General features: G+C 72.4%; 110 protein-coding genes and 1 rRNA gene (1 of these 111 cut by a window edge). 89 read left to right on the top strand and 22 right to left on the bottom strand.

All coding sequences use genetic code 11. The features are described from left to right. On the bottom strand, positions 1–600 hold the 5' end (the start) of the coding sequence (locus ACLQ21_RS13690; protein WP_425664515.1) for an aminotransferase class III-fold pyridoxal phosphate-dependent enzyme. It extends 732 nt beyond the left edge of the window; only the first 600 of its 1,332 coding nucleotides appear in the window; the start codon lies at positions 598–600; its stop codon lies beyond the left edge, outside the window. Positions 601–660: 60 nt separating this feature from the next. On the opposite strand from ACLQ21_RS13690, the gene ACLQ21_RS13685 reads away from it, so the two are divergent. Beyond that, a complete protein-coding gene (locus ACLQ21_RS13685) occupies positions 661–1,158 on the top strand; it encodes an OsmC family protein (RefSeq protein WP_425664514.1) in 498 nt (165 codons plus the stop codon). Then, a complete protein-coding gene (gene dxr, locus ACLQ21_RS13680; RefSeq protein WP_425664513.1) occupies positions 1,155–2,264 on the top strand; it encodes a 1-deoxy-D-xylulose-5-phosphate reductoisomerase in 1,110 nt (369 codons plus the stop codon). Before ACLQ21_RS13685 ends, dxr begins: the two co-directional genes overlap by 4 nt. 66 nt (positions 2,265–2,330) lie before the next feature. On the opposite strand, the gene ACLQ21_RS13675 is transcribed toward dxr, so the two are convergent. Continuing rightward, the gene (locus tag ACLQ21_RS13675) at positions 2,331–2,945 is read right to left on the bottom strand and encodes a hypothetical protein (RefSeq protein ID WP_425664512.1); all 615 of its coding nucleotides are present in this window, start codon (positions 2,943–2,945) and stop codon (positions 2,331–2,333) included. Positions 2,946–2,991: 46 nt separating this feature from the next. On the opposite strand from ACLQ21_RS13675, the gene ACLQ21_RS13670 reads away from it, so the two are divergent. Further along, on the top strand, positions 2,992–4,320 hold the full coding sequence (locus ACLQ21_RS13670; protein ID WP_425664511.1) for a M50 family metallopeptidase: 1,329 nt from the start codon (positions 2,992–2,994) through the stop codon (positions 4,318–4,320). Positions 4,321–4,332: 12 nt separating this feature from the next. On the opposite strand, the gene ACLQ21_RS13665 is transcribed toward ACLQ21_RS13670, so the two are convergent. Together ACLQ21_RS13665 and ACLQ21_RS13660 are read right to left on the bottom strand one after the other, a co-directional pair. Next, positions 4,333–5,145 carry a class I SAM-dependent methyltransferase gene (locus ACLQ21_RS13665; RefSeq protein ID WP_425664510.1) on the bottom strand — a complete coding sequence of 271 codons (813 nt, stop codon included), beginning with the start codon at positions 5,143–5,145 and terminating at the stop codon, positions 4,333–4,335. Between the two features lie 54 nt (positions 5,146–5,199). Next, positions 5,200–6,129, bottom strand: a complete 930-nt coding sequence (locus ACLQ21_RS13660) for an RNase H family protein (protein WP_425664509.1) — start codon at positions 6,127–6,129, stop codon at positions 5,200–5,202. A gap of 57 nt (positions 6,130–6,186) precedes the next feature. Between ACLQ21_RS13660 and ispG the strand changes: the two genes are divergently transcribed. The 9 genes from ispG to ACLQ21_RS13615 all read left to right on the top strand — a co-directional run bounded on the left by ispG (position 6,187) and on the right by ACLQ21_RS13615 (position 15,600). Next, the gene (gene ispG / locus ACLQ21_RS13655; RefSeq protein WP_425664508.1) at positions 6,187–7,332 is read left to right on the top strand and encodes a flavodoxin-dependent (E)-4-hydroxy-3-methylbut-2-enyl-diphosphate synthase; all 1,146 of its coding nucleotides are present in this window, start codon (positions 6,187–6,189) and stop codon (positions 7,330–7,332) included. Positions 7,333–7,341: 9 nt separating this feature from the next. Next, on the top strand, positions 7,342–8,589 hold the full coding sequence (locus ACLQ21_RS13650) for an MFS transporter (RefSeq protein ID WP_425664507.1): 1,248 nt from the start codon (positions 7,342–7,344) through the stop codon (positions 8,587–8,589). Positions 8,590–8,699: 110 nt separating this feature from the next. Further along, positions 8,700–9,704 carry an AAA family ATPase gene (locus ACLQ21_RS13645; protein WP_425664506.1) on the top strand — a complete coding sequence of 335 codons (1,005 nt, stop codon included), beginning with the start codon at positions 8,700–8,702 and terminating at the stop codon, positions 9,702–9,704. Between the two features lie 8 nt (positions 9,705–9,712). Further along, positions 9,713–10,600, top strand: a complete 888-nt coding sequence (locus ACLQ21_RS13640) for a DUF58 domain-containing protein (protein ID WP_425664505.1) — start codon at positions 9,713–9,715, stop codon at positions 10,598–10,600. Continuing rightward, complete coding sequence (locus ACLQ21_RS13635; RefSeq protein WP_425664504.1) at positions 10,587–11,087, top strand: hypothetical protein; 501 nt, start codon at positions 10,587–10,589, stop codon at positions 11,085–11,087. Before ACLQ21_RS13640 ends, ACLQ21_RS13635 begins: the two co-directional genes overlap by 14 nt. Continuing rightward, positions 11,078–12,067 carry a vWA domain-containing protein gene (locus ACLQ21_RS13630; RefSeq protein ID WP_425664503.1) on the top strand — a complete coding sequence of 330 codons (990 nt, stop codon included), beginning with the start codon at positions 11,078–11,080 and terminating at the stop codon, positions 12,065–12,067. Before ACLQ21_RS13635 ends, ACLQ21_RS13630 begins: the two co-directional genes overlap by 10 nt. Next, entirely contained in the window at positions 12,064–13,056 is a 993-nt protein-coding gene (locus tag ACLQ21_RS13625) for a VWA domain-containing protein (protein WP_425664502.1), read from the top strand. The genes ACLQ21_RS13630 and ACLQ21_RS13625 overlap by 4 nt, the downstream gene beginning before the upstream one ends. Then, positions 13,053–13,787: a hypothetical protein gene (locus ACLQ21_RS13620; RefSeq protein WP_425664501.1), complete on the top strand. Its 735-nt coding sequence runs from the start codon at positions 13,053–13,055 to the stop codon at positions 13,785–13,787. The genes ACLQ21_RS13625 and ACLQ21_RS13620 overlap by 4 nt, the downstream gene beginning before the upstream one ends. A 49-nt stretch (positions 13,788–13,836) precedes the next feature. Continuing rightward, positions 13,837–15,600: a proline--tRNA ligase gene (locus ACLQ21_RS13615; RefSeq protein WP_425664500.1), complete on the top strand. Its 1,764-nt coding sequence runs from the start codon at positions 13,837–13,839 to the stop codon at positions 15,598–15,600. Here ACLQ21_RS13615 and ACLQ21_RS13610 read toward each other — a convergent pair. Continuing rightward, positions 15,597–17,069, bottom strand: coding sequence for an alanine/glycine:cation symporter family protein (locus tag ACLQ21_RS13610; protein WP_425664499.1), 1,473 nt, complete (start codon positions 17,067–17,069; stop codon positions 15,597–15,599). The two genes, ACLQ21_RS13615 and ACLQ21_RS13610, sit on opposite strands and share 4 nt — an antisense overlap. Before the next feature lie 90 nt (positions 17,070–17,159). Here ACLQ21_RS13610 and nusA point away from each other — a divergent pair, with 90 nt between their 5' ends. The 4 genes from nusA to rbfA all read left to right on the top strand — a co-directional run bounded on the left by nusA (position 17,160) and on the right by rbfA (position 21,741). Next, on the top strand, positions 17,160–18,149 hold the full coding sequence (gene nusA / locus ACLQ21_RS13605) for a transcription termination factor NusA (protein WP_425664498.1): 990 nt from the start codon (positions 17,160–17,162) through the stop codon (positions 18,147–18,149). Further along, the gene (locus ACLQ21_RS13600; protein WP_425664497.1) at positions 18,146–18,451 is read left to right on the top strand and encodes a YlxR family protein; all 306 of its coding nucleotides are present in this window, start codon (positions 18,146–18,148) and stop codon (positions 18,449–18,451) included. Before nusA ends, ACLQ21_RS13600 begins: the two co-directional genes overlap by 4 nt. A gap of 70 nt (positions 18,452–18,521) precedes the next feature. Beyond that, the gene (gene infB / locus ACLQ21_RS13595) at positions 18,522–21,242 is read left to right on the top strand and encodes a translation initiation factor IF-2 (RefSeq protein ID WP_425664496.1); all 2,721 of its coding nucleotides are present in this window, start codon (positions 18,522–18,524) and stop codon (positions 21,240–21,242) included. Between the two features lie 64 nt (positions 21,243–21,306). Then, on the top strand, positions 21,307–21,741 hold the full coding sequence (gene rbfA, locus ACLQ21_RS13590; RefSeq protein WP_425664495.1) for a 30S ribosome-binding factor RbfA: 435 nt from the start codon (positions 21,307–21,309) through the stop codon (positions 21,739–21,741). A 22-nt stretch (positions 21,742–21,763) separates the two neighbouring features. On the opposite strand, the gene ACLQ21_RS13585 is transcribed toward rbfA, so the two are convergent. From ACLQ21_RS13585 to ACLQ21_RS13575, 3 genes are read right to left on the bottom strand one after another with little or no spacing between them, the layout of a single operon-like run. Continuing rightward, a complete protein-coding gene (locus tag ACLQ21_RS13585; protein ID WP_425664494.1) occupies positions 21,764–22,312 on the bottom strand; it encodes a GNAT family N-acetyltransferase in 549 nt (182 codons plus the stop codon). A 2-nt stretch (positions 22,313–22,314) separates the two neighbouring features. Continuing rightward, positions 22,315–23,727 carry an RNB domain-containing ribonuclease gene (locus ACLQ21_RS13580; RefSeq protein WP_425664493.1) on the bottom strand — a complete coding sequence of 471 codons (1,413 nt, stop codon included), beginning with the start codon at positions 23,725–23,727 and terminating at the stop codon, positions 22,315–22,317. A 10-nt stretch (positions 23,728–23,737) separates the two neighbouring features. Next, the gene (locus tag ACLQ21_RS13575; protein ID WP_425664492.1) at positions 23,738–24,610 is read right to left on the bottom strand and encodes an A/G-specific adenine glycosylase; all 873 of its coding nucleotides are present in this window, start codon (positions 24,608–24,610) and stop codon (positions 23,738–23,740) included. Between the two features lie 46 nt (positions 24,611–24,656). Between ACLQ21_RS13575 and ACLQ21_RS13570 the strand changes: the two genes are divergently transcribed. The 3 genes from ACLQ21_RS13570 to ACLQ21_RS13560 are packed head-to-tail and all read left to right on the top strand — an operon-like array spanning position 24,657 to position 26,887. Next, positions 24,657–25,931: a DUF418 domain-containing protein gene (locus tag ACLQ21_RS13570; RefSeq protein WP_425664491.1), complete on the top strand. Its 1,275-nt coding sequence runs from the start codon at positions 24,657–24,659 to the stop codon at positions 25,929–25,931. A 31-nt stretch (positions 25,932–25,962) separates the two neighbouring features. Continuing rightward, complete coding sequence (locus ACLQ21_RS13565) at positions 25,963–26,664, top strand: uridine kinase (RefSeq protein ID WP_425664490.1); 702 nt, start codon at positions 25,963–25,965, stop codon at positions 26,662–26,664. 7 nt (positions 26,665–26,671) lie between these two features. After that, positions 26,672–26,887, top strand: a complete 216-nt coding sequence (locus tag ACLQ21_RS13560) for a DUF2945 domain-containing protein (RefSeq protein ID WP_425664489.1) — start codon at positions 26,672–26,674, stop codon at positions 26,885–26,887. 5 nt (positions 26,888–26,892) lie between these two features. Here ACLQ21_RS13560 and ACLQ21_RS13555 read toward each other — a convergent pair whose 3' ends face one another. Continuing rightward, positions 26,893–27,900, bottom strand: a complete 1,008-nt coding sequence (locus ACLQ21_RS13555) for a ketopantoate reductase family protein (protein WP_425664488.1) — start codon at positions 27,898–27,900, stop codon at positions 26,893–26,895. 84 nt (positions 27,901–27,984) lie between these two features. On the opposite strand from ACLQ21_RS13555, the gene ACLQ21_RS13550 reads away from it, so the two are divergent. The 10 genes from ACLQ21_RS13550 to ACLQ21_RS13505 all read left to right on the top strand — a co-directional run bounded on the left by ACLQ21_RS13550 (position 27,985) and on the right by ACLQ21_RS13505 (position 36,286). After that, a complete protein-coding gene (locus tag ACLQ21_RS13550; RefSeq protein ID WP_425664487.1) occupies positions 27,985–28,695 on the top strand; it encodes a VOC family protein in 711 nt (236 codons plus the stop codon). Positions 28,696–28,704: 9 nt separating this feature from the next. Then, positions 28,705–29,637, top strand: coding sequence for a tRNA pseudouridine(55) synthase TruB (truB, locus tag ACLQ21_RS13545; protein ID WP_425664486.1), 933 nt, complete (start codon positions 28,705–28,707; stop codon positions 29,635–29,637). Beyond that, the gene (locus ACLQ21_RS13540; protein ID WP_425664485.1) at positions 29,634–30,005 is read left to right on the top strand and encodes a hypothetical protein; all 372 of its coding nucleotides are present in this window, start codon (positions 29,634–29,636) and stop codon (positions 30,003–30,005) included. Before truB ends, ACLQ21_RS13540 begins: the two co-directional genes overlap by 4 nt. Positions 30,006–30,043: 38 nt before the next feature. Beyond that, positions 30,044–30,445 carry a hypothetical protein gene (locus ACLQ21_RS13535; protein WP_425664484.1) on the top strand — a complete coding sequence of 134 codons (402 nt, stop codon included), beginning with the start codon at positions 30,044–30,046 and terminating at the stop codon, positions 30,443–30,445. Continuing rightward, positions 30,442–31,404 carry a bifunctional riboflavin kinase/FAD synthetase gene (locus ACLQ21_RS13530; RefSeq protein ID WP_425664483.1) on the top strand — a complete coding sequence of 321 codons (963 nt, stop codon included), beginning with the start codon at positions 30,442–30,444 and terminating at the stop codon, positions 31,402–31,404. The genes ACLQ21_RS13535 and ACLQ21_RS13530 overlap by 4 nt, the downstream gene beginning before the upstream one ends. Positions 31,405–31,525: 121 nt before the next feature. Then, positions 31,526–32,536 (top strand): deoxyribose-phosphate aldolase, encoded by a 1,011-nt coding sequence (gene deoC, locus ACLQ21_RS13525; protein WP_425664482.1) that lies wholly within the window; start codon positions 31,526–31,528, stop codon positions 32,534–32,536. 8 nt (positions 32,537–32,544) lie between these two features. Beyond that, positions 32,545–33,984: an aldehyde dehydrogenase family protein gene (locus tag ACLQ21_RS13520; RefSeq protein ID WP_425664481.1), complete on the top strand. Its 1,440-nt coding sequence runs from the start codon at positions 32,545–32,547 to the stop codon at positions 33,982–33,984. Beyond that, on the top strand, positions 33,984–34,859 hold the full coding sequence (locus ACLQ21_RS13515) for an aldehyde dehydrogenase family protein (RefSeq protein WP_425664480.1): 876 nt from the start codon (positions 33,984–33,986) through the stop codon (positions 34,857–34,859). Before ACLQ21_RS13520 ends, ACLQ21_RS13515 begins: the two co-directional genes overlap by 1 nt. A gap of 2 nt (positions 34,860–34,861) precedes the next feature. Next, a complete protein-coding gene (locus tag ACLQ21_RS13510; RefSeq protein ID WP_425664479.1) occupies positions 34,862–35,800 on the top strand; it encodes a cation diffusion facilitator family transporter in 939 nt (312 codons plus the stop codon). Between the two features lie 63 nt (positions 35,801–35,863). Then, positions 35,864–36,286 (top strand): hypothetical protein, encoded by a 423-nt coding sequence (locus ACLQ21_RS13505; protein ID WP_425664478.1) that lies wholly within the window; start codon positions 35,864–35,866, stop codon positions 36,284–36,286. 195 nt (positions 36,287–36,481) lie between these two features. On the opposite strand, the gene ACLQ21_RS13500 is transcribed toward ACLQ21_RS13505, so the two are convergent. Next, complete coding sequence (locus ACLQ21_RS13500) at positions 36,482–36,886, bottom strand: hypothetical protein (protein ID WP_425664477.1); 405 nt, start codon at positions 36,884–36,886, stop codon at positions 36,482–36,484. Beyond that, positions 36,886–38,199 carry a M20/M25/M40 family metallo-hydrolase gene (locus tag ACLQ21_RS13495; protein WP_425664476.1) on the bottom strand — a complete coding sequence of 438 codons (1,314 nt, stop codon included), beginning with the start codon at positions 38,197–38,199 and terminating at the stop codon, positions 36,886–36,888. The genes ACLQ21_RS13500 and ACLQ21_RS13495 overlap by 1 nt, the downstream gene beginning before the upstream one ends. A 36-nt stretch (positions 38,200–38,235) precedes the next feature. Between ACLQ21_RS13495 and ACLQ21_RS13490 the strand changes: the two genes are divergently transcribed. The 5 genes from ACLQ21_RS13490 to ACLQ21_RS13470 are packed head-to-tail and all read left to right on the top strand — an operon-like array spanning position 38,236 to position 43,027. Beyond that, positions 38,236–39,000, top strand: coding sequence for a N5-glutamine methyltransferase family protein (locus ACLQ21_RS13490; protein WP_425664475.1), 765 nt, complete (start codon positions 38,236–38,238; stop codon positions 38,998–39,000). A gap of 30 nt (positions 39,001–39,030) precedes the next feature. Then, positions 39,031–39,915: a tryptophan 2,3-dioxygenase gene (locus ACLQ21_RS13485; protein ID WP_425664474.1), complete on the top strand. Its 885-nt coding sequence runs from the start codon at positions 39,031–39,033 to the stop codon at positions 39,913–39,915. Next, positions 39,912–41,012: an amidohydrolase family protein gene (locus tag ACLQ21_RS13480; protein WP_425664473.1), complete on the top strand. Its 1,101-nt coding sequence runs from the start codon at positions 39,912–39,914 to the stop codon at positions 41,010–41,012. Before ACLQ21_RS13485 ends, ACLQ21_RS13480 begins: the two co-directional genes overlap by 4 nt. After that, the gene (locus ACLQ21_RS13475; RefSeq protein ID WP_425664472.1) at positions 41,009–42,277 is read left to right on the top strand and encodes a kynureninase; all 1,269 of its coding nucleotides are present in this window, start codon (positions 41,009–41,011) and stop codon (positions 42,275–42,277) included. The genes ACLQ21_RS13480 and ACLQ21_RS13475 overlap by 4 nt, the downstream gene beginning before the upstream one ends. A 21-nt stretch (positions 42,278–42,298) precedes the next feature. Beyond that, positions 42,299–43,027 carry a hypothetical protein gene (locus ACLQ21_RS13470; RefSeq protein WP_425664471.1) on the top strand — a complete coding sequence of 243 codons (729 nt, stop codon included), beginning with the start codon at positions 42,299–42,301 and terminating at the stop codon, positions 43,025–43,027. A gap of 15 nt (positions 43,028–43,042) precedes the next feature. Here ACLQ21_RS13470 and ACLQ21_RS13465 read toward each other — a convergent pair whose 3' ends face one another. Genes ACLQ21_RS13465 through ACLQ21_RS13445 form a run of 5 tightly spaced genes read right to left on the bottom strand, consistent with a single transcriptional unit; the run spans position 43,043 to position 51,318 of the window. Then, positions 43,043–44,470, bottom strand: a complete 1,428-nt coding sequence (locus tag ACLQ21_RS13465) for a M1 family aminopeptidase (protein ID WP_425664470.1) — start codon at positions 44,468–44,470, stop codon at positions 43,043–43,045. After that, positions 44,467–45,225 (bottom strand): 4'-phosphopantetheinyl transferase family protein, encoded by a 759-nt coding sequence (locus ACLQ21_RS13460; RefSeq protein WP_425664469.1) that lies wholly within the window; start codon positions 45,223–45,225, stop codon positions 44,467–44,469. Before ACLQ21_RS13460 ends, ACLQ21_RS13465 begins: the two co-directional genes overlap by 4 nt. Beyond that, positions 45,222–45,908 (bottom strand): BPL-N domain-containing protein, encoded by a 687-nt coding sequence (locus ACLQ21_RS13455; RefSeq protein WP_425664468.1) that lies wholly within the window; start codon positions 45,906–45,908, stop codon positions 45,222–45,224. Before ACLQ21_RS13455 ends, ACLQ21_RS13460 begins: the two co-directional genes overlap by 4 nt. Before the next feature lie 4 nt (positions 45,909–45,912). Then, positions 45,913–47,283, bottom strand: coding sequence for a heparan-alpha-glucosaminide N-acetyltransferase domain-containing protein (locus ACLQ21_RS13450; RefSeq protein WP_425664467.1), 1,371 nt, complete (start codon positions 47,281–47,283; stop codon positions 45,913–45,915). A 3-nt stretch (positions 47,284–47,286) separates the two neighbouring features. Further along, the gene (locus ACLQ21_RS13445) at positions 47,287–51,318 is read right to left on the bottom strand and encodes a Pls/PosA family non-ribosomal peptide synthetase (protein WP_425664466.1); all 4,032 of its coding nucleotides are present in this window, start codon (positions 51,316–51,318) and stop codon (positions 47,287–47,289) included. 99 nt (positions 51,319–51,417) lie between these two features. Between ACLQ21_RS13445 and ACLQ21_RS13440 the strand changes: the two genes are divergently transcribed. The 8 genes from ACLQ21_RS13440 (at position 51,418) to ACLQ21_RS13405 (ending at position 61,062) form a co-directional block, all read left to right on the top strand. Beyond that, positions 51,418–51,963, top strand: a complete 546-nt coding sequence (locus ACLQ21_RS13440; RefSeq protein ID WP_425664465.1) for an amino-acid N-acetyltransferase — start codon at positions 51,418–51,420, stop codon at positions 51,961–51,963. Between the two features lie 116 nt (positions 51,964–52,079). Beyond that, positions 52,080–53,576, top strand: a complete 1,497-nt coding sequence (locus ACLQ21_RS13435; RefSeq protein WP_425664464.1) for an aspartate ammonia-lyase — start codon at positions 52,080–52,082, stop codon at positions 53,574–53,576. Between the two features lie 57 nt (positions 53,577–53,633). Further along, positions 53,634–54,881: a PrsW family intramembrane metalloprotease gene (locus ACLQ21_RS13430; RefSeq protein ID WP_425664463.1), complete on the top strand. Its 1,248-nt coding sequence runs from the start codon at positions 53,634–53,636 to the stop codon at positions 54,879–54,881. A gap of 110 nt (positions 54,882–54,991) precedes the next feature. Then, positions 54,992–55,261: a 30S ribosomal protein S15 gene (gene rpsO, locus ACLQ21_RS13425; RefSeq protein ID WP_425664462.1), complete on the top strand. Its 270-nt coding sequence runs from the start codon at positions 54,992–54,994 to the stop codon at positions 55,259–55,261. A gap of 263 nt (positions 55,262–55,524) precedes the next feature. After that, on the top strand, positions 55,525–57,792 hold the full coding sequence (locus ACLQ21_RS13420; protein ID WP_425664461.1) for a polyribonucleotide nucleotidyltransferase: 2,268 nt from the start codon (positions 55,525–55,527) through the stop codon (positions 57,790–57,792). Positions 57,793–57,876: 84 nt separating this feature from the next. Beyond that, positions 57,877–59,250 (top strand): M16 family metallopeptidase, encoded by a 1,374-nt coding sequence (locus ACLQ21_RS13415; protein ID WP_425664460.1) that lies wholly within the window; start codon positions 57,877–57,879, stop codon positions 59,248–59,250. A 64-nt stretch (positions 59,251–59,314) separates the two neighbouring features. After that, positions 59,315–59,917 carry a histidine phosphatase family protein gene (locus ACLQ21_RS13410; protein WP_425664459.1) on the top strand — a complete coding sequence of 201 codons (603 nt, stop codon included), beginning with the start codon at positions 59,315–59,317 and terminating at the stop codon, positions 59,915–59,917. Between the two features lie 224 nt (positions 59,918–60,141). Next, positions 60,142–61,062, top strand: a complete 921-nt coding sequence (locus ACLQ21_RS13405) for an endonuclease domain-containing protein (RefSeq protein WP_425664458.1) — start codon at positions 60,142–60,144, stop codon at positions 61,060–61,062. 160 nt (positions 61,063–61,222) lie between these two features. On the opposite strand, the gene ACLQ21_RS13400 is transcribed toward ACLQ21_RS13405, so the two are convergent. Next, positions 61,223–61,681, bottom strand: a complete 459-nt coding sequence (locus ACLQ21_RS13400) for a GNAT family N-acetyltransferase (RefSeq protein ID WP_425664457.1) — start codon at positions 61,679–61,681, stop codon at positions 61,223–61,225. Between the two features lie 65 nt (positions 61,682–61,746). Between ACLQ21_RS13400 and dapB the strand changes: the two genes are divergently transcribed. From dapB to ACLQ21_RS13385, 3 genes are read left to right on the top strand one after another with little or no spacing between them, the layout of a single operon-like run. Continuing rightward, positions 61,747–62,451, top strand: a complete 705-nt coding sequence (dapB, locus tag ACLQ21_RS13395; protein WP_425664456.1) for a 4-hydroxy-tetrahydrodipicolinate reductase — start codon at positions 61,747–61,749, stop codon at positions 62,449–62,451. Next, complete coding sequence (locus tag ACLQ21_RS13390; RefSeq protein ID WP_425664455.1) at positions 62,448–62,939, top strand: hypothetical protein; 492 nt, start codon at positions 62,448–62,450, stop codon at positions 62,937–62,939. Before dapB ends, ACLQ21_RS13390 begins: the two co-directional genes overlap by 4 nt. Further along, positions 62,936–63,760 (top strand): thymidylate synthase, encoded by an 825-nt coding sequence (locus ACLQ21_RS13385; RefSeq protein ID WP_425664454.1) that lies wholly within the window; start codon positions 62,936–62,938, stop codon positions 63,758–63,760. The genes ACLQ21_RS13390 and ACLQ21_RS13385 overlap by 4 nt, the downstream gene beginning before the upstream one ends. 42 nt (positions 63,761–63,802) lie before the next feature. On the opposite strand, the gene ACLQ21_RS13380 is transcribed toward ACLQ21_RS13385, so the two are convergent. Further along, positions 63,803–65,410 carry a cell wall-binding repeat-containing protein gene (locus ACLQ21_RS13380; RefSeq protein ID WP_425664452.1) on the bottom strand — a complete coding sequence of 536 codons (1,608 nt, stop codon included), beginning with the start codon at positions 65,408–65,410 and terminating at the stop codon, positions 63,803–63,805. A gap of 140 nt (positions 65,411–65,550) precedes the next feature. On the opposite strand from ACLQ21_RS13380, the gene ACLQ21_RS13375 reads away from it, so the two are divergent. Further along, positions 65,551–66,057 carry a dihydrofolate reductase gene (locus ACLQ21_RS13375; protein WP_425664450.1) on the top strand — a complete coding sequence of 169 codons (507 nt, stop codon included), beginning with the start codon at positions 65,551–65,553 and terminating at the stop codon, positions 66,055–66,057. A gap of 6 nt (positions 66,058–66,063) precedes the next feature. On the opposite strand, the gene ACLQ21_RS13370 is transcribed toward ACLQ21_RS13375, so the two are convergent. After that, positions 66,064–67,641, bottom strand: coding sequence for a cell wall-binding repeat-containing protein (locus tag ACLQ21_RS13370; protein ID WP_425664449.1), 1,578 nt, complete (start codon positions 67,639–67,641; stop codon positions 66,064–66,066). A 186-nt stretch (positions 67,642–67,827) separates the two neighbouring features. Here ACLQ21_RS13370 and dapA point away from each other — a divergent pair, with 186 nt between their 5' ends. The 17 genes from dapA (at position 67,828) to dapF (ending at position 85,347) form a co-directional block, all read left to right on the top strand. Beyond that, complete coding sequence (gene dapA, locus ACLQ21_RS13365; protein WP_425664448.1) at positions 67,828–68,802, top strand: 4-hydroxy-tetrahydrodipicolinate synthase; 975 nt, start codon at positions 67,828–67,830, stop codon at positions 68,800–68,802. 115 nt (positions 68,803–68,917) lie between these two features. Then, the gene (locus ACLQ21_RS13360; RefSeq protein ID WP_425664446.1) at positions 68,918–70,591 is read left to right on the top strand and encodes a ribonuclease J; all 1,674 of its coding nucleotides are present in this window, start codon (positions 68,918–68,920) and stop codon (positions 70,589–70,591) included. Between the two features lie 93 nt (positions 70,592–70,684). Beyond that, positions 70,685–71,860 (top strand): hypothetical protein, encoded by a 1,176-nt coding sequence (locus ACLQ21_RS13355; RefSeq protein WP_425664444.1) that lies wholly within the window; start codon positions 70,685–70,687, stop codon positions 71,858–71,860. Further along, a complete protein-coding gene (locus ACLQ21_RS13350) occupies positions 71,857–72,558 on the top strand; it encodes an ABC transporter ATP-binding protein (protein WP_425664442.1) in 702 nt (233 codons plus the stop codon). The genes ACLQ21_RS13355 and ACLQ21_RS13350 overlap by 4 nt, the downstream gene beginning before the upstream one ends. Beyond that, positions 72,555–73,766, top strand: a complete 1,212-nt coding sequence (locus tag ACLQ21_RS13345) for an ABC transporter permease (RefSeq protein WP_425664440.1) — start codon at positions 72,555–72,557, stop codon at positions 73,764–73,766. The genes ACLQ21_RS13350 and ACLQ21_RS13345 overlap by 4 nt, the downstream gene beginning before the upstream one ends. 50 nt (positions 73,767–73,816) lie before the next feature. Then, positions 73,817–76,690, top strand: coding sequence for a DNA translocase FtsK 4TM domain-containing protein (locus ACLQ21_RS13340; RefSeq protein WP_425664438.1), 2,874 nt, complete (start codon positions 73,817–73,819; stop codon positions 76,688–76,690). Between the two features lie 46 nt (positions 76,691–76,736). Further along, positions 76,737–77,336 (top strand): CDP-diacylglycerol--glycerol-3-phosphate 3-phosphatidyltransferase, encoded by a 600-nt coding sequence (gene pgsA / locus ACLQ21_RS13335; RefSeq protein ID WP_425664437.1) that lies wholly within the window; start codon positions 76,737–76,739, stop codon positions 77,334–77,336. After that, positions 77,336–77,872 carry a CinA family protein gene (locus tag ACLQ21_RS13330; protein ID WP_425664435.1) on the top strand — a complete coding sequence of 179 codons (537 nt, stop codon included), beginning with the start codon at positions 77,336–77,338 and terminating at the stop codon, positions 77,870–77,872. The genes pgsA and ACLQ21_RS13330 overlap by 1 nt, the downstream gene beginning before the upstream one ends. A gap of 121 nt (positions 77,873–77,993) precedes the next feature. Further along, a complete protein-coding gene (locus ACLQ21_RS13325; protein ID WP_425664433.1) occupies positions 77,994–78,323 on the top strand; it encodes a helix-turn-helix domain-containing protein in 330 nt (109 codons plus the stop codon). A gap of 13 nt (positions 78,324–78,336) precedes the next feature. After that, complete coding sequence (locus ACLQ21_RS13320; RefSeq protein ID WP_425664431.1) at positions 78,337–78,558, top strand: DUF3046 domain-containing protein; 222 nt, start codon at positions 78,337–78,339, stop codon at positions 78,556–78,558. A 157-nt stretch (positions 78,559–78,715) separates the two neighbouring features. After that, on the top strand, positions 78,716–79,786 hold the full coding sequence (gene recA, locus ACLQ21_RS13315; protein WP_425664429.1) for a recombinase RecA: 1,071 nt from the start codon (positions 78,716–78,718) through the stop codon (positions 79,784–79,786). Further along, a complete protein-coding gene (locus tag ACLQ21_RS13310; RefSeq protein ID WP_425664427.1) occupies positions 79,783–80,358 on the top strand; it encodes a regulatory protein RecX in 576 nt (191 codons plus the stop codon). The genes recA and ACLQ21_RS13310 overlap by 4 nt, the downstream gene beginning before the upstream one ends. A 40-nt stretch (positions 80,359–80,398) precedes the next feature. Beyond that, positions 80,399–80,845: a hypothetical protein gene (locus ACLQ21_RS13305; protein ID WP_425664425.1), complete on the top strand. Its 447-nt coding sequence runs from the start codon at positions 80,399–80,401 to the stop codon at positions 80,843–80,845. A 38-nt stretch (positions 80,846–80,883) separates the two neighbouring features. Then, positions 80,884–82,377, top strand: coding sequence for a tRNA (N6-isopentenyl adenosine(37)-C2)-methylthiotransferase MiaB (gene miaB, locus ACLQ21_RS13300; RefSeq protein WP_425664423.1), 1,494 nt, complete (start codon positions 80,884–80,886; stop codon positions 82,375–82,377). Continuing rightward, positions 82,374–83,276: a tRNA (adenosine(37)-N6)-dimethylallyltransferase MiaA gene (miaA, locus tag ACLQ21_RS13295; RefSeq protein ID WP_425664421.1), complete on the top strand. Its 903-nt coding sequence runs from the start codon at positions 82,374–82,376 to the stop codon at positions 83,274–83,276. Before miaB ends, miaA begins: the two co-directional genes overlap by 4 nt. Before the next feature lie 10 nt (positions 83,277–83,286). Beyond that, entirely contained in the window at positions 83,287–84,420 is a 1,134-nt protein-coding gene (locus ACLQ21_RS13290) for a glycerate kinase (RefSeq protein ID WP_425664420.1), read from the top strand. A gap of 57 nt (positions 84,421–84,477) precedes the next feature. Next, positions 84,478–85,347 (top strand): diaminopimelate epimerase, encoded by an 870-nt coding sequence (gene dapF, locus ACLQ21_RS13285; RefSeq protein ID WP_425664535.1) that lies wholly within the window; start codon positions 84,478–84,480, stop codon positions 85,345–85,347. On the opposite strand, the gene ACLQ21_RS13280 is transcribed toward dapF, so the two are convergent. Further along, entirely contained in the window at positions 85,331–85,936 is a 606-nt protein-coding gene (locus ACLQ21_RS13280) for a class I SAM-dependent methyltransferase (protein ID WP_425664418.1), read from the bottom strand. The two genes, dapF and ACLQ21_RS13280, sit on opposite strands and share 17 nt — an antisense overlap. Before the next feature lie 27 nt (positions 85,937–85,963). Here ACLQ21_RS13280 and hflX point away from each other — a divergent pair, with 27 nt between their 5' ends. Both hflX and ACLQ21_RS13270 read left to right on the top strand, forming a co-directional pair. Next, positions 85,964–87,469 carry a GTPase HflX gene (gene hflX / locus ACLQ21_RS13275; protein WP_425664416.1) on the top strand — a complete coding sequence of 502 codons (1,506 nt, stop codon included), beginning with the start codon at positions 85,964–85,966 and terminating at the stop codon, positions 87,467–87,469. A 29-nt stretch (positions 87,470–87,498) separates the two neighbouring features. Continuing rightward, complete coding sequence (locus ACLQ21_RS13270; RefSeq protein WP_425664414.1) at positions 87,499–88,635, top strand: N-acetylglucosamine-6-phosphate deacetylase; 1,137 nt, start codon at positions 87,499–87,501, stop codon at positions 88,633–88,635. Here ACLQ21_RS13270 and lexA read toward each other — a convergent pair. After that, a complete protein-coding gene (gene lexA, locus ACLQ21_RS13265) occupies positions 88,632–89,255 on the bottom strand; it encodes a transcriptional repressor LexA (RefSeq protein ID WP_425664412.1) in 624 nt (207 codons plus the stop codon). The two genes, ACLQ21_RS13270 and lexA, sit on opposite strands and share 4 nt — an antisense overlap. A gap of 237 nt (positions 89,256–89,492) precedes the next feature. Between lexA and ACLQ21_RS13260 the strand changes: the two genes are divergently transcribed. The 6 genes from ACLQ21_RS13260 to ACLQ21_RS13235 are packed head-to-tail and all read left to right on the top strand — an operon-like array spanning position 89,493 to position 93,837. Further along, a complete protein-coding gene (locus tag ACLQ21_RS13260) occupies positions 89,493–89,843 on the top strand; it encodes a hypothetical protein (protein WP_425664410.1) in 351 nt (116 codons plus the stop codon). A gap of 36 nt (positions 89,844–89,879) precedes the next feature. Next, the gene (locus ACLQ21_RS13255; RefSeq protein WP_425664408.1) at positions 89,880–90,959 is read left to right on the top strand and encodes a histidinol-phosphate transaminase; all 1,080 of its coding nucleotides are present in this window, start codon (positions 89,880–89,882) and stop codon (positions 90,957–90,959) included. Positions 90,960–90,968: 9 nt separating this feature from the next. Next, the gene (gene hisB, locus ACLQ21_RS13250; protein ID WP_425664406.1) at positions 90,969–91,568 is read left to right on the top strand and encodes an imidazoleglycerol-phosphate dehydratase HisB; all 600 of its coding nucleotides are present in this window, start codon (positions 90,969–90,971) and stop codon (positions 91,566–91,568) included. Next, positions 91,568–92,203: an imidazole glycerol phosphate synthase subunit HisH gene (gene hisH, locus ACLQ21_RS13245; protein WP_425664404.1), complete on the top strand. Its 636-nt coding sequence runs from the start codon at positions 91,568–91,570 to the stop codon at positions 92,201–92,203. The genes hisB and hisH overlap by 1 nt, the downstream gene beginning before the upstream one ends. 33 nt (positions 92,204–92,236) lie before the next feature. Next, positions 92,237–92,986 (top strand): bifunctional 1-(5-phosphoribosyl)-5-((5-phosphoribosylamino)methylideneamino)imidazole-4-carboxamide isomerase/phosphoribosylanthranilate isomerase PriA, encoded by a 750-nt coding sequence (priA, locus tag ACLQ21_RS13240; protein WP_425664402.1) that lies wholly within the window; start codon positions 92,237–92,239, stop codon positions 92,984–92,986. 5 nt (positions 92,987–92,991) lie between these two features. Then, entirely contained in the window at positions 92,992–93,837 is an 846-nt protein-coding gene (locus tag ACLQ21_RS13235) for an SseB family protein (RefSeq protein ID WP_425664401.1), read from the top strand. Here the strand turns inward: ACLQ21_RS13235 and ACLQ21_RS13230 are convergent. Then, positions 93,834–94,196, bottom strand: a complete 363-nt coding sequence (locus ACLQ21_RS13230) for a DUF1844 domain-containing protein (protein WP_425664399.1) — start codon at positions 94,194–94,196, stop codon at positions 93,834–93,836. The two genes, ACLQ21_RS13235 and ACLQ21_RS13230, sit on opposite strands and share 4 nt — an antisense overlap. 185 nt (positions 94,197–94,381) lie before the next feature. On the opposite strand from ACLQ21_RS13230, the gene infC reads away from it, so the two are divergent. The 18 genes from infC to ACLQ21_RS13140 all read left to right on the top strand — a co-directional run. Next, on the top strand, positions 94,382–95,506 hold the full coding sequence (gene infC, locus ACLQ21_RS13225; protein ID WP_425664397.1) for a translation initiation factor IF-3: 1,125 nt from the start codon (positions 94,382–94,384) through the stop codon (positions 95,504–95,506). Between the two features lie 10 nt (positions 95,507–95,516). Continuing rightward, positions 95,517–95,711, top strand: a complete 195-nt coding sequence (gene rpmI, locus ACLQ21_RS13220) for a 50S ribosomal protein L35 (protein WP_425664395.1) — start codon at positions 95,517–95,519, stop codon at positions 95,709–95,711. Between the two features lie 33 nt (positions 95,712–95,744). Beyond that, positions 95,745–96,131: a 50S ribosomal protein L20 gene (gene rplT / locus ACLQ21_RS13215; RefSeq protein ID WP_425664393.1), complete on the top strand. Its 387-nt coding sequence runs from the start codon at positions 95,745–95,747 to the stop codon at positions 96,129–96,131. Position 96,132: 1 nt separating this feature from the next. Next, positions 96,133–96,945 carry a TrmH family RNA methyltransferase gene (locus ACLQ21_RS13210; protein WP_425664391.1) on the top strand — a complete coding sequence of 271 codons (813 nt, stop codon included), beginning with the start codon at positions 96,133–96,135 and terminating at the stop codon, positions 96,943–96,945. Between the two features lie 77 nt (positions 96,946–97,022). Then, complete coding sequence (locus tag ACLQ21_RS13205) at positions 97,023–97,760, top strand: amino acid ABC transporter ATP-binding protein (RefSeq protein WP_425664389.1); 738 nt, start codon at positions 97,023–97,025, stop codon at positions 97,758–97,760. A gap of 35 nt (positions 97,761–97,795) precedes the next feature. Next, complete coding sequence (locus ACLQ21_RS13200) at positions 97,796–98,725, top strand: glutamate ABC transporter substrate-binding protein (RefSeq protein WP_425664387.1); 930 nt, start codon at positions 97,796–97,798, stop codon at positions 98,723–98,725. Between the two features lie 63 nt (positions 98,726–98,788). After that, positions 98,789–99,436, top strand: coding sequence for an amino acid ABC transporter permease (locus ACLQ21_RS13195; protein ID WP_425664385.1), 648 nt, complete (start codon positions 98,789–98,791; stop codon positions 99,434–99,436). Beyond that, positions 99,433–100,371 (top strand): amino acid ABC transporter permease, encoded by a 939-nt coding sequence (locus ACLQ21_RS13190; protein ID WP_425664383.1) that lies wholly within the window; start codon positions 99,433–99,435, stop codon positions 100,369–100,371. The genes ACLQ21_RS13195 and ACLQ21_RS13190 overlap by 4 nt, the downstream gene beginning before the upstream one ends. Positions 100,372–100,398: 27 nt before the next feature. Further along, positions 100,399–101,445, top strand: coding sequence for a phenylalanine--tRNA ligase subunit alpha (pheS, locus tag ACLQ21_RS13185; protein WP_425664382.1), 1,047 nt, complete (start codon positions 100,399–100,401; stop codon positions 101,443–101,445). Continuing rightward, positions 101,445–103,928: a phenylalanine--tRNA ligase subunit beta gene (gene pheT, locus ACLQ21_RS13180; RefSeq protein WP_425664380.1), complete on the top strand. Its 2,484-nt coding sequence runs from the start codon at positions 101,445–101,447 to the stop codon at positions 103,926–103,928. Before pheS ends, pheT begins: the two co-directional genes overlap by 1 nt. Before the next feature lie 29 nt (positions 103,929–103,957). Beyond that, complete coding sequence (locus ACLQ21_RS13175) at positions 103,958–104,629, top strand: SIMPL domain-containing protein (protein ID WP_425664378.1); 672 nt, start codon at positions 103,958–103,960, stop codon at positions 104,627–104,629. Between the two features lie 9 nt (positions 104,630–104,638). Next, positions 104,639–105,685 carry an N-acetyl-gamma-glutamyl-phosphate reductase gene (gene argC / locus ACLQ21_RS13170; RefSeq protein WP_425664376.1) on the top strand — a complete coding sequence of 349 codons (1,047 nt, stop codon included), beginning with the start codon at positions 104,639–104,641 and terminating at the stop codon, positions 105,683–105,685. Continuing rightward, complete coding sequence (argJ, locus tag ACLQ21_RS13165; RefSeq protein WP_425664374.1) at positions 105,682–106,845, top strand: bifunctional glutamate N-acetyltransferase/amino-acid acetyltransferase ArgJ; 1,164 nt, start codon at positions 105,682–105,684, stop codon at positions 106,843–106,845. The genes argC and argJ overlap by 4 nt, the downstream gene beginning before the upstream one ends. Beyond that, entirely contained in the window at positions 106,835–107,752 is a 918-nt protein-coding gene (gene argB, locus ACLQ21_RS13160) for an acetylglutamate kinase (RefSeq protein WP_425664373.1), read from the top strand. The genes argJ and argB overlap by 11 nt, the downstream gene beginning before the upstream one ends. Continuing rightward, on the top strand, positions 107,749–108,678 hold the full coding sequence (argF, locus tag ACLQ21_RS13155) for an ornithine carbamoyltransferase (RefSeq protein ID WP_425664371.1): 930 nt from the start codon (positions 107,749–107,751) through the stop codon (positions 108,676–108,678). Before argB ends, argF begins: the two co-directional genes overlap by 4 nt. Next, positions 108,675–110,111: an argininosuccinate lyase gene (gene argH, locus ACLQ21_RS13150; protein WP_425664369.1), complete on the top strand. Its 1,437-nt coding sequence runs from the start codon at positions 108,675–108,677 to the stop codon at positions 110,109–110,111. The genes argF and argH overlap by 4 nt, the downstream gene beginning before the upstream one ends. Positions 110,112–110,120: 9 nt before the next feature. Continuing rightward, on the top strand, positions 110,121–111,428 hold the full coding sequence (tyrS, locus tag ACLQ21_RS13145) for a tyrosine--tRNA ligase (protein ID WP_425664368.1): 1,308 nt from the start codon (positions 110,121–110,123) through the stop codon (positions 111,426–111,428). Between the two features lie 598 nt (positions 111,429–112,026). Next, positions 112,027–112,273: ribosomal RNA gene (locus ACLQ21_RS13140) — 16S ribosomal RNA — on the top strand; the annotation flags it as partial.

The following is a 112,273-nucleotide window of genomic DNA, read 5'->3' as shown; positions in this document are numbered from 1 at the left end:
CGCGCCGCTCAGCCCGTCGTGCAGCGGGTAGGAGCCGGGCGCGTGGAAGATGTCGGACGCGAGCGGGCCCATGCCGGTCGCGTAGGGCGCCGGCTTGAAGTTCATGGTCATCGTCAGGTTCGTGCGGCCGTGGTAGCCGTGCTCGACGACCGCGACGGCGCGGCGACCGGTGTACTTGCGAGCCACCTTGACGCCGTTCTCGACTGCCTCGGAGCCCGAGTTGATGAAGAAGGTCTTCTTGTCGTGGTCGCCGGGGGTGTGCTTCGCGAGGTACTCGGCGACGCGCACGTACGGCTCGTAGGGCGTGGTGCCGAAGAGCGAGTGCGTGAGCTTGCCGACCTGCTCGCGCACGGCCGCGACGACCGCGTCGTTCGTGTGGCCGACGGTCGTGACGCCGATGCCGCAGCCGAGGTCGATGAACCGGTTGCCGTCGACGTCGGTGATGATCGCGTCGTGCGCCTCGGCGATGAACACGGGGAGCTGGTGCGGGATGCCCTGCGGCACCGCCTTCGCCTTGCGCTCGAGCAGCGCACGGCTGTTCGGGCCCGGGATCTCGGTGACGACGGAGCGGGACGGGGCGGAAACGGCGATGTCGGTCATGGGCCCGATCCTACGCCGGGAAGCGTGCTCGGGGCGCGACCTGGCGCATACGCTGAGGCCATGCCGATGCGCCACGCCTACGCCGTCGAGGTGGAATGGACGGGAGCCGGTGCCGAGGGCACCCGGACGTACCGCTCCTACACTCGGGACCACGTCATCCGGATCGACGGGCTGCCCGACATCCTCGGCTCCTCGGACCCGACGTTCCGCGGCGACCGCGCCCGGCACAATCCCGAGCAGCTGCTGCTCGCCTCGCTCGCGCAGTGCCACATGCTCTCCTACCTCCACCAGGCCGCGACGCGCGGCATCGTCGTCACCGCCTACCGCGATGCCGCGAGCGGCACGATGGTGACGGAGGGCACGGGCGGCCGCTTCACCGAGGCGGTGCTGCACCCGGTCGTCACGATCACGGATGCGTCGCAGGCGGCGGACGCGCTCGACGCGCACGAGCAGGCGAACCGCGACTGCTTCATCGCCTCGTCGGTCGCGTTCCCCGTGCTGCACGAGCCGACGATCGTGGTCGCCGGCAGGGTCGTCGCGGGCGAGGTGCACGCATGAGCGCGGCACCTGTTCGTGAAGCATCGCTGCGCCGCGTCATCATCCTCGGCTCGACCGGCTCGATCGGCACGCAGACGCTCGACGTCATCCGCGCGAACCCGGGCCGCTTCCGCGTCGTCGGGCTCGTCGCCGGGAGCGACCGGTCGGGACTCGAGGCGCAGCAGGCGGAGTTCGGCGGCGAGGCGGCGCTCGGCGCCGACGCGGCCGTGACGATGATCGAGTCGGTCGAGTGTGACGTCGTCGTGAACGGCATCACGGGCTCCGTCGGGCTCGCGCCGACCCTCGCGGCGCTCGACGCCGGCCGCTCGCTCGCGCTCGCCAACAAGGAGTCGCTCATCGCGGGCGGCGACCTCGTGATGCGGCGCGCCGCGCCCGGCCAGATCGTGCCGGTCGACTCGGAGCACTCGGCGATCGCGCAGTGCCTGCGGGCCGGCGACCACGGCGAGGTGCGGCGGCTCGTGCTCACGGCCTCCGGCGGCCCGTTCCGCGGCTGGTCGCGCGAGCGGATGGCCTCGGTGAGCCCCGCGGATGCGCTCGCGCACCCCACGTGGGACATGGGCCCGATGGTGACCACGAACTCGGCAACGCTCGTGAACAAGGGTCTCGAGGTGATCGAGGCGCACCTGCTGTTCGGCATCCCGCTCGAGCGCATCGACGTCACCGTGCACCCGCAGTCGATCGTGCACTCGATGGTCGAGTTCGCCGACGGCTCGACCATCGCGCAGGCGTCGCCGCCCGACATGCGCCTGCCGCTGTCGCTCGGCCTCGACTGGCCGCACCGCGTGCCGGGGGTCGGCGCACCGCTCGACTGGACGGTCGCCTCCGCCTGGACGTTCGAGCCGCTCGACGAGGACGCGTTCCCGGCGGTCGCGCTCGCGAAGCACGTCGGCAGGCTCGGCTCCACCTACCCGGCCGTCTTCAACGCCGCGAACGAGCAGGCGGTGCGGGCCTTCCACCTGGGCGAGATCGGCTTCCTCGACATCCTGCCCGCGATCGAGCGGGTGCTCGAGCTGCACGAGCCGGGCGAGCTGACGCTCGATCGGGTGCTGCAGGCGGAGCGCTGGGCGCGTCGCGCCGCCGACGAGGTGTGCGCCGTCAACCGCTGAGGCGCCGAACTTCCCTGAATCGCGCGGTTTGGCGGTCGAAAATCGCGGTTCGGGGAAGTTCGACGGTCAACGCGGTTCGACGACGACCTCGACGCCCGCGCGGTCGATCGCCGCGACCACCTCGCCGGCGTCGTCCCACCAGCGCGCGTAGTGGTCGGGATCGCGATTGATCTGCACCGCGTGCGCGACGCGCGTCGGCGCCAGCTCGTCGCGGCCGTCGATCCTCGCGAGCGCACGGTAGAACAGCACGGCCGAGCCGTACGCATCCATGCGCACCTCGTACGGACCCCAGGGATCGCGCTGCTGGAACAGCCCGCGGGAGTCGGGCCCGGCCCGGTCGCCGCGATCGAGCACCCGCAGGCTCGACTCGCCCATCGCCGTCATGACCGCGACGCGCACGTCGCGCTCGCTCATGCCGAGGTCGCGGCCCGCGCGCATGATGATCGCCGCGTGCTCGAGCTGCTCGCCGCTCCAACCGGCGACCGAGCTGGGCACCCCGCCCTCGACGGTGGCCGTCTGCTGCACCGGGTCGGGAGCGGGGCGGGTGACGATCCAGGCGAGCAGCAGCACGAGCGCGAGCCCGACGACGCCGAGCACGATGCCGCGGCCATCGGAGGCGTTCCGCGGCACGCGCTCGGCGACGCTCGATGCTGCGGCTCTCGATGCTGGGCCGACTGCCATGCGGATCAGCGTAGGCACCTGGTCTGTGCGACTAGCCTGAGCGGCGATGGAACCCGTCCTGCTCTACGTCCTGGGCGTGCTCGTCGTCGTCATCGGCCTCGCCGTCTCGATCGGCCTGCACGAGCTGGGCCACCTCTGGCCCGCGAAGGCGTTCGGCGTGCGCGTCGGGCAGTGGATGATCGGCTTCGGCCCGACGCTCTTCTCGTTCCGCCGCGGCGAGACCGAGTACGGCGTCAAGGCGATCCCGCTCGGCGGCTACATCTCGATGTCGGGCATGTTCCCGCCGCTCAAGCCCGGCGGGGAGTCGAGGGATGCGTCGACCGGCTTCCTCGACACGCTCGTGCAGGACGCGCGCGACACGAGTGCCGACACCATCCACGAGGGCGAGGAGCACCGGGCGTTCTGGCGGCTCGCGACCTGGAAGCGGATCGTCATCATGCTCGGCGGGCCGTTCATGAACCTCGTGCTCGCCACCGTGCTCTACGCGCTCGTGCTGTGCGGCTTCGGGATCGCCGTGCCCTCCACGACCGTCGCGACCGTCTCGGAGTGCGTGATCGCGGCGACCGAGGAGCGCTCGGAGTGCGCCGCCGGCGACCCCGAGGCGCCCGGCGCGGCGGCCGGCATGCTCCCCGGTGACACGATCGTGCGCATCGACGGCCAGCCCGTCGAGGGCTGGGAGGACGTGCAGGCCGCGATCCGCGACCGCGCAGGCACCCCGACCGCATTCGAGGTCGAGCGCGACGGCGGCACCCTCGCCCTCGAGGTGACCCCGCTCGCGACCGAGCGCTACGTCTTCGACGACCGGGGCCAGCAGGTCGAGTCGGGCGGCGAGCCCGTCACCGAGACGATCGGCTTCGTCGGCGTCGGCCCGCAGTACGTGATCGAGCAGCAGCCCGCCTCGGCCGTCCTGCCGGCGGTGGGCGACAACGTCGTGCGGGTCGGCGAGCTCATCCTCAACCTGCCGCAGCGCCTCATCGACGTGGCGGAAGCCGCGTTCGGACCGGGGGAGCGCGACCCGAACGGCCCGATGTCGGTCGTCGGCGTCGGCCGCATGGCGGGCGAGATCGCCGCGCTCGACCAGGTGCCGATCCTCGAGCGCATCAGCGCGACGGTGCAGCTGCTCGCGAGCCTCAACGTCGCCCTGTTCGTCTTCAACCTCATCCCGCTCATGCCGCTCGACGGAGGCCACGTGCTCGGCGCCGTCGTCGACGCGATCCGTCGCGGCTGGGCGAGGCTGCGCGGCAAGGTGGCCGAGCCGCTCGACACGGCGAAGTGGGTGCCCGTCACGCTCGTCGTCACCGGCGTGCTCGGCATCATGAGCGTGCTGCTCATCTACGCCGACATCGTCAAGCCGGTGAGCCTGTTCGGCGGGTAGGCAGCGGCGCGGTCAGCGCCTCGTGCCGACGGCGAGCAGGTACTCCTTCTCGAACCGTGCCGCGCCGCCCGAGCCGCGGTCCCACTCGGCGCTGAACGCGTCGAGCGCGGCGTCGAACTCGTCTGCCCTGCCCTCGCGCTCCGCGTTGGCGCGCGCGGCGATCGTGGGCCCGTAGAAGGCCTTGAAGTGCTCGCCGTAGTCGCGCGCGCCTGGGAAGGCGGTGATCTCGAGCGAGTCGCGCTCGAGCGTGCGGAACTCGACCCGGTCGCCGAACAGCTCCGCGAGGTGCTCCTCGCTGCCCCACAACGGGGGCGGCTGCGCTCCTGGCGGCGGCGGCGGCGAGAACGGCTTCATGGTGCGGAAGAGCGCGCCCAGCATCCCCTCGGGCGTCCAGCTCAGCAGCGCGAGCGTCCCGCCGGGCGTGCAGACCCGCACGAGCTCGTCCGCGGCCGCCTGGTGGTGCGGGGCGAACATGACCCCGATCGACGACATGACGACGTCGAACGACGCGTCCTCGAACGGCAGGTGCTCGGCATCGGCCTGCACCCAGTCGAGCTGCAGCCCCGCCGCCTCGGCGCGCCGACGGCCCGCGTCGAGCAGCTCCGGCGTGAGGTCGCTCGCCGTGACCCGCGCGCCGGCAGCGGCCGCCGGGAGCGACGCGTTGCCGGTGCCGGCGGCGACGTCGAGCACGCGCATGCCCGGTCCGATCCCGGCCGCCTGGACGAGCCGCGGCCCGAGCGGCAGCAGGAAGGTCTCCACCATCGTCGTGTAGTCGCCGGACGCCCACATCGCCCGGTGCTTGGCCTTGAGCTCCTGATCGTCCATGGCGACGAGTGAACTCGCGTTGCGCGATCGCCGCCAGGGGCGATCGCGCGCGCGTCAGCGCTCCGGGGTGCCCTGGTGGAACCGCTGCCGCCACGAGGCGCCGCTGCGCACCCACAGCGAGCTGCGCAGCGCGCTCGACTCGCCCACCGATCGCCACACGATCAGCTGCGCGTCGTCCGAGATGCGGTGCGTCGCGAGCAGCTCGAGCTCGACCGGCGACGGCAGCGGGCCGATCTCGGCGAGCAGCTCGTCGCGGCCCCACCGGCGACCGGTCGCGCCGATCTCCTCCCACTCGGGGTGCAGCAGCGCGGCGACGCTCGCCGGGTCGGCGCGCACCTCGTCGCTCAGCAGCTCCCGCTCGAGCCGCACGACCGTCGCCTCGTCCGGGTCGTCGGCGAGGAAGCCGTCGAGGTCGTCGAACAGGCCGACGGCCGTCGAGGTCGCGGGCGCGGCCTCGACCTCCGCGACGAGCGGCGCGGCGGCCGCGGCGGGCCGCTCTTCGCCGCGCGTCACCCCGCCGAACCCAGGTCCCGCATCCGGCACGAGCCCGCGCTGGTGGGCGGTCGCGGCGCCGTTCGCCAGCCGGTCCGCCTCCTCGTTGAGCGGATGCCCCGCGTGGCCGCGCACCCACTCGAAGCGCACGACGCCGCCCGCCGCCTTGCGCTCGGTCATGAGGCGGTCGAGCTCCTCGAGCAGCTCGCGGTTCAGCACCGGCTTGCCGTCGGCCTTGCGCCAGCCCTTGCGCTTCCAGCCCGGCATCCACTGCGTGACCGACTTGATGACGTACTGGCTGTCGCACAGGATCAGCAGCTCGTCGACGCCCTCCGTCTGCTGCAGCAGGTCGATGACCGCCGAGAGCTCGCCGATGTTGTTCGTGCCCTGGCGCTGCCCGCCCGCCGCCCAGCGGTGCTCGTCGATGTACCAGCCCCAGCCGGTCGGTCCCGGGTTGCCGAGGGAGGAGCCGTCTGCCGCTGCGATGATCATGCGATCGATCCTGCCAGCCGCCACGACTTGCAACCGTCGGCGCGTACGCTGGTCACCATGGCAGCCATCAATCTCGGCAAGCCCGAGCCGCTCACGCTCGCGCCCCGTCGCAAGACCAGGCAGATCAAGGTCGGCAAGGTGCTCGTCGGGGGCGGCGCGCCCGTCTCCGTGCAGTCGATGACCACGACGAAGACGACCGACATCAACGCGACCCTCCAGCAGATCGCCGAGCTCACCGCGACCGGCTGCGACATCGTGCGCGTCGCGGTGCCGAGCCAGGACGACGCCGATGTGCTGCACATCATCGCGAAGAAGAGCCAGATCCCGGTCATCGCCGACATCCACTTCCAGCCGAAGTACGTGTTCCAGGCGATCGACGCCGGCTGCGCCGCCGTGCGCGTCAACCCGGGCAACATCCGCAAGTTCGACGACCAGGTGGGCGAGATCGCGAAGCGCGCGAAGGCGGCGGGCGTGAGCCTCCGCATCGGCGTCAACGCCGGCTCGCTCGACCCGCGCCTGCTGCAGAAGCACGGCAAGGCGACGCCCGAGGCGCTCGTCGAGTCGGCCGTCTGGGAGGCGAGCCTGTTCGAGGAGCACGACTTCCACGACTTCAAGATCTCGGTCAAGCACAACGACCCGGTCGTGATGGTGAAGACGTACCGGATGCTCGCCGAGCGCGGCGACTGGCCGCTCCACCTCGGCGTCACCGAGGCCGGCCCCGCCTTCCAGGGCACGATCAAGTCGGCGACCGCCTTCGGCATCCTGCTCGCCGAGGGCATCGGCGACACGATCCGCGTCTCGCTCTCGGCCCCTCCGGCCGAGGAGATCAAGGTCGGCCTGCAGATCCTGCAGTCGCTCAACCTGCGCGAGCGCAAGCTCGAGATCGTCTCGTGCCCGTCGTGCGGCCGGGCTCAGGTCGACGTGTACTCGCTCGCCGATGCCGTCACCGAGGGCCTCAAGGACGTGCAGGTGCCGCTGCGCGTCGCGGTCATGGGATGCGTCGTCAACGGCCCGGGCGAGGCGCGCGAGGCCGACCTCGGCGTCGCCTCCGGCAACGGCAAGGGGCAGATCTTCATCAAGGGCGAGGTCGTCAAGACCGTCCCGGAGGCCGACATCGTGCAGACGCTCATCGACGAGGCCCGCAAGATCGCCGACGAGCAGGGCCTGCCCTCGGGCGAGGCCACGGTCGTCACGACCGCCTGACCCGCTGCGATGAACGCCGTGCCAGACGATCCGTCGCAGCCGGCGCATCCGTCGCAGCGGCGCACCCTCGTCGTGCTGTCGTCGGTGCAGGCGCTCGGCGGCGTCGCCAACGGCGTCGCGCTCGGCGTCGGCTCGCTGCTCGTCGCGCAGGTGACCGGTCGCGAGGAGCTCGCCGGGCTCGCCGCGACGCTGCTGACGCTCGGCGGTGCGGGGCTCGCCGTGCCGCTCGCGCGGCTCGCGCACCGGCGCGGCCGCCGCATCGCACTGACCGCGGGCGCGCTGCTCGCGCTGCTCGGCACGGTGCTGCTCGCGGTGGGCGGCACGCTCGGCTCGCCGTGGATCGTGCTGCCCGGCTTCCTCGTGCTCGGCGGCGCGATGGCCGTCAACCTCCAGTCGCGGTTCGCCGCCACCGACCTCTCGCGGCCGAGCAGGCGGGGCCGCGACCTCGCGCTCGTCGTGTGGATGACGACGATCGGCGTCATCGTCGGCCCGAACCTCATCGCGCCGGGCGACGTGCTCGGCATGGCGCTCGGACTGCCGCACCTCGTCGGCGCCTACGTCATCTCCGGCACCGCCACGGCCCTCATGGCGGCCGTGCTGTGGATCTTCCTGCGCCCGGACCCGCTGCTCGAGAGCCGCGCGGCCGCGCCTCCCGCTGGACCCGCGCCGGCACTGCGAATGCGCGAGCACCCGCGCGCGGTCGCGGCGGTCGTCGCGGTCGCCGCCGCGCACGCGACCATGGTCGGCGTCATGGCGCTCACGCCCGTGCACCTCGAGCACGCGGGCCACGGGCTCGCGCTCATCGGCTTCACCATGAGCGCCCACACGGCCGGCATGTACGCGCTCGCGCCCGTCTTCGGCTGGCTGACCGACCGCGTCGGGGCGCGCGCGACCGTGCTGCTCGGCGCCGGCATCCTGCTCGCGGCGGTCGCCGCCAACATCGCGCTCGGGCCCGACCTCGCGCCGGTCGGCCTCGCACTGCTCGGACTCGGATGGAGCGCGGCGACGGTCGCGGGGTCGACGATCGTGGCCGGCGCCGTCGAGCCGGTCCTCCGCCCGGCGCTGCAAGGGCGCAGCGACCTCGTCATGGGGCTCGCCGGCGCCGCGGCGGGCGCCGCCGCCGGGCCCGTGCTGGGGCTGCTCGGCTACGGCGGGCTCAACCTCGCGATGCTCCCCGTCGTCGCCGCCGTCGCGGTCGCGGCGGTGCTCGCGACCCGCCAGCGCCACGCTGTGCTCGCGGGGCCCGGCCCGGCCTGATCGGGTCGGCGCGCCGAGGCGCCGCCCAGCGCGGCGGTCCCGCCACCGGGTAGCGTGACGGAGGCGACTGTCGCCGCGGCCAGCGCCGCCACCGCACCAGAGGAGTCCCCGTGTCGAACGCAGTCCCCGGCCGGGATCCGATCACGCCCGAGGAGCTCGAGCGGGCGAAGCGCATCATCCGCTCGATCGAGCAGTCGTTCCAGTCGACCGTCGTCGGCCAGCACCAGCTGCTGCGCTCGCTGCTCGTCGCGCTGCTGACCGGCGGCCACGTGCTCATGGAGTCGGTGCCCGGCCTCGCGAAGACGACCGCGGCCGCGACGCTCGCGCGCTCCGTGACCGCGTCGTTCCACCGCATCCAGTGCACGCCCGACCTGCTGCCGAGCGACATCGTCGGCACGCAGATCTACGACCAGCACGACGGGCAGTTCCGCACCCAGCTCGGCCCCGTGCACGCCAACTTCGTGCTGCTCGACGAGATCAACCGCTCGAGCGCCAAGACCCAGTCGGCGATGCTCGAGGCGATGCAGGAGCGCCAGACGTCGATCGGCGGCGAGACGCACCGGCTGCCCGAGCCGTTCCTCGTGCTCGCGACGCAGAACCCCATCGAGCAGGAGGGCACCTACACGCTGCCCGAGGCGCAGCTCGACCGCTTCCTGCTCAAGGAGATCCTCACCTACCCGTCGCCGACGGAGGAGGCCGAGATCGTCCGCCGCGCCGAGACCGGCGTGTTCGAGCAGGCCGACGAGCCGGTCGCCTCGCTCGACGACGTGCGGTTCCTGCAGGCGCTCGTGAAGCGCGTCTATGTCGACCAGGCGATCACCAACTACGTCGTGCAGCTCATGTACGTCACGCGGCACGCGCACGACTACATCGGCGCCCAGCTGGCGGGCTACATCGAGTACGGCGCGAGCCCGCGCGGCTCGCTGTCGTTCGCGCAGGCCTCCAGGGCGCTCGCGCTCGTGCAGGGCCGCGACTGGGTGATCCCCGAGGACATCAAGGATCTCCGGCACGCCGTGCTCCGCCACCGCCTCATCCTCGGCTACGAGGCGGAGGCCGACGGCATCACGAGCGAGGAGATCATCGACGCGATCTTCGCCGCCGTGCGGACACCGTAGGACCCGTCATGGAACGACGGCTGCGCAAGGTGAAGACGACGATGTCGATCCACGCGCACCGTCGCACGCTCGAGCTGCTCGACGGCGAGTACGCCTCGATCCACCACGGCCGCAGCCACGACTTCGACGACCTGCGCGAGTATCAGCCGGGCGACGAGGTCAAGGACATCGACTGGAAGGCGACCGCGCGCAGCCACGTGCCGCTCATCAAGCGCTACATCGCCTCCCGCCAGCACAATCTGCTGCTCGTCGTCGACTCCGGCCGCAACATGGCGGCGACCGCGGAGTCGGGGGAGACGAAGCGCGACATCGCCATCCTCGTCGCCGGAGTGCTCGGCTACCTCGCCACCCGGCACGGCGACCGGGTCGGGCTGCTGATGGGCGACGCCGAGCGGCTCGAGAGCATGCCGGAGGGCGGCGCCGAGTCGCACCTCGAGCGCATGCTGCGGCGCGTCGACGAGGCGATCTCGCTCGACGGGCCCCGCTCCGACCTCGAGGGCGTGCTCGCGCAGGCCGTGCGGCGGATGCGTCGTCGCTCGCTCATCGTCGTGGTCGCCGACGACCTCGCGTACACGCACGACCTCGACGTGCACCTCGGCCGCCTCCACACCCGCCACGAGGTGCTCTGGGTGTCGATCGGCGACGCCGACCTGATGTCGCGCCACCGCGACCACCGCGAGCTCGTCGGCGTCGACTCGGGCGTCCGACTGCCGGCCTTCCTGCGCCGCGACCGCGGGCTGCGGAAGGCGTTCGACGAGGCGACCGCGGAGCGCCGCGCGCGGCTCGAGACCGGCCTGCGCACGCTCGGCATCGCCTCCGTCCGCATCGGCGACAGCGCCGGCGCGATCGGCGGGCTGTTCCGGCTGCTCGAGAGGCACCGACGTGCGCGCCGCTGAACTCGCTCACCACCTGGCGCTGCTGCCCGCGCCCGACACCTACGGACCCTTCGGCTACGGACCGTGGTGGCTGCTCGGCACGGTCGCGCTGCTGCTCGTGCTCGGCGCCTACGCGTTCTCGTGGCTGTGGACGCGGCCGCGCGGCATCCTCGAGCCTCCGCCGCCGCCGCCCGTCCCGGTCGACGTGCGCAGCGTGAAGCAGAAGTACCTCGGCATGATCGACGAGGTCGCGCTCGAGCACGCCGACGGCAACCTCGACGCGCGCGCCCTCGCGCAGCGGCTCAGCCTCGTGCTGCGCTTCTTCGCCCACGAGTCGACCGGCGTCGTCGCCGAGGTCATGACGCTGCGCGACCTGCAGGGCGCGGACCTCCCGAGCGTGCACGGCGCGATCGAGCAGTACTACCCGTCGTCGTTCCGGCGCGCGGCGAAGCACGACCCGGATGCGGCGATCGAGGCCGCGCGGCAGGTGGTGGCGACGTGGATGTAACGCTGCTGTGGCCGTGGGTGCTGCCGATACTGGGCGGGATCGGCGTGCTGCTGGCCGTGCTCGGGCTGTGGCTGCCCCGCCGCAAGCGGGGCCGCGGCCTGCCGGTGGCGCACGTCGACCGCATGACGTCGCTCGGCGCGTTCCGCGGCGCGCTGCTGCGCTACCGGCTGTGGATCGGCGCCGCGCTGCTCGCGTCGCTCGTCGGCGTCGGCGTCGCGGGCGCGATCGCCTCCCGGCCCTCCGGCATCAGCGCCAACCAGGAGGAGGACTACAAGCGCGACATCATGCTGTGCCTCGACGTCTCGGGCTCCATGGTCGAGGTGGACGCCGAGATCCTCGGCGTCTACCAGCAGATCGCCTCCGAGCTCGGCGGCGAGCGCATCGGCATGCGGATCTTCGACGCCTCGAGCGTCATGGCGTTCCCGCTGACAAGCGACTACGAGTACATCGCCGCCCAGCTGGGCCGGTACGAGCGGGCGCTGAGCGGCACGCTCGGCCCCGAGGAGCAGTTCAACTACCTCGCTGGCACCGCGAGCGGGCTCGGCGCCTCCCTCGTCGGCGACGGCCTCGCCTCGTGCGTGCTCGACTTCGCCGACCTCGAGGCGAGCGAGCGGCCGCGGTCGATCATCCTCGCGACCGACAACGTCGTGAACGGCCAGCAGATCTTCTCGCTCCCGCAAGCAGGGCAGCTCGCCGTGGACAACGAAGTGCGCGTGTACGCGATCAACCCGTTCGACTTCGGCGGCGACATGGCGTCGCAGGAGCTGCGGGAGGTCGCCGAGGGCACCGGCGGCGCCTACTTCGCGCTCGACTTCGCGCAGACGGTGCCGCAGATCGTCGACCGCATCAACGCCATCGAGGCCGGCTACATCGAGACGCCGCCGCAGGTGCAGATCATCGACCGCCCTGGCTCGCTGCCGCTCGTCGTGCTCGTGCTCGCCACCGCCGTGTGTCTCATCGCTGCGAGGGTGCGACTGTGATCACCTTCCACCCCACGCTCCCCGTCGTTGTGCTCGTGCTCGCGGCGATCGCGCTCGCGGTGTGCGGCTGGCAGCTAGCCACCGGCCGTGGCCGCCGGCTCGCGTGGCTGCGGCGCTCGCTGCTCGTGCTGCTCGCGGTCGCGATGGCGTTCCGGCCGGCGGTGCCCGGCGGCGAGGTGCCGACCGCGACGATCCAGGCGAGGGTGTTCATCATGGTCGACACGTCGCAGTCCATCGCCGCCGAGGACTGGGGGAGCGAGCCGCGACTCGTCGGCATGCAGGAGGACGTCGTCGAGATCGCCCGCGCCTTCGCGGGCGCCGACCTCTCGGTCATCTCCTTCGACTCGGAGGCGATCCTGCGGGTCCCCCTCACCGACGACGGCTCCGCGATCATCGAGATGGTGCGCGCGCTGCGGCCCGAGATCGCCCAGCAGTCGCGCGGCACGTCCGTCACGATCGCGCACGACCTGCTCAAGGCCGAGCTCGAGCGCACCGAAGCGGCCGAGCCCGACTCGCCGGCGATCGTCTTCTACCTCGGCGACGGCGAGCACACCGCCCAGCAGCCGCCGCAGTCGTTCGACGACGTCGCTCCGCTCGTCGACCGCGGGCTCGTGCTCGGCTATGGCACGCAGCAGGGCGGCAGGATGCGGGTGTCGAGCTTCGACCCGGCCGTGCAGGAGCAGTACCTGCAGGATCCCGGCGGCGGCGACGCGATCTCGCGCATCGACGAAGCGCAGCTCGGCGCGATCGCCGACCAGCTCGGCATCACCTACCTGCACCGCGCGCCCGGCCTGCCGATCACGGATGCGCTCGGCCCGATGGCCGCCGCCGACGGCGAGGCGAACCTCGACCGCACCGAGGAGGCGCGGCTCGAGGTGGCGTGGATCTTCGGCGTGCCGATCGCGCTGCTGCTCGCCTGGGAGGGGCTCAGCCTCGCGCGTTCGCTGCGCGCGACCCGGGGCTTCCTGAGCAGGGAGGGCGCGCGATGAGCCGCGTGCTCACCGACCGGCAGCGCCGCACGCTCCGCTGGTGGCTCATGGTCGGGCTCATCCCCGTCGCGCTCGCCGTGCTCGTCGTCTCGACGAAGCTCATCAGCGTCAACGTGCTGTCGCAGTCGGCGATCGACCGCTTCGAGGGGCGTGCGTATGCGCAGGGCGCCGAGTCCGCCCGCGGGCTCGAGCTGTGGAACTGGATCGAGCCGTGGAAGGCGCCGTTCGATCTCGGCGTGAACCTGGTGATGGCCGGCTCGCTCGAGGAGGGCAGGGCGAAGCTCGAGGAGTCGCTCGTGCTGCACGGCGAGCCCACGACGGCCGGCCGGATGCACGAGCACTGCGTGATCGTCGCCTCGCTCGTCACCGCGATCGAGAAGCAGGGCGACGTCGCCAGGGAGGCCGATGACCGGCAGTCGGCGAACGACTTCTACCTCCTGGCCCTCGGGATCATCGAGGGGCTCCCGGAGGGCTGCCGCGACGAGCCGCTGCCCCGCGAGGCCGACACCGCCGAGCAGTTCCAGGCCGCCACACCGCGCATCGAGGAGAAGCTGGAGGACGCGTCGTCGCAGGAGGGCGAGGGCGAGGGCGACGGCGAGCCGCAGACGCCGGAGGACCTGCTCGAGGAGCAGAACCAGGAGGCGCAGGGCGAGCAGCAGCAGCAGGACCAGTACGACCAGGACGGCCGCGACGAGGACGGCGGCGGCCCGAGCGTCGACCGGCCCTGGTGACCGCGCGGCTGGTGCGACGGGCCCTCTGGGGCCCACTTAGACTCGCAGGGTGATCCGCCTCTCCGAGCTCTTCTTCACCACCCTTCGCGAGGACCCGGCCGAGGCCGAGGTCGCGAGCCACCGGCTGCTGCTGCGCGCGGGCTACATCCGCCGCGCCGGCGCCGGGCTCTACTCGTGGCTGCCGCTCGGCCTGCGCGTCCGCCGCAACATCGAGCGCGTCATCCGAGAGGAGATGACGGCCGCCGGCGCCCAGGAGGTGCTCTTCCCCGGCCTGCTGCCGCGCGAGCCGTACGAGCGCACCGGCCGCTGGACCGAGTACGGCGACGGCATCTTCCGCCTGCAGGACCGCAAGGGCGCCGACCACCTGCTCGCGCCCACGCACGAGGAGGTCTTCACGCTGCTCGTGCAGGACCTCGTCTCGAGCTACAAGGCGCTGCCGCTGACGATCTACCAGATCCAGGACAAGTACCGCGACGAGGCGCGGCCCCGCGCCGGCCTGCTGCGCGCCCGCGAGTTCTCGATGAAGGACGCCTACTCGTTCGACGTCGACGACGCCGGCCTCGACGCCTCCTACCAGCGGCAGAGGGACGCGTACGAGCGCATCTTCCAGCGCCTCGGCCTCGAGTACGTCATCGTCTCCGCCGACGCCGGCGCGATGGGCGGATCGAAGTCCGAGGAGTTCCTGCACCCCACACCGGTCGGCGAGGACACCATCGTGCGCTCCGCCGGCGGGTACGCCGCGAACGTCGAGGCGTTCGAGACCGTCGCCCCCGAGCGGGTGCCCGTCGAGGGCCAGCCCGACGCGGTCGTGCGCGACACCCCCGACACCCCGACGATCGAGACGCTCGTCGCCGACGCGAACGCCCGCTTCCCGCGCGAGGACGGCCGGCCCTGGACGGCCGCCGACACGCTCAAGAACGTCGTGCTGCGGCTCACGCACCTCGACGGCAGCCGTGAGCTCGTGGTCATCGGCCTGCCCGGCGACCGCGAGGTCGACCAGAAGCGCGTCGAGGTGGCCTTCCAGCCGGCCGACGTCACCGCGGCCGACGACGACGACTTCAAGGCCAACCCCGGCCTCGTGAAGGGCTACATCGGCCCGTGGTCGCCGAGCGGCGCCGTGCTCGGCGAGGAGGCCGCCACCGGCATCCGCTATCTGCTCGACAAGCGAGTGGTCGACGGCACCGCGTGGATCACCGGCGCGAACGAGCCGGGCAGGCACGTCTTCGGGCTCGTCGCCGGCCGCGACTTCGTCGGCGACGGATGGGTCGAGGCCGCCGACGTGCGCGACGGCGACCCGGCGCCCGACGGCTCCGGCCCCGTGACGCTCGAGCGCGGCATGGAGGTCGGCCACGTCTTCCAGCTGGGCCGCAAGTACGCCGAGGCGCTCGGGCTCAAGGTGCTCGACCAGAACGGCAAGCTCGTCACCGTCACGATGGGCTCCTACGGCATCGGCGTCACCCGCAACCTCGCCGCGATCGTCGAGAAGTCGCACGACGAGCGCGGCATCGTCTGGCCGCGCGAGATCGCGCCGTTCGATGTGCACGTCGTCGCCACCGGCAAGGACCCCGCGACCTTCGACGTCGCCGAGCAGGTCGTGGCCGGCATGGAGGCGCGCGGCCTCGAGGTGCTCTTCGACGACCGGCCCAAGGTCTCGCCGGGCGTGAAGTTCGGCGACGCGGAGATCATCGGCGTGCCGCAGATCGTGATCGTCGGCCGCGACGCGACCGCCGGTCTCGTCGAGGTCTGGGATCGGGCGACGGGGGAGCGGCAGCAGGTCGCGCTCGACGCGCTCGAGGGCGCGCTCGGCCGCTAGCGCGCCCTGTCCGCGTCGGGGGCCGGGACCGCCGACCACTGGCCGGTGACCGATTCGACGTCCTCCCAGACCTCGACGCCGCGCACCTCGGGCAGCATGTCGCGCGTGAAGACCGGGTCCTTGCCCGCCCTCCGCTGCTCGTCGTAGTTGCGGAGCAGCTTGAACGCGACGCCCGAGAGCAGACCGATGGCGACGAGGTTGACGATCGCCATGACGCCCATGAGCAGGTCGGCGGTGTTCCAGATGGTGGCCGTGGCGACGACGGAGCCGCCGAGCACCGCGACGACGGCGAGCACGCGGTAGACCGTGAGGGCGACCCGGCTCTCGGTGATGAACTCGATGTTCGACTCGCCGTAGTAGTAGTTGCCGATGATCGACGAGAAGGCGAGCAGGAAGACGATGAGCGACAGCGCGATCCCCGCCCATGCGCCCAGCTCTCCGGTCACGGCGTCGAAGGTGAGTCCGATGCCGCCCTCCGCACCCGTGAGGTCGGGCGTCGAGACGAGGATGATGAACGCGGTGATCGAGCACACCAGGAAGGTGTCGAAGTAGACGCCGAGCGTCTGCACGAGTCCCTGCTTCGCGGGATGCGTGACGGCCGCGGAGGCGCCGGCGTTCGGGGCCGAGCCGAGCCCGGCCTCGTTCGAGAACATGCCGCGCTTGACGCCCTGCATGATGATCGTGCCGATCGCGCCGCCCGCGAGCTGCTGGAAGCCGAACGCGCCTGCGTAGATCTCGCCGATCACGCGGGGCACCTCGGTGATGTTCATGCCGACGATGATCAGGCCGAGCACGAGGTAGAGCAGCGCCATGGCGGGCACGAGCGACTCGGTCACCTTCGCGATGCGACGGACGCCGCCGAAGACGATGAGGCCGGTGAGGACGGCCACGACCAGGCCGATCGCCCACGGCAGCCACGCCGCGTCGGAGCCCACGGTCGACGTCACCGTGGCGACGATCGTGTTCGCCTGCAGCGACGAGAACGCGAACGGGAAGCAGACGATGAGGATGACGGCGAAGAGGATGCCCATCCAGCGCGCGCCGAGCCCCCGCTGCATGTAGTACGCCGGCCCGCCGCGGAAGCCGTCGGCGTCGCGGTGCTTGTACAGCTGCGCGAGGGACGACTCGATGAACGACGAGGCGCCGCCGATGAAGGCCATCGTCCACATCCAGAAGATGGCGCCAGGGCCGCCGATCGCGATCGCCGTGGCGACGCCGGCGATGTTCCCGACGCCCACGCGGCTCGCGGCCGAGATCGTGAACGCCTGGAACGACGACACCGACTGCGCGCTGCCGTCGCGCGCCTTCGGGGTCTTGTCGGTGAGCACCCGGAACATCGCGGGCAGCAGCCGCAGCTGCACCACGCCGGTGCGGACGGTGAAGTAGATGCCCAGCAGCGCGAGCACCGGCAGGACGACCCACGTCCACCAGAAGTCGCCGGTCGTCAGCACCATGTCGTCGAAGCTCATCGCCACAGCCTAATTCCCGGCGACCGCGGCGCGCGGTAGAATGATCGGTCGGCATCCCGTGCCGGCAGAAGACGAACAAGGAGCCCACAAGTGAAGATCGATCTGAGCGTGCTGAAGACCGTCGAGCGCGAGCGGGAGATCTCCTCGGACGCCCTGATCCACATCATCGAGCAGGCGATCCTCCAGGCCCACGTCCGCTCAGGCGAGAAGCCCGACCCCAGCGCGCCGCAGCCGCGCGTCGAGGTGAACCGCTCGACCGGCGAGGTCACGCTGTACGAGCCCGAGCTCGACGAGGACGGCAACCGCATCGGCGAGTCGATCGCGACCACCGACGACTTCAGCCGCATCGCCGCATCCGCTGCCAAGCAGGTCATCTTCCAGGCCCTGCGCGAGAAGAGCGACGAGACGGTGCTCGGCGCCTACAAGGACCGCGAGGGCGACATCATCGCCGGCATCGTGCAGCAGGGCACGAACCCGCGCATGGTGCACGTCAAGCTCGGCGACGACATGGAGGCGCTGCTGCCGCCCGAGGAGCAGGTGCCCGGCGCCGAGTACAAGCACGGCCAGCGGATGCGCGTCTACATCACGAAGGTCGAGCGCGGCCAGCGCGGGCCGCAGGTGACGGTGAGCCGCACGCACCCGTCGCTCGTGCGCAGGCTGTTCGCGCTCGAGGTGCCCGAGATCGCCTCGGGCGCCGTCGAGATCGTCGCGATCGCCCGCGAGGCCGGCCACCGCACGAAGATCGCCGTGCGCGCGACGCAGCCCGGCATCAACGCGAAGGGCGCGTGCATCGGCGAGCTCGGCGCCCGCGTGCGCGCCGTGCAGGCGGAGCTGGGCGAGGAGAAGGTCGACATCGTCGACTACTCGGAAGACCTGCCGTCGTTCGTGGCGAGCGCGCTGAGCCCCGCCCGCGTGTCGGATGCGTTCATGCTCGACGAGAAGACACGGGCCGTGCGCGCGCTCGTGCCCGACTTCCAGCTGTCGCTCGCGATCGGCAGGGAGGGGCAGAACGCCCGCCTCGCCGCGAAGCTCACGGGCGCGAAGATCGACATCCAGCCCGATTCGGTGATGGATGAGTGAGCGGGTCGTGCGCTAGACTCGTGACCATCCGTACGTGTCTTGGCTGTCGCGCGCGCACTGAACCCGCACAACTCGTGCGGATCGTGGGCGCAGGCGGAGCGGCGGTCGTCGATCTCGATCGCCGGCTTCCCGGCCGTGGCGCGTGGGTGCATCCGACGCAGCAGTGCGCGGAACGCGCGCTCCGCGCGATCCCACGGGCGCTGCGCGACAAGCACCTGGATACCTCGCCCATCGCACGATGGGCACAGGACGGGCTCGACCCGAGCCCCGACCGAAGGAATGAACGGCACATGGACAACTGATGAGCAGCTCGAAATGAGACCCGTCAGCTTATAGTCCGCCCTGTCCTGGGCGGACCAGGACAGGAGAGAAGTGGCAAACCCACGCGTGCATGAGATCGCCGCCGAGCTCGGCGTCGAGAGCAAGGTCGCAATGGCCAAGCTCAAGGAGATGGGCGAGTTCGTCAAGGGACCCGCCTCGGCGATCGCACCCCCGGTCGCCCGCAAGCTCAAGGCCGCGCTCGCGGCCGAGGGCGGCGCCAGCGCGCCCGCGGCTGCGGCCGCGAAGGCGCCGGCGAAGACCCAGGCCAAGCCCGGCGGAGCGACCCCCAAGGCCGCCGCCCCCGCGCCGGCCCCGGCAGCCCCGACCCTGGCTCCGGCCCCCAAGGCGGCACCGAGCCCGGCGCCCGCGCCGAAGGCCGAGCCCGCACCCGCTGCAGAGGCTCCCGCTCCCGCGACGCCCGCGGCGGGAGCTCCCGCTGCGCCCGCGCAGGGTGACGACGGCGGCGCGACCGGCAGCGCGATCCCGCGCCCGATGGGTCGCCCCGGCGCCCCTCGCCCGGGCAACAACCCGTTCGCGTCCGCCCAGGGCATGGGCCGACCGCGCCCCGGCAACAACCCGTTCACGAGCAAGGCGGGCCCCGGCGGCCCCCGCCCCGTGGCTCCCCGCCCGGGCGCTCCGCGTCCCGGCGCTCCGCGTCCTGGCGCTCCTCGCCCCGGTGCTCCGCGCCCCGGTGGCGCTGGTCGTCCCGGTCCCGGCGGTCGTCCCGGCGGCGGCGGCTTCCAGCGCGCCGGTGCGGGCGCTCCCGGCCCCGGCGCTCCCGGCCGTGGCGGTCCCGCGTTCGCGGGTCGTCCCGGCGGCGGCGGCCGTGGCCGCGGCGGCACTGCCGGCGCGTTCGGCAAGGGCGGCGCCAAGGGCAAGTCCCGCAAGTCCAAGCGGACGAAGCGGCTCGAGTTCGAGATGCGCGAGGCGCCGTCGATCGGTGGCGTCAAGGTCCGTCGCGGCGACGGCACGACCGTCGTGCGCATGCGCCGCGGCGCATCCATCGCCGACTTCGCCGAGAAGATCGACGCGAGCCCCGGCGACCTCGTGACCGTGCTGTTCCACCTCGGTGAGATGGCGACGGCGACGGAGTCGCTCGACGAGGCCACCTTCGAGCTGCTGGGCGCCGAGCTGGGATACCGCATCCAGATCGTCAGCCCCGAGGACGAGGACAAGGAGCTCCTGGAGGGCTTCGACATCGACCTCGAGCAGGAGCTCGAGGACGAGACCGACGAGGACCTCGTCTACCGCTCGCCCGTCGTCACCGTCATGGGTCACGTCGACCACGGCAAGACGCGCCTGCTCGACGCGATCCGCGGTGCGAACGTCATCGAGGGCGAGGCCGGCGGCATCACGCAGCACATCGGCGCCTACCAGGTCTGGCAGGAGCACGAGGGCGAGGACCGCGCGATCACCTTCATCGACACCCCGGGCCACGAGGCGTTCACCGCCATGCGTGCCCGCGGTGCGCAGGTGACCGACATCGCGATCCTCGTGGTCGCGGCGGACGACGGCATCATGCCGCAGACGATCGAGGCGCTGAACCACGCGCAGGCGGCGAACGTGCCGATCGTCGTGGCCGTGAACAAGGTCGACAAGGAGGGCGCGAACCCCGCCAAGGTGCGCCAGCAGCTCACCGAGTACGGCCTCGTCACCGAGGAGTACGGCGGCGACACGATGTTCGTCGACGTCTCCGCGCTCGCGCGCACCGGTATCGAGGAGCTCCTCGAGGCAGTGCTGCTCACCGCGGACGCCGGTCTCGACCTGCGTGCCAACCCCAACAAGGAGGCTCGCGGCGTCGCGATCGAGGCGAGGCTCGACAAGGGCCGCGGCTCGGTGGCGACCGTGCTCATCCAGTCGGGAACGCTCCGCGTCGGAGACGCGATCGTCGCGGGCACGGCCTACGGCCGCGTCCGTGCGATGGTCGACGACCGCGGCGAGCTGGTCCAGGAGGCCGGCCCGTCGATGCCCGTGCAGGTGCAGGGTCTCTCGAGCGTCCCGCGCGCCGGTGACAGCTTCATCGTCACCGAGGAGGACCGCACCGCGCGCCAGATCGCTGAGAAGCGCGAGGCCGTGGAGCGCAACGCGCAGCTGGCGAAGGCCCGCAAGCGCCTGTCGCTCGAGGACTTCAAGCTGGCGCTCGAGCAGGGCAAGGTCGAGACGCTCAACCTCATCATCAAGGGCGACGTGTCGGGTGCCGTGGAGGCGCTCGAGGAGTCGCTCATGAAGATCGAGATCGACGACTCCGTCGACCTGCGGATCATCCACCGCGGCGTCGGCGGCGTGACCGAGTCGGACGTGAACCTGGCGACCGTCGACTCGGCCGTCATCATCGGCTTCAACGTGCGCCCCGACCCGAAGGCTCGAGAGCGCGCCGCCCGCGAGGGTGTCGACATCCGCTTCTACAACGTGATCTACGCGGCCATCGAGGACGTGGAGAACTCGCTGAAGGGCATGCTCAAGCCGGAGTTCGAGGAGAAGCAGTCGGGCGTCGCGGAGATCCGCGAGGTCTTCCGCTCGTCCAAGTTCGGCAACATCGCCGGCTGCATCGTGCGCTCGGGGACGATCACCCGCAACGCCAAGGCGCGGATCATCCGCGACGGCGTCGTGCTGGCCGATGGCCTCGCCATCGAGTCGCTGCGTCGCTTCAAGGACGACGTCACCGAGGTCCGCACGGACTTCGAGTGCGGCATCGGCCTCGGCAAGTTCAACGATCTGCAGATCGGCGACGAGATCGAGACCACCGAGATGGTGGAGAAGCCGCGCGTCTGACGCGCAATCGGGAGTGGGGCGGCTGCGGTCGCCCCACTCCTGTCTCTAGGACCGGAGGAATCACATGGCAGAGAACCCCAGGGCGAGGAAGATCGCCGACCGCATCCACGAGATCACCGTGCGCGCGCTGGAGCACGAGGTCCGCGACCCGCGGCTCGGCTTCGTCACCATCACCGCGGTGCGCATGACCGGCGACCTCCAGCACGCCTCGATCTTCTACACGGTGTACGGCACCGACGAGGAGCGCGAGGAGACGGCCAAGGCGCTCGCGAGCGCGAAGGGCGTCGTGCGCCGCGAGATCGGCAAGGGGCTCACGCTGCGGCTGACGCCGTCGATCGAGTTCATCCTCGACGCGCTGCCCGAGAGCGCCGCGTCGATCGAGCACCTGCTCGACGAGGCGCGCGTGCGCGACGCCGAGGCGCAGCGCGCCGCGGCCGCCGCCCAGTACGCCGGCGACGCCGACCCGTACAAGAAGCCCCGCGAGGCCGACGAGGACTAGCGCGAGTCGGCGCGTGCGGCGGTCACTCGAGCCGCCGCACGTGCCGCAGCTCGCGCAGCCCCGTCGCGCCGCCCGCGGCACCGATCTTCTCGGCGCCGTCGGCATGCCAGCCGTGGCGCTCGTAGAAGCGCGCCGCCCGCTCGTTGCCGTGCAGCACCCAGAGGTACGCCTCGCGCCAGCCCTCGTCTCGCAGCGCAAGCTCCGCGCGCTCGATGAGCGAGTGGCCGAGGCCGAGCCCCCAGCACGAGGGCAGCACGTAGAGGCCCGCGAGCTCGCCGCGATCGGTGTCCCCGCGGTCGCGTCCCTCGCCGAACGTGGCCCAGCCCACGATGTCGCCGGCCAGCTCGGCGACGAGCATCGAGTGCGCGACACCGCCATCGCCGTAGCTCGGTCGCCCGGCGAGCGAGCGGTCGATCCATCGCGTCCACATCTCGGCGCGACGCTCGACCCGCTGCGCATCGAGCACCGACTGGTCGATCAGGCCGCGATACGCCTCGCGCCACGTCTCCACGTGCACCACGGCGACGCCCGTGGCGTCCTCCGCCGTCGCGCTGCGGATGCGCGCCGGCACGCTCACGCCTCGGCGAAGCGGAGCCGCCGCGCCGCCAGGTCCGCTTCCGTGAGCCGCACCCGGATGCGCGTGCCCGGCTCCGCCGCCGTCTCGCACGCCGCCTCCGTGGGCGGGTCGATCAGCTGGATCGTGGCGCCCTCCTTGCGCACCTCGACCACGACGGCGTCGAACTCGTCGCCGATCCGGTGGCGCAGCACCGCGATCTCGACCGCGTCGATCGACTCGCGCTCGAGCCGCGACGCAACCTGTCCCGACTGCTGCATGATCTCGGGCAGCCCAGCGAGCCCATCCGCGGCCCATGCGGGGATCTCGCGACCGTTCGCGATGGCCTCGCAGTGCGCAAGCACGAATCGGTCGACGAGCCGCCGCAGCGGTGCGGTGGTGTGCGCGTACGGCGCCCCGATCGCCGCCTGCTCGAGCTCGGAGCCGACCGACTCGTCGTCGAGCACCGTGTACGAGGCGCCGCGGAACAGCCGCCGAGCGGCCTGGAGGATCGCGAGCGTCGTCGGCTTCGAGCGGTCGAGGCGACGAAGGAACGCGCCGTAGTGCTCGCCCTCGGCCCACTCCTCGCCGATCGCCCGCACCTCGGTGCGGAAGCGCTCGACGTCGCCCTGCGGCGGCACCGGCATCGTCCGCAGGATGCCGCGCTTCGCGCGCAGCTGCAGGTTCGCGGCCTCCATGCCGGTCAGGAGCGAGAGCTGCGCGTTCCAGCGCTCGACGGGCAGCAGCTCGCGGCGCTCGATGCGATAGTCATCGCCCTCGCGCACGACCTGCTCCTCCGGCATGTCGAGGCTCGCACCCTCGCGCGCCTCCTCTAGCGCGATGCGCAGCTCGCCGATCACCCGCAGCAGCCCCAGCATGGCGTCGCCCGCCTCGACGCGCCGCTGGGCCTCGACGTAGGTCAGCTGCGCGCGCGAGCGCACTCGCGCGCGCTCGAGCGTCGTCCCGGTGACGACCCCTGCCGCATCCAGGCGCATCGTCCACACGTAGGCCCCGCGCTCCTGCCCTTCGAGCAGGCTCGCGGCGCCCTCGCTCACGACCGGAGGGTGCAGCGGCACGCGGCCGTCGGGCGCGTACATCGTCTGCCCGCGTCGCCGCGCCTCGGTGTCGATCGCACCGCCCGGAGCGACGAACGCGGGCACGTCGGCGATCGCGTAGCGCACGACGAAGCCGTCGCCGTCCCGCTCGAGGTGGAGCGCCTGATCGAGATCGGTCGACCCCTCCGGGTCGATCGTGACGAACGCGACGCCGGTCTGATCGGCCTCCGGCAGCTGCGGGTCGGCGGCGAAGGCGGCCGCCTCGGCCTCGGCCTCGGGCGGGAACTCGGCGGTGAGCCCGAGCTCGTCGCGGATCGCCGCGAGGGCGGCGGCGAGCTCGTCGCTCGCATCGGTCAGGCGCGCATGTCGTGCCGGCATGCGAGCCAACCTAGTCGGGCAGCCTGACCGAGCCGTCGGCTCGCACGACGAGGCCGTCGGCCGCGAGCGAGGCGAGGGCGCGACCCAGCTGCGCGGCGTCGGGCCAGAGCGGTGCGAGCTCCACCTCCGTCAGCGGCACGTCGACGGCGCGCAGCGCCCGCAGCACCGTGCCGCGCACCTGCCGGTCGCTGCCGGCGAACGTGCCCTGCCGCGGCGCCCGCCTGCCCTCGAACGGCGGGTACCCAAACGCGCGCCACGCGCATGCATCCGCGATCGGACAGGTCTCGCACCGGGGCGCCCGCGCGGTGCAGACGAGCGCGCCGAGCTCCATGAGCGCGATGGAGACGACGGATGCGTCGGCGGGGGAGTCCGGCAGCAGCGCCTCGACGTCGGCGAGGTCCCGCTTGGCAGCCGGTCCGGCCTCGCCCTGCCCCCGCTCGGCCCGCGCGACGACGCGGCGCACGTTCGTGTCGACGACGGGGTGCCGGTCGCCGAAGTGGAAGACCGCGACGGCGCGCGCCGTGTAGTCGCCGATGCCGGGGAGCGCGAGCAGCGCCGCCACGTCGCGCGGCACCTCGCCGCCGTGCCGCTCGACGATCGCGCGCGCGGCATCCTGCAGGCGCAGCGCCCGCCGCGGATAGCCGAGCGTGCCCCACTGCCGCAGCACCTCGTGGGTGGGCGCGTCGGCGAGGTCGGCGGGCGTCGGCCAGCGCTCGAGCCAGCGGTCGATCTCGACCGCGACCCGCGACGCCTGCGTCTGCTGCAGCATGATCTCGCTCACGAGCGTGCCCCAGGCGTCGAACTCCGGCCGCCGCCACGGCAGGTCCCGCGCGCTGAAGCGGTACCAGTCGGTGAGCGCGTCCAGGGAGGCAGCACCGAGCATGCCGCCAGCCTAGATGCCGCCGCCTTCGCGCCCTAGCGTGGGTGAGGTGACCCAGCATCCGCAGCAGGAGTGGCCAGCGCCGAGCCGGACCACGGTCGACCACGCCGCGGCGGCGACCGCCGCCCCCGGCCGGAGCCTCGCCCCCGACCTCGCTCGCGGCCTCATGCTGCTGCTCATCGCCGTGGCCAACGTGCCCTGGTGGCTGTACCGCGGCGAGCACGGGCTGACGAACGCGCATCAGCTCGGCCATGAGGGGGCCGATCTCGGCTACCAGCTCTTCTCCCTCGTGGTGATCGATGGCCGCGCGTATCCGCTGTTCGCCTTCCTGTTCGGGTACGGCATCTGGCAGCTGTACAGCCGGCAGTCGGCGGCGGGCACGCCGATGGTCGAGGCGAAGCGACTGCTGCAACGACGCCACTGGTGGATGCTCGCATTCGGCGCCGTGCACGCGCTGCTGCTCTGGTTCGGCGACATCGTCGGTGCGTACGGCCTCACCGGTCTGCTCGTCACATGGCTGCTGCTGCAGCGGAGCGACCGCACGCTCAAGGTGGTCGCGTGGGTGCTGGCGGGGCTGGTGCTGCTGTTCGGGCTGCTCTCGATCGTCAGCGGCCTCGTGCTGAGCGTCGGGGTCGCCGGCGATGCGGTGCAGCTCGGCGGGCCAGAGCTCCCGACGCCCGCCGGAGAGGCGAACTACCTGCTGTTCATGCTCGGGAGCGTCGGCACCTGGGCGATCGGGACGGTCGGGCAGGTGCTCATGCTCACCGTGTCGCTCTCCGTGACGCTCGGCATCCTGGCGGCGCGTCGGGGCCTGCTCGACCGCCCGAGGCCGCATCGCGCGATGCTCATCCGGATCGCGGTGGTCGGCGTCGCGATCGGCTGGGCGGGTGGCGCGCTCGCTGCGGCGCAGTTCGCTGGGCTGGTCTTCGCGCCGTCCCTCGCGTGGGCGACGATGGGCGTCTCCAGCCTCGCGGGCGTCGCGGGCGGGGTCGGCTACGCGGCGCTGTTCGGCCTCATCGCCGCGGCGATCGGCGACCGCCGCGGTCCGATCGCGCGCGCTATCTCCGCGGTCGGCAAGCGCTCGCTCTCGAGCTACCTCGCCCAGTCCGTGCTGTTCGCGCCGGTGCTCGCCGCGTGGGGCTTCGGCCTCGGCGCGGTGCTCACGCCGCTCGGCGCCGCCGCGTACGCCGTCGGCGTCTGGCTCGTCACCGTCGTGGTCGCCGCGCTGCTCGATCGCGCAGGCAAGCGCGGCCCCGCCGAGGCGCTGCTGCGCCGACTCGCCTACGGGAAGCGGCCGGTCGCGGCACCGACGCCCGTGCAGTGAGCGCCGCGCCGCGACCGCCTAGGCTGACGCCATGGTCGACTCCGCGCTGCTGATGAAGGCTGCCTCGTGGACGCCCGAGCAGAAGGCGCTGTACACGAGCCTCGCCGAGCAGCTCGTGCGGCGCAATCCTCGTGGCCGCAGGCTCGTCGCGATCGAGGGCCGCGACGGCGTCGGCAAGACGCGGTTCGCGGATGCGCTGCAGGTCGCGCTCGCGCGCGCCGGCGTCGAGTCGTTCCGGGCGAGCGCCGACGACTTCCACCGCGCGAGGGCGTTCCGCTACCGCCAGGGCCGCGACTCGCCCAAGGGGTACTACGAGGACGCGTTCGACGTCGAGCTGCTCGACCGCGTGCTGCTGCACCCGTTCCGCATGGGCGGCTCGACCGGCTTCATGACCCGCGCCTTCGACCTGCACGCCGACCGCTCGGTCGCGATGGAGTGGCAGACGGCGGGACCGGATGCGGTGCTCATCGTCGACGGCGTCTTCCTGCAGCGACCCGCGCTGGCCGGCAAGTGGCACGCCGTGCTCTACCTCGAGGCCGACGACCGGGTGCGGGGCGAGCGGCTGCGGGCGCGCGACGGCGCGCATCCCGACGTGCAGCACGAGTCGCACCGCCGCTACCGCGAGGCGCACGACTTCTACGAGCGCACGGTGCGTCCGCGTCAGCGGGCGCTGGTCGTCGTCGACAACAGCGACTGGCGCTGGCCGAAGCAGGTCTTCGCCGATTCGTGCTGACCCCGTCATGAGCGAGCGGTTCGAAGTAGGCGACCACGTGAGCTGGAACTCCGAGGCCGGTCGGGTCTCGGGCACGATCACGAAGGTCCACACGCGCGACTTCGACTACAAGGGGCACCCGCGCCGTGCCTCCGAGGATGAGCCGCAGTACGAGATCCTCAGCGACAAGACGGATCACGTCGCGGCGCACAAGGGCTCTGCGCTTCGCAAGCTCGAGCGCTAGGGGTGCTAGCCGAGCCGTCGCACCGCCGACGCCGGCAGGAACCGCCCCGTCCGCTCGACCTCGTGCACGAGCTCGACGAGCGACGCGTTCACCGGCGCCTCCCTGCCGATCCTCCGCGCTGCCTCGACGACGGCGCCGTTGATGTGGTCGACCTCGGTCGGCTGCCGGCGACGGATCGACTGCTGCGTCGACCCGAGGTTCGGCACGTCACCGAGCCGGTCCTTGATGCGCAGCGGCACCTGCTGCGCGATGCGTCGCGGCGCGAACGCCACGACCCGCACGAGCAGCGGCGTGAGCCCCTGCAGGGGCTGGAACCGCACGCCGGAGGCCAGGCCGATGCGCGCCGTCTCGCGCATCGACGCGAGCATCACGCGCCGCAGCCCCGGGTCGCGGATCACGTCCTGCACCGAGTGGCCGACGATCGCCGGCAGCGCGTTGACCATGTTGATGAGCAGCTTCGTCCACTGCGCGCCCTCGATCGAGGGCGTCTCGCTCGTCGGGAGGGCCTCGCCGAGCAGCGCCGCGAACCGTGCGCCCTCGGCGCCGCCGACGATCGTGTCTCCGGTGGCCGTCACGGTGATGACGCCCGGCTCCATCGAGTTCGCCGCCATGAGCGCGATGCCGCCGGCGACGCGGGAGTGGCCGAGCAGGTCGGCCGCGACCCGCTCCCCGCCGAGGCCGTTCTGCACGACGAGCAGCGGCACGCCGTCGAGGTGCGCGCGGTTGGCCTCGAGCGCCGCGACCGCGCCGGTCGCCTTCGTCGCGAGGATCGCGACGTCCGGCGTCGCCTCGAGCGCCTCGAGCGCGGTCACGCCCGCGGTGTGCGTGCCGAAGCCGCCCTTGAGGCGCAGCCCGTCCTCCCGCATGGCCGCGAGGTGCTCGCCGCGCGCGGTGACGGTCACGTCGTGCCCCACCGCATCCAACCGCGCCGCGATCGTGCCGCCGATCGCGCCCGCACCGATCACGGCGATGCGCTGCCTCGGCGGCGCGTCCGGCGCTGGCTCGGTCGTCATGATCAGCAGGCTATCCGCCGGCCGGTTGAGGGATGTCGGCGGCGGGGCCTAGCGTTCGGACAGGCGACTCGACGAGGAGGATCCATGATCGAAGCGGCCGTGCCCCGACTGTCGGCGAAGCGGTTCCACGCCCATCCGGGGGTGGAGGACTGGCGCGTGCTCTTCTGGGGCGCCTACGCCCACTACGCGAGCGACTCGCTCGCGCACGCCGTGCGGATCGTCGACGCAGCAGCCGCCGTCGCGGCCGAGGTCGGGCACGAGCCCGACTTCGACGTGCGACCGCACGGCATCACGATCCGCACGTTCAGCAAGCGCAACGGCGCACTGACCGCGATCGATGCCGAGCTGGCGGCCGGCATCCAGGCAGCCGCGCGCGCGGAGGGCGGGCGTCCCGATCCGTCGACGCTCATGGTCACCGGCATCGCCGTGGCGCAGGACCGCGGCGCGGACGTGCGCCCCTTCTGGGCGGCGGTGCTGGGCTACGAGCCGATCGACGACGCAGACGCGATCGATCCGCAGCGCCGCAACCCGCATGTGTGGCTGCACGAGCTCGACCCGCCGAAGCCACGGCGCGGCCGCACCCACATCGACGTGTCGCTGCCCGCCGACCACGCCAGGGCGCGCGTCGAGGCCGCGCTCGCGGCGGGCGGCAGGCTCGTGTCGTCGAACGACGAGGGATGGACCATCGCTTCGCCCGAGAACCACGGCATCGACATCGCCATCTGGCCCGACTCGGAGGACTTCGGCGATGACCCCGACGAGGAGCGCGAGGCCTGGTCCGACGAGCCGGACTAGGCTCGTCGGGTGTCAGCCGCCGCATCCGCCCCCGACGGGATCCTGCTCGTCGACAAGCCCCAGGGCATCACGAGCCACACCGCGGTGAGCCGCGCGCGGCGCGCGCTCGGCACGCGCAAGGTCGGCCACGCCGGCACCCTCGACCCGATGGCGACCGGTCTGCTGATCCTCGGCGTCGGCCCCTCGACGCGGCTGCTCACGCACATGGTCGGCCTCGACAAGACCTACACGGCCACGATCGTGCTCGGCGCGGCCACGACGACCGACGATGCCGAGGGCGAGGTCACCGGCACGGCGGATGCGTCGCACCTGACCTCCGCCGACCTCGCGGCGCCGATGGCGGCACTGACCGGCGACATCGAGCAGGTCCCGTCCTCGGTGAGCGCGATCAAGGTCGACGGTGAGCGCGCCTACGCGCGCGTGAGGGCGGGGGAGCAGGTCGAGCTGCAGGCGCGCCCCGTGACGGTCGCCCGCTTCGAGGCGGTCGCGTTCCGGATCGGCGCCCTCGCCGAGGTCGACGTGATCGTCGACTGCTCGAGCGGCACGTACATCCGGGCCCTCGCGCGCGACCTCGGCGCCGCGCTCGGCGTCGGCGGTCATCTCTCGGCGCTGCGCCGCACCCGCATCGGACCCTTCGCGGTCGACGGTGCACCGGGAGCGGATGCCCTGCCCGAGACCGGCGCGGACGCCCTGCTGCTGCCGCCCGCGGCCGCCGCCGCGCGCATCCTGCCCGTCGCGCGGCTCGACGACGAGCGCGCCGCCGACCTCGCGAGCGGCCGCCGCACCGTCGCGCTCGAGGACGAGTCGGGCATCGTCGCCGCCGTGCACGGTGACCGGCTCGTCGGCATCGCGCGCGTCTCGGGGCGCAGGCTGCTGCCCGTCACGAACTTCCCGACCGCGCCGAGCTCGACCGCGCCCGGCCCGACGAGCGGCACCGCATGATCAGCTGGCTCATGCTCGCGCAGGCGAGCGCGCTCGGCGTGATCGGCGCAGCCGTCGCGGTCGCCGGGCTCGCCCGCAAGCGGTTCAACGACTGGGTGTTCGCGGCGGCGGCGATCACGATGCTGTCGCTCGTCGTGCAGACCGTCGCGTCGGTCATCGCGCCGCTGCTGGGCGCCGGTCCGACCGGCGATCTGCTCGAGTACTGGACCTACCTCATCACGGCGCTCATGATCCCGCCGGCCGCGGTCCTCTGGGCGCTGGTCGACAAGAAGGGCGAGTGGGCGACGCTCGTCGTCGGCGTCGGCATCCTCGCGGTCGCGGTGATGGTCTACCGGATGCACCAGATCTGGTTCGTGCAGCTGGCGTGACGCGGGCTGCCCCGCGGGCGGGGATTACAATCGATCCGATGAGCGAGCGCAAGCATGCCGGGATCGGCCGAGTCCTCGTCGCGGTGTACGCGGTGCTGGCGATGGCGGCGACCGGCCGCTCGTTCGTCCAGATCGTGCAGCGCTTCGACGAGGCACCGCTCGCGTACGCGCTGAGCGCCGTCGCCGCCGTCGTCTACATCCTGGCGACCGTCGCGCTCGCCATGCGAGGGGATGCTTGGCGCCGCGTCGCGCTCGCGGCCGTCTGCTTCGAGCTCGTCGGCGTGCTCGTCGTCGGCGGCCTCTCGCTCGCCGCGCCCGAGCTGTTCGCGCACGACACGGTGTGGAGCCGCTTCGGGATGGGCTACCTCTTCATCCCCGCCGTGCTGCCGTTCCTCGGCCTGTGGTGGCTGCGCGCGAGCCGCGAGCGGGTCGCGGCATGAGCGGCGCCGGCGAGCAGGGCACCGCGGCCGCCATGGCGTGGATCGACGAGCTCGAGTCCATCCCCTCCGCCATCACGATCGGCAAGTTCGACGGCGTGCACATCGGCCACCAGCGCATCCTCCAGCAGCTGCGAGCCCTCGCCGAGCCAGACGGGCTCTCGACCACCGTCGTCACCTTCGACCGCAACCCGCTCGAGGTCGTGCGGCCGGACCGCGCTCCGCTGCCGCTCGTCTCGCTCCCGCACAAGGTCGAGCTGCTGCGGGCCGCCGGCGCCGACCGCGTCGTCGTCATCCCCTTCACGGCGGCGACCGCCGCGCAGCCGGCGCAGGAGTTCGCCGAGCGGGTGCTGTTCGACGGCCTGGGAGGCCGCGTGCTGCTCGTGGGCGACGACTTCCGCTTCGGCCACCGGGGCGCCGGTGACGCCGCCATGCTGCGCGAGCTCGCCGAGCCGAGGGGCGCCCGCGTCGAGTCGATCGACGACATCTGCTTCGCCGACGGCCGTCGCGTGTCGAGCACCTGGATCCGCGAGGCGCTCGCGCTCGGCCGCATCGACGAGGCCAACGGCATGCTCGGCCGCCGCCACCTGCTGCGGGGCGACGTCGTGCGCGGCTTCCAGCGCGGGCGCGCGCTCGGCTTCCCGACCGCCAACCTCGGCGCGCCGGTCGAGGGGTTCATCCCCGCCGACGGGGTCTACGCGGCGCTTGCCCACGTCGACGCCGGCACCTTCGCCGCCGCCGTCTCCATCGGCGACAACCCGACCTTCGACGGCGTCGCCGCCAAGACCGTCGAGGCGTACCTGCTCGACGTCGACCTCGACCTCTACGACCGGCCGATCGCGCTCGAGCTCGTGGAGTTCGTGCGGCCCATGCACCGCTTCGAGAGCCTCGACGAGCTCGTCGCGCAGATGGCTCGCGACGTCGAGCACACGCGCGAGATCATCACCGCGGCGAGCACCTGAGCCTGACGGACGCGTCGCCGGTGCGGCCGGTAGACTGCCGTGCACCCGCAAGCCGCAGCACACCCAGCAGCGGCACACTCAGCGGAGTCCCGCACCGCGGCGGACCACCAGAAGGATCAGCGTGACCACACCCAGCGCAGCGCTCGCTCCGGCAGAGCGCGCCGTCCAGCTGCTCGGCAGCGACCTCTCCGAGGTGGCGCTCCGGCAGCACCTCGAGGGTCTGCCGACCGTCGACGCCGTCGGGCTCGAGGCCCGCGCGGCGGGGCTCGGCACCCGCTCGATCAAGACGACCTCCAAGCAGGTGGCGCTCGACCTCGTCATCCGCATGATCGACCTCACGACCCTCCAGGGCGCCGACACCCGCGGCAAGGTGCACTCGCTCGTCGCGAAGGCGCTCGTGCCCGACGCATCCGACCCCTCCACGCCCCGGCCCGCGGCCGTCTGCGTGTACGGCGACATGGTCGGCAACGCGAGGGAGGCCCTCGGCTCCGCCTGGAGCGCGGGCAGGGACGACGGCATCAACATCGCCGCGGTCGCGACCGCGTTCCCGGCGGGCCGCGCGAGCCTGCCGGTGAAGCTGCAGGACACCCGCGACGCGGTCGCCGCGGGCGCCGACGAGATCGACATGGTGATCGACCGGGGCGCGTTCCTCGAGGGCAACTACGGCAAGGTCTTCGACGAGATCGTGCTGACGAAGGAGGCGTGCCGCCGCGACGACGGCAGCTACGCGCACCTCAAGGTCATCCTCGAGACCGGCGAGCTCGTCACGTACGACAACGTGCGCCGCGCGTCGTGGCTCTCGATCCTCGCGGGCGGCGACTTCATCAAGACCTCCACCGGCAAGGTGCAGCCCGCCGCGACCCTGCCCGTGACGCTGCTCATGCTGCAGGTCGTGCGCGACTGGGAGCGGCTCACGGGGGAGCGCATCGGCGTGAAGCCCGCCGGCGGCATCTCGACCGCGAAGGACGCCATCAAGTACCTCGTCACCGTCGCCGAGACGTGCGGTGAGACGTGGCTCGACCCGCACCTGTTCCGCTTCGGCGCATCCAGCCTGCTCAACGACGTGCTGCAGCAGCGCCAGAAGCTCACCACCGGCCGCTACTCCGGCCCCGACTACGTCACGATCGACTGAGGCTCCCCATGGCATTCCTCGACTACGCGCCGGCTCCCGAGTCGACCTCCATCCTCAACCTGCGGGACGAGTACCGCCTCTGGATCGGCGGCGAGTGGGTCACGGGCGGCGGCACCGCCTTCGCCTCGATCTCGCCGTCGACCGAGCAGCAGATCGCCATGTTCGCGACGGCTGACGAGGGCGACGTGGATGCGGCGGTCGCGGCCGCGCGTGCCGCGTTCCGCACCGTCTGGGGCCCGATGTCCGGCCGCGACCGCGGCAAGTACCTGTTCCGCATCGCCCGCATCCTGCAGGAGCGGGCGCGCGAGCTCGCGGTCGCCGAGTCGCTCGACAACGGCAAGCCCATCAAGGAGACGCGCGACGCCGACGTGCCGCTCGTCGCCCAGTGGTTCTTCCACTGCGCCGGGTGGGCCGACAAGCTCGACTACGTCGGCCTCGGTGCCGCGCCCCAGCCGCACGGCGTGGCCGCGCAGATCATCCCGTGGAACTTCCCGCTGCTCATGCTCGCGTGGAAGGTCGCCCCGGCGCTCGCCGCCGGCAACACGGTCGTGCTGAAGCCCGCCGAGACGACCCCGCTGACCGCGATGCTCTTCGCCGAGATCTGCGAGCAGGCCGGCCTGCCGGCCGGCGTCGTGAACCTGCTGACGGGCGCTGGCGACACGGGCGCGGCGCTCGTGCGCCACCCCGACGTCGACAAGGTCGCGTTCACAGGCTCCACCGCGGTCGGCCGCGAGATCGCCAAGGCGATCGCGGGCACCGACAAGAAGCTCACCCTCGAGCTCGGGGGCAAGGGCGCGAACATCGTCTTCGACGACGCGCCGCTCGACCAGGCCATCGAGGGCATCGTCAACGGCATCTTCTTCAACCAGGGCCAGGTGTGCTGCGCCGGCAGCCGGTTGCTCGTGCAGGAGAACGTGCACGACGCGGTGCTCGAGCGGCTCAAGGAGCGCATGGCGACGCTGCGGCTCGGCGACCCGCTCGACAAGAACACCGACGTCGGCGCGATCAACTCGTCCGAGCAGCTCGAGCGCATCACGCGGCTCGTCGACCAGGGCGAGGCCGAGGGCGGCGAGCGCTGGGCGCCCGCGTGCGAGCTGCCCGCGCAGGGCTACTGGTTCCCTCCGACCGTCGTCACCGGCGTCGAGGCGTCGTCGACGATCGCCCGCGAGGAGATCTTCGGACCCGTCCTGTCGGTGCTGACGTTCCGCACGCCCGACGAGGCGATCGCGAAGGCGAACAACACGCCCTACGGCCTCTCGGCCGGCATCTGGAGCGACAAGGGCGCCCGGGTGCTCGCCGTCGCCGACAAGTTGCGCGCCGGCGTCGTCTGGACGAACACGTTCAACAAGTTCGACCCCACGAGCCCGTTCGGCGGCTACAAGGAGTCGGGCTACGGCCGCGAGGGCGGCGTGCAGGGCATGCAGGCATACCTGAAGGCAGGCAAGTGATGGCCACTGGAGTGAAGACGACCACGCGCCTCGACGTGCCGAAGACCTACAAGCTCTTCATCGGCGGCGCCTTCCCGCGCAGCGAGTCCGGCCGCGTCACCGAGGTGCGCAGCCCCGAGGGCGCGTTCGTCGCGAACGTCGCGAAGGCGTCGAGGAAGGATGCGCGCGACGCCGTCCGCGCCGCCCGCAAGGCGCAGCCCGGCTGGGCCGGCGCGACGGCCTACAACCGCGGCCAGGTGCTGTACCGCGTCGCCGAGGTGCTCGAGGGCCGCAAGGCGCAGTTCGTCGACGAGCTCGTGCGCACCGGGGGCCTCTCGGCCGCTCGCGCGCAGCAGCAGGTCGAGGACGCCATCGACCTGTGGGTGTGGCACGCGGGCTGGACCGACAAGATCGCCCAGATCGGCGGCAGCGCGAACCCGGTCGCCGGCCCCTACTTCAACCTCTCGGTGCCGGAGCCGACGGGCGTCGTCGCGATCATCGCGCCGCAGTCGAGCGCGCTGCTCGGCCTGACCTCGGTCATCGCGCCCGCGCTCGTCACCGGCAACGCCGTCGTGGTCGTGCCCGCCGCATCCGCCCCGCTCTCGGCCATCTCGCTCGGCGAGGTGCTCGCGACGAGCGACCTGCCGGGCGGCGTCGTCAACGTGCTCACCGGAGACCCGGCCGAGCTCGCGCCGTGGCTCGCAGGCCACGCCGACGTCAACGCGCTCGACCTCACCGGGGCCGGCGGGCTCGATTGGGTCGCGCTCGAGGTGATCGCGGCCGACACGCTCAAGCGCGTCATCCGCCCGGAGCCGGGCCTCGCGCCCGAGACGCCGCATCGCATCCTCGCGCTCACCGAGACGAAGACGGTCTGGCACACGAAGTCGCGCCTGTAGGCATGGCGGGGCAGGCGCACCCGCACGCCCACTCGCATGGTGGGGGCGGCGCGGATGCGTCGAGCACGACCCGCGTCGCCGTCGCCTTCGGCATCACCGCGGCGCTGCTCGTCGCGCAAGTGGTCGGCTCGATCGTCACCGGCTCGCTCGCGCTGCTCGTCGACACCGTGCACATGCTGACGGATGTCGCGGGGCTCGGGGTCGCGCTCGGCGCGCAGGCGCTGCTGCGCCGGCCGCCCACCGGCACGCGCACGTGGGGGCTCGTGCGGGTCGAGGTGCTCGCCGCGGCGGCGCAGGCGGCGGCGCTGCTCGTCGTCGCGGTCGTGGTGGTGGTCGAGGGCGTGCGGCGGCTCGCGGAGCCGACGGAGGTGCCGGGGCCGCTGCTGCTCGTGTTCGGCGTCGTGGGGCTCGCCGGCAACCTGGTGTCGCTCGCCGTGCTGGCCGGCGGGCGGCGGGCGAGCCTCAACCTGCGTGCCGCCTTCCTCGAGGTGCTGAACGACGCGATCGGATCCGTCGCGGTGATCGCGGCGGCGCTCGCGATCTGGCTGTGGGACTTCCAGCAGGCCGACATCATCGCGAGCGCCCTGGTCGCGGCGCTCATCGTGCCGCGCTCGGTCGTGCTGCTGCGCGACTCCGGCCGCATCCTGCTCGAGGCGACCCCCGCGGCGCTCGACCTCGCCGACGTGCGGGCGCACCTCGAGCGGCAGCCGCACGTGCTGGGCGTGCACGACCTGCACGCGACGACGCTCGGCACGGGCACGCACCAGCTGACCGCGCACGTCGTCGTCGAGGAGTCGTGCTTCCGCGACGGGCACGCCCCGCACATCCTCGACGCGCTGCAGCAGTGCGTCGCCGAGCACTTCCCCGTGCCCCTCGAGCACGCGACGTTCCAGCTCGAGCCGCCCGGCCACGCCGCGCACGAGTCGCCGACGCACGCCTGAGCCGGCCCGTCCTCGCGGCCGCGGTCGCACTCGCTTAGGGTGTCGCTCAGGAGAGGAGCCGCGATGGAGCGGATCGCCAACCCGGTCTCGGGCCGCGTGGACGACGACGACGCAGCAGCGCTGCCGCCGACCCGGCTCATGGTGGTGTGCCGCTACGGGCTCGCGCTCCTGATCCCCGTCTTCGTGCTGGTAGACGTGGCGATGGCGCAGACGCGCGGGCCGGGGGAATGGTGGATCCCGCTGGTGCCCTTCGTCATCGCCTTCACGCTCCTCACCGCAGGAGCGCATGGCTCGTGGTGGCGACCGGCGCCGCGAGGCGCATGGCAGGCGGGCATGATCGCCGTGATCGCCGTGCTCGCCGTCGGCGCGATCGTCGCGGTCGTCGTCGGACCGCCCGCGATGACGGTCACCACGACCCTCCTGATCGGCGCGGTGATCGGCGTTGGGGCCGCGCAGCTGTGGCGGATGCGGTCCGAGCGGCCCTAAGTTTGGCTCGGGCGAACCTGCACCGATCTGCGGGTGCGGGCACGCCATCACCCGCAACTCGGTACCGGAGCACCGCGGCCCCCGAGCGGACTGGTACCGATCTGCGGGTGCGAGCCGTCGCCACCCGCAATCCCGTACCGGAACCGCACGGGCCGACCGCGCGCCCGACCGCGTCCCGGCCCCTCGACCCGCCGCTCAGCGCACGGCGCGCACGAACGCCGCCCACGGTATCCGCTCGACGACGCCCTCCGCGGCCGCGGCCAGGACCGGGTCGTCGGTCACGAGCACGTCCGCCTGCAGCGACGCGACCGCGAGCGGCTCGGCGCGCGCCACGTCGTCCCAATCGAGCTGCACCGCGAGCCTCCACGCGACCGCGCGCGAGACGCGATCGGCGAGCAGCCGCACCTTGAGCGACGCGAGCGCCTCGAGCTGTGCGCGTCCCTCGGCATCCGAGAGGTCGCCCGCCCGGACGGCGGTGTAGAGCAGCTGCATCACCTGGGATCGCAGAGCCCCCGCGCCGACCAGCTGGTGCTCGCCCACGTCGATGCCGTCCCGCACGATGCGCAGCGCGGTCGGCGCGTCGATGGCGAAGCGCGTCATCAGCAGCTCGACTCGATGAGGTCGGCGTACCAGCGACAGCCGTCGAGCCAGGTGTCGATGCGGATGCGCTCGTCGCGCGCGTGCAGCGTCAGCCGCTCCTCGCGGGTCATCGAGAACGGCGTGAAGCGGTAGACGTGATCGGTGATGCGGTGCGCGTGGCGGCCGTCGGTGCCGCCGAGCATCACGTACGGCACGGTGAGCACGTCGGGGCGCAGGCGGCCGATCGCCGCCTCGATGTCGACCCAGCCGGGGCCGGTCGACGGGCTCTCGGGGCTCGGCCCGTGCCCGTGCAGCAGCTCGAGCTCGACGAGCGGGTCGGCGATCGCTCGCCGGACGAGCGTGAGCGTGTCGTCGACGCTCGAGCCGACCGCGATGCGCGCGTTCACGACCGCGACCGCCTCCTCCGCGAGCGCATTCGGCGCGGCCGAGCCCGACAGCTGCGTCACGACCGCCGTCGTCGACAGCATCGCCCGGGTCTCGTCACCGCGAGCGAGGATGCGCTCCACGAGCCGCCGCGAGCGCCGCACGTTGCGCAGCACCGCGCCCTGCGGCCCGCGCGCCTCGGCGCCGAGCAGCTCGAGCATGCGCAGCGCCGGCTCGGGCAGCGAGCGGGGGAACGACGCACGGTCCAGCCGCCGGATGGCGCGCGCGAGCCGCGACGTCGCCGGCAGCTGCGGCGGCGTCGACGCGTGCCCGCCGACTTGCGCCACACGCACCCGGATGTTCGCGAAGCCCTTCTCGGCGACGCCCACGACCGCGATCTCGCGCTCGACGCCCGCGATCGGCGGCTCGATGATCGCGCCGCCCTCGTCGAGCGCCCACGCCGGCCGCACGCCCGCCGCGTCGAGCGCTGCGATCGCCGAGGCGGCGCCCGTGCCCATCGTCTCCTCGTCGTGGCCGAACACGAGCCAGACGTCGCGGGCGGGCGTGAAGCCGGCCTCGAGCAGCGCCTCGACCGCCACGCAGATGCCGACGAGCGAGCCCTTGTCGTCGAGCGTGCCCCGCCCCCACACGTGCGTCGCGTCGCGGTGACCGCTGTAGGGCGGATGCGTCCACCCCTCGGGCGGAGCCGGCACGACGTCCTGGTGCGCCATGAGCAGCGCGGGCGAGCCGCCCGCGTCGTCACCGGCGGCGCGTCCCGGCCAGCGCGCGAGCAGCGTCGTGCCGACCGACTCGACCTCGAGCGCCTCGAACAGCCGCGGGAAGCGCTCGCGGAGCGCCGACTGGAACGCCGGCAGCTGCTCCGGCAGCTCGGTCGGCAACCGCACGAGCGCGATCAGATCGTCGATCGCGGACTCGTCGATGCGCACCACGCGAGCAGGCTATCGTCGTCGCCGACGGGGAGGCCGATGGGCGAACGCGAGCGCATGGTGGCGGCACTGCGCCGCTCCGGCAGCGTGTTCGCCGAGGACGAGCTGACCGAGCTCCACCGCGCAGCCCCCGACGAGGCGGCGCTCGCGGCAATGGTCGCCCGTCGCGCAGCGGGGGAGCCGATCGAGCAGATCGTCGGCACCGCCGCCTTCGCCGGGCTGCGCATCCGCGTGCGGCCCGGGGTGTTCGTGCCGCGCCGCCGCACGGAGCTGCTCGCCACGATCGTCGCCGACGCGCTCGCCGGGCTGCCGCGCGGCGCGCGCCTGCTCGACCTGGGCTGCGGCTCCGGCGCGATCGCGGCGCTCGCGATGCACCGCGTGCCCGGCCTCGAGGTGGTCGCGATCGACGCCGACCCCCGCGCCGTCGACTGCGCCCGCGAGAACCTCACGGCAGCCCGCGTGGTGCTGGCCGACTCGCCGGACGCGCTCGACGCATCCGCGCGCTTCGACGTCGTCGCCGCGAACCTGCCCTACGTGCCCACTCGCGAGCTCGCCCTCATGCCGCGCGACGCGCGGGAGCACGAGCCGCTGCTCGCGCTCGACGGCGGCCCCGACGGCCTCGTGCCGCTGCGCCGGCTCGCCCCCTCGATCGCGGCGCGGCTCGCCCCCGGCGGTCGCGTCGCCGTCGAGCTGGCGCCGCAGCAGGTGGATGCGGCGGCCGGCATCCTGCGCGCGGTCGGACTGGGCGGGGCGGAGGTGCGCGAGGACGACGCGCTGGGGGCGACCGTGCTCGTGGCGCGTTAGCGTGTGAGGCAACCACCGAAGGAGGCCGCCGTGGCCGTCACCGACAACACGCGCGAGATCGAGCCGACCGTCATCACCGACCTGAGCGAGCGGATGACGTACGGCGCCTACCTGGGTCTCGACACGCTGCTGGCCTCGCAGCATCCCAGGAGCGAGCCCGAGCACCACGACGAGCTGCTGTTCATCATCCAGCACCAGACGACCGAGCTGTGGCTCAAGCTCGTCATCCACGAGCTCGACGACGCGCGCCGCCTGCTCGCGGCCGATCAGCTCGGCGCCGCGCTCAAGCGCATCGCCCGCGTCAAGCACATCCAGGAGGTGCTGACGCAGCAGTGGTCGGTGCTCGCGACCCTCACGCCCACCGAGTACGTGCAGTTCCGCGGCGCGCTCGCGAACGCATCCGGCTTCCAGTCCGCGCAGTACCGGCTCGTCGAATTCGCGCTCGGCAACAAGCACGAGCGCATGCTGCAGGTGTTCGCGTCGAGCCCCGACGACCACGCCGCGCTCGCCGCCGAGCTCGAGCGACCGAGCCTGTACGACGAGTTCCTGCGGCTCCTCGCCCGCCGCGGCCACGCCGTGCCGGCCGAGGTGCTCGAGCGCGACGTGCGCAAGGCGCACGTGTTCAGCGAGCCGCTCGTCGACGTGTTCACGCGCATCTACACGGGTGCCGGGAAGACCGGGGCCGACCTGGCGGAGGGCGCCGAGCACTGGCGCGAGTACGAGGCGTGCGAGGAGCTCGTCGACCTCGAGGACAACTTCCAGCTCTGGCGCTTCCGCCACCTCCGCACCGTCACGCGCACGATCGGGATGAAGAGCGGCACCGGCGGCTCGAGCGGCACCGACTTCCTGCGCCGCGCCCTCGACCTCACGTTCTTCCCCGAGCTGTACGCGGTCCGCACCCGGATCGAGGAGTGAGCGCGCCCGTCATCGCCCGCGTCGAGCGGGCGCGCATCGGCGGGCACTGGGTGACGGATGCCGTGGTCGAGCTGAGCGGGACCGGCATGCGCCTGATACCGGCGGACGAGGTGCCGGAGGACGAGGTGCCGGAGGACGAGGCGCCCGAGGGCGTGCGCACCCGCATCCGCGGGGCGCTGCTGCCGCCCATCACCGACGCGCACGTGCACCTGGGGCTGACCGACGCTGCACAGAGCGCGTCGACCGCGCTCGGCCGCGTGCTCGACCTCGGCTGGGCACCGGATGCGCTGCCGGCGCTCGTCGAGGCGGCGCGCGAGGCGCACCCGGGCCTCGACGTGCGCGTCGCTGGCCCGCTCCACACGGCGGTCGGCGGCTACCCGGCGCGCAGCGGCTGGGCGCCGCCGGGCGCCGCCGCAGAGCTCGGCGGCGCTGACGACGCCGCGCGATCGATCCGCGCCCAGGCCGCCGCGGGAGCATCCGTCGTCAAGGTCGCGCTCAACGCCGAGGCGGGCCCCGCGCCCGACGACGCGCTGCTCGAGGCGATCGCGACCGAGGCCCGTGCTGCCGGCCTGCCGCTCGTCGCGCACGTGCAGGGTCGGGGCCAGGCGGAGCGGGCGCTCGCGGCCGGCGTCGACGTGCTCGCGCACACGCCGTGGACGCACCGGCTGGGCGACGACGTCATCCGCGCCGCCGCCGCGAGCCAGACCTGGATCTCGACGCTCGCGATGCACGGCCGCGGCGGCGACGACGTCGCCTTCGCGCGCGCGACCGACAACCTCGCGCGCTTCGCCGCCGCCGGGGGAACGGTCGCCTACGGCACCGACCTCGGCAACGGCATCGGCCGCTTCGACCTGGACCCGCAGGAGATCGCCGCCCTCCGGCAGGCCGGCATCGAGGGCAGCGCGCTCGTCGACGCGCTGCTGGCCGAGTGGCTGCTGCCTGCGGGACCGACCGTGGGCGTCGTCGCCGCCGACGTGCACGACGACGAGTCGCTGATCGCGAACCTGCACAGGGTGACCCACCTGCACTGGCATGACCTGGACCGGCAAGATCTGGACCGGCACGATCTGGGCCGGCACGACCTGGAGGACGCATGACCATCCCCGCACCGCGCACGGCCACGCACGACGCCGCCGTTCAGGAGCTCGCCGCGACGGCCGCCGCGCTCGACGCCGCCGACCCGCTCGCCGCCCACACGTCGGCGTTCGTGCGCGACGGCGACGTCGTCTCGTACCTCGACGGCAACTCGCTCGGCCGCCCGCTCGCCGCGCTCGAGGAGCGCTTCGCCCGCTTCATCGGCCACGACTGGGGCAACCGGCTCATCCGCGGATGGGACGAGGGATGGATGCGCCGGCCCTTCGACCTGGGCGACCGGATCGGAGCGCTCGTCGGCGCCGCCGCGGGCCAGGCGTTCGTCGGAGACTCGACGACCGTGCTGCTGTACAAGCTCGTGCGCGCGGCGGTCGACGCGCAGGCGGGGTCCGGCCGCACCGAGATCGTCATCGACGACGACAGCTTCCCGACCGACCGCTTCGTCGCCGAGGGCGTCGCCGCCGAGCGGGGGCTGACGCTGCGCTGGATCGAGGTCGACCGCGCCGGCGGGGTGTCGCTCGAGCAGGTCGAGGCTGTGGTGGGCGAGCGCACGGCGCTCGTGCTGCTGAGCCACGTCGCGTACCGCTCCGGCCATGTCGCCGACGTCGAGGGCATCACGCGCGCGGCGCACGACGCCGGCGCGCTCGTGCTGTGGGACCTGTGCCACTCGGCGGGCGTCATCCCCACGCAGCTCGACGCGTGGGGCGTCGACCTCGCGGCCGGCTGCACGTACAAGTACCTGAACGGGGGCCCCGGCTCACCCGCCTTCGCGTACGTGCGGCACGATCTGCAGGCTCGGCTCGCGCAGCCGATCCAGGGCTGGATGGGTGCGGCCGACGTCTTCGCGATGGCGGCCGCGTTCGAGCCCGCGCCCGACCTCCGGCGCTTCGTCAGCGGCACGCCGCCGGTGCTCGCCACCGTGGCGCTCGAGGCGATGGTCGAGCTGCTCGAGCAGGTCGGCGTCGACGCCGTGCGCGAGAAGTCGGTCGCGCTCACCGGCTTCGCCGAGGAGGCGCTCGCGCTGCAAGTGCTGCCGCTCGGCGCGCGCCTCGCGAGCCCGTCGGCGGGCCGCGAGCGCGGCAGCCACCTGACGGTGACGCATCCCGCCTTCCGCGAGGTCACCGAGCGGCTGTGGGCGCGCGGCGTCATCCCCGACTTCCGCGGGCCCGACGGCATCCGCGTGGGCCTGTCGCCGCTCAGCACCACGTTCACGGAGGTCGAGATCGGTGTCGCCGCGATCGGCCAGGAGCTGCGCAGGGCGATCCGCTGAACGCGGCGCGACCGTCGGGAGATGGCCATCGTCACCCACTACGCTCGCACCATCGACCCGTCCACCGATCGCTTGGGAGTCTCTGTGAAGCTGCGACACCTGCCTCTGCTCGTCGCGTCGGTCGTCGTGCTGAGCGGATGCGGGGTGGTGACGGATCCGGATGACGTGACACCCGCGGTGTACGTCGAGCAGGCGGAGGTCGATCCGAGCGCCGTGGCCCTGTTCGGGCAGGAGAGCGTGGATCAGGCTGTCGCCGAGCTGACCTCGTTCGCGGTCACGGAGGCGTTCCCGCCCGCCCTGCTCGACCCACAGGAGCGGGACTTCACCCGCGAGGATCTCATCGGCGAGGGGATCGTCGACCGCCTCACCGTCGAGGCAGCGGAGGGCTGGGAGGCGCTCGTGGACGCGGCGCTCGAAGGAGACTCCGACGCTCGGGACGGTGTGCGGGCGCTGCGCTTCTACGACGTGGACGAGGAGTGGACCCTGCCCGTCGACGAGCCGGTCGTGCTGAGCCAGCAGATCACGGAGGTGGACGTCGACACGGACGCCACGGGTGGAGAGGGCCGGGAGCTGCTGGTGATCTCCTTCGACCACGACGCCACGCTCGCGTTCCGCGACGAGGACCGACCCGTCAACCTCGGGATCGAGAAGTCGATGACCTTCCGGCTCACGCCGGCGGCGGCCGAGGACCGGTTTAACTGGTCGATCGCCACGTTCGAGGGCGAGTACGAGGAGATCCCGGAGCCCTAGTTTCGGCTCCTCCGCTCACGGGATCGCCGGCGGGAGGGCCCCGGCGTCGCGCAGCGACTCCAGCACCATCGGGAGGTGCGCGAACGCATCCTCCACGTCGGCGGGCTCCGCGATCTCGTGCGCGTTCGCCGCGAGGTACGCGCGCAGCGCGTCGTCGAACTCCTGGGCGCCGGCGCGGCGCCGGGCGTCGACCAGGGCGGCTGCGCCCGCGGTGTACACGCCGGTCACGTAGGCGGCAGAGGGCCGCCGGTAGCGCTCCCAGTGGGACACCGGCTGTCCCACTTGCCCCTCGAGCTCCGGTGGGACCGGCGCGCGGCGCACGTCGGAGCCGCGCTGATCGGCGATGACCTGCACGAAGGTGGCGAACGACTCGTCCAGCCACGGGTGCGCACCCTGGTTGTTGCCGACGAGGCCGTAGAACCACATGTGGGCGACCTCGTGCGTCACGAGCCACCCCGACTCGTCGAACCGCAGGTCCCCGAAGTGCATGGCGCCCGAATGCTCGATGCCGCTCGTCTGATCGGGGAGCACGCTCACCCACAGGTCGGTGTAGGGGAACGCACCGAGGTACCCCGCGGTGTCCCGGATCGCTCGGGCGACCTCCGCAGCCCACCGCGCCGGGGACTCCCTCGTCGCGCCGGGCGGTGCGCCCACGTGCACCCGCACGCCATCCACCTCCCGCTGCACGACCTCCAGCCGACCGACCGTCACGGCGACATCGCGCACCGCGGGGTCCGCGAATCCGTGGACCGTCATCCCCGACGCCTCGTCGCGACGGGAACCGGTGGAGGCGCCCGTGCCCATGACCGCGTGCTCGGATGGTGCCGTGACGGCCAGCGACCGCAGGTCGAACGTCTCGCTCGTCGTCATCTCCCCGACGACAGCGACGGCCGGCTCCCTCGCCCAGCCGCGCCCCCGCTCCCAGGCCAGCAGCGGGAAGGCAGTGGCGAACCAGGCGACGTCACCGCCGGCGGACACGCCCACGCGCTCGTCCGTCCCCTCCCCGAGGGTGAGGGTGAAGGCCAGCTCGGCGCTGACCGTCCGGCCGGCGGCGACGCAGGCGGGCAGCGGCAGCTCGACCAGCGTCCCCGGTTGCCCTTCTGGCGCCCCCGCCGCGAGGACGACCGGCACCACCCGCTCGCCGTCGACCCAGGCGGCCGTGACCTCGAGCGCGTTGCCCGTGCGGGCCGTGGCCGGCTTGTTCGGCCAGGCACGGAACACCAGCTCGCACACGCGCAGGTCAGGGGTGAAGTCGATGCGCTCGCGCCCCGTGACCGAGCGCAGGTCGTGGCCGACCTCGAACGACAGGTCGACGACCGGGCGCGCCGGATCGGGCGAGGCCCAGTCATCGGTCGAGGAGCAGCCGGTCATGACGAGCGTGCCGACGAGCAGCGCACCGAGCCCGCGCAGCCGGCGCGCTCCCGTGCGGCGGCGACGCATCATCCGAGCGGCCCGGCACGGGAGAGGAGCTCGTCACCGTCTCGCTCGGTGACGGAGAGCGAGGAGACGTCGATCGCGGCGAGGCACGCCACGCTGCGCTCGCCCGGGTCGAGGTCGCGCATGGTCACCATCGGTGCCGCGCCGCCGCCGTCTCCGCGAGGGCTCCGCAGCGCGGCGGGCTCGTCGGGCGCGGTGACGGCGACCTCGAGCATCGGCACGGTCAGGCCGTCTCCGGTGGCCTTGAGCACCGCCTCCTTGCGGGTCCACCACACCGCGAGCGCCCGCCCTCGATCCGGGGGCGGGATGCGCCGGTAGTCGGCGAGCTCGGTCGGTGTGAGGATGCTGTCGCTGATCGCGGTCAGCTCGGCACCGTCGCGCTCCCCGATGCCCTCCACATCCACGCCGACGGCGGCGCCGTCCGCAACGGCGACGACGACCCGACGACCCGCGTGAGCGATGCTGAACGAGACGGCTGCGCGATGACCGATCAGCCGCGGCTTGCCGTGGTCGCGCCCGCACCTCAGGCAGGTGGTGTCGAAGCGCAGCTCGGACGGCGGCGTGCCGGTCCGTTCAGCGAGCACGAGGCGGAGCAGCGAGCGCGCGGTGACGAACCGATGCCGGTCGCCGGCGTGGCGCAGACGACGGGCGCGGCGCTGCTCCGTGTCGTCGAGCCGCTGCATCATGTCGGTGCGGTCGGAGGGCGTCGCCCACCACACGTCGCACGCGGCGCTGCGGCGCCCGTCGGGTCGGTCGCTCATGCGCGCATCAGCTCGTCGAGCAGGTCGAGGCCGAGGTCTGCGGCGGCGGGCTCGAGCGGGCGCATCCCGGCATCGCCGAACCAGTCCGGCGTCGCCTCCGGGTGCGGCCCGACCACGCCCACCGCGCCGCGGCCGTGCGGCGCGACCAGGGCCGCGGGGAGTCCGTTGTCGTAGACGGCGAGCACGTGCGCAGGCCCGCGGCCAGGGTCGAGGTCGAAGAACGGGCCGTCCTGGAAGAACACCTGGCGCCGCGCCCCGCGCCACCGCACGGTCGTCACGGTGTCCTCCTCGCCGGTGATGCTCGCGCCGGGGGAGGAGATGTACTGATCGGAGTCGCCGGGGAGCAGCCCGAATCCGGGCGTCTCGCCGGCGAGGTAGCCGCCGAGGCAGAAGCCCAGGTAGCGGCCGCCGGTGCCGACGAAGCTGCGGACCGCGGGGACGTGCCGCCGCAGCTTGCGGTACGCGTGCTCGAGCTCGCCGCCCCCGGGCTGCGCGTACAGCACGGCCTGCGCGAGCGACTCGGCGGAGAGGTCGCGGGCCTCCCGTGGGCCCACGTACTCGACGTCCAGGCTCCAGCTCGATGCTCGCAGCAGCTCGGCGACGGCCTCGGGGCACCCGGGCTCCGAGGCTGGACCGCGATAGACCAGCGCCAGCGGTCGCGGTCGCGACGGTGACGGCGGCATCGCGCTAGCCGCTGTTGGCCGCGGTCCGCGGATCGTGCGCGTGGTGATGCGCGTCGGCGACGGGCTTCGCCGCACCGCCGCCCGTCGTGCCCATGACCGACTGCCGCACCTTGCGCGTGACCCACCACACCGCGGCCTCGAGCGGGCCTCGCGAGAACCACCGGCCCCACAGCAGCGCGAACCCGACGACGACCACGAGCTGGATCACGAACGTCGTGGCCTCGCTGTCGGGCTGGAAGGGGGCGCCGAGCATGAGGAGGTGCGCGGTGTACAGCGTGAAGGTCATGCTGCCCGCGGCCGCGAGCGGCACGAGCACGGAGCTCGCCACCCGACCCAGCAGCAGGCACGCGGAGAGCACCGCGAGCGAGGTGCCGATGGTGAAGGCGATGTCGAACGTCGTGGAGGAGTGCGGCGCCATGATGCCGAGCCACCATGGCGTGGAGGTCGGGGTCACCCCCGAGAAGCCCCACACGATGAGATCGGTGTACTCCTCCGGATCCATGGTGGTCATGGCGACCGACTCCAGGTGGCGCCAGCCGCCGGCGACGTTCATCAGGAGCCACGACCCGGCGCTCGCGGCGAAGGCGACGACCACCCCGATGACGCCGATCTTGATGACGACGCCACGGGCGTCGAGCGCGCAGCGCCCGACCGCCACGCCGACGCACAGGTAGGCCAGCCATGGCAGCGCGGGGAACATCCCGGTGAGCGCGAGCTCGGTGACCAGCCGCGTCGGCTCCGTCACGAGGTCGGTGAAGCTCGGGTTGCTCTCTGGAGCCACCGGCAGCTGGGCGCGCACCACGTGGCTGAGGACGGGCATGAACAGGGTGACCGCCGCGGCGAGGATGACCAGGGCGCGCGTCGAGAGCGACAGCAGCGGGATCGCCAGCACGAACAGCACCGCGTAGTAGGCGAGGATGACTGCAGCACTGTCAGGCGACACCACGTGGCCGAGCAGCAGGCCCACGGCGCCGATCATCAGCGCGCGGACCGCGAGGGAGACCGCTGCTGCGGTCCACTTGCGCCCGGTCGGGCGGCGGCGTCCGCCGCTGCCGAAGGCGATGCCGACCCCGGCCAGGACCGCGAAGAGCGCCGCCGCCTTGCCGACAGAGACGATCCAGGCGTCCGACATCTCGCCTTGGGCGTTGACGTCCGGCAGGATGTGCACCGCCATCATGCCGATCAGCGCGAGCCCGCGAGCGACGTCGACGCCGATCACGCGGCGCGCGGTCGCTCCGCTCGATCCGGCAGGCGTGTCGACCGCAGCGGTGGCGGAGACGTCGGCCGTGGGCTCGCAGTCGTGCGGGATGTCGACCCCGTCGCGGATGGACGCCGATGGGGCGGCGGCCGGTGGGTCGGTCTGCTGGGCAGTCATCGTTCAGCTTCTTCCTGGTGCAAGGTCGGAACCCGCGCGGACCCGCCGCGCTGCCGGCTGGGCGGGGATGCCGCGCCACGAGGTCCCGGGCAGCAGGCTCTCGCCCTTCATCACGAGCGACAGGGGAGCGAGGCTGCTCTCCTCGCCCAGCACGGAGTCGTAGAGGACGACCGCTCGGCTGCCCACACTCGAGCCGTCGCGCAGGGAGATCTTCGACATCTTCATGACCCGGTCCTCGAACAGGTGGGTCTGCAGCGACGCGTGAGCGCCCACGACCACGTCGTCGCCGATCTCGACGAGGTCGAACTCGGTGAGGTACGTGGTGTCGATCAGGGTGCGCTTGCCGACCTTCGCGCCGAAGAGCCGGAGCATGGGTGCGAGGAGCGGCGTGCCGGCGAGCATGGCGAGCAGCGCGGGCACGGCCACGCCCTCGTAGATGCCCGTGACGAACTCGGTGCGCCGGACGAAGCCGCTCCACAGCGGCTCCACGCGCTTGCGGTACCGACCCACCACCAGCCACTTCAGCGCGGCGACCCCCAGGACGATGACGAGGCTCGAGCACAGCGCGATCGCCGGCGTGGCGAGCACGAGGGCGAGCATCGGCACCGAGGTCGAGATCGTCGACACCGCGAGGAGCGTGACGAACGTGAACAGGCCCAGGATCGAGGCGGGCAGCACGATCCGGAAGAACTCGATGATGTAGCGCCGGCGCACCTGGCGCGCGGTCGGCTTGAAGGTCTGCGCCTCGGTGAACTCGTCGTACATCTCGCGGCGAGGCAGGTAGATCGCCGGCGACCCCAGCCACGAGGAGCCGGGAGCGGCACCGGTGACGGGCGGGACGGACTGGACGCCGATCAGGGAGCCGTCGCCGAGGTGCGTGCCTGAGGGGATGAACGAGGCGTTGCCCACGAACGCTCGCGTGCCGACGGTGGTGGGGCGGAAGGCGACGTGGCCGTTGCAGTACGTGGCGCTGCCGACGCTGGCCATGTCGGCGACGAACGCGCCGTCCTCGACCGTGAGCATGTCGGGATCGATGTTCGCGATCGTCGACACCTCGGCGCCTCGGCCGATGCGGGCGCCGAGCGCCCGCAGCCATGCCGGGGTGTACAGCGTGGCGTAGAGGGTGTTGTTCAGCGCGAGGCTCTGCTCGAGCAGCTTGTCACCGAACCACTTCTCCATCCCGAGCTGCGAACGGAGGTGGTGGATGCCGACAGGGGTCGCGGGCAGCGCCAGTCGCCGGACCGCGAGGATCAGGAGGCAGGTCGTGGCGACGAAGATCGGCCCGGACACCGCGGTCATCACGAACGCCGCCAGCTGGCCCTCGGTCAGCAGCAGCCACCACACGAGCGCGACGACCGGAGCCATGGCCAGGAGCGGGAGGAGCTCGAGGAACGCCAGTCCGATGCCGAAGGAGAGCATGAGCCGGCGCGGCCACTCCCGGGGTGCCTCGGAGCACTCGGCCATGAGCTCGAACACCGGGTCGCCCGCGGAGTCGAGCGGCTTGGCGGGAGAGCCGGACCAGGTCGCGGCGGCAGGGACGTGCTGGCCGGCCTCGAGCAGCGACTGCTCGCGGAGGATGGCGCCCGCGCCCACGGTGCTGGGGCCGACGACGACCGTGTTCGCGCCCACGACGGCGTCGCGCTCGATGACGATGGCGCCGATCGTCAGCACGCCGTCGGCGACCTCGAAGGCGTTCAGATGCGAGGCGTAGCCGACGGTGGCGCCGTCTCCGAGGCTCACGAGGTGCGGCAGCGCGATCTCGGCGGTGCCGATGTGGCAGGCCTGACCGACCCGGGCGCCGAGCAGGCGCAGGTAGGGCGCGGCCCAGGGCGACCCCGAGAGCATCGACAGCGGCGACAGCATCATCGCCTTCTGCGCCGCCCACACCCGCAGGTGCACGGATCCCCAGAGCGGATAGGTGCCCGGCGCGATCCCGCCGGTGAGCAGACGCACCCCGACGAGCGGGACCAGCCATCGCCCGAGCAGGTACGACAGCGGGAAGAGCACGACGAGCTGCTGGAGCATCTCCACGTTGGGCTCCCCGTCGTGGATGCTGTAGAGGATGCCGATCGGCAGCATGAAGACGACCAGCATGGTGTAGATCCAGCTGAGCTGCGACAGCCCGAACACCGCGACGCGCCAGCGGCTCGGCGGTGCCGGCCGCGGCCGGCGCTCGGCCATGGGCTCGGGCACGCCCTCGAGCATGGCGAGGTCCTGGTGGTGCGCGAGGGCGCGCACCGAGGGGTTCGCGTAGAGATCGAGGATGGACAGCCCGGCGTCGCTGTGCGTCGCGCGCAGCCTCGAGACCACGGTCGCGGCGAGCAGCGAGTGGCCGCCGAGGTCGTCGAAGAAGTCGGCCTCGACGGAGAGCGATCCCTCCGGGAGGCGGAGGATCTCCTCCCAGACGGCGGCGATGCGACGCTCGGTCGCGGTCTCGGGGGCGACGTAGGCGTGCTGACTGACGACGAGCCGCGGCCCGTGAGGCTCCGGCAGCTTGTCGCGGTCGGCCTTGCCGCTCGCGAGCATCGGGATCGCGTCGACGACCTCCAGGTAGGCGGGCACCATGTACGGGGGCACGCTGCGCCGCAGCTCGGCGTGCAGTCGGGGGATGAGGTCGCCGTCGCGGGCGACGCCATCGGCGAGCAGCACGTACCCGGCCAGCTCGCCGCCGCTGTCACCGGAGGCCAGCAGCTTCACGACTGCCGCGGAGACGTGCTCGTCGCGCAGCATGACGCTCTCGATCTCCTGCAGGTCGACGCGGTGCCCGCGGACCTTGACCTCGCTGTCGGCTCGGCCGAGGTACTCGATCTCGCCGGCGGGCAGGAACCGACCCAGGTCGCCGGTGCGGTACATCCGCTCTCCGGTCGGGCTCGCAGGGTCGCGGACGAAGCGATCGGCGGTGAGCTCGGGCCGGTTGACGTAGCCGCGCGCGACCCCGGGCCCGCTGACGCAGATCTCACCGACCTCGCCGAACGGCACGGGCTGGTAGTGCTCGTCGCGGAGGGTGACGGCGTAGGTCGGCAGCGGCCAGCCGATGGTGACCGGTCGACCGATGCGAAGGTCGGCCCACGTGCAGGTGACGGTGGTCTCGGTGGGGCCGTAGGTGTTCAGGATCCTGCGCCCGTCGACGCCCCACCGCTCGACGAGCTCCTGGGGGCACGCCTCGCCGCCGACGTTGACGGTGCGGATCGAGGGGATCGTCCGGTCGAGGGTCGCCAGCACCGTGGGGACGCAGTAGATCATCGTGATGGCGGACGTCTCGAGGAAGTCGGCGAGGCCGCTGCCGACGCGGCGGGCGTCCGTCGGGCCGGCCACGAGCGTGGCGCCCACGGCCCAGGTCGGCCAGATCTCCTCGATCGAGAAGTCGAACGCGATCGTCATGCCCTGGTAGACGCGGTCGGAGGCCGTCACGCCGTAGAGCGGCGGGACCACGTCGATGAAGTTGCAGATGCTCGACTGCGGGATGTCCACGCCCTTGGGGCGACCGGTCGAGCCCGAGGTGTAGATGATGTAGCAGGTCGGGTCGCCCTCGAGCGAGACCTCCGGTCGCATGTCGGGGCGCAGCGACAGCTCGCCGGCGCTGCGGTCCATCGCCACGATCGAGATCGGCAGGTTCGAGCAGGCCTCGTCGAACTCCGACGTGGTCAGCATGAGATCGAGGGACGAGTCCTCCGCGATGTACGTCACCCGGTCGACCGGAGCGGCCGGGTCGATCGGGATGAACGCGGCGCCGGCCTTGAGGGTCCCGAGCACGGCGACGTACATCTCGACGGAGCGCGGGATCAGGATCCCCACCCGAGCCCCCGGCTGCAGCCCGAGGGCCAGCAGGTGGTGCGCGAGCTGGTTCGCCCGCTCGTCCAGTGCCTGGTACGTCAGCGACTCGCCATCGCACTCCAGCGCGGTTGCCGTCGGCCGAGCATCGCACGTGCGCTCGAAGTAGTGGTGCAGCCGGGCGAGGGCCGTCGAACGGCCGGCGATCGGACGCTCCACGTTCTCGAGGTGACCTGATGTCGTCTCGGACGAGTACGTTGTCATCGAGGCCGCTCCTTTGCAAACATTGTTACGTAACACCTTTGGGACAGTGTGCCACAGCATCTCGGGGCAGGGGGATCGGTGTCGGGCAGGATCGGGCTGATGAGCACCAGCAGCAGCCAGGACCGCGGCGACGCACCGCCGGTGGTCGTGCGCAACGCGCTCCCGGCGGACGCCCGCCGCATCCGCGAGATCATCGCCCCCACCGCCGCGGAGGGCACCGTCATCGACAAGGGCCTCGTCGCGTACTTCGAGTCCATCCAGGAGTTCGTCGTCGCGGAGGTCGTGCACGACGGCGAGCCGCGCGTGATCGGCTGCGGCGCGCTCCACGTGCTCTGGGACGACATCGCGGAGGTGCGGACGGTCGCGATCGACCCCGACTTCCGCCGGCGAGGCGTCGGGCACCGGATCGTCGAGACGCTGCTCGCGAGGGCGCGCGCACTCGGCCTCAAGCGCGTCTTCTGCCTCACGTTCGAGGTCGCCTTCTTCCGCGGCCACGGCTTCCAGCCGATCGCGGGCACGCCGGTGGGCACGGACGTGTACGCCCAGATGCTGCGCTCGCACGACGAGGGGGTCGCGGAGTTCCTCGATCTCGCCCGCGTGAAGCCGAACACGCTCGGCAACACCCGGATGATCGTCGAGCTCTAGCCCGGGCCCCGGAGCTCCGGCCCGGGAGCCGGGCCGCACGGCTTCCCGGCTAGGCTCGAGAGGCGAGATCCGCACCGCATCACCGCGCCCACGAAGCCCACGGCAATGGAGCCAGCATGACTGACACCCCCACGTACAAGCTCGACCCGGCGCCGCAGGGCGAGCGCGTCTACGCCGGCCCGACCCGGCTCGAGCGCGACTCGCTCGGCGAGCTCCCGGTGCCCGCGGACGCGTACTGGGGCATCCACACCGAGCGCGCGCTCCAGAACTTCCCCATCACGGGCCGCTCCATCTCGGTGTACTCCGACCTCGTCAACGCGCTCGCGGTGGTCAAGCAGGCGTGCGCGCGCGCCAACCGCGAGATCGGCGTGCTCGATCCCGAGAAGGCCGACCTCATCGATCGCGTGTGCCGGCGGATCCGCGGCGGCGAGCTGCACGACCAGTTCAAGGTCGGCGTCATCCAGGGCGGCGCGGGCACCTCGACGAACATGAACACGAACGAGGTCATCGCGAACGCGTGCCTCGTCGAGCTCGGCCACCCCAAGGGCGCGTACGAGCACTTCAGCCCGATCGACGACGTCAACCGCTCGCAGTCGACGAACGACACCTACCCGACGTCGATCAAGGTCGCGATGTCGTTCACGCTGCGTCGGCTGCTCGACGAGCTCGAGCGCCTGGCCGACGCGTTCGACCGCAAGGGCGTCGAGTTCCGCGACGTGCTGAAGGTGGGCCGCACGCAGCTGCAGGACGCCGTGCCCATGACGCTCGGCCAGGAGTTCCGCGGCTTCGCCGTCACCCTGCGCGAGGACTACGACCGGCTGCTCGAGACCATCAAGTGGCTCAGCGAGGTCAACCTGGGCGCGACCGCGATCGGCACCGGCATCACCGCCGACCCCCGCTACGCGGAGGCCGCGTCGAGGCACCTCGCGGAGCTCACGGGCCTGCCGATCGTGCCGGCCGCCGACCTCATCGAGGCCACGAGCGACACGGGCGTCTTCATGACCCTCTCCGGCACGCTCAAGCGCAGCGCCGTCAAGCTGTCGAAGATCTGCAACGACCTGCGGCTGCTGTCCTCCGGTCCCCAGGCGGGCCTCGGCGAGATCACGCTGCCGCCCAAGCAGGCCGGATCGTCGATCATGCCGGGCAAGGTCAACCCCGTCATCCCCGAGGTCGTCAACCAGGTCGCGTTCGCGGTCATCGGGTCGGATGCGACGGTCACGGCGGCGTCCGAGGCCGGCCAGCTGCAGCTCAACGCCTTCGAGCCCGTGATCGCCCACTCGATCCTGCAGAGCCTGCACTGGATGACGCAGGCGTGCCTGACGCTGCGCGTCAACTGCGTCGACGGCATCGAGGCGAACCGCGAGCGGCTCAGCATGATGGTCGGCACCTCGGTCGGCGTCGTCACGGCGCTGACGCCCTACCTCGGCTACGCCGACTCGGCGAAGCTCGCGCACGAGGCGCTCACGGGCAACAAGTCGATCGCCGATCTCGTGGTCGAAGCCGGCCTGATGGACCGGGAGCGGGTCGAGAAGCTGCTCGCTCCGGCGCGGCTGTCGGGCCTGCAGCCCGTGACGCAGGCGATCCCGGTGATCTCGGGGGACGACCTGCCCTGAGGTGACCTGCCCGGGGCGGCCTGCCTGAGCCGACCCGCGACTGGGTACGCTCCTGTGGTGACCGCCACCGCGCCCCTGTCGCCGCTCGTGCGGAAGGATGGCCCGAGCGTCGGCTTGATCGCCGGCGTGATCGGCATCGCCGTGCTCGCGCTCGCGTCGTTCGGCGTGATCCTGGTGCTCGGCGGGGCGATCGGCAACCCGCTCGTGGTCGCCACGTCAGGGCTCATGGCGCTCGTGCCGCTCGCGTTCGTCATCTGGGCGGTGCTCGCGATCGACCGCTGGGAGCCGGAGCCGCGCGTCGCGATGTGGTTCGCGGCCCTGTGGGGCGGCGTCGCGGCGGTGCTGCTGACGCTCGCCGTCAACTCGTTCGTGCTGGAGCCGCTGGTCGCGCCGTTCCTGCGCTCGCAGGAGCAGCTCCAGTTCTACGCGACCGTGATCCAGGCGCCGATCACCGAGGAGCTGTGGAAGTCGATCCCGGTCGTCATCATGTTCCTGTTCTTCCGCAGGACGTTCGACGGACCGGTCGACGGCGTGGTCTTCGCGGCGCTGTCGGCGGCAGGGTTCGCCTTCACCGAGAACATCCTCTACTTCGGCACGTCGCTCGCCGAGTCGGGCGACGGCTCCTTCATCTTCTTCCTGCGCGGCATCATGAGCCCGCTGACGCACGCGATCTTCACCGCGGTCGGCTTCGGGCTCGCGCTCGGCCTCGCCGCTCGGCTGCGCTCGCGCTGGTGGATCCTGCTCGCGTTCCCCGCCGGCTGGCTCGTGTCGGCGCTGCTGCACGCGCTCTGGAACTCGGCGAGCTGGTGGGTGCCCGGCGGCACCGTGGGCTTCTTCGTCTACTACCTGATCGTGCAGGTGCCGCTGTGCGTGCTCGCCGCGGCGCTCGTGTGGCTGCTGCTTCGCCAGGAGATCCGCATCACCCGCGCCCGGCTGCACGACTACGGCAGGGCCGGCTGGTTCACCGCGGAGGAGGTCGAGCGGCTCGCCACGGGCGACGGCCGGGCTTCGCTCATGGACTGGGCGCGCCGGCGCGGCCTGCGCCGGCCGATGCGGGAGTACATCGTCACCGCCACCCGGCTCGCGAACCACCGGCAGCGCGCGCTCGTGGGCCGCGACCGCAGCCGGGCCGTCGCCGACGAGGCGTCGCTGCTCGCCGAGCTCCTGCACCATCGGCGGGGGATGGCGACCGCCGCGGTCGGTCACCCGGTCGCGGTGGCGCAGGGCGCCGCGGTCTCGGCCCCCACCGGCGCCCGCGTGCAGCGCTTCGGCGACCTCGACGGCGGCTGGCCGCCGCGCCCCTGAGGCGCGCTGCGCCTGGTAGAGTAGTGCGGTTGCCGTAGACCGGCCGCGGACAGAGAGCGCCCCAGCATCGGGCTGGGGCACCGCGCTGCGAGGAGAGAGGGGTTTCGAATATGAGCCTGAACGCAGAGATCAAGAAGGCCATCATCGAGGAGTACGCCACGCACGAAGGCGACACCGGGAGCCCCGAGGTGCAGATCGCGCTCATGTCGCGTCGCATCAAGGACCTCACGGAGCACCTGAAGGAGCACAAGCACGACCACCACTCGCGTCGTGGTCTGCTGCTGCTCGTCGGTCAGCGTCGCCGCCTGCTCGGCTACCTCCAGGAGATCGACATCGCCCGCTACCGTGCGCTCATCGAGCGCCTCGGCCTGCGCCGCTAGCCTTCCGAGCGTTCCACGAAGGGCCGTCCCCACGGGGGCGGCCCTTCTGCGTGCCCTCCTGGGGATCCGTGGTCGGTGCTGGTAGCCTGATCGAGGCCGCGTCTGCGGCCGTCGTGCGCCCGATTCGCACCTGCTCGAGAGCTGGTCGTTGGTGGAGGGTGCCGAAGTCGCCTTCGGCGCTCTCCACTGATGACCACTCCGTGCCGCGACGGCGCACGTCTCGCATGTCGTGCCCTGACGGGCACAGGAGAGGAGTGACCTTCATGGAAGGTCCCGAGATCACATTCGCCGAGGCTGTCATCGACAACGGCCGCTTCGGCAAGCGCACCGTCCGCTTCGAGACGGGCCGGCTCGCGCAGCAGGCCCAGGGCGCAGCCGTCGCCTACATCGACGAGGAGACGATGCTGCTGAGCGCCACGAGCGTCTCGAAGCACCCGAAGGACAACTTCGACTTCTTCCCGCTCACGGTCGACGTCGAGGAGCGCATGTACGCCGCGGGCCGCATCCCCGGCTCGTTCTTCCGTCGCGAGGGCCGCCCCTCGACCGACGCGATCCTGACCTGCCGCCTCATCGACCGGCCGCTGCGCCCGTCGTTCGTGGAGGGCATCCGCAACGAGGTCCAGGTCGTCGTCACGGTGCTCGCCATCGAGCCCGACGAGCTCTACGACGTGCTCGCCATCAACGCCGCGTCCATGTCGACGCAGCTGAGCGGCCTGCCGTTCGACGGCCCGATCGGCGGCGTCCGCGTCGCCCTCATCGACGGCCAGTGGGTCGCGTTCCCGAAGCACTCGCAGCTCGAGCAGGCCGTGTTCAACATGGTCGTCGCCGGTCGCGTGGTCACCGACGCCGCAGGCGCCGAGGACGTCGCGATCATGATGGTCGAGGCCGAGGCCACCGACAACGCCTGGGAGCTCATCCAGGGCGGCGCCGTGAAGCCGACCGAGGAGATCGTCTCGCAGGGCCTCGAGGCCGCGAAGCCCTTCATCAAGCAGCTCGTCGCCGCGCAGGCCGAGGTCGCGAAGACCGCCGCGAAGCCGACGCAGGAGTACCCGCTGTTCCCGCCCTACTCGGACGAGGCCCTCGAGGCCGTCCGCGGCATCGCGAAGGACCGTCTCGGCGAGGTCTACCGCATCGCGGGCAAGATCGAGCGCCAGGACGCTGACGACCAGCTCAAGGAGCAGGTCAAGCAGGAGATCTCGCAGCGCATCGAGCGCGGCGAGCTCGACCCGAGCATCGCGACGCAGGTCTCGGGCGCCTACAAGGCGGTGACGAAGGAGGTCGTCCGCGGCCGCATCCTCACCGACCAGATCCGCATGGACGGCCGTGGCCTCGCCGACATCCGTCCGCTCGACGCCGAGGTCGCGGTCGTGCCGCGCGTGCACGGCTCCGCGATCTTCCAGCGCGGCGAGACGCAGATCATGGGCATCACGACGCTCAACATGCTCAAGCTCGAGCAGCAGATCGACTCGCTCAGCCCTGTCACGACGAAGCGCTACATGCACAACTACAACTTCCCGCCCTACTCGACCGGTGAGACCGGCCGAGTCGGCAGCCCGAAGCGACGCGAGATCGGGCACGGCGCACTCGCCGAGCGCGCGCTCATGCCGGTGCTGCCGAGCCGCGACGAGTTCCCCTACGCGATCCGCCAGGTCTCGGAGGCGCTCGGCTCGAACGGCTCGACGTCGATGGGCTCGGTCTGCGCCTCGACGCTCGCGCTGCTGAACGCCGGTGTGCCGCTGCGCGCACCGGTCGCGGGCATCGCGATGGGCCTCGTGAGCGACACGGTCGACGGTGAGACCCGCTACGCGGCGCTCACCGACATCCTGGGCGCCGAGGACGCGCTGGGCGACATGGACTTCAAAGTCGCCGGCACGCCCGAGTTCATCACGGCGATCCAGCTCGACACGAAGCTCTCCGGCCTGCCGGCCTCGGTGCTCCACAGCGCGCTGACGCAGGCGAAGGAGGCGCGCACGAAGATCCTCGAGGTGCTCAACGCCGCCATCGACGAGCCCGACGAGATGGCGCCCACCGCGCCGCGCGTCATCAGCGTGCAGATCCCGGTCGACAAGATCGGCGAGCTGATCGGCCCGAAGGGCAAGACGATCAACCAGATCCAGGACGACACGGGCGCCCAGATCTCGATCGAGGACAACGGCACCGTCTACATCGGCGCCGTCGACGGCCCCTCGGCCGAGGCCGCGCGCGCCGCGGTCAACTCGATCGCCAACCCGCTCAACCCCGAGCTCGGCGAGCGCTACCTCGGCACGGTCGTGAAGACCGCGTCGTTCGGCGCGTTCATCTCGCTGCTGCCCGGCCGCGACGGACTGCTGCACGTGACCGCGATGCGCGCCCTCAACGGCGGCAAGCGCATCGAGGCCGTCGAGGACGTCGTCACGATCGGTCAGAAGATCCAGGTCGAGATCACGAAGATCGACGACCGCGGCAAGCTCTCGCTCGAGGTCGTCGACGAGTCGGCCCCGGCCGTCGCGCCGGTCGAGGAGTCGACGGAGTCGGCAGACTCGGCCGAGTAGTCGCACGAACCGGATGCCCCCACCCGACCGGGTGGGGGCATCCGTCGTCTGCGCGTGCGGTGCCGGCTGTCCTAGGCTGGACGGATGCCTGCCGTCCCCCTCCCGCTCGAGACCCCAGAGATCGCCATCGCCGCAGCCGGCGGCGCGATCGTCCGCCGCAGCGTGCTGCCGAGCGGCGTGCGCGTGCTCACCGAGCGCGTGCCCGGCGCGATGAGCGCCACCGTCGGCTACTGGGTGCCGGTCGGCTCGCGCGACGAGCGCGACGACGCGCGCGGCGCCACCCACTTCCTCGAGCACCTGCTGTTCAAGGGCACGCCGACCCGCTCGGCGTTCGACATCGCGGTCGCGTTCGACGAGGTGGGAGGGGAGCACAACGCGCTCACCGCCAAGGAGCACACCTGCTACTACGCGAAGGTGCGCGACCGCGACCTGCCGATGGCGGTCGACGTGCTGGCCGACATGGTCACCTCCTCGCTGCTCGATCCCGACGAGTTCGAGCGCGAGCGCGACGTCATCCTCGAAGAGCTCGCGATGGCCGACGACGACCCGGGCGACGTGGCGGGGGAGCGGCTGAGCGAGCTCGTCCACGGGCTCGAGGCGCCGCTCGGCCGACCGATCGGCGGCACCCCCGCATCCATCACCGAGGTCTCGCGCGACCGCGTGGCCGAGCACTACCGCGAGCACTACGGCCCCGGCGACCTCGTGGTCACCGTCGCGGGCGCCGTCGACCACGACACGGTGGTCGAGCAGCTGCAGCTCGCGCTCACGCGCTACGGGTGGTCGCTCGACGCCGGCCGGCCCCGCCCGCGCCGCGACAGCGCCGTGCATGCCTACGCCGGCGGCGGGCTCACGGTCGTGCAGCGGCCGCTCGAGCAGGTGAGCCTCATGATCGGCGCGCCCGGCATCACGGCGACCGACCCGCGCCGCGGCACGATGGCAGTGCTCAACGCCGTGCTGGGGGCCGGCATGTCGTCGCGGCTCTTCCAGGAGATCCGCGAGAAGCGCGGCCTCGCCTACTCCGTCTTCTCCTACGCATCCGGCTACGCGGACGCGGGGATCATGGGCATGGCGGCGGCGTGCGCGCCGCGCAAGACGCTCGAGGTCGCGCAGCTGATGCTCGACGAGCTCGAGCGGCTCGCCGACGGCGCGAGCGACGAGGAGCTGCGGCGCGCCAAGGGGCAGCTCGCGGGCGGCTCGGCGCTCGCCCTCGAGGACTCCGACACGCGGATGTCGCGGCTGGGCCGCGCGGAGCTCACGCTCGGCGAGTTCCTCGACATCGACGCGACGCTCGAGCGCATCGACCGCGTCACCGACGCCGACGTGCGCGCGCTCGCTGCGGAGCTCGCCTCCGGGCCGCGGTCGATCGCCGCCGTCGGCCAGGTGCCCGACGGCCTCGATGCGCAGGTCGTGTCCCCCGGCTCGGCTAGGGTGAATGGAGCGGCCGCCGCCGCTTCTTGACGCAGCCAGGGGCTCGCCCGCGCCCTGCAACGACCGGCGCATCGACGCGCCCCGCGGAGGAACCATGGCGCACCTGCTCTACCTGATCCGGCACGGCGAGCAGGTCGACGCCGAGCACGGCGTCGAGGACGGCAGGCTCTCGCCGCGCGGGGTCCGGCAGGCGCACGCGATCGCGCAGCGGCTCTCGGGCGTGCACTTCGACCACGCGTGGACGTCGCCGCTGCTGCGAGCGACCGAGACGGCGGCGATCATGCAGGAGCGGCTGCCCGCCGTCGAGTTCGAGCCGTCCTCGCTGCTGCTCGACTGCATTCCCTCCGGGCTCGAGCACGACACGCCCGTCGGCTTCCAGCGGTTCCTGAAGAGCGTGCGGCAGGTCGACGCCGAGGCGGGCGCCGCCCAGATGCACGATGCCGCCGAGCACTGGCTGCGGCCGTCCCGCGGTGATGTGAACGAGCTGCTCGTCACCCACAACTTCGTCATCGGCTGGTTCGTGCGCGAGGTCATGCAGTCGCCCAACTGGCAGTGGATGAGCCTCAACCAGGCCAACTGCGGATTGACGATCCTGCGCCGCCGCTCCGGCAAGCCGCCGCAGCTCGTCGTCCACAACGACCTCGGCCACCTGCCGGCGGAGGACCGCACGGGCCTCCCCATCCCGCAGCCCTACTAGCCCCGCCCTCATACTCCCGACCCGGTTGAGCGTTTGCGTCCGAGTTGACCTCCACTCGGACGCAGACCCTCAACTCGCGCCCTTCCGGCTCCCGACCGTTCAGCGTCTGCGTCCGAGTCGAGCAGCACTCGGGCGCAAACGCGCAACGGGTCGGGGCGGCGCGTCATCCACAGGTGACGGATGCGTCGGTGCGGCCGGACGCCCGTTCCCGCCATGGTGCGCGCATGGCAGGCAGCATCGACATCCCCGAGCTCGGCGGCGGGACCTCGGTCTCCGTCGCGGCGCTCCGCGCCCGCGGCGTCAGCGAGAAGCGGCTGCGCTCGCGCAGCCTCGTCCGGCCGTTCCGGGGCATCCGCGCCGAGGCGCTCGAGTCCGCGCTCGCCGGCCGAGCGAGGCAGTACGCGCCGCGGCTCCGACCGGGACAGGCGTACGCCGGCCCTGCGGCCGCGGCGGTGTGGGGCATGCCGCTGCCCGACTGGTGCGACGACGCACCGGTGACCCTGGTCGTCCCGAGAGGAGCCCATCGTCCTCGGACCGCTGGGATCGAGAGCATCTCCCTCGTCCCGGAGCGGTTCGTGGTGCAACGCGTCGACGACCTGCCGGTGACCTCACCGGTGCTCACGCTCTGCATGCTTTCGCGGGTGCTCGACGTCGATGCGCTCATCGTCGTGGCGGACGCGCTGATGACTCCTCGGGATCGCTACCCGGGCCTCCGCTTCCCGCGACCGGCGGCGACTCCGGAGCGGCTGGCAGCGGCGTGCCGCACCTGGACAGGAGCGCCCGGTGCTGAGCGGCTGCGCGCAGCGCTCGAGGAGGCTCGCCCGGGGGTCGATTCCCCGATGGAGACGCCGACGCGCTGCTTCATCGTCCGCGGCGGCCTGCCGGAGCCCGAAGTCAACGGCGAGATCTTCGTCGACGGCGTCCTCCTCGCTCAGCCCGACCTGATGTACCGCCATGCGAAGGTCGCGATCGAATACGACGGCGAGCAGCACTTCGCCGATCCGCGCCAGCGCGCACACGACATCGAGCGCGACGAACGGCTGCGGGCGCTCGGCTGGACGGTCATCCGCGTGACGGCCGCGATGCTGGCGAAGCCGTGGTTGCTCGTGGAGCGCGTGCGGGCGGCACTCGCCGCTGCCCGTTGAGCATTTGCGTCCGAGTCGAGACCGACTCGGACGCAAACCCTCACCTCGCGCGGGAGCTCGCGCAGCCGGTTGAGGCTTCGCGTCCGAGTGGAGGGCAACTCGGACGCAAGTCCTCAACTGCCGGGGCGGGGAGGGGCGGCGCAGCGGCGCGAAGGGGCGCTCAGCCGAGGGGCTTGCGGAACCAGGTCGTCGCGTTGGGGTTGTCGTTATAGGGCGGGACGGATGCGTAGCCGCGCGTCGCGTAGAGGCGGTTCGCCACCTCGAGGGCGCTGTTCGTGTCGAGCACGACCTCGGTCGCGCCGAGCTCGGCAGCCCTGGCCTCGAGCGCGGCGAGCAGCGCGGCGCCCGTGCCCTTGCCGCGGCCGCCGGGCGCGACGTACAGGTGCTTCACCTCGAAGCGCGAGGGGCTGAGCTTGCGCAGCGCCCCGCAGCCGACCGGCTCGCCCTCCAACCAGGCGACGAGGAACGCGCCCTCCGGCGCGCGGAGCGTCGCCGGATCGGCCGGCTTGGGCTTGTAGACGCCGCCGACGAACGAGATCGCCCGGTCGGAGAAGTAGGCGTCGAGCAGCGAGCGCGCGACGGCGGAAGCAGGGTCCTCGGGAGCGATCGTCACAGCCACCCGCCAACCCTACGACGGCGTGCGGCCAGCGGATGCGCGCCTCGAGGGCCCGTAGGCTGGACCCCATGGCAGGCACGAGGCGGATCGGGATCGCAGGCTCCACCGGCAGGCTCGGATCGCTCGCGATGCGGCTCGTCGAGGAGTCCGACGACCTCGACGCCGTCGCCATCGACGTCCGGGACGGCGCCGACCTGTCGGGGCTCGACGCGATCTTCGACGCGACCGTGCTCGACGCGAGCGAGCGGCTCGTCGACGCCGCCCTCGGCGCCGACGTGCCCGTGGTCGTCGGCACGAGCGGATGGTCGGACGAGCGCGTCCGCGCGCTCCGGGCCCGCGGCGTCGAGCGCATCCGCATCGTCCCCAACTTCTCGCTCGGCAGTGTGCTCGAGACGCACCTCGCGACCATCGCGGCCCGCCACTTCACGGCCGTCGAGGTCGTCGAGGCCCATCACGACCGCAAGCGCGACGCCCCGAGCGGCACCGCGACCCGCACCGCGGAGGCCATCGGCGCCGTGCGCGACTTCAGCCCCGCGACCCCCGACGAGCCCGGCCGCGGCACGATCATCGCGGGCGTGGCGGTGCACGCGCTGCGGCTGCCCGGGGTCGTCGCGCGTCAGGAGGTCGTGTTCGGCGGCACGGGGGAGACCCTCACCATCCGCCACGACACGACCTCGAGCGACTCGTACGCGGCCGGGATCCTGCTCGCGCTGCGCGCGGAGCCGCAGCCGGGCGTCACCGTGGGCATCGGCGACCTGCTGGGCCTCGCGTGACGCAGCAGCACGCCGTCCGCGTCGGCTTCCGCAAGTCCGCCGCGCTCGCGATGGCGGCGCTGCTCGCGCTCTACGTGATCCTCGCGGGCGATCGAGCGGTGCGCTTCATCGCCACCGGTGAGCCGCTCGGCATCGCCGTCGGCGTCGCGCTCATCGTGACGTTCCTCGCCGGCGCGTGGGCGCTCGTGCGCGAGGTGGTCTTCGGCATGCAGCTCGAGCGCGCCGTCGCCGAGCTCGAGGCGGAGGGCGGCATGCCCGCGCCGCTGCAGCGCACGCCGGCCGGCCGGGCCGACAAGGACGCCGCAGAGGGCGCCTTCCCGGTCGCGAAGGCCGACGTCGAGGCGCATCCCGAGTCGTGGCAGTCGTGGCTGCGGCTGTCGATGGCGTACGACGCGGCCCGCGACCGGCGGCGCGCGCGACACGCTGCCCGCACCGCGCTCGGCCTGCGCCGCTCGCTGCGGAAGACTGGAACCCAGGAGGCATCATGACCGCGCACCCGCACCCGACGCACCCGGGGCACCCGTACGAGGAGCTGCTCGCCGACGTGCTCGCGAACGGCGAGCACAAGAGCGACCGCACCGGCACGGGCACCCGCTCGGTGTTCGGCCGGCAGCTGCGCTACGACCTCTCGCAGGGCTTCCCGCTCATCACCACGAAGCGCGTGCACTTCAAGTCGATCGCGCTCGAGCTGCTGTGGTTCCTGCGAGGCGACTCGAACGTGCGCTGGCTGCAGGAGCGCGGCGTCACCATCTGGGACGAGTGGGCCGACGCGGATGGCGAGCTCGGCCCCGTCTACGGCGTCCAGTGGCGCTCGTGGCCGACACCCGGGGGCGAGACGATCGACCAGATTCAGCAGGTGATCGACGAGATCCGCCGCAACCCCGACTCGCGCCGCCTGATCGTCTCCGCGTGGAACCCGGCGGACATCCCGAGCATGGCGCTCGCGCCGTGCCACGCGCTCTTCCAGTTCTACGTCGCCGACGGCAGGCTCTCGTGCCAGCTGTACCAGCGCTCCGCCGACATGTTCCTCGGAGTGCCGTTCAACATCGCGAGCTACGCGCTGCTCACGCACCTCATCGCCGACCAGACCGGCCTCGAGGTCGGCGACTTCATCTGGACCGGCGGCGACTGCCACATCTACGACAACCACGTCGAGCAGGTCACCGAGCAGCTCTCACGCGAGCCGCTCCCGCTGCCGACGCTGCGGCTCAAGACCCAACGCGACTCCGTCTTCGAGGTCGAGTACGACGACCTCGAGGTCGTCGACTACCAGCACCACCCCGCGATCAAGGCGCCTGTCGCGGTCTGAGACCGTCGCGGTCTGAGCCGGTCGCGGTCCGAGGCGGTCGCGTCAGCGCAGCGCGATCTCCCAAGGGGTGTCCGCCCGCACGACGACCCAGGACGGGACGCCCTGCAGGGCGCCGGTCGCGTGCGGCGTCCAGTGGTTGAGCGATGCGAGATCGGAGCGCTGCAGCTGATAGACGGCCCAGGTCCACTGGCCGACCCGCACGCCCTCGTCGAACGCGGGAGCACCGGACACGTCGAAGGCGCGGTCATCTCCGGCGTACAGGAACACGGCGTCGTGCGCTCCTGCAGCGGTGTCGGTGAGCTCGTCGAGGTGCCGGACGTCCTTCACCGTGATCGTCCACGACCCGGTGCTCCGCACGTCGAGCGCGATCGAATCCCAGTCGTAGCTCCAGCTGGTGTCGGCCAGCACCGAGCCCGAGTATGCGCCCACGCCGTCGATCAGGCTCTCGAGGCGCCGGTCGACCGTGTCGTAGCTCGCCAGCTCGAACGCGTCGGTGCCGACGTGGGTGAACTCGACCATTGCGATGCTCGCGCGGCCCGTGTCGAGCCGGATGTGCGCGTCGCCCGTCCCGCTGTGGATGGTCGTCGGGAACGTGCCCCAGCGATCACCCATCGCTCGTTGCGCAGCCGAGAACTGCGGGCAGGGCTCGAGCAGCAGCGCCTCGTCCTCGAGGGTCGCTCTGCTCCCCAGCCCGAAGACCGACGTGATGCCCCGCTCGCCGGCCTCCTGGCCGAGCATGGGGGTGATCGAGGGATGGCAGCTCTTCGGCGAGAGGTAGAGCGGCATGCCCGTCGAGGCCGCGAGCGCGGCGCCGCCGAGTGCGTCGGGGAAGTTCTGCCCCGTCGCGAGCAGCATGGTCCGCACGCCGGCATCGACCGGGTAGGCGTCGTTGATGAGGCGCGCGGTGTCGTACCGGTCAGCGCCCGCGTGGCGCACGATGTCGACGGCGCCGAGGTCCGCGAGCAGCGCTTCGTCGGCGGAGCTCACCGAAGGGGTGCCGCCGGCGATCGAGACGGGCATGCCGCTGACGTAGGGCGCGATCCGGTCGCCCCAGCCGCGCACGCTCGCCGCATCGGTGCCGTGCCAGTCGAGCACGACCGCGCCGCCGGTCGCACCCGCGACGGAGGCGGCGACGAGCGCGTCCGGGAAGTTCCAGCCCGAGACGACCCAGATCTCGCTCACGTCTCCGCTCTCGGCGAGCCGATCGAGCAGCTGCAGCGACGTGCCCACGCGGTCGCTGCCGCCGATGCGCTCGATCATCGTGTCGGGGAACGCGTTGGCGAGCTGCGTGCGCACGCTCTCGCGCACCGTGGCCGCAGAGCCCACGAGCACGATCTCGCGCGGCGCGAGCTCGGCGATCCGGTCCATGACCGCCGCATCGACGGCATCCGGCCGCGTGAGCAGCAGGTGCCCGCCCTCGGCCGCCGCGACCGGACCGGCCGCGAGCGCATCCGGGAACGACAGCCCGGAGGCGAGGTACACGACGTCGCCGGCGAACGGCGTCTGCCGCGAGATCTCGACGCTCGTCGCGAAGCGGTCCGCGCCCGCGATGCGCGAGGGCGTCACGGCGGCCGACGCGGGCGGCGCCGACGCCGTGAGGCTCACGGCGACGAGGCCGACGATCGCGAGGGAGGAGAGCAGCAGGCGCATGCGGTGTCCGTTCTGGAGCGCCGCGTGCTGCGGCAGTGGATGCTGAGGATGACTCTAAAGGCGCCCCGGTCGGCGCCATGCCGCTGCGGGTCACGGTTCGGTCACGAATGCGCCCCTCGCGCTTCGCGTACGTTGGCCCCATGACTCTCGGCATGATCTGGGCGCAGGCGCGCGACGGCGTGATCGGCGAGGCCGGTGACATGCCGTGGCGGCTGCCCGAGGACATGCAGCGCTTCAAGGCGATCACGATGGGGCACCCGGTCGTGATGGGCAGGCGCACCTGGGAGTCGTTCCCCGAGCGGTTCCGGCCGCTGCCCGGCCGCGACAACTTCGTCATCACCTCCGACCGCGACTACGTGGCGCCCGGCGCGACGATCGTGCGCAGTCTCGATGCGGCGCTCGACGCGGCGCGCGCGATCGACGAGGAGGTGTGGATCGTCGGCGGCGGGCGCGTCTACCGCGACGCGATGGCGCACGCCGATCGCCTCGAGATCACCGACATCGACCTCAACGCCTCCGGCGACACGACCGCACCCGACACGGATGCGTCGTGGCGCGAGGTCGCGCGCGAGCCGTCAGAGGGGTGGCACGTCAGCCGCACCGGCCTGCGCTACGCCTACCGCACCCTCGAGCGTCCCGCTCGCTGAGCTCGATCAGCCGACCCGCAGCGTCCACGGCTGCGTCGCCCTGATCCCGATCACCGAGGGGCCCTGGTGCAGCGTGCCAGACGTCCGCGCGTCGAGCCCGAAGGGGAGCGCGTACTGCCAGTAGCCGTGCAGCTCCTGCGCGGAGAAGGCTCGTCCCGAGCCGCCGTTCGTGCTCGAGACGGGTGCCGCGGGGCCGGCGTACAGCAGCACGGCGTCGGAGCCGCCGCTCGTCGCGCCCTGCAGCACCGGGGCGCTCGTCAGATCGCGCACCTCGATCGTCCAGGCCCCATCGCTCTCGACGCGCAGGTAGCGCGCCACGGCCGACCCGTGCGGCATGACGAGCGACGTCCCGCTGTACGTGCGGTGGCCCCAAGCGATGGAGTCGACGTGCTGCTGGTCGCGGTCCAGCGCGTGGATGCCGGTGAAGCTGCTCGACGACAGCTGCGCCACCACCTGCGCGTACGGGATCTCCCGCCCCAGGTCGATGACGCGCGAGCCGCGGCCCGTGTGCCGCTGCGTCGCGAACGTCCCGTACACCTGGCCGATCTGCTGCTGCAGGGTCGTCGCGCAGGGTCCGAGCCGCAGGGCGCCGTCGCTCACGGTCGCGGCGCTGCCGAGCCCGACGACGGCCTGGACGCCGAGCCTCGACGCCTCGGCGCGCAGCGTGGGCGTGATCGCCGCGTGGCAGCCGTTGGGCGTCAGGTACATCGGAGCTCCTGACGCGGCTGCGAGCGCCGCTCCCGCGAGCGCGTCGGGGAAGTTCTCGCCAGTCGCGAGTAGCATCTCCGGCGTCGACGAAGCGCCCCAGGCATCGTTGATCATCCGAGCGGTCTCGTAGCGGTCGCGCCCCGCGATCCGGTCGACGGAGCGCGTGCCGAAGCTCCAGAGTCCGTCCGCGTCCGCATCGCTCACCGACGACGGCCCACCGGCGACCTGGACGTGCCTCCCCATGACGCGCGAGCCGACGGCGTCCAGCCACGCCCGCGCCGCTTCGGCGCTCGGCCCGTGATGGTCCAGCACCACGGCGTGGTGGTGGCGGCCCGCCACGGATGCCGCGACGAGCGCATCGGGGAACGTGGCGCCCGACGCGACCCAGAGGTGCGTCACGGGGCCGCTCTCGAGCAGGCGGTCGAGCAGCAGCAGCGATGTCTCGACCCGGTCGGCACCGCCGATCCTGGCGAGCTCAGCATCGGCCCCGCCACGCCGCGCCGCGTCGGCCGCATGCTGCGCGACCGCGTCCGAGACCGAGGCGGAGGAGCCCACCACGACGATCTCGCTCGGCGCCAGCTCCTGGATGCGCGCGGCCACCACGGCCGGCAGGGCATCCGGCGCCGTGAGCAGCAGGTGGCCACCCTCCGCCGCCACCACAGGTCCCGCGGCGAGCGCGTCGGGGAACTTCTGCCCGTTCGCGAGGAAGACCGGGCCGCCGACCGCATCCATCGCTCGGTCGATCTCGACGGCGGTCGCGTACCGGTCGGCGCCCTCGATGCGGTGGGTCTCGAACGCCTCCGCGGGCGCGGCGGCGGTCGCGAGTCCGGTCGCCACGAGGGCGGAGGCAGCGGTGAGGGCGAGCAGTGCGCGCATGGCGGTCCTGACGGGATAGGGCAGCGGCGCTGCGTCGTGGTGTTCGAGCGCGAGCCTATGCAGGCGTGCGCGGTGCTCGAGGCGATGACCGATAACGATTCGGCCACGCTCGGCGCGCCCGGTCCGGGCGAGCGGAGCAGCGATCCGCTCGGGAAGGGCGCCGCACGCGTGGCGCGATACCCTTGCATGGTGAATCCCAATCCCTTCGGTCAGGTGCTCGTCGCGCTCGTGACGCCGATGGGCGTCGACGGAGAGGTCGACTGGGATGACGTCGAGCGGCTGATCGACGACGTCGTGACGAACGGGGCCGACGGCATCGTCGTCTCCGGGACCACCGGCGAGACCTCCACGCTGACCGACCCGGAGAAGATCCGGCTCGTCGAGGTCGCGAAGGCGGTCGCGGGCGACCGCGCGAAGATCATCCAGGGCGGCGGCTCCAACGAGACCGCGCACGCCATGGACCTGTCGCGCCAGGCCGAGCGCGCCGGCGCCGACGGCATCATGATCGTCACGCCCTACTACAACAAGCCGACGCAGTCGGGCGTCCTCACGCACTTCCGGATGATCGCGGGCGCCACCGACCTGCCGGTCATCCTCTACGACATCCCCGGCCGCTCCGGCATCCCGATCCGGTACGAGACGCTCGTGCGGGCCGCGAAGCACCCCAACATCCTCGCCGTGAAGGACGCCAAGGGCGACTTCGCCGAGGTGAGCCGCGTGCTGAACCAGACCGACCTGCTCTACTTCTCCGGCGACGACAGCAACGTGCTGCCGCACCTGGCGATCGGCGCGTCCGGCCTCATCGGCGTGACGGCCAACATCGCGCCGCGCCCGTACCGCACCATGATCGACGCGGTCAACGCGGGCGACCTGGGCACGGCGCAGGAGCAGCACAAGGCGCTCGAGCCGCTCGTGCGGGCCACCATGACGCACGTGCCGGGCACGGTCGCCACCAAGTACATCCTCCACGGCCTCGGCCGCATCGGCAGCCCGCGCGTGCGCCTGCCGCTCGTCGGGCCGGAGGACGCCGAGGCGGCGCTCATCGAGGACGAGATCGCCCTCGTCGGGGGTGTCGACGGCCTCGACCTCAGCCGCTTCAGCCCGGACCGCAACGCGGCCGCTGGCGGCGCCCTGCCCAAGGTGCACGGCACCACCCGATAGCCCCGACCCGGAACCGGGTCCCACGACCACGCAGCGCGCGAGGTGCGCGCACCCACCACCACATCCGCTCGCCGGCGCTTCGGCGCAGGGCGAGCCCCATACGAAGGAGGGCCCTTTGACGGCCATCACCCAGCCTGCCCAGCTCGAGGCAGGCACGCTCCGCATCATCCCGCTCGGCGGCCTCGGCGAGGTCGGCCGCAACATGACCGTGTACGAGCTGAACGGCAAGCTGCTCATCGTGGACTGCGGCGTGCTCTTCCCCGAGGAGCACCAGCCCGGCGTCGACCTCGTGCTGCCCGACTTCGGGCCGATCCGCGACCGCCTCGACGACGTCGTCGGCGTCGTGCTCACGCACGGCCACGAGGATCACATCGGCGCGGTGCCGTACCTGCTGCGCCTCAAGGCGGACATCCCCTTGCTCGGCTCGCAGCTGACGCTCGCGCTCGTCGAGGCGAAGCTCAAGGAGCACCGCATCAAGCCCTACACGCACACGGTGCGCGAGGGAGGCATCGAGCAGCTCGGCCCGTTCGAGACCGAGTTCATCGCGGTCAACCACTCCATCCCGGATGCGCTCGCGGTCGCGATCCGCACGAGCGCGGGCCTCGTGCTGCACACCGGCGACTTCAAGATGGACCAGCTGCCGCTCGACGACCGCATCACCGACCTGCGCGCCTTCGCGCGGCTCGGCGAGGAGGGCGTCGACGCGTTCCTCGTCGACTCGACGAACGCCGACGTGCCGGGCTTCACCGCCCCCGAGCGCGAGATCGGCCCGGTCATCTCGCAGGTCATCGCGAAGACCACCGGCCTCGTCGTGGTCGCGTCGTTCTCGAGCCACGTGCACCGCGTGCAGCAGGTGCTGGATGCGGCGGCCGAGAACGGCCGCAAGGTCGCGTTCGTCGGCCGGTCGATGGTGCGCAACATGGGCATCGCCGCCGACCTCGGCTACCTCAAGGTGCCGGACGGCGTCGTGATCGACCAGAAGAAGGCCGAGAACCTGCCCCGAAACGAGGTCGTGTTCATGTCGACCGGCTCTCAGGGCGAGCCGATGGCCGTGCTGAGCCGCATCGTGAACGGCGAGCACCGCATCGAGGTGGGCGAGGACGACACGATCATCCTGGCGTCGAGCCTCATCCCCGGCAATGAGAACGCCGTCTTCCGCATCATCAACGGGCTCATGCAGCTCGGCGCGAAGGTCGTGCACAAGGGCTCCGCGAAGGTGCACGTCTCGGGCCACGCCTCGGCGGGCGAGCTGCTCTACTGCTACAACATCCTGGGCCCCGCGAACGTCATCCCCGTGCACGGCGAGTACCGCCACCTGCATGCCGCCGCGCAGCTCGCGATCGACACCGGCGTGCCGCGCGAGCGGGCGTTCGTCGGCGAGAACGGCACCGTCTGGGACCTCAAGGACCACCGCATCCGCGTCGCGGGCCAGGTCGAGATCGGCTACGTCTACGTCGACGGCTCCTCGGTGGGCCGCATCGACGAGGCCGACCTGAAGGACCGCCGCACGCTCGCGGAGGAGGGCTTCATCTCCATCTTCATCGCCGTCGAGCCGCAGACCGGCAAGGTCATCGTCGGCCCGGAGATCCACGCTCGCGGCTTCGCCGAGGACGACTCGATCTTCGACGAGATCCGCCCCAAGATCGTCAAGGCGCTCGCCGAGGCGGGGGAGCAGGGCGTGCGCGACCAGCACCAGTACCAGCAGGTCGTGCGACGCACGGTCGGGCGCTGGGTCGGCACGCGCATCCGCCGCCGCCCGATGATCGTGCCAGTCGTGATCGAGGCGTAGCGCTCCCGAGCTGAGCGGATCTCATCCTTCAGGAGGAGGACGGGCGCGTCCGCGCTGGCTTAGCGTGAGGGCAGGGCGCTGACGCACAGGGGCGTGCGCCGCATCCGAGAGGACGCCGCCGTGCTCGAGCAGGACCAGACCGCCCAGATCGACGTGCCCGGGGCGCCGCCCGCTCACGCGGACCGATCGCCTCGCGAGGCCCGTCGGGGCGCGAGCCGCCAGGCGCGGCTCGAGCGGCTCGAGCGCAAGCAGCTGCGCAAGGCGGAGCGGGCCGCGCGCGGCCCGGGCGCCTGGCGCACCTGGGTGCTGCCCGTGCTCAAGCTGCTGGTCGCAGCGGCGATCGCGGTCGCGCTCGTCAAGCTCGCGTTCTTCCCCTCGGCGGAGCCCGCGACCGCGGACGAGGTGTTCCCCGGCGCCGTGTTCGAGGAGCCGACGGTGGCCGTCGAGCGGGGCTCGATCGAGAACGCCGTCTCGGTCGACGGCTCGATCGTGCCCGTCGAGGCCGTGCCGGTGCGCTCCACGCGCGCCGGAACCGTCGCGCGCGTCGACGCCGCCGATGGGCAGCAGGTCGCCGAGGGCGCTGTGCTCTACACGGTGCGTGTCGAGACGCAGCCGCCGCCGGCCGCCGACGGCGCCGCGGCCCCGCCCACGTCCCGCGTCTACAACGTCACGGCGCCGGCCACGGGCACGCTCACCGGCTTCGCGGTGCTCGTCGACCAGAGCGTCGACGTCGCGACCGAGACCGGCGCGGTGCAGCCTCCCCAGCACCTCGTGCGCGCCTCGGTCGGTGCGGCCGAGCAGTACCGGCTGACGACCCAGCCGGAGACCGCGACCGTCACGATCGAGGGCGGGCCGGCACCGTTCGAGTGCGGCGGCGTCACGATCGCGCAGCCCACCGGCGAGGCCGCGACGACCGGCGCGAGCGCCACGCTCAGCTGCGCGGTCCCCGATGACGTGCGCGTGTTCGTCGGCCTCGCCGCGACCATCGAGCTCGTCGCGGGCGCCGCGGAGGACGCGCTGCTGCTGCCGACCACCGCGGTGCTCGGGAGCGCCGACTCGGGGCTCGTCTACCGCCCAGGCGCCTCGGGCGAGGCCGAGGAGGTGCGCGTCGAGCTCGGCCTCACCGACGGCACGCGCGTCGAGGTGCGCTCTGGGCTCGCCGAGGGCGACCAGGTGCTGCAGTTCGTGCCGGGCGCCGTCGATCCCTGCGCCGATCCCATGACGGCGGATCCGATGGTGTGCGGCTTCGACGGCGGCTTCGCGCCGTGACGCTCCTGCACCTGCGCGCGGTCACGCGCCAGTTCGCGACGATCGACGGCCCCGCGCTGCAGATCCTCAAGGGCGTCGATCTCGACGTCGAGACGGGCGACCGGGTGTCGATCGTGGGCCGCTCCGGCTCCGGCAAGTCGACCCTCCTCAACCTGCTCGGGCTCATCGACCAGCCGACCACCGGTGTCGTCGAGCTCGACGGCGAGCCGGTCGCGCTCATGCGCGCCCGCCGCCGGGACCGCCTGCGCGGCTCGAGCGTCGGCTTCGTCTTCCAGCAGTTCAACCTCATCGAGGGGCTCACCGCGGCGGAGAACGTCGCCGTGCCGCTGCACTACGGCGCCGGGCGCGCCTACTGGCGGCGGGCGCACCTCGCCCGCGAGATGCTGCAGCGTGTCGGGCTCGGCCACCGGCTCGACACGAAGGCCACGCACCTCTCCGGCGGCGAGCAGCAGCGGGTGGCGATCGCGCGGGCACTCGTCCGCAGGCCGAGGCTCATCCTCGCCGACGAGCCGACCGGCGCGCTCGACATCGAGACGGGCGCGCGCACGATGGACCTGCTCGACCGGGTCGCGACCGACGCGGGCGCCGCGCTCGTCACCATCACCCACGACCTCGCCGTCGCGAGCCGCGCGCGGCGCGTGCTGCAGCTCGTCGACGGTCGGCTGCGCCCGCTCGAGCGCATCGAGGTGCCCGCGTGACCGACGTCGTCGCCGCGATCCAGGACGCCTGGACCGAGCTGCGCATCCACCGCGGCCGCGTGCTCATGAGCCTCATCGGCGTCACGGTGGCGATCGCCGCGCTCACCGCATCCGTCGCCGTCGGCGAGCTCGCCCGCTCGACGCTGCTCGTCTCGATGGAGTCGAACGGCGGCCGGCCTGCGACCCTCACGATGTGGATCAGCCCCGCCGCGGCCGACGCGCCGTCCGCTGACGACCACGTCGCGGCGCTCGATGCCATCGAAGCGGCCGTCGATCGCTACGGCGTCGAGTACGCGAGCGCGCGCACCAACGCGCACCTGGCGCTCCCGCAGGGGATGGGCGTGCAGGTCGAGGGCGTCGAGCCCGACTTCGCCGTCATGCGTCACTTGGCCGTCGCCGAGGGCCGCTTCCTGGTCGAGAGCGACCGCGCCCGACTCGCGCCCGCGATCGTCGTCAACCGCGGCATGCTCGACACGCTCGGCGGCGGCGGCATGGAGCTGCACCGCACGGTCGAGCTGGACGGCACGACTGCGGTCGTGGTGGGCGTGGTCGATCGCGGCATGGGCGACGACTGGCCGCAGGCGTGGATGCTGCCCCGCGACGTCGTGCGGGTCGCCGACGCCGCGGGCCGCTCGGGGATGATCTCGGGCCTGCAGCTCGAGGCCTGGGTGCCCGAGGAGATGGCCGACGACGGCGTGCGGATGCTCTCGCAGGACATCCGCTCCGCGCTGCCGGGCAGCTCGGTCGACGGCAGCCGCCAGGACTGGCAGGCGTTCGAGGGCGGGTTCGACCCGCTGCTGCCGCTGCAGCTCACGCTCATCGGCACGGCGGTCGTGATCCTGCTGCTCGGGGCGCTCGGCCTCGTCACCGTCGCGGTCGTCTCGATCCGGCAGCGCGTGCGCGAGTTCGGCATCCGCCGAGCCTTCGGGGCCTCCCGCGGCCGCATCTTCGCCGCGGTCATGCTCGAGTCGGTGGTCGGCACGGTCGTGGCGGGCACCATCGGCATCGCGCTGTGCATCTTCGCCTACCGGCTGCCGGTGGTGCAGGAGACGCTCACGCAAGGGGTCGGCGGCGTCGAGCTGCCCGGGTTCCCGATGAGCGCCGCCGTCACGGGCCTGCTCGTCTCTGCCGCCGTGGGCGCCCTCGCCGGCAGCATCCCGGCGACGATCGCGGTGCGCTCGAAGGTGATCGAGGCCATCCGCTTCTGACCGCGGAGCGCCTCCGCGGCCGCGTCGGCACCGGCGATTAGGGTGTGCGCATGTCCAGATCCACGCCGACGCGCCCGCGCTCGACCAGCGCGAAGACCAGCAGCGCAGCACCGAAGGGCAAGGGCGCCACCGCGACCACCAAGGTGCAGCGAGCGCGCCAGACGACCTCGCAGCCGACCTTCGAGGATCACGGCCCGAGCGTCGGCCAGCGCGCCTGGATGGGCCTCGCGCACGCGACCGGCGCTGCTGCTCGCGTCTTCGGCCGCGAGTCGCTCGCGAAGGAGGAGCGCCGCGACGGCGTGCCCTTCCTGCTCACGCTGCTCGCGATCGCCGGGGCCGTCGTCGAGTGGATCCTGCCGACGAACCAGGTCGCGCAGGCGATCTCCGCCTACACGCTCGGCGGGCTGTTCGGCCAGGTCGCGATCGCCCTGCCCGTCGTGTTCGTGCTGCTCGCGCTGTGGATGTTCCGGCATCCCGCCTCGGTGAGCGACAACGGCCGCGTCGGCGTCGGCATCGCGATGCTGCTCATCGCGGTGGCCGGGCTGTGCCACGTGCTCCTCGGGATGCCGGATGCGTCGCTCGGGATGCCCGCCCTCGCCGACGCCGGCGGCATGCTCGGCTGGGTCATCTCCGCGCCGCTCGCGGCGCTGCTGACGCCGATCGGTGCAGGCATCATCTGCGGCCTGATCGCGCTGCTCTCGGTGCTCGTGATCACCAGGACGCCGCCGAACCGCATCCCCGAGCGCCTCCGCGACCTCTACGGCTACCTCTTCGGCGTCGAGACGCTCGCACCGGAGGAGCGCGAGGCCGCTCGCCGCGAGCGCCGCGACGCGAAGGAGCTCGCCAAGGCCGAGGCCGCCCAGATCGCGGAGGACGAGCTCGTCGACGACCCCGATGCGCTGCCGTTCTGGCGCCGCAACTCGACGGGCCGCGAGGTCGACCCCGCCTATGACACACCGGTCGTGGTCGACCGCGAGCAGCCCACGACCCACGTGGACGCCGTGCCCGTCGGTGGCGTGCCCGTCGGTGGCGTGCCGGCGACACCGGTCGAGCCGCTGCCGGCCGCCGAGCCCGAGGAGCACGACGACTCGGCGCACGACGACTACGCGACCGCCGTCCTCGCCTCCCTCGAGCAGGCGGAGGAGGCGATGCGCAAGCACACCGGCGAGGTCCCGGGCGCGACCTCGGAGCTGCCCTCGCAGACCGCCGCTGCGCCCGCCGCGACGCTGCGCGAGCGCCCCTACCGGCTGCCGTCCATCGCCTCCCTCGGGCAGGGCGACCCGCCCAAGGCGCGATCGGCGGCGAACGACGAGATCGTCGCGGCCATCACGCAGGTGCTGAGCTCGTTCAACGTCGACGCCAAGGTCACCGGCTTCTCCCGCGGGCCGACCGTCACGCGCTATGAGGTCGAGGTCGCGCCGGGCGTCAAGGTCGAGCGCGTCACGGCGCTGTCGAAGAACCTGTCGTACGCCGTGGCGTCGAACGAGGTGCGCATCCTCTCGCCCATCCCGGGCAAGAGCGCGATCGGCATCGAGATCCCCAATCCGGATCGCGAGATCGTCAAGCTCGGCGACGTGCTGCGCTCGCGCGCTGCCGCCGACTCGAAGCACCCCATGACGATCGGCATCGGCAAGGACGTCGAGGGCGGCTACGTGGTCGCGAACCTCGCGAAGATGCCGCACCTGCTCGTCGCCGGCTCCACCGGCTCCGGCAAGTCGTCGTTCGTGAACTCGATGATCACGAGCCTGCTGATGCGCTCGACGCCCGCCGACGTGCGGATGGTGCTCGTCGACCCCAAGCGCGTCGAGCTCACCGCCTACCAGGGCGTGCCGCACCTCATCACGCCCATCATCACGAACCCCAAGAAGGCGGCCGAAGCGCTGCAGTGGGTCGTGAAGGAGATGGACATGCGGTACGACGACCTCGCGTCGTTCGGCTACAAGCACATCGACGACTTCAACAAGGCCGTGCGGGCGGACGAGATCATGCTGCCCGCCGGCAGCCAGCGCTCGCTCAAGCCCTACCCGTACCTGCTGGTCGTCGTCGACGAGCTCGCCGACCTCATGATGGTCGCGCCGCGCGACGTCGAGGACTCGATCGTCCGCATCACGCAGCTCGCGCGCGCCGCCGGCATCCACCTCGTGCTCGCGACCCAGCGGCCGTCCGTCGACGTGGTCACCGGCCTCATCAAGGCCAACGTGCCGAGCCGGTTCGCGTTCGCCGTCTCGAGCGTCACCGACTCGCGCGTCATCCTCGATCAGCCCGGCGCCGACAAGCTCATCGGCCAGGGCGACGGCCTCTTCCTGCCGATGGGGGCGAACAAGGCGATGCGCGTGCAGGGCGCCTGGGTCGACGAGGCGGAGATCCAGCGGGTCGTGCAGCACGTCACCGGGCAGGCGCAGCCCGAGTACCGCGACGACGTCGCCGAGGTGGCCGAGAAGCGCGAGATCGACAGCGACATCGGCGACGACCTCGAGGACCTCTGCGCGGCCGCCGAGCTGGTCGTCTCGACGCAGTTCGGCTCCACGTCGATGCTGCAGCGCAAGCTGCGGGTCGGCTTCGCGAAGGCCGGCCGCCTCATGGACCTGCTGGAGTCGCGCGAGATCGTCGGCCCGTCGGAGGGATCGAAGGCGCGCGACGTGCTCGTGCCGCCCGACAACCTCGCCCAGGTGCTCGCGTCGCTCCGTGGGGAGGGCCCCTCGGCGGCGCCCGCCCCGCGTGCCGCCACGCCCGCGCCCGCCCCCGCTGCCGCGCAGGACGTCGACGGCGCAGCCGACGACGCATCCGACGACGACGCGGGCGCCTGGATCGAGCAGGACGACCGCTACGCCGACCCGTTCGACGAGGCGAACCGCGACGGGCTCGAGATCGTCGAGGCCGACGAGGGCGACGACGACGCGTGGTCGCTGACGGGTCGCGACTGAGGGTCCGCCGAGAGGAACCCGCCGGCGGAGTCGGTAGCCTCGCAGCATGGGGATCCTGAGTCCGTGGCGCGGGCGCGTGTGGCGCCGCGGCGACTCGCCCGCGAGCGTCGCGAGCGTGCCGAACCTCATCTCGGTCGCCCGCATCCTGCTCACCCCCGTCTTCATCGTCGTCGCGCTCACCAACCCCGAGCCCGGCCTCGCGCGGACGGTCGCCGCGGTGCTGTTCGCGGTGCTCATCGCGACCGACTTCGTCGACGGGCAGATCGCGCGCAGCCGAGGTCTCGTGACCGACTTCGGCAAGCTGATCGACCCGATCGCCGACAAGGCGATCACCGGCAGTGCCTTCGTCGTGCTGTCGCTGCTGGGCGAGCTGCCGTGGTGGATCACGATCGTGGTGCTGCTGCGCGAGGTGGGCATCACCGTCTACCGGCTCGTCGTCGCCAACCAGGTCGTCATCGCCGCGGACTGGGCCGGCAAGGCCAAGACCATGGCGCAGGCGATCGCGCTGCCCCTCGCGCTGCTGCCGCTGCAGGCATGGCTCGGCGAGTGGGCCGTCTGGGTGTGCGTCGTCACGATGACGGTCGCCGTCGCCCTGACCATCTACTCCGGCATCGAGTTCGTGGTGCACGTCATGAGAGGACGCTGATGGATGCTGCTGACCTCGCCGCGCGGATCGTCGCGCGCGCTGCCGCTCGAGGCGTGACCATCGCCATCGCCGAGTCGCTCACGGGCGGCCTCGTCGCCGAGACGCTCGTCCGCACGCCGGGCGCCTCCGTGGTCTTGCGGCTCGGCGTCGTCGCCTACGCCACGGAGATGAAGCAGCGCGTGCTGCACGTGCCTGCGCAGCTGCTCGCGGAGCGCGGCGCCGTCGACCCGGACGTGGCGATCTGGATGGCGAGGGGCGTGCGGCAGCTCGCCGCGCTCGACCGCTCCGCGTGCACGATCGGGGTCGGCACGACGGGCGTCGCGGGACCGGGGGCGCAGGACGACCACCCCCCGGGCGAGTTCCACATCGGCATCGAGGTCGAGACGACCCACGGGCTCGACGCGAGTGCGACCTCCCACGTGGTCCGCGGCGACCGTGAGGCGGTGCGCCACGCGGCGCTCACCGCAGCCCTCGAGGCGCTCGACGCTGCGCTCGAGCGCACCGACCTCGTGATGCACAGCGAATCCACAACCTGACGAGGGCGGCCCACGGAATGCGCGGTGTGAGACTGGCGTTGTGAAGGACGTGGTGAGCACGGCTGGACGCAGGGAAGCTGCGACTAAGATGATGCATCCGACCACGGTGAAGGGGGAGACCATGGTGCTGGTACGACAGGAGATCGGCGACGTCCTTCGCGACGTCCGCCTCCGGCAGGGCAGGACCCTGCGCCAGGTCGCATCGCGTGCGTCGGTCGCGCTCGGATACCTCAGCGAGGTCGAGCGCGGGCAGAAGGAGGCCTCGAGCGAGATCCTCGCGTCGGTCGCGGACGCGCTCGACGTGCCGCTGTCGCGCATCCTGCGCGAGGTGGGCGACCGCCTCGCGGTGCTCGAGGGACTCAGCTACGGCGAGTTCGGGGCGATGGGCTCGACCGTGCCCGACACGCTGCCCGACGAGCTCGTGGCGGAGTTCGACGCAGCCGTCCGCTGAAGGCAGGGCGAGGGTGAGGACGAGCGAGCTGCAGCTCGCGGTCACGGAGGAGTTCGGCGCGCTCGGCGCGGTGCTGATGACCGACACGACGCTGGGGAGCCTCGGTGGCCGCACGGCGGCCGAGGCGCTCGCCGCTGGCGTGCCGGCGCGCGAGATCTGGCAGGCGCTGTGCGATGCGAAGGACGTGCCGGTGGAGCGCAGGCACGGCCGAGGGATGCGGACGCCCCGGCGCTGAGCGCTGGCGACACGCCGCACGCGTGTTCGAAGACTCGTTCGATCCGGGCGTAGGCTTGCCGTGCACGACGAGCCCGTCATCCACAGGCGGGACCAGGGGCCGCCCGCGTGTCAGCGGCCCGCCGTAGCGTGAGCGCACCACCAACGGAAGGCCAGCAATGCCCACACCCGCAGACCGCGAGAAGTCGCTCGAGGCGGCGCTCGCACAGATCGACCGCCAGTTCGGCAAGGGGTCGGTGATGCGCCTCGGCAGCGAGGACCGCGCGCCGGTCGAGATCATCCCCACCGGCTCGATCGCGCTCGACGCCGCGCTCGGCATCGGCGGGCTCCCGCGTGGGCGCATCGTCGAGATCTACGGCCCGGAGTCGTCCGGCAAGACGACGCTCACGCTGCACGCGATCGCGAACGCGCAGCGCGCCGGCGGCATCGCCGCGTTCATCGACGCCGAGCACGCGCTCGACCCCGAGTACGCGAAGAAGCTCGGCGTCGACATCGACGCGCTGCTCGTCTCGCAGCCCGACACCGGTGAGCAGGCGCTCGAGATCGCCGACATGCTGGTCCGCTCCGGCTCGATCGACCTCGTCGTCATCGACTCCGTCGCGGCCCTCGTGCCGCGCGCCGAGATCGAGGGCGAGATGGGCGACAGCCACGTCGGCCTGCAGGCTCGCCTGATGTCGCAAGCGCTGCGCAAGCTCACCGGTGGCCTCAACCAGACGCAGACGACGATGATCTTCATCAACCAGCTGCGCGAGAAGATCGGTGTGTTCTTCGGCAGCCCCGAGACCACCGCGGGCGGCAAGGCGCTGAAGTTCTACGCCTCCGTGCGGCTCGACATCCGCCGCATCGAGACGCTCAAGGACGGCACCGAGGCGGTCGGCAACCGCACGCGCGTCAAGGTCGTCAAGAACAAGATGGCGCCGCCCTTCCGCCAGGCGGAGTTCGACATCCTCTACGGCGTCGGCATCTCGCGCGAGGGCAGCCTGATCGACTTCGGCGTCGAGCACGGCATCGTCCGCAAGTCGGGCGCCTGGTACACCTACGACGGCGACCAGCTGGGGCAGGGCAAGGAGAAGGCCCGCCAGTTCCTCATGGACAACCCCGACATCGCCGCCGACATCGAGCGCCAGATCCTCGCCAAGCTCGGCATCGGTCAGGGCAAGGCCGCGCCGGAGGCGAACGGCAGCGTCGAGTCGCTCGACGCCCGCAGGCAGGAGCGCCAGGGGGCGTGAGCGATCGCGATCGCCTGGCCGGCGTCACGCAGCTCTCCACCTGGGTGGCGCGTGACGCCGAGCCCGAGCCCGAGCTCGAGCTCGAGGATGCGGCGGCGATCGAGCGCGTCGACGAGGAGTCGGCGCGCTCGATCGCGCTGCGCGCACTCGGGCGGAAGGCCGCCAGCCGGCAGGAGCTCGATCGCACGCTCGAGCGGCGGGAGGTCGAGCCCGACGTGCGCGCCGCGGTGCTCGACCGGCTCGAGGCCGAGGGGCTCGTCGACGACGCGCAGCTCGCGCGCGACACCGCCGAGCGCCTGCGCGAGCGCAAGCACCTGGGGGAGCGCGGGGTGGCTGCAGAGCTCCGCAAGCGCGGGCTCGACCCTGACGAGCTCGACGACGCCGATCGCGACGACGAGCTGCAGCGCGCCATCGATGCCGCCGCTGAACGCCGCCGCCGCATGGGCAGCCTCGACGACGAGACCCTCGAGCGCCGGCTCGCGGGGTGGCTGCAGCGAAGGGGCTTCTCGGGCGGCACCGTCCGCATCGCCATCGAGCGCACGCGCACCCGTGGTGGCCCTCGCTTCCGGTGATGCACCCGATCCCCAGGCGACGGGCAGGTAGGTTGTCCTCATGAAGACTTCGAGGATCCTTGCTGTTCCGGCACTCGCGGCGAGCGCGCTGCTCGCACTGACGGGCTGCATCCAGCTCCCCCCGGTGGGCGGCGGCACCGGCGGCGGCACCGAGCAGACGCAGGCAGCCGACGGCGGCTCTGTGGACAGCGAGCTGGCCGGCACGAACTGGACCGGCACGGACGCAGCCGACAACTCGCTCGACCTCGTCCTCGAAGAGGACGGCACCGTGCTGCTCAACGAGCTGAACGGCAATGGACCGTTCGACGACGACAGCGACACCTGGTCGCTCCAGGGCGACGAGATCACGATCTTCATCGGCGGCCTCGGCGGGGACGTCGAGTCGATCGAGTACACCGGCACGGTCGGCGACGGCACCATGGAGCTCTCGGGCGTCGATGGGTCCGGCCAGCCGGGCTACGAGATCACCCTCACGCAGCAGGGCTGACGCCGAGCGCGCGCCGCAGCCTCGGTACGCTGGAGGGCATGTCGACGCACGCGATCCGCACCTTCGAGGTCAAGACCTTCGGGTGCCAGATGAACGTGCACGACTCGGAGCGGCTGCGCGGTTCGCTCGAGGCGGCCGGCTTCACCGAGGCGGTCGACGGCGACCCCGACATCGTCGTCATCAACACGTGCGCGGTGCGCGAGAACGCCGATCAGAAGCTCTACGGGCACCTCGGTCAGCTGGCGAAGACGAAGCGCGAGCGTGCGGGGTTCCAGATCGCGGTGGGCGGGTGCCTCGCACAGAAGGACCGCTCCACCATCATCGAGCGGGCTCCCTGGGTCGACGTCGTGTTCGGCACCCACAACATCGGCTCCCTGCCGACGCTGCTCGAGCGCAGCCGCCACAACGGCGAGGCCGAGGTCGAGATCCTCGAGGCGCTCGAGGTGTTCCCCTCCACGCTGCCGACGAAGCGCGAGTCGACGTACGCGGGCTGGGTGTCGATCTCGGTGGGCTGCAACAACACCTGCACCTTCTGCATCGTGCCGTCGCTGCGCGGCAAGGAGCGTGACCGGCGACCCGGCGACGTGCTCGCCGAGGTCCAGGCGCTCGTCGACGACGGCGCGATCGAGGTGACGCTGCTCGGCCAGAACGTCAACTCCTACGGCGTCGAGTTCGGCGATCGGCTCGCGTTCGGCAAGCTGCTCCGCGCGGCGGGCGAGATCGACGGCCTCGAGCGCATCCGGTTCACGAGCCCGCACCCCGCGGCGTTCACCGACGACGTCATCGACGCGATGGCCGAGACGGATGCGGTGATGCCGCAGCTGCACATGCCGCTGCAATCGGGCTCGGACCGCGTGCTCAAGGCCATGCGGCGCTCCTACCGCTCGACGAGGTTCCTGGGGATCCTCGACCGCGTGCGGGAGCGCATCCAGGATCCCGCGATCACGACCGACATCATCGTCGGCTTCCCGGGCGAGACGGAGGAGGACTTCGCCGAGACGCTGCGGGTCGTCGAAGCGGCGCGCTTCGCGTCGGCGTTCACGTTCCAGTACTCCATCCGCCCCGGCACGCCCGCGGCGACCATGCCCGACCAGGTGCCGAAGGAGGTCGTGCAGGAGCGCTTCGAGCGGCTCGTCGCCCTGCAGGACCGCATCTCGCACGAGGAGAACCGCGCGCAGATCGGCCGCACGGTCGACGTGCTGGTCTCGGCTGCGGAGGGGAAGAAGGACGCGCGGACGCACCGCCTCAGCGGCCGCGCCGAGGACAACCGGCTCGTGCACTTCGCGCCTGGCGAGCAGGCCCCCCGGCCGGGCGACGTCGTCACCGTCGCGGTGACGCAGGCGGCGCCATTCCACCTCATCGCCGACGGCGCCCCGGTGTCGGTCCGCCGCACCCGCGCGGGCGACGCCTGGGACCGCGCGCAAGCCGACTCGTGCGCCGTGCCGGCGCCGGCCGCCGGTGGCGCGCCGCGACCGGTGTCGCTGGGCCTGCCGACCGTGGGCCTGCCGACGCTGCGGCTGTCGGGCGCGTGACGCTCGTCGCCGTCGTCGGCGCCACCGGCACCGGCAAGACGGCGCGGTCGCTCGACATCGCCGACGCGGTCGTGCGCCTCGGTCACCGCGCCGAGATCGTCAACTGCGACGCGATGCAGCTGTACCGCGGCATGGACATCGGCACGGCGAAGGTGAGCGTCGACGAGCGTCGAGGCCATCCGCATCACCTCCTCGACGTGCTCGAGCCGTGGCAGGATGCGGCGGTGCCCGCCTACCGCGAGGCCGCGCTCGCGGCGATCGCCGGCATCGAGGAGCGGGGCGCCGTGCCGATCCTGGTCGGCGGCAGCGGCCTCTACGCGTCGAGCGTGCTCTACGACTTCGCGTTCCCCGCGACCGATGCCGCGCTGCGCGCCACGCTCGAGGCCGAGCTCGAGCAGCACGGCCCCGCCGAGCTGCACGCGCGCCTGCTGGCGGTCGACGCGGCGGCAGCGACCGCCATCGGCCCGCACAACGGCAGGAGGCTCGTGCGCGCGCTCGAGGCCGTCACGCTCACGGGGGAGCCGTTCCGCGTCGGCCTGCCGCCGGAGGAGGCGCTCGTGCGGCCGACGATAATCCAGCACGAGCGCGCCGAGCGTGCCGAGCTCGTCGCGCGCCTCGACGCGCGCGTCGCCACGATGTGGGCGCTCGGCATCGTCGAGGAGGCGCAGTCGCTGCGAGCCGCGGGGATCGAGCGCGGCACGACCGCGCAGCAGGCGATCGGCTACCGGCAGGCGCTCGACCAGCTCGACGGACGGATCGACGAGGCGGAGGCGATCACGAGCACCCAGGCGCTGACCCGCCGCTACGCGCGTCGACAGGTGTCGTGGTTCCAGCGGTATCCCGCGGCGCCGGCAGCCGAGCCCGCGAGCATCGCCGCTCGCGCGGTCTCGGCGCTCTAGACTCCGGAGCGTGAGCGAGGCGATCGGAGCGGGCCGTGGTGCCGGCACGCGGCGGGTCGTCGTCGCCGTCGACAGCTTCAAGGGATCGATCGGCGCTGCTGCCGCCGCGCGGGCCGTCGCCGAGGGGATCGCGTCGACCGCTCCCCGCGCCGAGGTCGAGCTCCGCCCCATGGCCGACGGCGGAGAGGGCACCCTCGAGGCGTTCTCGGCGGCGCCCGGCGCTCGGCGGATGCCGGTCGACGTGCGCGGCCCGGACGGCGCCACCGTCGCCGCGCAGTGGCTGCTGCTCGAGCGCGCCGACGGCGCCACCGGCGTGGTCGAGCTCGCGAGCACGAGCGGGCTCGAGCTGCTCGGCGAGCGCCGGCTGCCGTGGAGCGCGGACACCTACGGGTTCGGGCAGGCGATCGCGGCGGCGCTCGCCCACGGCGTCGACCGGCTCGTGCTGGGCATCGGCTCGAGCGCCTCCACCGACGGCGGTGCCGGCATGCTGGCGGCGCTCGGCGCGCGGTTGCGCGACGAGCACGGCGCCCCGTTCCTCCCGGGTGCGGCGGGCCTCGAGTCCATCGTCAGCGTCGATCTCAGCACGTGCGCACCACCGCCGACCGGCGGCGCGATCGTGCTGACCGACGTCACGAACCCGCTGCTCGGGGAGCGCGGCGCGGCAGCCGTCTTCGGTCCGCAGAAGGGGCTCGACGGCGCGGGCATCGCGCGCGCGGACCGCGCGCTCGCCCGGTTCGCGCCCCTGCTCGACGCCGACCCGGAGCTGCCCGGCAGCGGCGCAGCCGGCGGCACCGGCTTCGCGCTCCGCGCGTGGGGTGCAGCGCTCGTGCCCGGCGCGGCCGCGGTCGCCGAGCTCATCGGCCTCGACTCGGCCATCCGGAGCGCGGACCTCGTCGTCACCGGTGAGGGCTCCTACGACCGGCAGTCCCTCGACGGCAAGGTGCCCGGCTTCGTCCTCGCGGTCGCGCGCGACGCCGGCGTCCCGATCGCGCTGGTCGCCGGGCGGATCGACCCCGCGGCCGACCGCGCGCCCTTCTCGAGCGCGATCGCGCTCACCGAGCTGGCGGGCGGCGGTGCCGCGGCGATGGCTGCGCCGGCACGCTGGCTGCGCCAGGCGGGCGAGGCGCTCGGGTCGCGGCTCTGATCCGCTCGGACGGCCCACGCTGGCGCATCCTGCCGCGCTAGCCTGGAGGGCATGACGCTGCAGGACACGCCGTTCGCGAAGGGCCACGGCACGGGCAACGACTTCGTGCTGGTCGCCGACCCGGCGGGGCGCAGTCCGCTCAGCCCCGAACGCGTGCGCGCGCTCGCGGATCGCCGATTCGGGGTCGGCGGCGACGGGGTGATCCGGGCGGTGCCGTCCGGCGCCTCCGGGGACGCCCTGCTCGACGGCGCGGCCGAGGGCGCGGCGAGCACCATCTGGGCGATGGACTACTGGAACGCCGATGGCAGCGTCAGCGAGATGTGCGGCAACGGCGTGCGCGTGTTCGTGCGCTACCTGCTCGACGAGCGGCTCGCGGAGCTGCCCGACGGCGGCTGGATCGACGTCGCCACCCGCGCGGGGGTCAAGCGCGTGGTGCGGCGCGGGGAGCTGCTCTCCGCCGACCTCGGGCCCTTCGAGCTCGGTGCTGAGAGCCTCGTCGCGGCGGTCGGGCTCGACGTCGACCGGCCGGGCCTCGGAGTGTCGACCGGCAACCCGCACGTCGTCGTCGCGCTCGCGAGCGAGGACGAGCTCGCGGGTCTCGACCTGCACCGGGCGCCGTCGCTCGATCCCGTGCCCGCCGACGGCGCGAACGTCGAGTTCGTCGTCCCCGGCCTCATCGCCGACGGCGTAGGCTCGATCCGCATGCGCGTGCACGAGCGCGGCGTGGGGGAGACGCTCTCCTGCGGCACCGGTGCCGTCGCAGCCGCGATGGCGACGCGCCACTGGTCCGGGGATGCGGCGGACCGCTGGATCGTCGACGTGCCGGGCGGCAGGCTCGAGGTCGAGCTCGATGCGCGCGGCCACGCGTGGCTCACCGGCCCGGCAGAGATCGTCTTCCGCGGAGCGGCGCTCAGTCCGGTGCAGTGACGGCGATGATGCGGTACGTCCTCTTGGAGTCGGCGCGCTCGACGTCGAAGTCCTCGAAGCGGTCCGCCAGCCAGGTCAGCAGCGAGTCGGCGCCCAGGTGCTTCTGCACCACGAGCCAAGCGGTCGCGCCGGGCGCGAGCCGGGGGATCCACGTCTCGAGCAGCGCGTGCAGCTGCGGCTTGCCGATGCGGATGGGCGGGTTCGACCAGATCGCATCGAAGCGCAGCTCGTCCGGCACCAGCTCGGGCGAGGCGGCGACGATGTTCGATAGACTGAGCAGCTCGGCATTCCGCTCGACGAGCGAGAGCGCTCGAGCATTGACGTCGACCGCCCACACGCGGGCAGCGGGGGAGCGGAGCGCGAGCGTCGCGGCGATGGGCCCCCAGCCGCAGCCGAGGTCGAGCAGCTCGCCGGTCGCGGGCGGCGCGGGCACGGCATCCAGCAGCACCGCGGTGCCGACGTCGAGCCCGTCGCCGGAGAAGACGCCGGTGGCCGTGACCATCGTCCGCTCCTCGCCCGCGATCGGCACCCGGATCGTCCGGGTGGAGGCGGCGGCTGCGGGATCGGGTGAGAAGTAATGGTCCGGCACGGACACGACAGTAGCGAAGGACGAAGCATGGCAGCACCGGAGGAGACCGGTTCCACGGGCCCGGGGCGCGCGACGGAGCGCATCCTCGCGTGGGGGGAGCGCGCGCAGGCGCTCCAGGACGACGACGTCGCTCCGGCGCTCGACGCCGACGTCGACGGCGAGCAGCTCGACCGCGCGGACCGCGCGGCGCTCCGCCGCGTCGATGGGCTCCGCACCGAGCTCGAGGACGTCACCGAGGTCGAGTACCGCGAGCTCCGGCTCGAGAACGTCGTGCTCGTCGGCGTGTACTCGGGCGGCGCGAGCGGCGCCGAGGACGCCGAGAACTCGTTGCGCGAGCTCGCCGCGCTCGCGGAGACGGCGGGCGCGCGCGTGCTCGACGGCATGCTGCAGCGGCGCCCGAACCCCGACCCCGCCACCTACGTGGGTCGAGGCAAGGCCGAGGAGCTCGCCGAGATCGTCAAGGAGCTCGGCGCCGACACCGTCGTCGCCGACAGCGAGCTCTCGCCGAGCCAGCGCCGTGCGCTCGAGGACAAGGTGAAGGTCAAGGTCATCGACCGCACGGCCGTCATCCTCGACATCTTCAGCCAGCACGCGACGAGCCGCGAGGGCAAGGCGCAGGTCGAGCTCGCGCAGCTCGAGTACCTGCTGCCGCGCCTGCGCGGCTGGGGCGAGTCGATGTCCCGCCAGGCCGGTGGACAGGTGGGCGGGCAGGGCGCCGGCATGGGCTCGCGCGGTCCCGGTGAGACGAAGATCGAGCTCGACCGCCGACGCATCCACACCCGCATGGCGCGGCTGCGCAAGCAGATCAAGGGCTTCGGGCCCGCGCGGCAGGCCAAGCGAGCGAACCGCGACCGCTTCGAGGTCCCGGGCGTCGCGATCGTCGGCTACACGAACGCCGGCAAGTCCAGCCTGCTCAACCGCATCACGGGCGCCGGCGTGCTGGTCGAGAACGCCCTGTTCGCGACCCTCGACGCGACCGTCCGACGCGCGGTGACGCCGGACGGACGGGAGTTCACGATCGCCGACACCGTCGGCTTCGTCCGCAACCTGCCGCACCAGCTCGTCGAAGCCTTCCGCTCGACGTTCGAGGAGGTCGCGGAGTCCGACGTCATCGTGCACGTGGTGGACGCGAACCACCCGGATCCCGCGGCGCAGATCGCGACCGTGCGCGACGTCCTCGGAGAGACGGGAGCGCGCTCCATCCCCGAGATCGTCGTGTTCAACAAGGTCGACCTCGTCGGCGACGACGAGCGGCTGGTGCTGCGCGGGCTGCAGCCGGACGCGATCTTCGCGTCGGCGCGCACCGGCGAGGGCATCGACGCGATCCTGGAGCGCATCGGTCAGCTGCTGCCGCGACCCGAGGTCGAGGTGTCGCTGCTCGTGCCCTTCGACCGCGGCGACATCATCGCGATGCTCCACGACCGCTTCGAGGTCGTGAGCGAGGGCTACGGCGAGGCGGGCACGCGCGTCGACGCGAAGGTGACGGAGGCTGCGCTCGCGCAGCTCGCCCCCTTCCGCATCGACGCGGCCTAGGGGCCGGCCGCCACGCATAGGCTGACCGCGTGAGTGCGAGCCTCCTGCTGACCGCCGACAGCATGCTCGTCGACGGGGCGCTGGTGCCGGATGCCTGGGTGCTGTCGGAGCGCGGCGTGGTCACGGCGGTCGGTCGGGGCGCGCCCCCGCGCGACGCCGACCTGGCGGTCTCCGGCACCCTCGCGCCTGGGTTCGTCGACCTCCACTGCCACGGCGCCGTCGGCTCCGCGTTCGACGACGACGAGCCCGACTGGGACGGCATCCTCGGGTTCCACGCCGCGCACGGCACGACGAGGCAGGCGATCTCGCTCGTGACCGCTCCGCTCGAGACGCTGGTGCGGCGGATCGAGGCGGCGGCGGCGGTCTGCCGCGCCGACGACCGGGTGCTCGGCATCCACCTCGAGGGGCCCTTCCTCGCCGACAGCCACCGCGGCGCCCACGACCCGGCAGCCCTGCAGCCGCCGTCCGCGGAGGCGGTCGACCGGCTGCTCGCTGCCGGCGACGGGCACGTCCTGCAGCTGACGATCGCACCGGAGCTCACCGGTGCACTCGACGCCATCCCTCGCCTGGTCGCCGCGGGCGTGCGGGTCGCCGTCGGGCACACGGGCGCGGACGCCGCGACCGCTCGCGCGGCGTTCGACGCGGGCGCGACGCTGCTCACGCACGCATGCAACGGCATGCCGCCGATGCACCACCGCTCGCCGGGGCCGCTGCCGGCAGCGCTGCTCGACCCGCGGGTCACGCTCGAGGCGATCGCCGACGGCGAGCACGTCGCGCGGGAGGTGCTCGCGCTCCTCGCGCAGGCGGCCCCCGGCAGGCTCGCGCTCGTCTCCGACGCGATGGCTGCCGCGGGGATGCCGGACGGCGCCTACCGCATCGGCTCGCTCGACGTGCGGGTCGAGCAGGGACTCCCGCGCCTCGCCGAGGGCGACTCGATCGCCGGCTCCACGCTCACGCTCGACCGCGCCGTGCGCACCATGGTCGAGGCCGGAGTGCCGCTCGAGGCCGCGCTCGACTCGGCGACCAGGGCGCCGGCCGACGCGGTGGGCCGCGTCGACATCGGCGGGATCCGTGTGGGCGCGAGGGCGGATCTCGTCGCTCTCGACGGTCGCCTGGGGGTCTCGGGCGTGTGGCGAGACGGGCGCCGCGTGCCCGCTCGGGCCTAGACCGCGCGCAGCACCGCCACGACCCGGCCCAGCACGTCGGACTCGTCGCCCAGGATCGGCTCGAACGCCGAGTTCCGGGGGAGCAGCCACGTGTGCCCGTCTCGCTGCTTGAACACCTTCACGGTCGCCTCGCCGTCGAGCATCGCGGCGACGATGTCGCCGTTGTCGGCCGTCTGCTGCTGCCGCACGACGACCCAGTCGCCGTCGCAGATCGCGGCGTCGATCATCGAGTCGCCGACCACCTTGAGCATGAAGAGGTCGCCGGTGCCGACGAGCTGCTTGGGCAGCGGGAACACGTCCTCGACCTGCTGCTCCGCGGTGATGGGGATGCCCGCGGCGATGCGGCCGACGAGCGGCACGAACGACGCCTGCTGGATGCTGCCGACGGTCTCGTCGACCTCGTCGTCGACGAGCACCTCGATCGTGCGCGGTCGTGACGGGTCGCGGCGGATGTAGCCCTGCAGCTCGAGCTGCCCGAGCTGATGCGTGACGGACGAGAGCGACGAGAGACCCACGGCGTCGCCGATCTCGCGGTAGCTCGGCGGATACCCGCGCTGCCGCACCGCGCGCTGGATCATCTGCAGGATCGCCTGCTGCTTCTCCGTCAGCTGCCTCGCCATGATGCCCCGATCGCCCGATGTCAGTGGTGCCTGGTGGACTCCATCTGATTCGAAAGCGTATCCGACGGGTCGCCCGGATCACACAGACATTCGAGCGTGTCGTACGGGAATCCGACGAAAGCAGTTTCGCCGGGAGTCTTGACGTGCAGGTTCGTTCGAAGATAGGTTCGAAACAGAGATTCGCGGTCGGTGCTCCCGGCCGAGCACCGACCGCGAGTCCCACGAGAGGAGCAGGCAATGACTGCCATCGCCACGACCACCCCGAGCATCCGCATCCGCATGACGCCCCGCGGCCGCCGCACGCTGGCGCTGCTCGTCGCCGCGCCCGTGCTCGCCGTGGGCACGCTCGCGGGCGCCGGTGTCGTCGGCGACGCCCTCGCCGGCGCCGTCGCCTCGTCGTCGACGTCGACCGCGGGCTTCGAGCACATCACCGTGCTGCCCGGTCAGTCGCTCTGGCAGATCGCCGAGGCCGTCGCGCCCGAGGCCGACCCACGCGACGTCATCGCCGAGATCGAGCTGCTCAACGGCATCGCCGGAGCCATCCAGCCCGGCGAGCAGCTCGCGATCCCCGCGCACTACTCGCGCTGATCCGCGCCGCCGTGCCGGCCGTCCTAGGCTGGTTCGGTGACGAGCCTCGACGACCTCCCCATCCGCGACGACCTGCGCGGGCTCACGCCCTACGGCGCGCCGCAGCTCGACGTGCCCGTGCGGCTGAACGTCAACGAGAACGCCTACCGCGTGCCGGAGGCCGTGGCCCTCGACATCGTGCAGGAGATCGCGCGCGCCCTGCCCGACGCCAACCGCTACCCCGATCGCGAGTTCGACGCGCTCCGCCAGGCGTTCGCCGACTACCTCGGCCACGGGCTCGAGCCGGCGCAGCTGTGGGCGGGGAACGGCTCGAACGAGGTGCTGCAGCACGTGCTGCAGGCCTTCGGCGGACCCGGCCGGTCGCTGCTGTCGTTCACGCCCACCTACTCGATGTACCCGCTGCTCGCCCAGGGCGTCGGGATGCGGTGGATCCCGGTCCAGCGCGCGGATGACTTCACCCTGACGCCGGATGCGGTGCGCGAGGCGATCGCCGAGCACGATCCCGACGTCGTGTTCCTCTGCACTCCGAACAACCCGACCGGCACGTCGATCGGCCTCGACGTCATCGAGGCGGCAGCCGAGGCCGCGCGCGGCATCGTGCTCGTCGACGAGGCCTACGCGGAGTTCGCGCACGACCGCAGCCAGACCGCGCTCACGCTGCTGGAGCGCCACCCGCGACTGCTCGTGTCGCGCACCATGAGCAAGGCGTTCGCGTTCGCCGGCATCCGGGTCGGCTACCTCGCCGCACACCCCGCGGTCGTCGACGCGCTGCGGCTCGTCCGGCTGCCGTACCACCTGTCGGCCATCACGCAGGCGGCCGCGATCGCCGCGCTGCGCCACAGCGGCGAGATGCTGTCGCGCGTCGACGAGCTGCGGGCGCAGCGTGACCGGCTCGTCGACGAGCTCTCGGCGCTCGGCTACCGGCCCTACCCGTCCGACGCCAACTTCGTGCTCGTCGGCGGGGTCGACGACCCGGCGGCGACCTTCCGAGCGCTGCTCGACCGCGGCATCCTCGTGCGCGACGTGGGCCTGCCCCACACGCTCCGCATCACGGCGGGGACGCGCGCCGAGACGAGCGCGCTGCTGGCCGCGATGGCGGAGCTCGGGGCGGAATAGGATCGAGGCATGCCCCGCACTGCTTCCATCGAGCGCACGACGAGCGAGTCCCGCATCCGCCTCTCGCTCGACCTCGACGGCGACGGCACCTCGTCGATCTCGACGACCGTGCCCTTCTTCGACCACATGCTGACGGCCTTCGCGAAGCACTCGCTCATCGACCTGACGGTCGAGGCTTCGGGCGACACCGACATCGACGCGCACCACACCGTCGAGGACACCGCCATCGCGCTCGGCCTCGCGCTCGCCGAGGCGCTCGGCGACAAGGCCGGCGTGCGCCGCTACGGCGATGCGACGGTGCCGCTCGACGAGGCGCTCGCCCGCGCCGTCATCGACCTCTCCGGCCGGCCGTACCTCGTGCACGGCGGCGAGCCCGCCGGCTTCGAGCTGCACCGGATCGGCGGCCACTTCACCGGCTCGCTCGTGCGCCACGCGTTCGAGGCGATCGCGCTCAACGCGCGCATCACCGCGCACGTCGACGTGCTGGCCGGCCGCGACCCGCACCACATCGCCGAGGCGGAGTTCAAGGCATTCGCGCGCGCGCTGCGCGTCGCGGTCGAGCGCGACCCCCGCGTGAGCGGCGTGCCGTCGACGAAGGGCGCGCTCTGATGGCAGCTTGCCCCACCGTGGCGCTGCTCGACTACGGGCTCGGCAACGTCCACTCCGCCGCGAAGGCGCTCGAGGCCGCTGGCGCCGACGTGCAGCTCACGGCAGAGCGCGCCGCCGTGATGGACGCCGACGGGCTGGTCGTGCCCGGCGTCGGCTCGATGGCCGCCTGCATGGCAGGCATCCAGGGGATCCGCGGCGGCGAGCTCATCGGCCGTCGACTCGCAGGCGGCCGGCCCGTGCTCGGCATCTGCGTCGGCATGCAGGTGCTGTTCACGACCGGCGAGGAGGGCGGCGGCCCGACGCCCGGCCTCGACGAGTGGCCCGGCACCGTCCGCCGGCTGCAGGCCGACATCCTGCCCCACATGGGGTGGGCGCAGGTCGACGCCCCCGAGGACTCCGCGCTCTTCGCCGGGCTCCGCGACGAGCGGTTCTACTTCGTGCACTCGTATGCGGCCACCGAGTGGAGCATCGCGCCGCACCCCCGCGTCCGTCAGCCGCGCGTGACGTGGGCCGAGCACGGCGAGCGCTTCATCGCGGCCGTCGAGAACGGCCCGCTCTCCGCCACCCAGTTCCACCCCGAGAAGTCGGGGGAGGCGGGCATCCGCCTGCTGCAGAACTGGGTCCGCGGCCTCTGAGCCCGACTCCCATCCGGAAGGCATCGAATCCCCATGACCGACTTCAACCAGTCGCCCAAGCTGCAGCTGCTGCCCGCCATCGACGTCGCGGGCGGCAAGGCGGTGCGCCTCACGCAGGGCCGAGCTGGCACCGAGACGTCGTTCGGGAGCCCCGTCGAGGCGGCCGAGGACTGGGTGCGCCAGGGCGCTGAGTGGCTGCACCTCGTCGACCTCGACGCAGCCTTCGGTCGCGGCGACAACCGCGCCGTGATCAAGAAGGTCATCAAGGCGGTCAAGGGCCGCGTGCAGGTCGAGCTCTCCGGCGGCATCCGCGACGAGGCCTCGCTCGAGGCGGCGCTCGCCACGGGCGTGAAGCGCATCAACCTCGGCACCGCCGCGCTCGAGAACCCCGAGTGGACCGCATCCGTCATCTCCGAGTACGGCGAGCAGATCGCCGTCGGCCTCGACGTGCGCGGCACGACGCTCGCGGCGCGCGGCTGGACCCAGGACGGCGGCGACCTGTGGGACGTGCTCGACCGGCTCGAGGCCGCCGGCTGCAGCCGCTACGTGGTCACCGACGTCACGAAGGACGGCACCCTGCAGGGCCCCAACATCGAGCTGCTGCGGCAGGTCGCGGAGCGCACGGAGAAGCCCGTCGTGGCCTCCGGCGGCATCTCGAGCCTCGACGACATCGCTGCGCTGCGCGAGCTCGTGCCGCACGGCGTCGAGGGCGCCATCGTCGGCAAGGCGCTCTACGCGGGCGCCTTCACGCTCGCGGCCGCGCTCGACGTCGCGGGCGACTGACGCCCGTGTCCCAGGCGTCGCCGGGCGGCGGGGCGGACTCGGCGGGCAGGCCGTGGGCGGGTCGTTCGTTCGACCACCACGACACCGCCTACGCCGGCGACGACGGCTCGCCGCCCGAGGGCTACCTCGATGCGGTGCGCGCCCTCGCGGCGGGAGCCGCGGGCCCGGCGGCGGTCGTCGACGCGCTGCGCGGGGAGCGGCTGCTCGTGCCGCTGCTCGCGGCTGCGGGCGAGCTCGGCATCGATGCGGCGGGGCGCACGATCGACAAGAGCCAGGAGCTGTCGATCGTGACCGTCCAGGGTCCCGACGGAGCGCCGATCCTGCCGATGTTCGCGGGGGTCGCGGCCATGCAGGCGTGGAACCCGGTCGCGCGACCCGTGCCCACGAGCGTGCAGCGGGCCGCGGCAGCGGCGCTCGACGGGCCCGCGCGCATCGTCGTCGATCCCGGCGGCGAGGGCGAGTTCGTGCTGAGCCGCTCGATGCTGGTCGCGCTGCTGGCGGATGCGCCGTGGTCGTGGGGCGTCGACGACGCCGCCGTGCACGAGGCCGTGCTCGACGCGCTCATGGCGCAGCCCACCGTGCAGGCGGTCGTGCTCGCGACCGGCGACCCGCGCTGCGTCCTCGCAGGCGCGGAGCTCGAGGTGCACGCCCTCGTCGACGCCGCGCCGGACGCGGCCGCGCAGGTGCAGGCGGCGGCGAACGCGATCGGCGCAGCGGAGGTCGTGCGCGAGCGCATCGCGAGCGTCGCGGTGCGGCTGCACCGCTGGGACGGGGGAGCGGCCCGACTGCCGCTCGTCGCGCCGGCGGCACTCGCCGTCACGCGCGCCGAGCTGGAGGCGCGGGAGCCCTAGTTGACCGGCCCGGTGAACTTCTCGCCGGGACCCTTGCCGGGCGCATCGGGCATCGAGCTCGCCTCGCGGAACGCGAGCTGCACCGAGCGCAGCCCGTCGCGCAGCGGCGCCGCGTGGACGCCGCCGATCTCGGGAGCCGCAGCGGTGACGAGCCCCGCGAGCGCGTTGATGAGCTTGCGCGCCTCGTCGAGGTCGAGCTGCTGCTCCGGGTCGTCGGCGAGGCCGACCTTGACGGCGGCCGCGCTCAGCAGGTGGATGGCGACGGTGTTGATGAGCTCGACGGCCGGCACCTCCGCGATGTCGCGCATCTCGTTGATCGCGTCGTCATGGTCGTGGTCGTGCTGCATGGCGTCGCTCATCGCACTCTTCTCCCGAAGGTCGGTGTCTGGTAGGCTTCTGCAGGTTTCGGGCTTTGCGCCCGGAAGGTGAAAGAGGAGCAATCCCACCCGCAGTCGTCCCAGGCTAACGGGTCAGAGGCACCGCGACCGCGCGTCGCAGGTGCTGAGCCGCGCAGCAGCATTCGCGCTTCGGCTCCTCGTTCGCCGTGCACCAGCACACAGCACGCAACGAGAAGGAGCCCGCGATCAGCGACCCCCGTACCAATGAGCGCATCCGCGTCCCCGAAGTCCGACTGGTCGGCCCTGCCGGCGAGCAGGTCGGCGTCGTCCGGGTGGAGGATGCCCTCCGTCTTGCCCGCGAGGCAGAGCTCGACCTCGTCGAGGTCGCTCCCGAGGCCCGCCCGCCCGTCGTCAAGATCATGGACTTCGGGAAGTTCAAGTACGAGCAGGCGCAGAAGGTCAAGGAGGCTCGTCGCAACCAGGCGAACACGGTCCTCAAGGAGGTCCGGTTCCGGCTGAAGATCGACGAGCACGACTACGAGACCAAGCGCAAGCGCGCCGAGGGCTTCCTGCAGGCCGGCGACAAGGTCAAGGCCATGATCCTCTTCCGCGGCCGCGAGCAGTCGCGCCCCGAGCAGGGCGTGCGCCTGCTGCAGCGCTTCGCCGAGGACGTCGCGGAGTTCGGCTCGGTCGAGTCGTCGCCGACCATCGACGGCCGCAACATGGTGATGATCGTCGGGCCGATGCGCTCGAAGTCCGACGCCAAGGCCGAGCTCAACGCCGCGCGCTCCGCGCAGCGTGCCGCCGACCAGGAGAAGCGTCGCGCCGAGGCCGAGCGCCAGGCCGCCCGGCAGGCGGAGCTCGACGCGCAGCGTCCCGCTCGCCCGGTGCTGCCCGCTCGCAGCGCTGCCGCCACGGAGTCCGAGCCGCGCTCGTCGCGTCCCTCGACCTCGTCCGGCCCGTCCGGCTCGTCGCGTCCGTCGACGGGTGCCTCGCGCCCCGCGGGCGGCACCTCGTCGCGCCCGTCGAGCTCGTCGCGCCCGTCGTCGGAGTCGTCGTCGGACTCGCGTCCCCGCCAGCAGCCGCGCACCGTGCAGCCGACGCCGGCCGGCGCGCCGCGTCCGTCGATGGCGCCGCGCCCCGCAGGTGCGCCGACGCCCACGGCCAAGCCCGCCACCCCCGCTGCCGCCCCGGCAGCACCGAAGCCCGCCGTGAAGCCCGCGGTCCCGAAGCCCGCGGGCAAGCCCGCGACGCCCTCGGCGGCCGGCAAGCCCGCAGCGCCCAAGGCCAAGCCCGCGGACACGTCCGCCGGCGAGCCAGCATCCGAGTAGGAGAAGAAGAATGCCCAAGCAGAAGACGCACTCCGGTGCGAAGAAGCGCTTCAAGATCACCGGCAGCGGCAAGATCCGCAAGCAGCAGGCCGGCATGCGGCACAACCTCGAGGTGAAGTCGTCGGTCCAGACGCGCCGCCTCAACAAGGACAAGGTCCTCGCCCCGGCCGACGCCAAGATCATCAAGAAGCTGCTCGCTCGCTGACGCGCGCGACGATAGAGAAGAGAGAACGAACTCATGGCACGTGTCAAGAGGGCGGTCAACGCCCACAAGAAGCGTCGCGTCATCCTCGAGCAGGCCGCCGGCTACCGGGGGCAGCGCTCGCGCCTGTACCGCAAGGCGAAGGAGCAGCTGCTCCACTCGCACGTCTACGCCTTCCGTGACCGCAAGGCCAAGAAGGGCGACTTCCGCCGCCTGTGGATCCAGCGCATCAACGCCGCGTCGCGCGCGAACGGCCTGACGTACAACCGCCTGATCCAGGGCCTCGGCCTCGCGGGCATCGAGGTCGACCGCCGCATGCTCGCCGAGCTCGCGGTGCACGAGCCCGCCACCTTCGCGACCCTCGTCGAGGCAGCGAAGGCAGCCCTGCCCGCCGACACCTCGGCGCCGCGGAACGCGGCCTGACATGCTCGACAGCCCCCGCGCGCCCCGCGTGCGAGAGGCTGCGAGACTCCAGCAGCGAGCAGCCCGGTCATCGACCGGGCTGTTCCTGTTGGAGGGCCCGGCATCGCTCGACGAGGCCGTGCGCTGGCAGCCCGCGCAGCTCGTCGAGGTCTTCGTCACCGATGCTGCCCGCGAGCGCCATGCCGAGCTGCTCGACCGGGCCTCGCGGCACGCGCCGCTGACGGCGGTCTCGGAGCGCGCGCTCGCCGCGATCGCCGACACGGTGCACCCGCAGGGCGTCGTCGCCGTCGCGAAGCAGTCGCCCGTGCGCCTCGAGGACGCCGTCGCGCGCGCCGCCGCGAGCGAGCATCCGCTGATCGCGATCCTCCACGAGGTGCGCGATCCCGGCAACCTCGGCACGATCCTCCGCGCGGCCGACGCCGCCGGCGCATCCGCGGTCATCGTGACCGCCAACTCCGTCGACCCGTTCGCGCCCAAGGTCGTGCGCGCCACCACCGGGTCGCTCTTCCACGTCGACATCGCCGTGGGGGCCAGCACGATCGACGCCGTCGAGGCCGCGGCGGCCGCCGGCATCTCGGTGCTCGCCGCCGACGTGACGGGGGAGGACCTCCTCGGCCTGCAGGACGAAGGCGTGCTCGCCCGGCCCACCGCCTGGCTGTTCGGCAACGAGGCACGCGGCCTCGACGCCGCGACGCTCGCGCTCGCCGACCGCTCGGTCCGACTGCCCGTCTACGGGCACGCGGAGTCGCTCAACCTCGCGACCGCGGCCTCCGTCTGCCTCTACCAGAGCGCCTTCGCGCAGCGCAGCGCGTGAGCGGCGCCGTGTAACCGTTTCGTTGCGATCGGTCAGCGCTCCATCAGGGGGCGCACAGGTCGTGCTTTGATGGCGGCATGCAGCCCCTCGTCGAGCTCGACCACGTCAACAAGCACTACGGCGACCTCCACGTGCTCAACGACATCAACGTTGCGGTCCCCAAGGGGCAGGTCGTCGTCGTCATCGGGCCGTCAGGCTCGGGCAAGTCGACCTTCTGCCGCGCCATCAACCGGCTCGAGACGATCGACTCGGGCGAGATCCGGCTCGACGGCGTGGCGCTGCCCAAGGAGGGCAAGGCGCTCGCGCAGCTCCGGGCCGACGTCGGCATGGTGTTCCAGTCGTTCAACCTCTTCTCGCACAAGTCGATCCTCGAGAACGTGACGCTCGGACCGATCAAGGTGCGCGGCAAGAAGCGCAAGGAGGCGGAGGAGCAGGGCATGGCGCTGCTCGAGCGCGTCGGCATCGCCAACCAGGCCCACAAGATGCCCGCCCAGCTCTCCGGCGGGCAGCAGCAGCGCGTCGCGATCGCCCGCTCGCTCGCGATGGAGCCGAAGCTCATGCTCTTCGACGAGCCGACGAGCGCGCTCGACCCCGAGATGATCAACGAGGTGCTCGACGTCATGGTCGAGCTCGCGCACGGCGGCATGACGATGATCACCGTGACGCACGAGATGGGCTTCGCGCGCAAGGCGGCCGACCGCGTGCTGTTCATGGCCGACGGCAGGGTCGTCGAGGACTCGACGCCCGAGGCGTTCTTCTCGAACCCGCGGTCCGAGCGCGCCAAGGACTTCCTCTCGAAGATCCTCACCCACTGACCCCCTTCCACAGCACAACTCAAGGAGAAGCACCTATGCGCAGCAAGATGACGCTCGGCGTGGCCGCATTCGCGGTCCTCGCGCTCACCGCGTGCGGCGGCCCCGCCGGTCCCACCTCGACCGAGGCGCCCGAGGAGCCGACCGACACCGGCTCGACGAGCACGTCCGACCACCCCTACGGCCTCGAGGTCGCAGAGTCGCCCGAGTTCGAGGCAGGCACCTCGATGGCCGAGTTCGCCGAGGCGGGCGCCATCACGATCGGCACGAAGTTCGACCAGCCGCTGTTCGGCCTCGTCGGACCCGACGGCGCACCGGAGGGCTTCGACGTCGCGGTCGGCTCGCTCATCGCCGCCGAGCTCGGCATCCCGTTCGAGGGCGTCCAGTGGGAGGAGACCGTCTCGGCGAACCGCGAGACGTTCATCGAGAACGGCACCGTCAACCTCGTCGTCGCGACGTACACGATCAACGACGCCCGCAAGGAGAAGGTCGACTTCGCCGGCCCGTACTACGAGGCCGGACAGGCGCTCATGGTGCAGGCGGGCAACCCCGAGGGCCTCACCGGGCCTGACGACGTCGCGGGCCTCGCGGTCTGCTCCGTCGAGGGCTCCACGCCGGCGGCGCGGATCGTCGACGAGTACGGCGCCAACCTGCAGGCGACCGACACGTACTCCAACTGCCTCGACCCGCTGCGCAACGGCCAGGTCGTCGCGGTCACGACCGACAACGTCATCCTCGCCGGCTTCGTCGACCAGAACCCGGGCGAGTTCGAGCTCGTGAACGAGGGCGAGACCTTCACGGCCGAGCCCTACGGCATCGGCCTCGAGAAGGGCGACGACGCGTTCCGCGACTGGATCAACACGGTCCTCGAGGAGGCCGTCGCCGACGGCACCATGGCGTCGCTCTGGGAGCAGACGGCCGGCACGGTGCTGCCGACGCCCGAGTTCCCCGCCCCCGACCGCTACTGATCGATCGCCCGAGCCGGGTGCGGGAGGCAAGCCTCCCGCACCCGGCCGCGGGATGAGGGACTGATGCAAGCACTACTCGAGAACTGGCCGCTCTGGCTGCAGGGCATGTGGGCCACGCTGCTCCTCACGGGGGCGACCACGCTCATCGGCCTGCCGATCGGCATCCTGCTCGCCGGCATGCGCGTGTCGCCGGTGGCGGCGCTGCGCGTCGTCGCGACGGTGTGGACCGAGGTCGCGAGGAATACGCCGCTCACGCTCGTGTTCTTCTTCACGGCCTTCGTGCTCCCGAAGCTCGGCATCATCCTCGACTTCACGCTCGGCGCGATCATCGCGCTGACGTACTACACGAGCGCGTTCTTCGCAGAGGCGGTGCGCTCGGGCATCAACTCGGTGCCGATCGGCCAGGCGGAGGCGTCCCGCTCGATCGGCATGAGCTTCGGCCCGACCATGCGGCTCGTGATCCTCCCGCAGGCGTTCCGCAGCGTGCTGCCGCCGCTCATCAACGTCGTCATCGCCCTCGTCAAGAACACCTCGGTCGCGATGGGCTTCTTCGTCTTCGTGCTCGTCTCGGTCGCGCACCGCCTCTCGAACGAGTACGGCGACCAGGCCCTGCAGGTCTTCATCGGCATCGCGCTGAGCTACCTGATCATCACGGTGCCGCTCGGCCAGCTCGTCGACCACCTCGAGCGCAAGTGGAGTGTGCAGCGATGAGCGGCTCCGTCCTCTTCGACGCCCCCGGCCCCAACGCCATCCGGCGCTCTCGCATGCTCTCGGTCGTCTTCGCGGTCGTCACGGTGGTCGTGCTCGGGCTCGCCGTCTACCAGCTGTGGCTCGGCGGCGCCTTCTACCAGAACCGCTGGGACATCTTCACGAGGCCGGAGGTCTGGTTCGGCGCCCGCGGACTCTTGGTGGGACTCGGCACCACGCTGTCGATCGCCGGGATCGCGGCCGTCGGCGCGATCGTCCTCGGCATCGTCTTCTCGATCCTGCGCAGCGCCGCCTCCGCCTGGGTGCGCGTGCCCGTCACGATCGTGCTCGAGTTCTTCCGCGGCATGCCCGTGCTGCTGATGATGCTCTTCATCCTCATCGTCTTCTCGACCGGCGCCTACTGGGCCGTCGTCTGGGCGCTCATCGTCTACAACGGCGCGATCATCGGCGAGGCGCTCCGCGCCGGCATGAAGTCGCTGCCCCGAGGGCAGCGCGAGAGCGGCCTCGCGATCGGGCTGACCCCGCTGCGGACGACGCTCGAGATCGAGCTGCCGCAGGCGATCCGCATCATGCTGCCGATCATCGTGGCGCAGCTCATCGTGCTGCTGAAGGACACGTCGCTCGGCTACATCGTGGGCTCGCCGGAGATCATCCGCATCGGCCGCCAGCTCGTCGACTTCTACGACCGGCAGGGGGGACCGTACGCGCTGTCGATGTTCCTCGTGATGCTCGCCATCTTCCTCGGGATCAACCTCACGCTCTCCTGGCTCGTACGGGTGCTCGCGCGGCGCATGCAGCAGCCGCGCAAGGGTGGCCGCAACCTCGACGGCACGGGGACCGCCGCGATCCCGCTCACGACGCAGGCCCTCCGCGACCTCAACGAGCCGCGGACCGAGATCACCCGCCTGCCGGGCGGCTCGGTCGCCGGCGGAGGCTGACCCTCGAGCCGCCGGTAGGATCGTCGGGTGCCAACCCCTGACGATCCCGCCGGCCTCGGCGCGCGCGTCGACGCCGCGGTGACCGCGGCGCTCGCCGCCATCGACGCCGCCACGACGACCGCCGAGCTGCAGGCCGCGAAGTCCGCCCACAACGGGCAGGGCAGCGAGCTGGCCTCCCTCAACGCGAGCCTTCGGGACATCGCGCCGGAGGACCGCAAGGCCGCCGGGCAGACCATCGGCGCCGGCCGCGCGCGCGTCGGCGAGGCGATCGCCGCCCGCCAGGCGGAGCTCGCGGTCGCCGAGGAGGCCGCGCAGCTCGAGACCGAGCGAGTCGACGTGACGGCGCTCCCGCGCATCCGGTCGCGCGGTGGCCGGCACCCGCTGACGATGCTCATGGACGACATGAGCGACGTCTTCATCGGCATGGGCTGGGAGGTCGCCGAAGGACCGGAGCTCGAGCACGAGTGGTACAACTTCGACGCGCTCAACGTCGACCCCGACCACCCCGCGCGCAGCGAGTCCGACACCTTCTACATCGCGCCCGCCGACCGCCACATGGTGCTGCGCACGCAGACGAGCCCGGTGCAGGTGCGCACGCTGCTCACCCGCGAGCTGCCGACGTACATCGTCGCCCCTGGCCGCGTCTACCGCACCGACGACATCGACGCGACGCACCTGCCGGTGTTCACGCAGCTCGAGGGGCTCGCGGTCGACCGTGGCATCACGATGGCCCACCTGCGCGGCACGCTCGAGCACCTCGCGCGGGCCATGTTCGGCGAGGAGGCCAAGATCCGCCTGCGCCCCAACTACTTCCCGTTCACCGAGCCGAGCGCCGAGATGGATGTCTGGCACCCCGGGATGCGCGGCGGCGCCCGCTGGGTCGAGTGGGGCGGCTGCGGCATGGTCAACCCCAACGTGCTGCGCGCGGCCGGCGTCGACCCCGAGGTCTACTCGGGCTTCGCGTTCGGCATGGGCATCGAGCGCACCCTCCAGTTCCGGTATCTGCTCGACGACATGCGCGACATGATCGAGGGCGACGTGCGCTTCACCGAGCAGTTCGGGATGGTGATCTGATGCGGATCCCGCTGTCATGGCTGGGCGAGCTCGTCGAGCTGCCGAAGGACGACACCGCTGACTGGCTGCACTCGACGCTCGTTCGCGTCGGCTTCGAGGAGGAGGCCGTCCACGGCGGCGAGCTCCGCGGGCCGATCGTCGTCGGCCGGGTGCTCGAGATCGTGGAGGAGCCGCAGAAGAACGGCAAGACGATCCGCTGGGTGCAGGTCGACGTCGGCGAGGCGAACGGCGGCGTGCGCGGCATCGTCTGCGGCGCGCTCAACTTCGTCGAGGGCGACCGCGTCGTCGTCACCCTGCCCGGCGCCGCGCTGCCGGGCGGCTTCGAGATCGCTGCGCGCAAGACCTACGGCCACGTCTCCGACGGCATGATCGCGTCCGAGCGCGAGCTCGGCCTCGGCGACGACCACGACGGCATCATGCGCCTCGACCAGCTCGGCATCCCCGGCGAGGTCGGGGAGGATGCGCTCGCGATCCTCGGCCTCGACGACCAGGCCGTCGAGATCAACGTCACGCCCGACCGCGGCTACGCGCTCTCGCTGCGCGGCATCGCCCGCGAGGTCGCGTCGGCGACCGGCCAGCCGTTCCGCGACCCGGCGGCCATCGAGACGGCCACCGCGACCGGCTTCCCGGTCGCGCTGCTCGACGACGCTCCCATCCGCGGGCGCGACGGCTGCTCGCGCTTCGTCGCCCGCGTGGTGCGGGGCATCGACCCGAGCCGGCCCACGCCCGCGTGGATGGCCTCCCGCCTGCGGCTCGCCGGCATCCGCTCCATCTCGCTGCCCGTCGACATCACGAACGCCGTCATGCTCGAGCTCGGCCAGCCGATCCACGGCTACGACCTCGGCAAGCTGCGCGGCGGCATCACCGTGCGCCGCGCGGCGCCGGGGGAGCGGCTCACGACCCTCGACGGCGTCGACCGGTCGCTCTCGACCGAGGACCTGCTCATCACGGACGACCGCGGCGCCATCGGCCTCGCCGGCGTCATGGGCGGCGCGGAGACCGAGATGGATGCGTCGACCACCGACGTGCTCATCGAGGCGGCGACGTTCGACCCCGTGACGATCGGCCGCACCGCGCGCCGCCACAAGCTGTTCTCCGAGGCCTCCAAGCGGTACGAGCGCGGCGTCGACCCGGCCGTCGCCGCCGCAGCGGCCGCGCGCGTCGCGCAGCTGCTCGTCGAGCTCGCCGGCGGCGCGCTCGACGAGCTGGGCGCCGACGTCGGTGACGTGCCCGCGATGGCACCCATCCGCATCCCCGTCGGCTTCTGGAGCGACTACACCGGCGCCGACTACACCGTCGAGGAGGCGCGCGACGCGCTCGAGCGCATCGGCGCGCGCGTCGCCGAGTCGGCGGATGCGTGGATCGTGACGCCGCCCACGTGGCGCCGCGACCTCGTCGACCGCGAGGGCCTCGTCGAGGAGGTCGCCCGCATCGTCGGCTTCGACCGCATCCCCTCGGTGCTGCCCGTCGCGCCGCCCGGACGCGGGTACACGCGCCCGCAGCGGCTGCGTCGCCGCGTCGCCGACGCGCTCGCCTCGAACGGCCTCACCGAGGTGCTCGTCGCGCCGTTCGTGACCGAGCAGCAGGCGCTCCTGACCGGTGCGGAGCCCGTGCGGCTCGAGAATCCGCTCGACGGCGAGCGCCCGTGGCTGCGCACGGCGCTGCTGCCGGGCATGCTCGACACCGCGCACCGCAACCTCGGCAGGGGACTCACCGATCTCGCCCTGTTCGAGCTCGGTCACGTCTTCCTGAGCATCGAGGGCCAGGGCACCGACACGCTCCCGAGCGCCGCATCCCGGCCGACGGACGACGAGCTCGCCGAGCTCGACCGGCTGCCGCTGCAGCCCGACCACGCGGCCGTGCTGCTCGTGGGGGAGCGGGTGCGCAAGCAGCCCGGCACCGCCGCCGTGCGCTTCGGCATCGCCGACGCGGTCGAGGCGGCGGAGCGCATCGCCCGCACGCTCGGCCTCGAGCTCGAGCTCCGGCAGAGCGAGCGCCCCTGGCTGCACCCGGGCCGCACGGCGGAGCTGCTGCTCGGCGAGACGATCGTCGGTGTCGCGGGCGAGCTGCTGCCCGCGGTCGCGGCCGCGGCGGACCTGCCGCGCGTCGTCGCCGTCGCCGAGCTCGACCTCAGCCTCCTCATCGACCGCGCACGCATCAGCCTCGACACCCAGCGCATCGCGTCGGTGCCGGCCGCGACGCAGGACCTCTCGGTCGTCGTGCCGGTCGACGTGCCCGCCGGCGACGTGCGCCGCGCGGTGCGCGACGGCGCGGGAGCGCTGCTCGAGCACATCGCGCTCGTCGACGACTACCGCGGCACTGCGTCCGGCTCGGGCGGGCTCGGCGAGGGCGAGAAGTCGCTCACGTTCGCGCTCCGCTTCCGGGCTCCCGACCGCACGCTGACGGCGGCCGAGGCCTCGGAGGCGAAGCTCGCCGGGCTCGCCGTCGCGACCGAGCGCCACGGCGCACGACTGCGGGAGTAGCGCAAGGCGGCGCGAGTAGCATCCGCTCCATGGTCGAGATCATGGTGCGCGGCGAGGCCGTCGAGCGAGCAGCCGCCGAGCGGGCGAGTGTCACGGTGCAGTCGCGGTGGCAGGCGGATGCGCCCGACGAGGCGATGTCACTGGTCGCCAAGGCGCATGCCCGCGTCGCCGCCGAGGCGCGAGCGTTCGCGGAGTCGGGCGCCGTCGAGTCGTGGCACGCCGACCGCGTGTGGGTCGCGCACCACCGGGAGTGGGTGGGCGAGGGGCAGCCGCAGCGACTGGTGTTCACTGCCTCCGCGGCCGTGACCGCGACCTTCGTCGACGTCGACGCGCTCGGCGCGTGGATCGGCGACCTCGGTGCGGAGCAGGTGCACGAGGTGAGCGGCATCGAGTGGTCGCTCGCCGATGCCACCGAGCGCCAGCTCGCCGGGCGAGCGAGGACCCGCGCCATCGAGGACGCCGTCGCGCGGGCCACGGACTACGCGGCCGCCGCGAGCCTCGCATCCCCGGTGATCACGAGCATCCGTGAGCCCGCGACCGGCGACGGCGGCCCGCGACCGCTCATGGCGAAGGGACGGGGCATCGAGGTCATGGCGGTGAGCGACGCGGGAGGCGCGATCGAGCTGTCGGCCGGCGAGCTCGAGGTGCGCGCGGCGGTCGAGGTGGGCTTCACGGCCGAAGCGGATCGGTCGGGCGACTAGCCTGGAGGCATGAGCCTCTCCGTCGCCGTCGCAGGAGCGAGCGGATACGCGGGCGGCGAGCTGCTGCGGCTGCTCGCCCAGCACCCCGAGCTGGAGGTGCGCACGGTCACGGCGCACTCCAACGCCGGTCAGCCCCTCGTCTCCGTCCACCCGAACCTGCGCTCCCTCGCCTCGCTGACCTTCCAGGAGACGACCGCCGAGGTGCTCGCGGGCCACGACGTCGTCTTCCTCGCCCTGCCGCACGGGCACTCGGGCGGCATCGCCGCGCAGCTGCCGGAGTCGACGCTCATCGTCGACGCGGGCGCCGACCACCGGCTGCTCGACGCGCGCGACTGGCAGGCCTTCTACGGCACCGAGCACTCCGGCACCTGGCCCTACGGCATGCCCGAGCTCATCCTCGCCGACGGCGGCAGGCAGCGTCGCGAGCTGCGCGCCGCCCGCCGCATCGCCGTGCCCGGCTGCAACGCGACGGCCGTGACCCTCGCGATCGCGCCCGGCATCTCCGCCGGGCTCGTCGACCCGACCGGCCTCACGTCCGTGCTCGCTGTCGGCTCGTCGGGCGCCGGCCGCGCGGCGAAGACCCACCTGCTCGCGTCCGAGCTCACCGGCTCCGCGACGCCCTACGGGGTCGGCGGCACGCACCGGCACCTGCCGGAGATCGCGCAGAACCTGCGCGCCGTCGGGGCGGGCGAGATCCGCCACTCCTTCACCCCGGTGCTCGTGCCCATGTCGCGCGGCATCCTCGCGACGGTGAGCGCGCCGCTCGTGGGCGACGCGACGGCCGACGAGGTGCGCAGCGCCTGGATCACCGCGTACGGCGAGGAGCGCTTCGTGCACGTGCTGCCCGCGGGCTCCTACCCGCGCACCGCCGACGTGCTCGGCTCCAACTCGGTGCACATCGGTGTGGGGCTCGACGAGGCCGCGGGCCGGATCGTCGCGATCGCCGCGATCGACAACCTCGGCAAGGGCACCGCGGGCGCCGCGGTCCAGTCGGCGAACATCGCGCTCGGGTTCGACGAGCACCTGGGGCTGTCGGTCGACGGGGTCACGCCGTGAGCGTGACCGCCGCCGCCGGCTTCCGCGCCGCGGGCGTGGCCGCGGGCCTCAGGGCAACCGGCGGCGCCGACGTCGCGCTCGTCGTCAACGACGGGCCGCTCGACTCGGCCGCCGCCGTCTTCACCTCGAACCGGGCGAAGGCCAACCCGGTGCTGTGGAGCCAGCAGGCCATCGCCGGGGGCACCGCCCGCGCGGTCATCCTCAACGCCGGCGGCGCGAACTGCTTCACTGGCGCGTTCGGCTTCCAGACCACGCACCGCACCGCGGAGCGGGTCGCCGAGCGGCTCGGGATCGGGGCCGTCGACGTGCAGGTGTGCTCCACGGGCCTGATCGGCGTCGGCGACGAGGCGTTCCGCGCGGGCGTGTTGCGCGGCGTCGACCTGGCGGCGGATGCGCTCGCGCCCGGCGACGACGCCGGGCTCGCGGCGGCCCAGGCGATCATGACGACCGACTCGAGGCCCAAGCAGGCCGTCGTCGCCGCGGACGGCTTCACCGTCGGCGGCATGGCGAAGGGCGCGGGCATGCTGGCCCCCGGGCTCGCGACGATGCTCGTCGTGCTCACGACCGACGCCGAGGTGGAGGCCGACCTGCTCGACCGAGCGCTCCGCGCCGCCACCCGCGTCACCTTCGACCGGCTCGACTCCGACGGCTGCATGTCGACGAACGACACGGTGCTGCTGCTCGCCTCCGGCGCTTCCGGCATCCGTCCGGACGAGGCGGCCATCACGGCTGCCGTGACCGCGGTGTGCGACGACCTCGCCCGCCAGCTCCACGGCGACGCAGAGGGTGCGTCGCACGACATCGCCATCGAGGTGCGCCACGCGGCGAGCGAGGACGACGCCGTCGTCGTGGCTCGCTCGGTCGCGCGCTCCAATCTCTTCAAAGCTGCGATCTTCGGCAACGACCCCAACTGGGGGCGGGTGCTCGCGGCGATCGGCACGACCGACGCGTCGTTCGACCCGTACGCGGTCGACGTGCACTTCAACGGCGTGCGCGTCTGCCATGCCGGCGAGCCCGACCGCCCGCGCGAGGAGGTCGACCTCTCGCCGCGCGCGACGAGCATCGTCATCGACCTGTTCGCGGGCGACGCGACCGCGACCGTCCGCACGAACGACCTCACCCACGACTACGTCCACGAGAACTCGGCGTATGCCAGCTGAGCAGGCGGCGGAGGCCGCCCGCAAGGTCGAGGCGCTCATCGAGTCGCTGCCGTGGCTCGAGCGGTTCCGCGGCGCCATCGTCGTCGTGAAGTACGGCGGCAACGCGATGGTGAGCGAGCAGCTGCAGCGTGCCTTCGCGGAGGACATGGTCTACCTGCGGCACGTCGGCATCCAGCCCGTCGTCGTGCACGGCGGCGGCCCGCAGATCAACGAGGCGCTGCGCATCCACGGCATCGAGAGCGAGTTCCGCGGCGGCTACCGGGTGACGAGCCGCGAGGCGATGGACGTCGTGCGGATGGTGCTCACCGGCCAGGTGGCGCGCACGCTCGTCTCGCTCATCAACGCGCACGGCCCGCTCGCCGCGAGCCTGTCCGGCGAGGACGCCGGGCTGTTCACCGGCCGTCGTCGAGGCACCGTCGTCGACGGCGAGGATGTCGACCTCGGCCAGGTGGGCGACGTCGTCGCCGTCGATCCCGCCGGTGTGCACCGCCTGCTCGCCGCCGGGCTCATCCCCGTCGTGTCGTCGATCGCTCCCGACGGCGACCGGCCGGGCGAGACGCTCAACGTGAACGCGGATGCGGCTGCGGCGGCGCTCGCGGGCGCGCTCGGCGCCGAGAAGCTCGTCATCCTCACCGACGTCGAGGGGCTCTACCGGGACTGGCCCGATCGCGAGTCGCTCATCAGCGAGATCACCGACACCGAGCTCGAGGCGCTGCTGCCCTCGCTCGAGTCGGGGATGATCCCCAAGATGCAGGCGTGCCTCACCGCGGTGCGCGCCGGGGTGCCGAAGGCCGCGATCATCGACGGCCGCTCGCCCCACTCCATCCTCACCGAGATCTTCACGAGCGCCGGCTCGGGCACCGAGGTCGTGCCCGCCGCGGCGCAGCCGACCAAGGAGCACGCATGACCCGCCACTTCCTCCGGGACGACGACCTCAGCCCCGCCGAGCAGCGCGAGGTGCTCGAGCGCGCGCGGCGGATGAAGCTCGACCGCTTCGGCGAGCGTCCGCTCGAGGGCCCGCGCTCGGTCGCCGTGATCTTCGACAAGTCGTCGACCCGCACGCGCGTGTCGTTCCACGTCGGCATCTCGGACCTCGGCGGCTCGCCGCTCATCATCTCGACCGCGTCGAGCCAGCTGGGCGGCAAGGAGACCGCGGCCGACACCGCTCGGGTGCTCGAGCGGCAGGTCGCGGCGATCGTCTGGCGCACGTACGCGCAAGCGGGGCTCGAGGAGATGGCCGCCGGCACGACGGTGCCCGTCGTCAACGCCCTCTCGGACGACTTCCACCCCTGCCAGCTGCTCGCCGACCTGCTCACCATGCAGGAGCACAAGGGCGAGCTGGCCGGCCTCACCGTCGCCTTCGTCGGCGACGGCCGCTCGAACATGGCGCAGTCGTACCTGCTCGCGTGCGCGACCGCCGGCATGCACGTGCGGGTCGGCTCGCCGGCCGAGTACGCGCCCGAGGCGGGCGTCGTCGCCGATGCCCAGCGCATCGCGGGCGAGACCGGCGGCAGCGCGACCGTCGTGTCGAGCGCGACCGAGGCCGTTCTCGATGCCGACGTCGTGGTCACCGACACGTGGGTGTCGATGGGCAAGGAGGACGAGAAGGCCGCGCGGGTCGCGACGTTCGGCGGCTTCAGGGTCGACCGCGCACTCATGGATCAGGCGAAGCCGGATGCGGTCTTCATGCACTGCCTCCCGGCCGATCGCGGCTTCGAGGTGACGGCCGACGTCATCGACGGGCGGCAGTCGATCATCTGGGACGAGGCCGAGAACCGGCTCCACGCCCAGAAGGCGCTGCTCGCATGGCTGCTCGAGCGGGCCGACGCATGAGCGACCAGCACGGCGCTGACGCGCGCGGGACCAACGAGGGCTCGCTGTGGGGCGGCAGGTTCGCCTCCGGCCCGAGCCCCGAGATGGCGAGGCTGTCGAAGTCGACCCAGTTCGACTGGCGGCTCGCGCAGCTCGACATCCGCGGCTCGAAGGCCCACGCGACCGCCCTGCACGCGGCGGGGCTGCTCGACGACCAGGAGCTGACCGCGATGCGAGCGGCGCTCGACGAGCTGGCCGAGCGGGTCAGCACCGGCGCATTCACCGCCGCGGAGTCGGACGAGGACGTGCACGGCGCGCTCGAGCGCGGCCTGATCGAGATCGCGGGCGCCGAGCTCGGCGGCAGGCTCCGCGCCGGCCGCAGCCGCAACGACCAGATCGCGACGCTCGTCCGAGTGTGGATGCTCGAGGAGACCGACGAGGTCGAGCGCGGCATCCGCGCGGTGATCGAGGCGCTGCGCATGCAGGCAGCAGCGCATCCCACCGCGCCGATGCCGGGGAGGACCCACCTGCAGCACGCGCAGCCCGTGCTGCTCGCGCACCACCTGCTCGCGCACGCGTGGCCGCTGCTGCGCGACCTCGAGCGGCTCGCCGACTGGCGCGAGCGCGCGAGCGAGTCGCCCTACGGCGCCGGCGCGCTCGCCGGCTCGACGCTCGGCCTCGACCCGGCGCTCGTCGCTCGCGAGCTGGGCCTCGCGGCGCCGAGCCCGAACTCGATCGACGCGACGAGCGCGCGCGACGTGGTCGCCGAGCTCACGTTCGTGCTCACGATGACCGCGATCGACCTCTCGCGCCTCGCCGAGGAGGTCATCTTCTGGTCGACCCGCGACGTCGGCTTCGCGAAGCTGCACGACGGCTTCTCGACCGGGTCGTCGATCATGCCCCAGAAGAAGAACCCCGACATCGCCGAGCTCGCGCGCGGCAAGGCGGGGCGCCTCATCGGCGACCACGCGGGACTGCTCGCGACGCTCAAGGCGCTGCCGCTCGCGTACAACCGCGACCTGCAGGAGGACAAGGAGCCCGTCTTCGACGCGGTCGACCAGCTGCAGGTGCTGCTGCCGGCGTTCGCGGGGATGGTGGCGACGCTCGACTTCGACGAGGCGCGGATGCGTGCGGGCGCGGCCGCGGGCTACGCGCTCGCGACCGACGTGGCCGAGTGGCTCGTCAAGCGGCGGGTGCCGTTCCGCGAGGCGCATGAGATCTCCGGCGCGCTCGTCCGGCTGTGCGAGCAGCGCGGCATCGAGCTCGACGAGGCCAGCGACGACGACTACCGGAGCATCAGCGAGCACCTCACGCCGGAGGTGCGGTCGGTGCTGACCGTCGACGGTGCGATCGCCTCGCGCGACGGCGTCGGGGGCACGGCGCGCTCGGCCGTGGACGCGCAGCTGCGCTCGCTCGACGCGCGGCTCACCCGGCTCGACCCGCTCGGCCGGTAGGTTCGAGTGGTGATCGATCCCGCGCCCATCCAGCTCGACCCCGCCTTCGACAACGTGTGGGACGAGCTGCTGTACCGCGGCAGCGTGCACGTCTCGACCGATCCGGAGGCGCTGCGCACGCTGCTCGGCGGCGACCCGATCACGTTCTACTGCGGCTTCGACCCGACCGCGCCGAGCCTGCACCTCGGCAACCTCGCGCAGCTCATCGTGATGCGCCGGCTGCAGCTCGCCGGGCACCGGCCGCTCGCGCTCGTCGGCGGCTCCACCGGGCTCATCGGCGACCCGAAGCCCACGAGCGAGCGGCAGCTCAACGCGCGCGAGACGGTCGCCGAGTGGGTGACGTACCTGCAGGCGCAGGTGCTGCGCTTCCTCTCGGCCGAGGGGGAGAGCGCGGTCCGGCTCGTCAACAACCTGGACTGGACGGCGCCGCTGTCGACCGTCGACTTCCTGCGCGAGATCGGCAAGCACTTCCGCGTCGGCTCGATGCTGCGCAAGGACGCGGTCGCCGCGCGCATGGAGTCCGACGAGGGCATTTCCTACGCCGAGTTCAGCTACCAGGTGCTGCAGGGCATGGACTTCCTCGAGCTGCACCGGCGCTACGGCTGCCTCATGCAGACCGGCGGCAGCGACCAGTGGGGCAACCTCACCGCCGGCACGGAGCTGCTGCGCAAGGCCGACGGCGTGCACGCGCACGCGATCGGCACGCCCCTGATCACCGACGCGGAGGGTCGCAAGTTCGGCAAGAGCGAGGGCAACGCCGTCTGGCTCGACGCGAACCTGACGACGCCGTACGCGATGTACCAGTTCTGGCTCAACCAGGACGACGCGATCGTGGTCCAGCTGCTGAAGTCGTTCACGTTCCTGCCCAAGGAGCGCATCGAGGAGCTCGAGGCGGCGACCGTCGACGCGCCGTTCCGGCGGGAGGCGCAGCGTGTGCTCGCGATCGAGGCGACGTCGTTCATCCACGGCGCCGAGGCGACGCAGCAGGCGATCGAGGCATCGCAGGCGCTGTTCGGCAGCGGTGATCTCGCCGTGCTCGACGCGCAGACGCTCGCCGCCGCGGTCGGCTCGCTCGACAAGCAGGCGACGGCCACGCCGGATGCGCCGGTGCTGCAGCTGCTGCAGGAGACGGGTCTCGTCGACTCGCTGTCCGACGGCCGGCGCGCGATCGCGCAGGGAGGGGTCTCGGTGAACAACCAGCGCATCGACGACCCGGGCGCGACGCTCGAGGGGCGCCTGCTGCACGGGCGGTTCGCCGTCCTGCGCCGTGGGAAGAAGACGCTCGCGGGCGTCGACACGGCCGTCGACTCGGTCTGACGGGCGGCGACACGCCCGGGATGCGGGCGGTTTGGAGGACCGGGCCCCGGCCCGTGTAACGTAATCACTCGTCACCCCAAAGACGCCGAGCCGGACAGGCCAGCGGATCAAGAGGGACCACCTCCTCGCCGGAAGGCTCCACGCAGTAGCGTGTCGCGCCGGAAGCGAGTACGGTGACAATCCACTTCAATGACGACAGTGCGGAGCGCGACGCGCAACGGACGGCAGCAGCATGCAGCCGGCCAGCGCGACACGCAGACCTGACGGTCGCTCCGGAACGTGCAGCCCACAGTGGCTGCTGCGGGCCGGGATCGAACGACGGGTGCTCAGCTCCGCACGGTGTGTCGATTTGACACCGTTCGAGAAGTGGTTACGATAGAGAAGTTGCCCCGGCGCTGATCCAGAGATGGTGAGGTACGGGAGCGTCTGATCCTTGAGAACTCAACAGCGTGCACAATGTCAAATGCCAAAATATTAACTCGTCGTGTCTTCGGACACTTCGATTCCTTTGGATGAGACAGATTGTCAGTAGACAGTCTATTTTGTCAGCATCAAACTCGCTGCCGTCCGGTTTTCCCCGGTCGGCATGCAACTTTTCTTTACGGAGAGTTTGATCCTGGCTCAGGACGAACGCTGGCGGCGTGCTTAACACATGCAAGTCGAACGATGATGGAGGAGCTTGCTCCTCCGGATTAGTGGCGAACGGGTGAGTAATACGTGAGCAATGTGCCCTTGACTCTGGGATAAGCGCTGGAAACGGCGTCTAATACCGGATACGACCATCGGAGGCATCTCCTGGTGGTGGAAAGAACTTCGGTCAAGGATCAGCTCACGGCCTATCAGCT

It is taken from the genome of Agrococcus sp. DT81.2 (genome assembly GCF_049844935.1).
Lineage (GTDB): Bacteria > Actinomycetota > Actinomycetes > Actinomycetales > Microbacteriaceae > Agrococcus.
This window is presented reverse-complemented; position numbering and strand designations above follow the sequence as displayed.

Bases quoted from the DNA above. Each gene is read 5' to 3' on its own strand.
- ACLQ21_RS13660 (WP_425664509.1), bottom strand. From the start codon at position 6,129: ATGATCATCGCAGCGGCAGACGGCTCCTCCCTCGGCAACCCGGGACCG.
- ACLQ21_RS13205 (WP_425664389.1), top strand. From the start codon at position 97,023: ATGCAGCCCCTCGTCGAGCTCGACCACGTCAACAAGCACTACGGCGAC.
- ACLQ21_RS13445 (WP_425664466.1), bottom strand. From the start codon at position 51,318: ATGACAACGTACTCGTCCGAGACGACATCAGGTCACCTCGAGAACGTG.
- ACLQ21_RS13515 (WP_425664480.1), top strand. From the start codon at position 33,984: ATGGCCACTGGAGTGAAGACGACCACGCGCCTCGACGTGCCGAAGACC.
- ACLQ21_RS13560 (WP_425664489.1), top strand. From the start codon at position 26,672: ATGAGCGAGCGGTTCGAAGTAGGCGACCACGTGAGCTGGAACTCCGAG.
- dapB (WP_425664456.1), top strand. From the start codon at position 61,747: ATGGCAGGCACGAGGCGGATCGGGATCGCAGGCTCCACCGGCAGGCTC.
- ACLQ21_RS13175 (WP_425664378.1), top strand. From the start codon at position 103,958: ATGGTCGAGATCATGGTGCGCGGCGAGGCCGTCGAGCGAGCAGCCGCC.
- ACLQ21_RS13470 (WP_425664471.1), top strand. From the start codon at position 42,299: ATGGCCATCGTCACCCACTACGCTCGCACCATCGACCCGTCCACCGAT.
- rplT (WP_425664393.1), top strand. From the start codon at position 95,745: ATGGCACGTGTCAAGAGGGCGGTCAACGCCCACAAGAAGCGTCGCGTC.
- ACLQ21_RS13670 (WP_425664511.1), top strand. From the start codon at position 2,992: ATGGAACCCGTCCTGCTCTACGTCCTGGGCGTGCTCGTCGTCGTCATC.
- ACLQ21_RS13640 (WP_425664505.1), top strand. From the start codon at position 9,713: ATGGAACGACGGCTGCGCAAGGTGAAGACGACGATGTCGATCCACGCG.
- dapA (WP_425664448.1), top strand. From the start codon at position 67,828: ATGGTGAATCCCAATCCCTTCGGTCAGGTGCTCGTCGCGCTCGTGACG.
- ACLQ21_RS13325 (WP_425664433.1), top strand. From the start codon at position 77,994: ATGGTGCTGGTACGACAGGAGATCGGCGACGTCCTTCGCGACGTCCGC.
- ACLQ21_RS13575 (WP_425664492.1), bottom strand. From the start codon at position 24,610: ATGCTCGGTGCTGCCTCCCTGGACGCGCTCACCGACTGGTACCGCTTC.
- ACLQ21_RS13405 (WP_425664458.1), top strand. From the start codon at position 60,142: ATGGCAGGCAGCATCGACATCCCCGAGCTCGGCGGCGGGACCTCGGTC.
- hflX (WP_425664416.1), top strand. From the start codon at position 85,964: ATGGCAGCACCGGAGGAGACCGGTTCCACGGGCCCGGGGCGCGCGACG.
- pgsA (WP_425664437.1), top strand. From the start codon at position 76,737: ATGGGGATCCTGAGTCCGTGGCGCGGGCGCGTGTGGCGCCGCGGCGAC.
- ACLQ21_RS13380 (WP_425664452.1), bottom strand. From the start codon at position 65,410: ATGCGCCTGCTGCTCTCCTCCCTCGCGATCGTCGGCCTCGTCGCCGTG.
- ACLQ21_RS13440 (WP_425664465.1), top strand. From the start codon at position 51,418: ATGAGCACCAGCAGCAGCCAGGACCGCGGCGACGCACCGCCGGTGGTC.
- ACLQ21_RS13435 (WP_425664464.1), top strand. From the start codon at position 52,080: ATGACTGACACCCCCACGTACAAGCTCGACCCGGCGCCGCAGGGCGAG.
- ACLQ21_RS13200 (WP_425664387.1), top strand. From the start codon at position 97,796: ATGCGCAGCAAGATGACGCTCGGCGTGGCCGCATTCGCGGTCCTCGCG.
- hisH (WP_425664404.1), top strand. From the start codon at position 91,568: ATGGCAGCTTGCCCCACCGTGGCGCTGCTCGACTACGGGCTCGGCAAC.
- ACLQ21_RS13420 (WP_425664461.1), top strand. From the start codon at position 55,525: ATGGAAGGTCCCGAGATCACATTCGCCGAGGCTGTCATCGACAACGGC.
- lexA (WP_425664412.1), bottom strand. From the start codon at position 89,255: ATGGCGAGGCAGCTGACGGAGAAGCAGCAGGCGATCCTGCAGATGATC.
- ispG (WP_425664508.1), top strand. From the start codon at position 6,187: ATGGCAGCCATCAATCTCGGCAAGCCCGAGCCGCTCACGCTCGCGCCC.
- recA (WP_425664429.1), top strand. From the start codon at position 78,716: ATGCCCACACCCGCAGACCGCGAGAAGTCGCTCGAGGCGGCGCTCGCA.
- priA (WP_425664402.1), top strand. From the start codon at position 92,237: ATGACCGACTTCAACCAGTCGCCCAAGCTGCAGCTGCTGCCCGCCATC.
- rpmI (WP_425664395.1), top strand. From the start codon at position 95,517: ATGCCCAAGCAGAAGACGCACTCCGGTGCGAAGAAGCGCTTCAAGATC.
- ACLQ21_RS13555 (WP_425664488.1), bottom strand. From the start codon at position 27,900: ATGACGACCGAGCCAGCGCCGGACGCGCCGCCGAGGCAGCGCATCGCC.
- ACLQ21_RS13675 (WP_425664512.1), bottom strand. From the start codon at position 2,945: ATGGCAGTCGGCCCAGCATCGAGAGCCGCAGCATCGAGCGTCGCCGAG.
- ACLQ21_RS13665 (WP_425664510.1), bottom strand. From the start codon at position 5,145: ATGGACGATCAGGAGCTCAAGGCCAAGCACCGGGCGATGTGGGCGTCC.
- ACLQ21_RS13410 (WP_425664459.1), top strand. From the start codon at position 59,315: ATGGCGCACCTGCTCTACCTGATCCGGCACGGCGAGCAGGTCGACGCC.
- ACLQ21_RS13520 (WP_425664481.1), top strand. From the start codon at position 32,545: ATGGCATTCCTCGACTACGCGCCGGCTCCCGAGTCGACCTCCATCCTC.
- pheT (WP_425664380.1), top strand. From the start codon at position 101,445: ATGCGGATCCCGCTGTCATGGCTGGGCGAGCTCGTCGAGCTGCCGAAG.
- ACLQ21_RS13620 (WP_425664501.1), top strand. From the start codon at position 13,053: ATGAGCCGCGTGCTCACCGACCGGCAGCGCCGCACGCTCCGCTGGTGG.
- ACLQ21_RS13580 (WP_425664493.1), bottom strand. From the start codon at position 23,727: ATGCCGGCACGACATGCGCGCCTGACCGATGCGAGCGACGAGCTCGCC.
- ACLQ21_RS13475 (WP_425664472.1), top strand. From the start codon at position 41,009: ATGACCATCCCCGCACCGCGCACGGCCACGCACGACGCCGCCGTTCAG.
- ACLQ21_RS13650 (WP_425664507.1), top strand. From the start codon at position 7,342: ATGAACGCCGTGCCAGACGATCCGTCGCAGCCGGCGCATCCGTCGCAG.
- ACLQ21_RS13500 (WP_425664477.1), bottom strand. From the start codon at position 36,886: ATGACGCGCTTCGCCATCGACGCGCCGACCGCGCTGCGCATCGTGCGG.
- argC (WP_425664376.1), top strand. From the start codon at position 104,639: ATGAGCCTCTCCGTCGCCGTCGCAGGAGCGAGCGGATACGCGGGCGGC.
- ACLQ21_RS13190 (WP_425664383.1), top strand. From the start codon at position 99,433: ATGAGCGGCTCCGTCCTCTTCGACGCCCCCGGCCCCAACGCCATCCGG.
- rbfA (WP_425664495.1), top strand. From the start codon at position 21,307: ATGGCAGAGAACCCCAGGGCGAGGAAGATCGCCGACCGCATCCACGAG.
- ACLQ21_RS13305 (WP_425664425.1), top strand. From the start codon at position 80,399: ATGAAGACTTCGAGGATCCTTGCTGTTCCGGCACTCGCGGCGAGCGCG.
- ACLQ21_RS13385 (WP_425664454.1), top strand. From the start codon at position 62,936: ATGACCGCGCACCCGCACCCGACGCACCCGGGGCACCCGTACGAGGAG.
- ACLQ21_RS13260 (WP_425664410.1), top strand. From the start codon at position 89,493: ATGACTGCCATCGCCACGACCACCCCGAGCATCCGCATCCGCATGACG.
- ACLQ21_RS13370 (WP_425664449.1), bottom strand. From the start codon at position 67,641: ATGCGCGCACTGCTCGCCCTCACCGCTGCCTCCGCCCTCGTGGCGACC.
- ACLQ21_RS13465 (WP_425664470.1), bottom strand. From the start codon at position 44,470: ATGATGCGTCGCCGCCGCACGGGAGCGCGCCGGCTGCGCGGGCTCGGT.
- ACLQ21_RS13530 (WP_425664483.1), top strand. From the start codon at position 30,442: ATGAGCGGCGCCGGCGAGCAGGGCACCGCGGCCGCCATGGCGTGGATC.
- ACLQ21_RS13340 (WP_425664438.1), top strand. From the start codon at position 73,817: ATGTCCAGATCCACGCCGACGCGCCCGCGCTCGACCAGCGCGAAGACC.
- ACLQ21_RS13535 (WP_425664484.1), top strand. From the start codon at position 30,044: ATGAGCGAGCGCAAGCATGCCGGGATCGGCCGAGTCCTCGTCGCGGTG.
- ACLQ21_RS13375 (WP_425664450.1), top strand. From the start codon at position 65,551: ATGACTCTCGGCATGATCTGGGCGCAGGCGCGCGACGGCGTGATCGGC.
- argF (WP_425664371.1), top strand. From the start codon at position 107,749: ATGACCCGCCACTTCCTCCGGGACGACGACCTCAGCCCCGCCGAGCAG.
- ACLQ21_RS13490 (WP_425664475.1), top strand. From the start codon at position 38,236: ATGGGCGAACGCGAGCGCATGGTGGCGGCACTGCGCCGCTCCGGCAGC.
- ACLQ21_RS13565 (WP_425664490.1), top strand. From the start codon at position 25,963: ATGGTCGACTCCGCGCTGCTGATGAAGGCTGCCTCGTGGACGCCCGAG.
- rpsO (WP_425664462.1), top strand. From the start codon at position 54,992: ATGAGCCTGAACGCAGAGATCAAGAAGGCCATCATCGAGGAGTACGCC.
- dxr (WP_425664513.1), top strand. From the start codon at position 1,155: ATGAGCGCGGCACCTGTTCGTGAAGCATCGCTGCGCCGCGTCATCATC.
- ACLQ21_RS13455 (WP_425664468.1), bottom strand. From the start codon at position 45,908: ATGCCGCCGTCACCGTCGCGACCGCGACCGCTGGCGCTGGTCTATCGC.
- ACLQ21_RS13540 (WP_425664485.1), top strand. From the start codon at position 29,634: ATGATCAGCTGGCTCATGCTCGCGCAGGCGAGCGCGCTCGGCGTGATC.
- ACLQ21_RS13505 (WP_425664478.1), top strand. From the start codon at position 35,864: ATGGAGCGGATCGCCAACCCGGTCTCGGGCCGCGTGGACGACGACGAC.
- ACLQ21_RS13210 (WP_425664391.1), top strand. From the start codon at position 96,133: ATGCTCGACAGCCCCCGCGCGCCCCGCGTGCGAGAGGCTGCGAGACTC.
- ACLQ21_RS13450 (WP_425664467.1), bottom strand. From the start codon at position 47,283: ATGACTGCCCAGCAGACCGACCCACCGGCCGCCGCCCCATCGGCGTCC.
- ACLQ21_RS13610 (WP_425664499.1), bottom strand. From the start codon at position 17,069: ATGAGCTTCGACGACATGGTGCTGACGACCGGCGACTTCTGGTGGACG.
- ACLQ21_RS13510 (WP_425664479.1), top strand. From the start codon at position 34,862: ATGGCGGGGCAGGCGCACCCGCACGCCCACTCGCATGGTGGGGGCGGC.
- ACLQ21_RS13195 (WP_425664385.1), top strand. From the start codon at position 98,789: ATGCAAGCACTACTCGAGAACTGGCCGCTCTGGCTGCAGGGCATGTGG.
- ACLQ21_RS13550 (WP_425664487.1), top strand. From the start codon at position 27,985: ATGATCGAAGCGGCCGTGCCCCGACTGTCGGCGAAGCGGTTCCACGCC.
- miaB (WP_425664423.1), top strand. From the start codon at position 80,884: ATGTCGACGCACGCGATCCGCACCTTCGAGGTCAAGACCTTCGGGTGC.
- ACLQ21_RS13685 (WP_425664514.1), top strand. From the start codon at position 661: ATGCCGATGCGCCACGCCTACGCCGTCGAGGTGGAATGGACGGGAGCC.
- hisB (WP_425664406.1), top strand. From the start codon at position 90,969: ATGCCCCGCACTGCTTCCATCGAGCGCACGACGAGCGAGTCCCGCATC.
- argB (WP_425664373.1), top strand. From the start codon at position 106,835: ATGCCAGCTGAGCAGGCGGCGGAGGCCGCCCGCAAGGTCGAGGCGCTC.
- argH (WP_425664369.1), top strand. From the start codon at position 108,675: ATGAGCGACCAGCACGGCGCTGACGCGCGCGGGACCAACGAGGGCTCG.
- ACLQ21_RS13460 (WP_425664469.1), bottom strand. From the start codon at position 45,225: ATGAGCGACCGACCCGACGGGCGCCGCAGCGCCGCGTGCGACGTGTGG.
- ACLQ21_RS13415 (WP_425664460.1), top strand. From the start codon at position 57,877: ATGCCTGCCGTCCCCCTCCCGCTCGAGACCCCAGAGATCGCCATCGCC.
- ACLQ21_RS13330 (WP_425664435.1), top strand. From the start codon at position 77,336: ATGGATGCTGCTGACCTCGCCGCGCGGATCGTCGCGCGCGCTGCCGCT.
- ACLQ21_RS13230 (WP_425664399.1), bottom strand. From the start codon at position 94,196: ATGAGCGACGCCATGCAGCACGACCACGACCATGACGACGCGATCAAC.